Annotated in this window: 107 protein-coding genes and 3 pseudogenes (2 of these 110 running past the window's edge); 36 read left to right on the forward strand and 74 right to left on the reverse strand. The window is 70.1% G+C overall.

Features of this window, described 5'->3' with window-relative positions; all coding sequences use genetic code 11:
- A protein-coding gene (locus ACSHXC_RS03755) for a response regulator transcription factor (protein ID WP_438290149.1) crosses the window boundary here: on the forward strand, window positions 1–219 show its 3' end. The gene continues 429 nt to the left of window position 1, outside the view; the window shows 219 of its 648 coding nt (coding positions 430–648); its start codon lies beyond the left edge, outside the window; its stop codon occupies window positions 217–219.
- Here ACSHXC_RS03755 and ACSHXC_RS03760 read toward each other — a convergent pair.
- The 6 genes from ACSHXC_RS03760 to ACSHXC_RS03785 all read right to left on the reverse strand — a co-directional run bounded on the left by ACSHXC_RS03760 (window position 201) and on the right by ACSHXC_RS03785 (window position 6,722).
- Window positions 201–2,291, reverse strand: a complete 2,091-nt coding sequence (locus ACSHXC_RS03760; protein ID WP_438290150.1) for a transglycosylase domain-containing protein — start codon at window positions 2,289–2,291, stop codon at window positions 201–203. The two genes, ACSHXC_RS03755 and ACSHXC_RS03760, sit on opposite strands and share 19 nt — an antisense overlap.
- A 101-nt stretch (window positions 2,292–2,392) precedes the next feature.
- Window positions 2,393–2,998, reverse strand: coding sequence for a nitroreductase family protein (locus ACSHXC_RS03765; RefSeq protein WP_438290151.1), 606 nt, complete (start codon window positions 2,996–2,998; stop codon window positions 2,393–2,395).
- Between the two features lie 256 nt (window positions 2,999–3,254).
- Entirely contained in the window at window positions 3,255–4,331 is a 1,077-nt protein-coding gene (locus ACSHXC_RS03770) for a Leu/Phe/Val dehydrogenase (RefSeq protein ID WP_438290152.1), read from the reverse strand.
- A gap of 83 nt (window positions 4,332–4,414) precedes the next feature.
- A complete protein-coding gene (locus tag ACSHXC_RS03775; protein ID WP_438290153.1) occupies window positions 4,415–5,209 on the reverse strand; it encodes a hypothetical protein in 795 nt (264 codons plus the stop codon).
- Between the two features lie 75 nt (window positions 5,210–5,284).
- On the reverse strand, window positions 5,285–6,022 hold the full coding sequence (locus ACSHXC_RS03780; protein WP_189966712.1) for a Phenylacetic acid catabolic protein: 738 nt from the start codon (window positions 6,020–6,022) through the stop codon (window positions 5,285–5,287).
- A 286-nt stretch (window positions 6,023–6,308) separates the two neighbouring features.
- Window positions 6,309–6,722 carry a PaaI family thioesterase gene (locus ACSHXC_RS03785; RefSeq protein WP_438290154.1) on the reverse strand — a complete coding sequence of 138 codons (414 nt, stop codon included), beginning with the start codon at window positions 6,720–6,722 and terminating at the stop codon, window positions 6,309–6,311.
- Window positions 6,723–6,746: 24 nt separating this feature from the next.
- On the opposite strand from ACSHXC_RS03785, the gene ACSHXC_RS03790 reads away from it, so the two are divergent.
- Entirely contained in the window at window positions 6,747–7,364 is a 618-nt protein-coding gene (locus ACSHXC_RS03790) for a TetR family transcriptional regulator (RefSeq protein ID WP_438290155.1), read from the forward strand.
- Window positions 7,365–7,391: 27 nt separating this feature from the next.
- On the opposite strand, the gene ACSHXC_RS03795 is transcribed toward ACSHXC_RS03790, so the two are convergent.
- Window positions 7,392–8,030: a response regulator transcription factor gene (locus tag ACSHXC_RS03795; protein WP_438290156.1), complete on the reverse strand. Its 639-nt coding sequence runs from the start codon at window positions 8,028–8,030 to the stop codon at window positions 7,392–7,394.
- Between the two features lie 560 nt (window positions 8,031–8,590).
- On the opposite strand from ACSHXC_RS03795, the gene ACSHXC_RS03800 reads away from it, so the two are divergent.
- From ACSHXC_RS03800 to ACSHXC_RS03810, 3 genes are all read left to right on the forward strand, one after another.
- The gene (locus ACSHXC_RS03800; protein ID WP_438290157.1) at window positions 8,591–9,685 is read left to right on the forward strand and encodes an alpha/beta hydrolase; all 1,095 of its coding nucleotides are present in this window, start codon (window positions 8,591–8,593) and stop codon (window positions 9,683–9,685) included.
- A gap of 263 nt (window positions 9,686–9,948) precedes the next feature.
- The gene (locus ACSHXC_RS03805) at window positions 9,949–10,761 is read left to right on the forward strand and encodes an SDR family NAD(P)-dependent oxidoreductase (protein WP_438290158.1); all 813 of its coding nucleotides are present in this window, start codon (window positions 9,949–9,951) and stop codon (window positions 10,759–10,761) included.
- 49 nt (window positions 10,762–10,810) lie between these two features.
- A complete protein-coding gene (locus ACSHXC_RS03810; protein ID WP_373300991.1) occupies window positions 10,811–10,885 on the forward strand; it encodes a 50S ribosomal protein bL37 in 75 nt (24 codons plus the stop codon).
- Between the two features lie 116 nt (window positions 10,886–11,001).
- Here the strand turns inward: ACSHXC_RS03810 and ACSHXC_RS03815 are convergent, their stop codons facing one another.
- Window positions 11,002–12,594, reverse strand: coding sequence for a hypothetical protein (locus tag ACSHXC_RS03815; protein WP_438290159.1), 1,593 nt, complete (start codon window positions 12,592–12,594; stop codon window positions 11,002–11,004).
- Between the two features lie 167 nt (window positions 12,595–12,761).
- Entirely contained in the window at window positions 12,762–12,980 is a 219-nt protein-coding gene (locus ACSHXC_RS03820; RefSeq protein WP_438290160.1) for a hypothetical protein, read from the reverse strand.
- A gap of 74 nt (window positions 12,981–13,054) precedes the next feature.
- Between ACSHXC_RS03820 and ACSHXC_RS03825 the strand changes: the two genes are divergently transcribed.
- Both ACSHXC_RS03825 and ACSHXC_RS03830 read left to right on the forward strand, forming a co-directional pair.
- Window positions 13,055–13,435 carry a hypothetical protein gene (locus ACSHXC_RS03825; protein WP_438290161.1) on the forward strand — a complete coding sequence of 127 codons (381 nt, stop codon included), beginning with the start codon at window positions 13,055–13,057 and terminating at the stop codon, window positions 13,433–13,435.
- Window positions 13,436–13,668: 233 nt separating this feature from the next.
- A complete protein-coding gene (locus ACSHXC_RS03830) occupies window positions 13,669–13,908 on the forward strand; it encodes a hypothetical protein (protein WP_438290162.1) in 240 nt (79 codons plus the stop codon).
- Here ACSHXC_RS03830 and ACSHXC_RS03835 read toward each other — a convergent pair.
- Together ACSHXC_RS03835 and ACSHXC_RS03840 are read right to left on the reverse strand one after the other, a co-directional pair.
- Window positions 13,888–14,040, reverse strand: a complete 153-nt coding sequence (locus ACSHXC_RS03835; protein WP_438290163.1) for a hypothetical protein — start codon at window positions 14,038–14,040, stop codon at window positions 13,888–13,890. The two genes, ACSHXC_RS03830 and ACSHXC_RS03835, sit on opposite strands and share 21 nt — an antisense overlap.
- 108 nt (window positions 14,041–14,148) lie before the next feature.
- Window positions 14,149–14,523, reverse strand: coding sequence for a thiol-disulfide oxidoreductase DCC family protein (locus ACSHXC_RS03840; RefSeq protein WP_438290164.1), 375 nt, complete (start codon window positions 14,521–14,523; stop codon window positions 14,149–14,151).
- A 234-nt stretch (window positions 14,524–14,757) separates the two neighbouring features.
- Between ACSHXC_RS03840 and ACSHXC_RS03845 the strand changes: the two genes are divergently transcribed.
- Window positions 14,758–15,612: a poly-gamma-glutamate hydrolase family protein gene (locus tag ACSHXC_RS03845; RefSeq protein WP_438290165.1), complete on the forward strand. Its 855-nt coding sequence runs from the start codon at window positions 14,758–14,760 to the stop codon at window positions 15,610–15,612.
- 33 nt (window positions 15,613–15,645) lie between these two features.
- On the opposite strand, the pseudogene ACSHXC_RS03850 reads toward ACSHXC_RS03845, so the two are convergent.
- Window positions 15,646–15,992 (reverse strand): annotated as a pseudogene (locus ACSHXC_RS03850) (MBL fold metallo-hydrolase); the annotation flags it as partial.
- 721 nt (window positions 15,993–16,713) lie between these two features.
- A complete protein-coding gene (locus ACSHXC_RS03855; RefSeq protein ID WP_438290166.1) occupies window positions 16,714–17,064 on the reverse strand; it encodes a hypothetical protein in 351 nt (116 codons plus the stop codon).
- 801 nt (window positions 17,065–17,865) lie between these two features.
- Between ACSHXC_RS03855 and ACSHXC_RS03860 the strand changes: the two are divergent.
- Both ACSHXC_RS03860 and ACSHXC_RS03865 read left to right on the forward strand, forming a co-directional pair.
- Window positions 17,866–18,111 (forward strand): annotated as a pseudogene (locus ACSHXC_RS03860) (peptidoglycan-binding protein); the annotation flags it as partial.
- Window positions 18,112–18,147: 36 nt separating this feature from the next.
- Window positions 18,148–18,351 (forward strand): hypothetical protein, encoded by a 204-nt coding sequence (locus ACSHXC_RS03865; protein ID WP_438290167.1) that lies wholly within the window; start codon window positions 18,148–18,150, stop codon window positions 18,349–18,351.
- Window positions 18,352–18,587: 236 nt separating this feature from the next.
- Here the strand turns inward: ACSHXC_RS03865 and ACSHXC_RS03870 are convergent, their stop codons facing one another.
- Together ACSHXC_RS03870 and ACSHXC_RS03875 are read right to left on the reverse strand one after the other, a co-directional pair.
- Window positions 18,588–18,866, reverse strand: coding sequence for a hypothetical protein (locus ACSHXC_RS03870; protein WP_438290168.1), 279 nt, complete (start codon window positions 18,864–18,866; stop codon window positions 18,588–18,590).
- A gap of 719 nt (window positions 18,867–19,585) precedes the next feature.
- Window positions 19,586–19,993, reverse strand: coding sequence for a hypothetical protein (locus tag ACSHXC_RS03875; protein ID WP_438290169.1), 408 nt, complete (start codon window positions 19,991–19,993; stop codon window positions 19,586–19,588).
- A gap of 460 nt (window positions 19,994–20,453) precedes the next feature.
- Here ACSHXC_RS03875 and ACSHXC_RS03880 point away from each other — a divergent pair, with 460 nt between their 5' ends.
- Window positions 20,454–20,654, forward strand: a complete 201-nt coding sequence (locus ACSHXC_RS03880) for a hypothetical protein (RefSeq protein ID WP_438290170.1) — start codon at window positions 20,454–20,456, stop codon at window positions 20,652–20,654.
- A gap of 52 nt (window positions 20,655–20,706) precedes the next feature.
- Here ACSHXC_RS03880 and ACSHXC_RS03885 read toward each other — a convergent pair whose 3' ends face one another.
- The 5 genes from ACSHXC_RS03885 to ACSHXC_RS03905 form a co-directional block, all read right to left on the reverse strand.
- On the reverse strand, window positions 20,707–21,036 hold the full coding sequence (locus ACSHXC_RS03885) for a histone-like nucleoid-structuring protein Lsr2 (protein ID WP_438290171.1): 330 nt from the start codon (window positions 21,034–21,036) through the stop codon (window positions 20,707–20,709).
- 26 nt (window positions 21,037–21,062) lie between these two features.
- Window positions 21,063–21,767: a GNAT family N-acetyltransferase gene (locus ACSHXC_RS03890; protein WP_438290172.1), complete on the reverse strand. Its 705-nt coding sequence runs from the start codon at window positions 21,765–21,767 to the stop codon at window positions 21,063–21,065.
- Between the two features lie 9 nt (window positions 21,768–21,776).
- On the reverse strand, window positions 21,777–22,034 hold the full coding sequence (locus ACSHXC_RS03895) for a hypothetical protein (RefSeq protein WP_438290173.1): 258 nt from the start codon (window positions 22,032–22,034) through the stop codon (window positions 21,777–21,779).
- A 519-nt stretch (window positions 22,035–22,553) separates the two neighbouring features.
- Window positions 22,554–23,798, reverse strand: coding sequence for an MBL fold metallo-hydrolase (locus tag ACSHXC_RS03900; RefSeq protein WP_438290174.1), 1,245 nt, complete (start codon window positions 23,796–23,798; stop codon window positions 22,554–22,556).
- Between the two features lie 87 nt (window positions 23,799–23,885).
- The gene (locus ACSHXC_RS03905; RefSeq protein WP_438290175.1) at window positions 23,886–24,335 is read right to left on the reverse strand and encodes a PPOX class F420-dependent oxidoreductase; all 450 of its coding nucleotides are present in this window, start codon (window positions 24,333–24,335) and stop codon (window positions 23,886–23,888) included.
- A 70-nt stretch (window positions 24,336–24,405) separates the two neighbouring features.
- Here ACSHXC_RS03905 and ACSHXC_RS03910 point away from each other — a divergent pair, with 70 nt between their 5' ends.
- The 6 genes from ACSHXC_RS03910 to ACSHXC_RS03935 all read left to right on the forward strand — a co-directional run bounded on the left by ACSHXC_RS03910 (window position 24,406) and on the right by ACSHXC_RS03935 (window position 30,652).
- Window positions 24,406–25,026 (forward strand): GNAT family N-acetyltransferase, encoded by a 621-nt coding sequence (locus ACSHXC_RS03910; RefSeq protein WP_438290176.1) that lies wholly within the window; start codon window positions 24,406–24,408, stop codon window positions 25,024–25,026.
- Between the two features lie 26 nt (window positions 25,027–25,052).
- Window positions 25,053–26,231, forward strand: a complete 1,179-nt coding sequence (locus ACSHXC_RS03915) for a Glu/Leu/Phe/Val dehydrogenase dimerization domain-containing protein (protein ID WP_438290177.1) — start codon at window positions 25,053–25,055, stop codon at window positions 26,229–26,231.
- Window positions 26,232–26,430: 199 nt separating this feature from the next.
- Entirely contained in the window at window positions 26,431–27,231 is an 801-nt protein-coding gene (locus ACSHXC_RS03920) for a polysaccharide deacetylase family protein (RefSeq protein WP_438290178.1), read from the forward strand.
- 36 nt (window positions 27,232–27,267) lie between these two features.
- Window positions 27,268–27,885 carry a TetR/AcrR family transcriptional regulator gene (locus ACSHXC_RS03925; RefSeq protein ID WP_438290179.1) on the forward strand — a complete coding sequence of 206 codons (618 nt, stop codon included), beginning with the start codon at window positions 27,268–27,270 and terminating at the stop codon, window positions 27,883–27,885.
- Between the two features lie 329 nt (window positions 27,886–28,214).
- A complete protein-coding gene (locus ACSHXC_RS03930; RefSeq protein WP_438290180.1) occupies window positions 28,215–29,486 on the forward strand; it encodes a phosphatase PAP2 family protein in 1,272 nt (423 codons plus the stop codon).
- A 176-nt stretch (window positions 29,487–29,662) separates the two neighbouring features.
- A complete protein-coding gene (locus ACSHXC_RS03935; RefSeq protein WP_438290181.1) occupies window positions 29,663–30,652 on the forward strand; it encodes an NAD-dependent epimerase/dehydratase family protein in 990 nt (329 codons plus the stop codon).
- Between the two features lie 75 nt (window positions 30,653–30,727).
- On the opposite strand, the gene ACSHXC_RS03940 is transcribed toward ACSHXC_RS03935, so the two are convergent.
- Window positions 30,728–31,519, reverse strand: coding sequence for an SGNH/GDSL hydrolase family protein (locus ACSHXC_RS03940; protein WP_438290182.1), 792 nt, complete (start codon window positions 31,517–31,519; stop codon window positions 30,728–30,730).
- A 223-nt stretch (window positions 31,520–31,742) separates the two neighbouring features.
- Between ACSHXC_RS03940 and ACSHXC_RS03945 the strand changes: the two genes are divergently transcribed.
- The gene (locus ACSHXC_RS03945; protein ID WP_438290183.1) at window positions 31,743–32,924 is read left to right on the forward strand and encodes an erythromycin esterase family protein; all 1,182 of its coding nucleotides are present in this window, start codon (window positions 31,743–31,745) and stop codon (window positions 32,922–32,924) included.
- Between the two features lie 57 nt (window positions 32,925–32,981).
- Here ACSHXC_RS03945 and ACSHXC_RS03950 read toward each other — a convergent pair whose 3' ends face one another.
- The 7 genes from ACSHXC_RS03950 to ACSHXC_RS03980 form a co-directional block, all read right to left on the reverse strand.
- Entirely contained in the window at window positions 32,982–34,220 is a 1,239-nt protein-coding gene (locus ACSHXC_RS03950) for a S53 family peptidase (protein WP_438290184.1), read from the reverse strand.
- Window positions 34,221–34,542: 322 nt separating this feature from the next.
- The gene (locus tag ACSHXC_RS03955) at window positions 34,543–35,514 is read right to left on the reverse strand and encodes a patatin-like phospholipase family protein (protein ID WP_438290185.1); all 972 of its coding nucleotides are present in this window, start codon (window positions 35,512–35,514) and stop codon (window positions 34,543–34,545) included.
- A gap of 13 nt (window positions 35,515–35,527) precedes the next feature.
- The gene (locus ACSHXC_RS03960) at window positions 35,528–37,342 is read right to left on the reverse strand and encodes a peroxidase family protein (protein ID WP_438290186.1); all 1,815 of its coding nucleotides are present in this window, start codon (window positions 37,340–37,342) and stop codon (window positions 35,528–35,530) included.
- A complete protein-coding gene (locus ACSHXC_RS03965; protein ID WP_438290187.1) occupies window positions 37,339–39,255 on the reverse strand; it encodes a GMC family oxidoreductase in 1,917 nt (638 codons plus the stop codon). Before ACSHXC_RS03965 ends, ACSHXC_RS03960 begins: the two co-directional genes overlap by 4 nt.
- Window positions 39,252–39,668, reverse strand: coding sequence for a hypothetical protein (locus ACSHXC_RS03970; protein ID WP_438290188.1), 417 nt, complete (start codon window positions 39,666–39,668; stop codon window positions 39,252–39,254). Before ACSHXC_RS03970 ends, ACSHXC_RS03965 begins: the two co-directional genes overlap by 4 nt.
- A 59-nt stretch (window positions 39,669–39,727) precedes the next feature.
- On the reverse strand, window positions 39,728–40,756 hold the full coding sequence (locus ACSHXC_RS03975) for a hypothetical protein (protein WP_438290189.1): 1,029 nt from the start codon (window positions 40,754–40,756) through the stop codon (window positions 39,728–39,730).
- A gap of 268 nt (window positions 40,757–41,024) precedes the next feature.
- Complete coding sequence (locus ACSHXC_RS03980) at window positions 41,025–43,118, reverse strand: alpha-galactosidase (RefSeq protein ID WP_438290190.1); 2,094 nt, start codon at window positions 43,116–43,118, stop codon at window positions 41,025–41,027.
- Between the two features lie 161 nt (window positions 43,119–43,279).
- Here ACSHXC_RS03980 and ACSHXC_RS03985 point away from each other — a divergent pair, with 161 nt between their 5' ends.
- Window positions 43,280–44,095, forward strand: coding sequence for a tyrosine-protein phosphatase (locus ACSHXC_RS03985; protein WP_438290191.1), 816 nt, complete (start codon window positions 43,280–43,282; stop codon window positions 44,093–44,095).
- Window positions 44,096–44,111: 16 nt separating this feature from the next.
- Here ACSHXC_RS03985 and ACSHXC_RS03990 read toward each other — a convergent pair whose 3' ends face one another.
- The 19 genes from ACSHXC_RS03990 to ACSHXC_RS04080 form a co-directional block, all read right to left on the reverse strand.
- The gene (locus tag ACSHXC_RS03990) at window positions 44,112–44,282 is read right to left on the reverse strand and encodes a DUF6126 family protein (protein WP_438290192.1); all 171 of its coding nucleotides are present in this window, start codon (window positions 44,280–44,282) and stop codon (window positions 44,112–44,114) included.
- Between the two features lie 15 nt (window positions 44,283–44,297).
- A complete protein-coding gene (locus ACSHXC_RS03995; protein ID WP_438290193.1) occupies window positions 44,298–44,897 on the reverse strand; it encodes a helix-turn-helix domain-containing protein in 600 nt (199 codons plus the stop codon).
- A 65-nt stretch (window positions 44,898–44,962) separates the two neighbouring features.
- Window positions 44,963–46,438 (reverse strand): aspartate aminotransferase family protein, encoded by a 1,476-nt coding sequence (locus ACSHXC_RS04000; protein ID WP_438290194.1) that lies wholly within the window; start codon window positions 46,436–46,438, stop codon window positions 44,963–44,965.
- On the reverse strand, window positions 46,435–48,351 hold the full coding sequence (gene dxs, locus ACSHXC_RS04005) for a 1-deoxy-D-xylulose-5-phosphate synthase (RefSeq protein WP_438290195.1): 1,917 nt from the start codon (window positions 48,349–48,351) through the stop codon (window positions 46,435–46,437). The genes ACSHXC_RS04000 and dxs overlap by 4 nt, the downstream gene beginning before the upstream one ends.
- A 50-nt stretch (window positions 48,352–48,401) precedes the next feature.
- Window positions 48,402–49,508, reverse strand: coding sequence for a flavodoxin-dependent (E)-4-hydroxy-3-methylbut-2-enyl-diphosphate synthase (gene ispG, locus ACSHXC_RS04010; protein ID WP_438296420.1), 1,107 nt, complete (start codon window positions 49,506–49,508; stop codon window positions 48,402–48,404).
- Window positions 49,509–49,572: 64 nt separating this feature from the next.
- Window positions 49,573–50,595 (reverse strand): adenosyl-hopene transferase HpnH, encoded by a 1,023-nt coding sequence (gene hpnH / locus ACSHXC_RS04015; protein ID WP_438290196.1) that lies wholly within the window; start codon window positions 50,593–50,595, stop codon window positions 49,573–49,575.
- Between the two features lie 5 nt (window positions 50,596–50,600).
- The gene (locus ACSHXC_RS04020) at window positions 50,601–51,245 is read right to left on the reverse strand and encodes a phosphorylase family protein (RefSeq protein WP_438290197.1); all 645 of its coding nucleotides are present in this window, start codon (window positions 51,243–51,245) and stop codon (window positions 50,601–50,603) included.
- Window positions 51,245–53,239, reverse strand: a complete 1,995-nt coding sequence (gene shc, locus ACSHXC_RS04025) for a squalene--hopene cyclase (protein WP_438290198.1) — start codon at window positions 53,237–53,239, stop codon at window positions 51,245–51,247. The genes ACSHXC_RS04020 and shc overlap by 1 nt, the downstream gene beginning before the upstream one ends.
- A 112-nt stretch (window positions 53,240–53,351) precedes the next feature.
- Window positions 53,352–54,461 carry a polyprenyl synthetase family protein gene (locus tag ACSHXC_RS04030; protein WP_438290199.1) on the reverse strand — a complete coding sequence of 370 codons (1,110 nt, stop codon included), beginning with the start codon at window positions 54,459–54,461 and terminating at the stop codon, window positions 53,352–53,354.
- Window positions 54,458–55,840, reverse strand: coding sequence for a hydroxysqualene dehydroxylase HpnE (gene hpnE / locus ACSHXC_RS04035; protein ID WP_438290200.1), 1,383 nt, complete (start codon window positions 55,838–55,840; stop codon window positions 54,458–54,460). The genes ACSHXC_RS04030 and hpnE overlap by 4 nt, the downstream gene beginning before the upstream one ends.
- A gap of 136 nt (window positions 55,841–55,976) precedes the next feature.
- Complete coding sequence (gene hpnD, locus ACSHXC_RS04040) at window positions 55,977–56,927, reverse strand: presqualene diphosphate synthase HpnD (RefSeq protein ID WP_438290201.1); 951 nt, start codon at window positions 56,925–56,927, stop codon at window positions 55,977–55,979.
- Window positions 56,924–57,817 carry a squalene synthase HpnC gene (hpnC, locus tag ACSHXC_RS04045; RefSeq protein ID WP_438290202.1) on the reverse strand — a complete coding sequence of 298 codons (894 nt, stop codon included), beginning with the start codon at window positions 57,815–57,817 and terminating at the stop codon, window positions 56,924–56,926. Before hpnC ends, hpnD begins: the two co-directional genes overlap by 4 nt.
- Window positions 57,818–58,237: 420 nt before the next feature.
- Complete coding sequence (locus tag ACSHXC_RS04050; RefSeq protein WP_344379615.1) at window positions 58,238–59,044, reverse strand: ABC transporter ATP-binding protein; 807 nt, start codon at window positions 59,042–59,044, stop codon at window positions 58,238–58,240.
- Window positions 59,037–59,918, reverse strand: a complete 882-nt coding sequence (locus ACSHXC_RS04055; RefSeq protein WP_438290203.1) for an ABC transporter permease — start codon at window positions 59,916–59,918, stop codon at window positions 59,037–59,039. Before ACSHXC_RS04055 ends, ACSHXC_RS04050 begins: the two co-directional genes overlap by 8 nt.
- A gap of 55 nt (window positions 59,919–59,973) precedes the next feature.
- Complete coding sequence (locus ACSHXC_RS04060) at window positions 59,974–60,858, reverse strand: glycosyltransferase family 2 protein (RefSeq protein WP_438290204.1); 885 nt, start codon at window positions 60,856–60,858, stop codon at window positions 59,974–59,976.
- Window positions 60,855–61,634, reverse strand: coding sequence for a CDP-alcohol phosphatidyltransferase family protein (locus ACSHXC_RS04065; RefSeq protein ID WP_189966994.1), 780 nt, complete (start codon window positions 61,632–61,634; stop codon window positions 60,855–60,857). The genes ACSHXC_RS04060 and ACSHXC_RS04065 overlap by 4 nt, the downstream gene beginning before the upstream one ends.
- Complete coding sequence (locus tag ACSHXC_RS04070) at window positions 61,612–62,673, reverse strand: iron-containing alcohol dehydrogenase family protein (protein ID WP_399482165.1); 1,062 nt, start codon at window positions 62,671–62,673, stop codon at window positions 61,612–61,614. Before ACSHXC_RS04070 ends, ACSHXC_RS04065 begins: the two co-directional genes overlap by 23 nt.
- The gene (locus tag ACSHXC_RS04075) at window positions 62,661–63,398 is read right to left on the reverse strand and encodes a sugar phosphate nucleotidyltransferase (RefSeq protein ID WP_438290205.1); all 738 of its coding nucleotides are present in this window, start codon (window positions 63,396–63,398) and stop codon (window positions 62,661–62,663) included. Before ACSHXC_RS04075 ends, ACSHXC_RS04070 begins: the two co-directional genes overlap by 13 nt.
- A complete protein-coding gene (locus ACSHXC_RS04080) occupies window positions 63,395–65,191 on the reverse strand; it encodes a DUF5941 domain-containing protein (protein WP_438296421.1) in 1,797 nt (598 codons plus the stop codon). Before ACSHXC_RS04080 ends, ACSHXC_RS04075 begins: the two co-directional genes overlap by 4 nt.
- Window positions 65,192–65,617: 426 nt before the next feature.
- Between ACSHXC_RS04080 and ACSHXC_RS04085 the strand changes: the two genes are divergently transcribed.
- Window positions 65,618–66,559, forward strand: coding sequence for a cation diffusion facilitator family transporter (locus ACSHXC_RS04085; protein ID WP_438290206.1), 942 nt, complete (start codon window positions 65,618–65,620; stop codon window positions 66,557–66,559).
- Window positions 66,560–66,674: 115 nt separating this feature from the next.
- The gene (gene idi / locus ACSHXC_RS04090) at window positions 66,675–67,277 is read left to right on the forward strand and encodes an isopentenyl-diphosphate Delta-isomerase (RefSeq protein ID WP_438290207.1); all 603 of its coding nucleotides are present in this window, start codon (window positions 66,675–66,677) and stop codon (window positions 67,275–67,277) included.
- On the opposite strand, the gene ACSHXC_RS04095 is transcribed toward idi, so the two are convergent.
- Entirely contained in the window at window positions 67,252–67,752 is a 501-nt protein-coding gene (locus ACSHXC_RS04095) for an ATP-binding protein (protein WP_438290208.1), read from the reverse strand. The two genes, idi and ACSHXC_RS04095, sit on opposite strands and share 26 nt — an antisense overlap.
- Before the next feature lie 135 nt (window positions 67,753–67,887).
- Window positions 67,888–68,565: an HdeD family acid-resistance protein gene (locus tag ACSHXC_RS04100; RefSeq protein WP_438290209.1), complete on the reverse strand. Its 678-nt coding sequence runs from the start codon at window positions 68,563–68,565 to the stop codon at window positions 67,888–67,890.
- Between the two features lie 77 nt (window positions 68,566–68,642).
- On the opposite strand from ACSHXC_RS04100, the gene ACSHXC_RS04105 reads away from it, so the two are divergent.
- Complete coding sequence (locus ACSHXC_RS04105; RefSeq protein ID WP_438290210.1) at window positions 68,643–69,410, forward strand: enoyl-CoA hydratase/isomerase family protein; 768 nt, start codon at window positions 68,643–68,645, stop codon at window positions 69,408–69,410.
- Here ACSHXC_RS04105 and ACSHXC_RS04110 read toward each other — a convergent pair.
- The 3 genes and pseudogenes from ACSHXC_RS04110 to ACSHXC_RS04120 all read right to left on the reverse strand — a co-directional run bounded on the left by ACSHXC_RS04110 (window position 69,382) and on the right by ACSHXC_RS04120 (window position 71,246).
- The gene (locus ACSHXC_RS04110) at window positions 69,382–70,020 is read right to left on the reverse strand and encodes a DJ-1/PfpI family protein (RefSeq protein WP_438290211.1); all 639 of its coding nucleotides are present in this window, start codon (window positions 70,018–70,020) and stop codon (window positions 69,382–69,384) included. The genes ACSHXC_RS04105 and ACSHXC_RS04110 overlap by 29 nt on opposite strands.
- Window positions 70,021–70,157: 137 nt before the next feature.
- Window positions 70,158–70,256 (reverse strand): annotated as a pseudogene (locus ACSHXC_RS04115) (DJ-1/PfpI family protein); the annotation flags it as partial.
- Window positions 70,257–70,283: 27 nt separating this feature from the next.
- Window positions 70,284–71,246: a GlxA family transcriptional regulator gene (locus tag ACSHXC_RS04120; protein WP_438290212.1), complete on the reverse strand. Its 963-nt coding sequence runs from the start codon at window positions 71,244–71,246 to the stop codon at window positions 70,284–70,286.
- A 109-nt stretch (window positions 71,247–71,355) separates the two neighbouring features.
- Here ACSHXC_RS04120 and ACSHXC_RS04125 point away from each other — a divergent pair, with 109 nt between their 5' ends.
- Together ACSHXC_RS04125 and ACSHXC_RS04130 are read left to right on the forward strand one after the other, a co-directional pair.
- Window positions 71,356–72,219 (forward strand): SCO6745 family protein, encoded by an 864-nt coding sequence (locus ACSHXC_RS04125; protein WP_438290213.1) that lies wholly within the window; start codon window positions 71,356–71,358, stop codon window positions 72,217–72,219.
- Window positions 72,220–72,285: 66 nt separating this feature from the next.
- Window positions 72,286–74,712 carry a Tex family protein gene (locus ACSHXC_RS04130; protein ID WP_438290214.1) on the forward strand — a complete coding sequence of 809 codons (2,427 nt, stop codon included), beginning with the start codon at window positions 72,286–72,288 and terminating at the stop codon, window positions 74,710–74,712.
- 65 nt (window positions 74,713–74,777) lie between these two features.
- Here the strand turns inward: ACSHXC_RS04130 and ACSHXC_RS04135 are convergent, their stop codons facing one another.
- The 5 genes from ACSHXC_RS04135 to ACSHXC_RS04155 form a co-directional block, all read right to left on the reverse strand.
- Window positions 74,778–76,106, reverse strand: a complete 1,329-nt coding sequence (locus tag ACSHXC_RS04135; protein WP_438290215.1) for a glycosyltransferase — start codon at window positions 76,104–76,106, stop codon at window positions 74,778–74,780.
- A 311-nt stretch (window positions 76,107–76,417) separates the two neighbouring features.
- Window positions 76,418–77,545 (reverse strand): non-hydrolyzing UDP-N-acetylglucosamine 2-epimerase, encoded by a 1,128-nt coding sequence (gene wecB, locus ACSHXC_RS04140; protein ID WP_438290216.1) that lies wholly within the window; start codon window positions 77,543–77,545, stop codon window positions 76,418–76,420.
- Window positions 77,546–77,718: 173 nt separating this feature from the next.
- Entirely contained in the window at window positions 77,719–78,411 is a 693-nt protein-coding gene (locus ACSHXC_RS04145) for a response regulator transcription factor (RefSeq protein WP_438290217.1), read from the reverse strand.
- Complete coding sequence (locus ACSHXC_RS04150) at window positions 78,408–79,535, reverse strand: ATP-binding protein (protein ID WP_438290218.1); 1,128 nt, start codon at window positions 79,533–79,535, stop codon at window positions 78,408–78,410. The genes ACSHXC_RS04145 and ACSHXC_RS04150 overlap by 4 nt, the downstream gene beginning before the upstream one ends.
- A 77-nt stretch (window positions 79,536–79,612) precedes the next feature.
- Entirely contained in the window at window positions 79,613–81,250 is a 1,638-nt protein-coding gene (locus ACSHXC_RS04155; protein ID WP_438290219.1) for an ABC-F family ATP-binding cassette domain-containing protein, read from the reverse strand.
- 224 nt (window positions 81,251–81,474) lie between these two features.
- On the opposite strand from ACSHXC_RS04155, the gene ACSHXC_RS04160 reads away from it, so the two are divergent.
- Both ACSHXC_RS04160 and ACSHXC_RS04165 read left to right on the forward strand, forming a co-directional pair.
- On the forward strand, window positions 81,475–82,230 hold the full coding sequence (locus ACSHXC_RS04160) for a thioesterase II family protein (protein WP_438290220.1): 756 nt from the start codon (window positions 81,475–81,477) through the stop codon (window positions 82,228–82,230).
- A 45-nt stretch (window positions 82,231–82,275) separates the two neighbouring features.
- Complete coding sequence (locus ACSHXC_RS04165) at window positions 82,276–83,202, forward strand: FAD-dependent oxidoreductase (RefSeq protein WP_438290221.1); 927 nt, start codon at window positions 82,276–82,278, stop codon at window positions 83,200–83,202.
- Window position 83,203: 1 nt separating this feature from the next.
- Here ACSHXC_RS04165 and ACSHXC_RS04170 read toward each other — a convergent pair whose 3' ends face one another.
- On the reverse strand, window positions 83,204–84,481 hold the full coding sequence (locus tag ACSHXC_RS04170; protein WP_438290222.1) for a M14 family metallopeptidase: 1,278 nt from the start codon (window positions 84,479–84,481) through the stop codon (window positions 83,204–83,206).
- Window positions 84,478–86,463 carry a Xaa-Pro dipeptidyl-peptidase gene (locus tag ACSHXC_RS04175; protein ID WP_438290223.1) on the reverse strand — a complete coding sequence of 662 codons (1,986 nt, stop codon included), beginning with the start codon at window positions 86,461–86,463 and terminating at the stop codon, window positions 84,478–84,480. The genes ACSHXC_RS04170 and ACSHXC_RS04175 overlap by 4 nt, the downstream gene beginning before the upstream one ends.
- 213 nt (window positions 86,464–86,676) lie before the next feature.
- On the opposite strand from ACSHXC_RS04175, the gene ACSHXC_RS04180 reads away from it, so the two are divergent.
- Window positions 86,677–88,191 carry a M1 family metallopeptidase gene (locus tag ACSHXC_RS04180; protein ID WP_438290224.1) on the forward strand — a complete coding sequence of 505 codons (1,515 nt, stop codon included), beginning with the start codon at window positions 86,677–86,679 and terminating at the stop codon, window positions 88,189–88,191.
- A 234-nt stretch (window positions 88,192–88,425) separates the two neighbouring features.
- A complete protein-coding gene (locus ACSHXC_RS04185; protein WP_438290225.1) occupies window positions 88,426–89,451 on the forward strand; it encodes a LacI family DNA-binding transcriptional regulator in 1,026 nt (341 codons plus the stop codon).
- 14 nt (window positions 89,452–89,465) lie between these two features.
- On the opposite strand, the gene ACSHXC_RS04190 is transcribed toward ACSHXC_RS04185, so the two are convergent.
- The 4 genes from ACSHXC_RS04190 to ACSHXC_RS04205 form a co-directional block, all read right to left on the reverse strand.
- On the reverse strand, window positions 89,466–90,737 hold the full coding sequence (locus ACSHXC_RS04190; RefSeq protein WP_438290226.1) for an MFS transporter: 1,272 nt from the start codon (window positions 90,735–90,737) through the stop codon (window positions 89,466–89,468).
- Window positions 90,734–91,273 (reverse strand): ArsR/SmtB family transcription factor, encoded by a 540-nt coding sequence (locus tag ACSHXC_RS04195; RefSeq protein WP_438290227.1) that lies wholly within the window; start codon window positions 91,271–91,273, stop codon window positions 90,734–90,736. The genes ACSHXC_RS04190 and ACSHXC_RS04195 overlap by 4 nt, the downstream gene beginning before the upstream one ends.
- Window positions 91,274–91,428: 155 nt before the next feature.
- Complete coding sequence (locus tag ACSHXC_RS04200; RefSeq protein ID WP_438290228.1) at window positions 91,429–92,292, reverse strand: oxygenase MpaB family protein; 864 nt, start codon at window positions 92,290–92,292, stop codon at window positions 91,429–91,431.
- A 375-nt stretch (window positions 92,293–92,667) separates the two neighbouring features.
- Window positions 92,668–93,141, reverse strand: a complete 474-nt coding sequence (locus ACSHXC_RS04205; RefSeq protein ID WP_438290229.1) for a F0F1 ATP synthase subunit B family protein — start codon at window positions 93,139–93,141, stop codon at window positions 92,668–92,670.
- 173 nt (window positions 93,142–93,314) lie between these two features.
- Here ACSHXC_RS04205 and sph point away from each other — a divergent pair, with 173 nt between their 5' ends.
- Window positions 93,315–94,301 carry a sphingomyelin phosphodiesterase gene (sph, locus tag ACSHXC_RS04210; RefSeq protein ID WP_438290230.1) on the forward strand — a complete coding sequence of 329 codons (987 nt, stop codon included), beginning with the start codon at window positions 93,315–93,317 and terminating at the stop codon, window positions 94,299–94,301.
- 65 nt (window positions 94,302–94,366) lie between these two features.
- Here sph and ACSHXC_RS04215 read toward each other — a convergent pair whose 3' ends face one another.
- From ACSHXC_RS04215 to ACSHXC_RS04230, 4 genes are all read right to left on the reverse strand, one after another.
- Complete coding sequence (locus tag ACSHXC_RS04215; RefSeq protein ID WP_438290231.1) at window positions 94,367–94,906, reverse strand: HXXEE domain-containing protein; 540 nt, start codon at window positions 94,904–94,906, stop codon at window positions 94,367–94,369.
- An 80-nt stretch (window positions 94,907–94,986) separates the two neighbouring features.
- The gene (locus tag ACSHXC_RS04220; RefSeq protein ID WP_438290232.1) at window positions 94,987–95,310 is read right to left on the reverse strand and encodes a hypothetical protein; all 324 of its coding nucleotides are present in this window, start codon (window positions 95,308–95,310) and stop codon (window positions 94,987–94,989) included.
- A complete protein-coding gene (locus ACSHXC_RS04225) occupies window positions 95,307–95,612 on the reverse strand; it encodes a DUF6247 family protein (RefSeq protein ID WP_438296423.1) in 306 nt (101 codons plus the stop codon). Before ACSHXC_RS04225 ends, ACSHXC_RS04220 begins: the two co-directional genes overlap by 4 nt.
- A gap of 76 nt (window positions 95,613–95,688) precedes the next feature.
- Window positions 95,689–96,099 (reverse strand): hypothetical protein, encoded by a 411-nt coding sequence (locus tag ACSHXC_RS04230; RefSeq protein WP_438290233.1) that lies wholly within the window; start codon window positions 96,097–96,099, stop codon window positions 95,689–95,691.
- A 202-nt stretch (window positions 96,100–96,301) separates the two neighbouring features.
- On the opposite strand from ACSHXC_RS04230, the gene ACSHXC_RS04235 reads away from it, so the two are divergent.
- A complete protein-coding gene (locus ACSHXC_RS04235; protein ID WP_438290234.1) occupies window positions 96,302–97,051 on the forward strand; it encodes a MerR family transcriptional regulator in 750 nt (249 codons plus the stop codon).
- 24 nt (window positions 97,052–97,075) lie between these two features.
- Here the strand turns inward: ACSHXC_RS04235 and ACSHXC_RS04240 are convergent, their stop codons facing one another.
- The 4 genes from ACSHXC_RS04240 to ACSHXC_RS04255 form a co-directional block, all read right to left on the reverse strand.
- Window positions 97,076–99,250, reverse strand: coding sequence for a 3-hydroxyacyl-CoA dehydrogenase NAD-binding domain-containing protein (locus ACSHXC_RS04240; protein WP_438290235.1), 2,175 nt, complete (start codon window positions 99,248–99,250; stop codon window positions 97,076–97,078).
- A gap of 40 nt (window positions 99,251–99,290) precedes the next feature.
- The gene (locus ACSHXC_RS04245) at window positions 99,291–100,505 is read right to left on the reverse strand and encodes an acetyl-CoA C-acetyltransferase (protein ID WP_438290236.1); all 1,215 of its coding nucleotides are present in this window, start codon (window positions 100,503–100,505) and stop codon (window positions 99,291–99,293) included.
- Window positions 100,506–100,581: 76 nt separating this feature from the next.
- Complete coding sequence (locus tag ACSHXC_RS04250) at window positions 100,582–101,724, reverse strand: acyl-CoA dehydrogenase family protein (protein WP_438290237.1); 1,143 nt, start codon at window positions 101,722–101,724, stop codon at window positions 100,582–100,584.
- 1 nt (window position 101,725) lies between these two features.
- Window positions 101,726–102,910, reverse strand: a complete 1,185-nt coding sequence (locus tag ACSHXC_RS04255; RefSeq protein WP_438290238.1) for a CaiB/BaiF CoA transferase family protein — start codon at window positions 102,908–102,910, stop codon at window positions 101,726–101,728.
- A gap of 234 nt (window positions 102,911–103,144) precedes the next feature.
- Here ACSHXC_RS04255 and ACSHXC_RS04260 point away from each other — a divergent pair, with 234 nt between their 5' ends.
- The gene (locus tag ACSHXC_RS04260) at window positions 103,145–104,326 is read left to right on the forward strand and encodes a saccharopine dehydrogenase family protein (RefSeq protein ID WP_438290239.1); all 1,182 of its coding nucleotides are present in this window, start codon (window positions 103,145–103,147) and stop codon (window positions 104,324–104,326) included.
- A 15-nt stretch (window positions 104,327–104,341) separates the two neighbouring features.
- On the opposite strand, the gene ACSHXC_RS04265 is transcribed toward ACSHXC_RS04260, so the two are convergent.
- The gene (locus ACSHXC_RS04265; protein WP_438290240.1) at window positions 104,342–105,043 is read right to left on the reverse strand and encodes an endonuclease V; all 702 of its coding nucleotides are present in this window, start codon (window positions 105,041–105,043) and stop codon (window positions 104,342–104,344) included.
- A 77-nt stretch (window positions 105,044–105,120) separates the two neighbouring features.
- On the opposite strand from ACSHXC_RS04265, the gene ACSHXC_RS04270 reads away from it, so the two are divergent.
- Both ACSHXC_RS04270 and ACSHXC_RS04275 read left to right on the forward strand, forming a co-directional pair.
- Entirely contained in the window at window positions 105,121–105,540 is a 420-nt protein-coding gene (locus tag ACSHXC_RS04270) for a GNAT family N-acetyltransferase (RefSeq protein WP_438290241.1), read from the forward strand.
- 41 nt (window positions 105,541–105,581) lie between these two features.
- Window positions 105,582–105,881 (forward strand): YciI family protein, encoded by a 300-nt coding sequence (locus ACSHXC_RS04275; RefSeq protein ID WP_438290242.1) that lies wholly within the window; start codon window positions 105,582–105,584, stop codon window positions 105,879–105,881.
- 107 nt (window positions 105,882–105,988) lie between these two features.
- Here ACSHXC_RS04275 and ACSHXC_RS04280 read toward each other — a convergent pair whose 3' ends face one another.
- On the reverse strand, window positions 105,989–107,047 hold the full coding sequence (locus ACSHXC_RS04280) for a WD40/YVTN/BNR-like repeat-containing protein (protein ID WP_438290243.1): 1,059 nt from the start codon (window positions 107,045–107,047) through the stop codon (window positions 105,989–105,991).
- A gap of 363 nt (window positions 107,048–107,410) precedes the next feature.
- Between ACSHXC_RS04280 and ACSHXC_RS04285 the strand changes: the two genes are divergently transcribed.
- The 3 genes from ACSHXC_RS04285 (at window position 107,411) to ACSHXC_RS04295 (ending at window position 111,039) form a co-directional block, all read left to right on the forward strand.
- Window positions 107,411–107,827 carry an SsgA family sporulation/cell division regulator gene (locus ACSHXC_RS04285; protein ID WP_438290244.1) on the forward strand — a complete coding sequence of 139 codons (417 nt, stop codon included), beginning with the start codon at window positions 107,411–107,413 and terminating at the stop codon, window positions 107,825–107,827.
- Between the two features lie 360 nt (window positions 107,828–108,187).
- Entirely contained in the window at window positions 108,188–109,828 is a 1,641-nt protein-coding gene (locus ACSHXC_RS04290) for an ABC-F family ATP-binding cassette domain-containing protein (protein ID WP_438290245.1), read from the forward strand.
- A 242-nt stretch (window positions 109,829–110,070) separates the two neighbouring features.
- Window positions 110,071–111,039 (forward strand): acyl-ACP desaturase, encoded by a 969-nt coding sequence (locus ACSHXC_RS04295; protein WP_438290246.1) that lies wholly within the window; start codon window positions 110,071–110,073, stop codon window positions 111,037–111,039.
- Window positions 111,040–111,093: 54 nt separating this feature from the next.
- Here ACSHXC_RS04295 and ACSHXC_RS04300 read toward each other — a convergent pair whose 3' ends face one another.
- On the reverse strand, window positions 111,094–111,661 hold the 3' portion of the coding sequence (locus ACSHXC_RS04300) for a GMC family oxidoreductase (protein WP_438290247.1). Its footprint extends 1,034 nt past the window's final position; the window shows 568 of its 1,602 coding nt (coding positions 1,035–1,602); its start codon lies off the right edge, out of view — the gene reads right to left on this strand; it ends in the stop codon at window positions 111,094–111,096.

Here is a 111,661-nt window from a genome sequence, read left to right on the forward strand (position 1 = left end):
TCGAACCGGCTGCTCGAAGGGCTCACCGAACGCGAGCACTCCGTCCTCGGCCTGATGGCCGAAGGCCTTTCCAATCAGGCCATCGGCCGGCGGCTCTTCCTCAGCGAGAGCGCGATCAGCAAGTACACGACGTCGATGTTCGGCAAGCTCGGCATCACGGACGACGACAGCAACAACCGTCGTGTCCTCGCCGTTCTCACCTATCTCAACAACCCGTGACCTCGGCCGTCGGATCCTGAATCGCCGGGCAGCGTGGTCATGGTGAGCGTGCCGGCGGGCTGTCCCGCGAGTGCTCCCTCTATGGAGTCGCGCCACACAGGTCCGGCGAGGGTGCCGCCAAAGGCCTGGCCGACGGTTTCGCCGCCGATGCTCTGGCCGTCGAGGTCCCGCGGGCTCCTGGTGTCGCTGACGACGGCGGCGCCGGCCAGTTCGGGGGTGTATCCGGCGAACCACACCTGCTTGCTCTCGTCGGTGGTGCCGGTCTTGCCCGCGCTGTCGCGATCGGTGAGCCCGGCGGGCTTGCCGGTGCCGTCCTGGACGACGCCCAGGAGCATGGTGGTCACGGTGTCGGCGGTCTCCGTGGACATCACCTGATGGCAATTGGCCTGCGGCACCTGGACGTTGGACCCGTCCGGCTTGGTCACCGAGGTGATGGCGACCGGGGTGCAGTAGGTGCCGTGGTCGGCGAACGTGGCGTACACGTTGGCCATCTCCAGCGGGGTCAGGTCGTTGCTGCCCAGGGTGAGCGAGGGGACCACCTGCAGCTTGGTGCCGCCGGCCTGCTGCGTGATGCCGAGCGCGTTGGCCATCTTCGACACGTCGCACAGCCCGGTGTCGGCCTCCAGCTGGGCGAAGTAGGTGTTGACGGACTGTGCCATGGCGGCCGGCATGGAGAACGGTCCGGTCAGGGACGTGCTGTCGTTGTGAACCTCGCCGTTCTCCGGATAGGTGTTGCCCGAGCAGTCGGACATGGCGGGCCAGGGCATGGAGTACGGCGCGGGGTACGACTGGTCCGGGGTCGTGCCCTTCTCCAGGGCGGCGGCCGCCACGATCGGCTTGAACGTGGAGCCGGTCGGGAAGCCCAGGCCGCCGCCCATGTCCGTACCGACGTTGAGGTTGATCTCCGTCTGGTTCGCGCCGAGGCCGTAGTCGCGGCTCTGCCCCATCGCGACGATCTTGCCGGTGCCGGGCTGGACGAGGCTCATCACGGCGGCCGCGTCGTCCGTGGTGTACGCGTGCGAGGTGACCGACTGCTGCACGGCCTTCTGCGCCTTGGGCGACAGCGTCGTATGAATCTGCAGACCGCCCCTGCGCCACAGCGCCTGCCGCTCGGTGGAGGTCTTGCCGAACGCCGGATCGGTGACGACGACGTGGTGTACGTAGTCGCAGAAGAAGCCCTCGCCCTGCTGGGCGGTGATGCAGCCCTGGCGCGGCTTGCTGATCCGGAGCTTGATCGGCGTGCTGATCGCCTGCTGTGCCTGGGCGGCGGTGATCGAACCGTACTGGGCCATCTTGGTCAGGACGGTGTCGCGGCGCTGCTTGGCCAGGCGGGCGTTGGTGACCGGGTCGTACATGGACGGCGACTGGACGATTCCGGCAAGCAGGGCCGCCTGGGGCAGCGAGAGGTCCTTGGCGTGCACGCTGAAGTAGCGCTCGGCGGCGGCCTCGACGCCGTACGCCTGCTCGCCGAAGAAGGTGATGTTCAGGTAGTTGGTGAGGATCTGGTCCTTGGGCAGGGTCTGCTCCAGCTCGATCGCGTAGCGCAGCTCCTGGATCTTGCGGCCGAGGGTCTGGCGCTGGGCTTCGAGGACCGCCTTCTGGTCGCTGCCCGCCTGCTCGACGAATACGTTCTTCACATACTGCTGGGTGAGGGTGGAGCCGCCCTGGGCCACACTGCCGCTGGCCGCGTTCTTGTTCAGGGCGCGCAGTACGCCTTGCAGGTCGACGGCTCCGTGCTGGTAGAACCGGTTGTCCTCGATGTCGACCAGCGCCTTGCGCATGACCGGGACGATCTGGTCACCGGGTATGACGGTGCGGTCGCGGTCGTAGACCGTGGCGATGAGGCCGCCGTCGGCGTCGTAGATCTGGGACGCCTGGGACAGCGGAGGCGTTTTGAACACGTCGGGCAGACTGTTGAAACTCTCCGCGGCGTTCTTCGCGCCCAGGCCGAGCATGCCCACCGCGGGCAGCACGATCCCGGCGGCCATCGCGCCCGCCAGAACACTCACCCCGAGGAACCGCAGAGTGCGGACGAGCAGGGATCCGGGCGGGCGGGAGCGCATGGAGGACATACGGGGAAACATACGCAGCCGACCTATGAATCATGTCAAATAATCCTCTATGAACGGTAATTCCGGCTGCGTGGGTCTGAGGCCGCCCGCAACGGCGTTCCTCAGGGGCAAGATCTGATCATTTCGGCCGGTGGCCGGGCGGCTCGCGCCGGGTCGGACGGGGCCGTGAACTGGGAGACCCGGTCGTCGACCGGTACCGGGGAGCGCGGGACGGAACGCCGGGTGGGGTCGGGGCTGCCGATGTAGAGCCAGCCGATGAGCCGCTCGTGGGGTGCGATCTCCAGCAGGCTTCGGGTGCCGTCGGAGTCGACGGAGGAGCCGGTGCGCCACATGCTGCCGAAGCCCCTGTCGTGCAGGAGCAGCATCAATGAGTTCACCATCGCGCTGCTCGCGGCGAGCTGCTCCCAGTCCGGCACGCGGTGGTTGCGCCGGGGCGCGAAGACCAGGGTCGCGAGGAGCGGGGCGCGCAAGGGCTTCCGCCCCTCGCGCCGGACGGCCTCCGCGTCGGTGGCGCCGGACGCGAAGGCCTCGCCCAGCGCCGTCCGGCTGTCACCGCGTACCAGGATCCACCGCCAAGGGCGGAGATGGCCATGATCGGGAGCGGTCGCCGCCCAGCCGAGCAGTTCGGTGAACTCCTTGTCGCTGGGGGCGGGTTCGATCAGCCGGTGCGCACTGCGGCGCGTGCGGATGGCGGCCTCCAACTCCATCAGCGGACGCTCCTCTTCTCGGTGGGCCGCATCGGCACTCCCCTCGCCGTAGGGCGCCCGGCACCATGTCCTTTGTCCCCCTGTCCCCATGCGGGGGTGTCCCCCACGTGGGGTCGCGCCATGTGGAGGTCCACCATGTGGGGGCGTGCCGTATGGCCTCGAACCATGTGGGGCGCCATCATGCGGGATGGCCACATAGAGCACCACACACCGTGTGCGAGCGCCCCATGGGCTCCCGCACCATGTGCCGCCGCCCTCACCCACACCGTGGCGGCAGCCAGAACGAGCGCACCCCGCGTACTGCCGCGAGGCGGTCGCGGGCCATGCTGGTCGCGGCCGCGGCGGTGCTGATGTTCAGGTGCTTCGCCCGGGTGAAGATCTCGACAAGCCGTTCCGGGATGAGTTCGGCGCGCTGCCGCACCCGGTTCATGTCGTGGCCCGCGGGATGCAGTTCGTCGACCACCTGGATCAGACCGAGCGCGTTGATCACGAAGTCCGGCGCGTAGAGGATGCCGCGTGCCGCGAGCCGTTCCGCGATCGTGGGCGCGACGAGCTGGTTGTTGGCGCCGCCCGCGACGACGCGGCAGCGCAGCTTGTCCACGAGGTCGGCGTCGATGACGTTGCCGATCGCGTTCGGGCTGAGGACGTCGGCGTCGAGCAGGTAGAGCTTCTCGCGGCTGACGACTTCGGCCCCACAGGCCTCGGCCACCCGCTCGGCCTTCTCCTGGTCGATGTCGGCCACGGTCAGCCGTGCGCCGCCGTCGGCGAGATGGGCCGCGAGCCGCCCGCCCACCTTCCCGACACCGTCGATGGCGATGTGGCGGCCCGCAACGCTGTCGCTGCCGTCGAGGTGGTTCAGGCACGCGCGGATGCCGAGGTTCACTCCGTACGCCGTCATCGCGCCGGATTCGCCGGAGCCGCCCTCCTCGACGTCCAGGCCGCGGATCCACCGGGACTCCTTGCTCATGATCCTGAGGTCGGCGGTGGTGATGCCCATGTCGCAGGCCGCGATGAACCGTCCCGACAGGCTCTCGACCACCTGGCCGAAAGCACGCAGCAGCGTTTCGGACTTCTCCACGCCCGGGCCGCCGAATATGACGGCTTTCCCGCCCCCGATATCCAGTCCCGCGCAGGCCGCCTTGTACGTCATCGCGCGGGAAAGGCGTAACGCGTCGCCGACCGCCTGGTCGTCATCCGCGTACGGAAGAAAACGCACCCCGCCGAGTGCGGGGCCCAGCAAGGTCGAATGGATGGCTATGACACAGCGCAGCCCGCCGGGCCCGGAGCTGAACAGAACCTGCTCGTGGCCGTCCATTTCGTTGAACACACTCATAACCCACCCCAGGATTGTGTCCGGTGACAGCCGGGCCGGCGGCCCGCACGGAGGCGCGAACCGCCGGCCCGTCCGGCAGAGAATTATTCGGCCGGCTGCAATCCGGACGAGAGCAGAGCCGCGTCCAGGACGTCCCACAGCGCGCACAGCGATTCGAGGAAGTCCTCGACGCCCTGCTCTATTTGCTCACTGTTCGACGCGTCCATGACGGTCGAGACGGCACGGATCACATTCGCTTCGTGCTGCTGCTCGGCACCGGCGTCACCCCAGTGCTCCGCCATGTAATGCATTTCCGGCTCGTCGAGATCCGTCTTGTAGTGACCGGAGTCGATCAGGGCGCGCTTCTCGCCGGGGATCAGGGACTGATTGGAGATGATCTCCAGCGCGAGCGCGGTGCCGAGGTTGCGGACGGTGGTCTTGGCATCGGTGGCGAACCGGCGCCGGAACACGTCGATCGCGGCCTTCGCCTGCGCCGTCAGACCGGTCTCGCGGTCGTACCCGGGAAGGCTTGCGAGCAGCCGGTCCGAGGAGGTCTTGAGCCACGCCTCGACGTGCTCGGTGTCGTAGACGTCGTCGAAGACCTGGGAGCCGGTGCGGTTCACGATGTGGCCGGCCATGGTCGCGAGTTCGGGGCCGTGGCCGGACTCGCTGTCGACGATCTCTTCTATGAGGACTGCCTGCTCGTCCCAGCCGAGCCCGCGCAGCGCGGTCGGGAACTCGCCGCCGGGGCGGGTGGAGGCGCAGAACGACTGGACCTGGTGGAAGAGCGCGCCCGAGACTTCGGCGGACGGGGGCCCCGCGGCCCAGTGGTCGTAGAGCGGGTGCGCGAAGACGCGGTGCGTCTTGATCCGGTCGATCAGCATGTCGGTCGTCGTCATCGATTCCTACTCCGGTGAGGTGGCTGGGGGTTCCGAGGGAAGCGGATCGTTCCGGGGAGGGTGGGTCGGTGTCGCTCAGGCGAACTGGAGCTGCGAGGGGTCCACCTTGGGGACGGAGAAGCCGATCTTCTCGATGTGCTGGGCGATCGCGGTCTTGTAGAGCTCGCGCAGTTCGCCGTTGTCGTGCTTGCGCAGGCCCCACCGGACGGCGAGCCGCCCGCGCCGGGAGTCGGGCCGCCCGAACATGTCGAGCGCCATCGGATAGAACCGGTCCAGGGCCCGCTGGGCCCGGTCGCGGGACTGCCCTCCGGCGTCGTACGCCTCCTGCATGAGGCGCTTGCCGTAACCGAAGTGCCGGGCCTCCTCCTTGAGGATCGCGTCGGCCTCGACGCGCAGGGGCGCGTACGTGCTCGTGGTCATTTCCTTGATCTGGAAATGCCCTTCGAGCTCGCAGAGGAAGCTGAACGCGGCACGCTCTTCCCAGACGGTGAATTGCGTCGTCATGCTCTCGGCGGGGAAGTAACGCCGGTCCGCCACGGCCTGGTTCACCATGTGGGAGGTGTCGATGCCGAGCGGGGTGAGCAGTTTCGCGAAGCGCCGGAAGTGGTCCACTTCCTCCATGCCGAACTTGAGGCACATATAGCGCTCGTCGGCGTTGGGAGCGAGCGGATAGAACGAGTCTACGTAGGTGTCACCGGCACTCAGCTCGCCCTCACCATTGGCGAGCATCTGATGGGTCAGCACCTCCCGGTATTCCTCCGGGAGTTCACCGACACTCTCCAGGCTCACATTCTCCGAATAGACAGTCGCCATACGAATCTCCTCCGGTAGCCGAGGAAATTGAGCCTATCCGGCCGGTTCGCGCCGTCGGTAGTCCACGATGGACCCATCCCGTCCCGGAACCATGGGGGTAACCCGGTGGCTCTTTGGGGGTACTCCGGAGGTACTTTTTCGATCCCGTGGGCCGCACGCACAACCCCCTGCACCACACGTTGAACTCATGCGGCGCAGGGGGCTTGAGGGCATGCTGCCAGGGGCGCGGGGAGCTGAGCGACAAGCCACGGCGAAACCCGCACCCGAACTACAAGACGCGGAAGCCTCAAACCCCATTCCGCGCCGGAGGCCGGATGTACGTAAGCGTGTGATGGGACACAAGCTTCCCCGCCGTGTCGGTCGTCTCGGCCGTCCCGTACACGATCAACCGCCCGGGACGGACGATCGTCGACTCGCAGACCAGATCCGTACGGGCCGGCCCGAGAAAGCTGGTCGTCATCTGCTGGGTCACAGAGGGGTCGTCCTCGCCGAACAGCGACATGATCGCGATCCAGCAGGTCACGTCGGCGAGCGTCATCGCGCACCCGCCCTGGAGTACGCCCCCCGGGCGGAACAGTTCGGGGCGCTGCGGGAGCGAGACTCTGGCTCGCCCTTCCTTGACGGCTTCGACCCTGAATCCCCACCAGGGTCCGAAGGGGCTGTTATCGAGAACGGCCTGCGCTGCATCGACATCCATCATCGAAGAAACATAGCATCGTTCGGTATGTCGCCACGCAGAACCAACGCGGAACGAACCGAGACCACCCGCGCCCAACTGACCCGTGCAGCAAGGGAGTTGTTCAGCGAGCGCGGATACGCCTCGACGACCATCGCGGAGATCTCGGAGCGCGCCGGGCTCACGACGGGTGCGCTGTACCACCACTGGGCCGGCAAGGAGGCGCTGCTCGTGGATGTCGTGCACGACATCCACCGCGAACTCGCCGTACGCATCCGGTCCCGGGGACGCGTCGAGGACGAACCTGTTGCTCACCTCCTGCACTCAGGAAGGGAGTTCCTGGCATTCTGTGCCGATCCGGCCGTCGCCCGGCTGCTCCTGCTGGACGCTCCCGCGGTGCTGGGCTACGAGCGATGGCGGCAGATCGACGAACAGTGGTGGCTGTCGACGACGACCCGGCTGGTGGAGCGGGCGCGCGCCACGACGGCCGGAGCCGGCCTCGGCGTCGAGGGCACCGGCGCAGGCGCCGAGAGCTCTCGTCGGCTCGCGCTCGCCCTCCTGGGCGCGCTGACGTACCTCGGGCACGAGGTGGCGATGAAGGGCAGGCCGACGGTCGCCGGCGCGGGCCGGACCTACGAGGTGCTGCTCAAGTCCCTCTTCCCCTGACCGGACGTACGACCGATGGCACATGACTCACGCCATCGGGCCGAGCCGGGAAACCAGCAGCGCCGCTTCCACACGGCTTGAGGCCGATAACTTGATCATGACGCGGTGGACGTGCTTCTTGACGGTGTTCTCGGCGATATGGAGAGAGGATCCGATCTGTTTGTTCGTCATGCCGTCGGCGAGCAGCCGCAGTACGTCGTTCTCGCGTGAGGTGAGATTCGACATCGCCCCCGAGGTCGAAGACATCGGGCACCCTTCACCGATATCGGAAAGCCGTTCTCTCGGAAGCAGATAGGCGGCACAGCCGCGGCCGACCAACGCGATCACGCTGGCGAATTCCTCCTGCAGAATCTCCAGGTCCATGAATCCGGCGACCCTGGCCCGTAACGCGTCCTGGATCGTGACGGCGGAGTCGTGGCACCACAGGACGATGATCGATACGTGCGCGCCGATCAGCCGGACAAGGTGACGAAGACTGTCACCCGTCAGTTTACGCAGGTTGAGCAGGACGATATCGGGCTTTCCGCAGTCGACGGCGGCCAGAACGCCGGCCACGTCCTGCGCCACGCCGACCACGTCGAGTCCGGGGGCCTCTCTGCTCATGGCCACAAGACCGGATCGGGTCACGACCTGGTCGTCGGCGATCAGCACCTGGATCTGAGCCATGTACGGCGTCCCCTTCCCCCGTGCGACCGTCTGCGGGCCTCTGTGGAGGCCGGGCGCCAGTGCGGCCACAAGATCGAATAAGGCCTGAATTCCGGGCCGCCATTGAGCCGTGTGTGTCATGGCCCCATGGGAAAAACGGTGATGAGGGCGAACCTCTGTACCAGGAGGCTCAAGTGCGGGTTGTCCGACTTGCCGCCCCTACTGAGGTATGGCTTTGTCCGAATCCCGTGACACAGGGTCGCTCCAGCTCCACTGTGACCGGCGGGGGAAATCAGCCATGCGCGCGAACATCTCATGTACACCCAAGGCGTACTCCCTCGGCCCGGTGTCGGGCTCACGGCGAGCGTACCTCACGGTCACTCCCATGGGGAGATCTGAATGAAATCTTCCGGATGGGACTATTGGCCGCGGCCCAACTCGCCCGAACCAGCCATTCTTTGCGAAATCAATCAGCCATTCGGGATCTGCGAGAACCCTCCGTCCGCGCACGGAAAATCGGCCATAAACAGAGTTCGGGGCTGCTGACCGGCCCCCGTCCGGCGGGTGATTGACTGCACCGCATGGATCTCGCATCAGGGTTCGGAGTGCCGTCGGGGCCCCACCTCTCCCCCACGGCTTGGGGCGCACCCCCGATCGACGTCGAACTGAGCGCGGCTCTGGGGAAGTTGAAGGCCGATCCGTTCACCCCGGAGAACCTTGCGGCTCGGCAGGAGCGGGATGCGACGGCTCGGCCCCGGCCGACCTTGAAGGACCTGCGAGCCGACGGCCGCTTCGAAGTGGAGGAGTTGCGGGTGCCGTCGGGCGGGCGGGACGTCACGCTGGTGAGCGCTCGGCCCGCCGGAGTCGACGGCCCGTTGCCGCTGCTCTTCTACCTGCACGGCGGCGGAATGATCATGGGTAACGCCTGGTCCGTACTCCCTCGCCTGCTGCGCGAGTTGGCCCTCCCACTGGAGTTGGCCGTCATCTCGGTCGAGTACCCGCTGGCGCCGCAGACGCGGCATCCCGGCCCGATCGAGGCCTGCTACTCCGGTCTCGTGTGGGCGGCCGCGCACGCGTCCGGACTGGGCATCGACGGAGCCCGCATCATCGTCGGAGGCAAGAGTGCCGGCGGCGGCCTCGCGGCGGCTCTCGCTCTGCTCGCCCGCGACCGGGGCGGGCCGGTACCTCTCGGTCAGCTGCTCCTGTCCCCGATGCTCGACGACCGCAACAACACCTGCTCCAGCCATCAGATGGCGGGCGTCGACACCTGGGACAGAATCTCCAACTCCACTGCATGGAAAGCCCTGTTGGGGGATCAGTACGGCGCCGAGGACGTGTCCCCCTACGCGGCGCCGGCTCGCGCCACGGATCTGTCCGCGCTGCCCCCGGCATACATCGAGGTCGGGTCGGCCGAGACGTTCCGGGACGAGGACGTGGCCTACGCAAACGCGCTCTGGCGGGCCGGCGGCCGGGCCGAACTGCACGTGTGGCCGGGCGCCTGCCATGGCTTCGACACGTACGCACCGCGGGCGACCCTCAGCCAGGATGCCCGGGACGCGCGTACGCGCTGGCTCCGTCGCATCCTCCAACAGTCCACCATGAGCGACCGCCCTGGGTCTCCGCCATCTGAGGGAGGCGGATCCCGGGTGGGGCGGAGAGCATCAGAACCTCGTTAGGGACGGGCAAGTCCTCTTGAGCCACCGCCCGGGGGCCAGTTGGATGGAGGCATGAACAGCGGTCTGCGGCACGACGACCGGCCACCGAATCCGGTGTAGCCCGGTACTGCGCGCTGTTCCCATGCCGGCTCACCGAGCCGTGCTTCCCTGACGCCGTACGTCGTCGCCGGTCCCACGCCGCGACGGCGTACGCGCGCTCTCACTCCCGCATGTCCGGCCGCGCCAGGGGCGCAGCCTTATCATGCCATCACTTGGGATTTCACATGCCTTCCACATCGCTTTCCGGCCGCACCGTCCTGGTCACCGGAGCCACCGCGGGGATCGGTTTCGAGACCGTCCGCAGGCTCGCCCAGCAGGGTGCGACGGTTCTCGTCCACGGCCGCACCGCCGAAGAGGCCCAGGCCGCCGTCGACGCGCTCATTGCCACGACCGCCGACATCGAGACATCCCAACTCTGCGCACTGGCAGCCGACTTCACCCGCCTCGACGAGGTCGAGGCCATGGCCCACCGGGCCATCGGGACCCACCCGCACCTCGACGTCCTCGTCAACAACGCGGGCATGGCCGCCCCCGAGCGGCACACCATCACGGCCGACGGCAACGAGGTCGCCTTCCAGGTCAACTTCCTCGCCCACTACCTGCTCACCTGCCTGCTGGAACCGGCGCTCACCAGCGACCCCGGGGGCCGTGTCGTCAACGTGTCGTCGTCGCTGCACCGCACCGGCAACATCCAGTGGAGCGACCCCAACCGGGTCCGCCGCTACTCCCGACTCGCCGCCTACGCCCAGTCGCAGCTCGCACTGACCGTCTTCGCGGCCGACCCGCGAGTCACCGCCGTCTCCGTCCACCCCGGCGTCTGCGACACGGCCCTGCTCCCGCTGTACGCGCACGAGGGTGCCACCCCCGCCGAGGGCGCCGCGTACGTGGCGCGCCTGTGCGACCCGGCCGTCGAGATCGTCAACGGCGCCTACTACGACCGCGACCAGCGCGTCGACCCGGCGCCCGCCGCCACGGAGAACCGCTCCCTGCAGCGCCTCAACAAACTCGCCGCCCAGCTCACCGGCCACACCGCCTGAAGAACACCACCACCCGCCACAACGGCACCAGCTGAAGGAGCACCACCGCATGTCGAAGCGCGCCCGCAAGAAGAGGGACCGCCGCAAGAAGAAGGCCAACCACGGCAGCAAGGCGTCCTGCTAGCCGCACCGAATGCCCTGAGGGGCGGACTGCTCCGGCGGGCAGTCCGCCCCTTCGTGATTCCGGGTGAGAGTCAGTCAATTACCAGCAGATCCAGGGACGTTGCTGTTTGCCCGACCTCAGCGGAACTCCGCGAGGCGCGGGCGAAGTCCCAGCACGAGGAGCAGGGCCGCCAGGAGGAGGGCGCCGGCGGCGATGGGGGTCTGGACGCTGATGGTGTGGCGGCCGGTGGTGATGGCCTGGTCGTGGCGGGAGGCGTTGATGGAGGTCACCTGGTCCAGGGCCTTCATCCATGCCCCGAAGTGGGCGTTGGAGGTGTCGGAGCCCCAGCCGATGCAGAAGACCGTGGCTTCCTGGAGCTTGCCCTCGGCGATGAGTTGGCGGAAGGTGCGGTCGTCCTTCTGGTAGACGGCGTATGCCTCGACGGTCTTCTCGGCGGCCTCCCGCTCGCCGGGGAAGGTGATGTTGTCGAGCTCGCGCCGGTACTCGCCGGTGAACTGCTCGTCGCTGTGGTCGTGTTGGTACGCGGCCCAGGTCTCGTCCAGTCGCGTGTCGTAGGTGGACAGGCTCGTGCCTGCGATCCCGTACAGCTGCTGCGACTTGTCGAGGAAGGACTTCTCGTACGTGTCCCGGCGCGTCTCGTCAAGGAGGAACCGGCTTTCGTCGGCGTTGGCGTCGTAGCCGACGGCTTTCGAGCGGGACAGCGCCACCACCGAGTCGAACGAGTCGTGCCGGGCGATCTTCAACTGGTCGCCGGAAGCGGCAAGGAGCTGTCCCGCACAGGCCACGGCCACCAGCGCGCACAAGGTGGCGGCGAGCAGCGCCGGGTTGAGGATGCGGCCGAAGCGGCGGGCGAGGTGGCGTTGCAGCGCGACAAGGACGGCGAGCAGCAGGCCGCCGAGCACCGCTTCGGCGACGAGCTGGGTGGTGAGGTCGGAGCGGGCCGATGTGTACTCGCTGTCGTACACGGCATTGTTGGCGTCGACCAGGGTGCGGGCCTGGGGCAGGAGACGCTGGGAGAGCAGGTCGGTGGCGCGGCGGTAGTCGGCGCGGGCCGGCTCCTTGCCGCCGGGGTGGTCGTCGTTCTCCAGGGCGCGGCCGATGAGTTCCTGGTACTGGGCGAAGTCGTCGGTGAGCGCGACGACGGTGTCCTCGGTGGCCTTGTCGCCCTCGGCGGCGGCACCCAGGGTGCGCAGGGAGCTGCTGATGGTTTCCTGCGCGCCTTTGTAGATGCGGTTGGCGTTGGCGTACGACTCCTCCAGGCGGCCCTTGCCGGTGCCCGAATCGCCGCTGGAGAGCAGGATGTTGGCGGCCTGGGCGTCCATGTCGTTGAGCGCCAGGTTCAGCCGGGTCGCGGCCACCGTGCGGGGCGCGTCCCGATGCTGGATCGCATCCCAGGTCGTGGAGAGCCCGGTGGCGGTGACCGCCAGGAGTGCGAGCAGTGCGGCGCCCAGCAGTAAGCAGACGGTGCGGGCGAGCCGCAGCCGACTTGGCGTGGTGCCCCAGTAGCGCTCGACGGCGTACCGCCGAAGGCGGACGAGCCGGGCGACGGCGATGGTAGACCGTCGCCTCGGCCGTCCTTGTCCCGGACCCCCTCTGGCCTGGGACGACGGGATCCCCCCGTGACGAACGGCCGACGCGGGGTCTGGTTCGGCAGTCGTTGTCGGGGCCCCCGCTCCCTGACGCTGCCCGGCACCGGCGGTAATCGCCACTCGCCCTCCAACCTCGCGCCACGGGCCGCTCGTACGAACCCGTGCAGAGATCAGCATGGGGTCCAAGAGTTCGATTGATCGCTTGCGTTGACAGTCCCCTGACGCCCAACAGCCCCTCATTGACGCACCCTTGACGGCGACGAGTTCCAGCCGCGCCAAGAGGGGGCTCAACTCTCCTTGCCCGCGCCCGTTCCCGCGTCCGCCAGCGCCGCACCCACCTGATCGGCCATGGTCACGGCCACCAGACGGACCCGCGGCGGTACGACGCCGGTGCGCCCCGGCCGCAGCATGAACCGGCCGTAGTAGTGCCCGTTGCCGAACACGCGCAGATCGGTCCCGCCCTGCGGCCGGCCGCGCCGCTCCAGGCTCCAGCGGCCGCGCGCCATGGTGACCTCGCTGCGGCGGATGGCCGAGGAGCGCGCCGTCCTCGAAACGGCAGCCGTCCAGTACGAGCACGTCGGTGAGCTCGGCCCGGACGTGGTCGACGACGGTCTCGGCGGACCCGCTGCGCCGGGCGAGCTGTGCCGTCTCGTGGAGGCGGGCGGCGTGGCCGGTGTCGGTGATGGCGACGGCGACGGCGACGGCCTTCAGACGGCGGGCCCGGGCAGCCGGCTGCGACACGGCGAGGAGCAGTACGGCGGTGGTGATGTCGTCCCCGCCGGAGATCGTGAACCGTTCGTACGGCCTGGTCAGGAAGAAGTCGAACCAGTCGGCCAACCAGAACATCGGAGTCGCGAACATCGCGACAACTCAGGCTGCCCCCCCCAGAGCGGCCGACCGGAAGGCTATCCGGGCAGGCGTGCTGCGGCGGACTTCCGTGGTCGGCGCGGCGGTCTCCTGAGTACTGCTGGTCACGCTGGATCTCCCCCTGTCAGATCCACGCGCCCTAACCGGCTGACCTGCGCGGAACGCACGCTCGGCGGTCCTCCCCGGGCGACCTCAAGGTTCCGTCAAGACAGAAGGAGCCTCATCGGCCCCGGAAAGGCACGGGAGGATCCGGGAAGGCGGAGCACCGGTCGTGGTGGCGGTGGCTGCCAACGGGCACCGGGGCGCTGGCCGCGCTCTCGTCGGCTGGTGGGGCAGTACTACACGTTCTTCAGGGCCGTGTTCGGGATCGTCGCCATCCCGACGGGACACATCGGACGCGTCTGGGGCAAGCGCCTGGGAGGCCGGGACCGCGGCCTCGCCATGCTGGCCATCGTGACCGGGTGGCTGCTGCTCCTGTGCGCACTGCTGATCGTGGTGACGTACGGCGGGCTGACGGCTCTGTTCGCGCGGCGAGCTGAAGGCGCCTTAAGGGGCGCGGGGCTGTGACATGGTGCGGCTGCCCCGCGTGGGCGCGGCCAGCCTCCCTCGGCCCAGAGTGTGCGGGCGCTCGTGGCACTCGACGTACGCCACCACGACATCGGTGCCGCGATCCGCCCAGCGCCGGGCCTCGTCCGGCATCCGGTACGTCTTGCCCCCCGGGATACACCTTCAGCCGACCCACCTGCCCCGGCGGAACATCCCCTCCGGACAGGGCCTCTCGACCGACTCCCTGATGGAAGCGTGGATTCAACGTCGAGGCAGGGCGCAGGCAGGGGTGCCGCCCGGCATGCGTTCGCGGTTGTTGGCGACGAGCCGGTAGACGCCGTGGGCGACCCAGCGCAGCGGGGGCAGGGTGAGCAGCGCGCCGAGGACGCGCCATCGGCTGCCCGCGCTCATCAGCAGCCTGGCGACGGCCTGCGTGCCCCCGCGCACGGCGCCGCTCGGGGTGACCCACAACAGCTCGTACCCGGCCCGCTGTTGTGTGATGCCCAGGGAGTCCAGGTCCGCGAACTGCCACGGAGTGGTCTCACACCGGGGCGCGAGGCGCCGTTCAGCGAAGGACACGGAGGAAGTGCAGAACGCGCAGTCTCCGTCGTAGACGAGCACAGATCGAGTTCGCATGCCTTTATCATGCCGCGCCGCTCGGCCGGGACCCGGCTCACCCCCCGAACCCCATTATCTCCCAACTGACAGCCATCTAAGGCGAGTTGACCCATTTCATCCCATACACGCAAATAATCAGCATAAATGCCGGTTATGATCCCCGGCGTTGATATCGGGTCGGGTAGCGCTTGCCTCCCCCTGTCCGCGAAATCCCGGCCGGCAAGGCCGACGCCTCCACGAAGGGAATCCGCCATGGAAACTCCGCACGCCAGCAGACGCAGCGTCCTCTCCGTTCTCGCCGCCGCATCGGCCGCCCCACTGCTGTCCGCCTCCTGGGGTGCCGGAGTCGCCCGGGCCGCCGCGAACGGCGACACCTACCGCTCCAGCACCGACCTCTACACCCGGCTGCCCAACGGTGAGGGCACCGACTACGCGCGTCGGTACAAGCGGCACGCGATGTCCGACAACAGCACGGCACAGAAGTACTCCTACAACCGCACGATGGTCATGGCCATGCATGGTGGCGCTATCGAGGTGGGAACGTCCGACCTGTGTCTGGGCGTCGCCGGTTACCACCCCGCCACCCTGGCTGCCACGCCGGCCGACGGGCCCGCCTACGACTACTGGATGTTCGAGGCCATCCGGCCGTCGAACAACTCCGAACTGCACGTCACGGCGAAGCACTGCAACGACCATGTCGCCCTGTCCATGGCGGCGAGCAACTTCAACGCCCTGAGCCTGCACGGCTGCACGGCCGCCACCGCCGGCGCCCCCGCCGGGCGGCCCGAGGCGGTCGTCGTCGGCGGCCGCAACGCGACCTTCAAGCGGTACCTCACCGAGGAGTTGACCGGCGCGGGATTCCAGACCATCGACGGGGCATCCAATCCGGCGCTCGACGGCGAGAGCCCCGACAACATCTGCAACCGCACCATGCTCGGCAAGGGCGGCCAGCTTGAGCTGACGACAGAGCTGCGCAAGAGCATGTTCGGGACCTTCACCCGGACCGGATGCGCCGCCAGCACCAATCAGATCTTCTGGTCCTTCACCGCGGCCTGCCGCGCCGCGATCGCCAGGCTGGAGGCCGGGCCGGACCAGGTCATCCTGTAGCGCGTCAGGCGCTGCCGCCCACCCCCGACGGGCTCACCGCTCCCCCGCCAGATCCAGCTCTCCCACGGAAACCGGCGTGACAGCCGGGCTCTTGGAGGTGCGCCACAGGTGGGCGAGGGGCGCGGACAGCGGCTGCCATCAAGGCGTTACGGGCAGCCGCCCCGCGGGCTCGAAGGGCTCGCCGGGGCGGGGGAAGGCAGCGGACTGCTCGGCTCCTCGGCGGCGTCCTTCGTCCACTCGCCGGGCTCGGCCCAGGCGTGCGGGGCGAGGTTTAAGGTGCCCCAGTGGATCGGCATGATCACGCCGTGCGGAGTGCCGCCCTGGAGGTCGAGGTGGGCGCGCAGGCCCTCGGCGGGAGTCATGTGGATGTCGGGCCAGAACCACACGCTGTCTCGCCGATGCGAGCGCGTTCAACAGTCGCATTCGCGACTCGCTGCGTCAGCGATCCAATCCCGTACGGATAGCCGGATCCGGGATCAGTAAGATAAGTCGAATCCCCATTTCCGGTAACCCCCTCCCCGTGACAGTCCCCTGGGACACCATCGAGAAGTCCGGCGGATGGGCCACGAACAACAACGCCTCCTTCGCATTCCCTGCCTCCGGCTACTAACGTCACCGCGTCATTCACAGCCATTTCGCCCGCCTCGCCAGAAGTAGGCGATACCCGCCTGGGTTTCACGGCCTGGTGCAGCACCGTCGACAGCGAACGCACCGAGTGGTTCCGCTCGGGCAACAACACAGCAGTGGCAAGCATCCCTCTGACCTGCACTCTCCGAGGCATCGCCTACGCAGGGAAAGACCAGCGGCTCTCGTTCACCGTCGAGACGCGCACGGCCAGCGCCCGGCCCTGGACCACTCCGCAGACCCAGCCCAACACACCAGCCCTCAGCATGTTCTCCGCCGTCCCCATTGCGCCCGGCGTGCCGAGCGCGCACAACCGCGCTGCTACGCAGGACGTTCACATGCGGACCCTGAGTGCAAACAAAAGGCGCGCGCCAAGCGGAGCACAGCTCGCCCAGCGCGCGCCTATGTGACGCTCTGTCAATCTTGCATCAGATGCTCAGCCATGTGGCCACGGGCGGCACCGGGGCCCGTTTCAACTCAGTTGCCATCGAAGACGATCAAACTCAGGTGCGCCCCGCCAAGGGTGGTGCAGCGGCCTCGGCTGAAGTAGTGATGGCCTCCCGAGATGTCCTGCACGTATCCCGTGTAGCTGACCGAGCACACCTCATCGGCTTCCCTGATGTCCATCCAGCCTTGGTTGGAGCTTGTATTGCCGTCCCAGACGTAGCAGTAGTGGCCGCTGTCGCGGTTGTAATCAACCCTGACGACGGACGACAGGTTGCACGTGGAGTTCACGACCGTGGCGCTGGCCGGGGTCGCAGTGACGAAGCCAACGGTGGTAAGGCCGGCCGCCATGGCTCCGGCTGCCAGCTTTCGGGCGAGTTTCATATGGACTCCCTGACTCCGTTACCCGCCTCTGCGGGTAGGCCTCGGACATACAACCATCACCATGCACATGCCAACAAGACTGCAATAGGCGCACGCCCAAAGGACGTTGATCCGTCGACGCTGCGGCCACGTCGGCAACAGCAGCTCCATCCGAGCCCACGGCTCATCGTCCACGGCCCACGACTTGTTGCTCACGGCATCACGAACGGTCGAATCGTCACATCGGCCACTCCTCACCAGCAACGATCACCAAGATCGTGTTACGAGCCATGAGGCACGACCATTCCCGAAGGAAACGACGCGATCGCGACCATCACCGCGCGCGATATCTATCTGGAACTCAGAACACTGTCCATCGAAGTACAGAGGATCGGGCAAACTATGGACACCAACGCCAACCGGCTGGACGACCACGAGACACGCGTCCGTGGCATCGAGATGTGGCTACGCCATCTCCACATCGGTCGTCACCTCGACCGCATCCGTGCTCGTCGCACTGGTTCAAATCGCGCGCAGCTAACCCAATCTCTCCACATGACGGCCCGCTAGGGCCTTTTTCATACCCCCGAACAGAGGAACCCACGCGCTTGTCCATCGCTCAGAACGTCATCCATATCGCCAAGGCCGAGGAGCAAGGCCTGCCCCCGCAAGTCCAACTACGTGTACGGCTACGGCATCCCGGACTTCCCGGAGGGTGTCGTCCTGGCCGACCCGTCTTGGAAGGGCCGCAAGGGAGTCGTCCACTTCGGCCAGGAGGCGAGCGAGGCCGACATCCCGAACGGCGGCGGAACACCTAGCGGGTACGCCGCATTTCCCGGGCTTAACTGGTTCCACGACGCTCCGCGCTCCGCGCTGATCACGGCCATGGGCAAGCGCCTGGTCGCCGAAGGCTGCTCCGCCTGCTCCGATGGCCCGGGACCGCAGTGGACTGACGCGGACCGACGCTCGTACGCCCAGTGGCAGCGCAAGCGTGGCTTCACCGGATCGGATGCCGACGGATGGCCGGGCCGCTCGACCTGGGACGCCCTGAAGGTCCCTGCGGCCTGACCTCCCCCCCTACCGTCCCGCCAACGAAGGATCTCCTTGCAGTTCATCAAGCAGCACCCTGCCCGCATCTACGCCGTCCTGGTCGCGGCTCTCGCCCTGGTCGTGCACTACGTGCCAGAGCTTCCGTCCGCGCTGATCCTCGGTCTCGCGGCGGCGGTGCTCGGTACCGGTGAGGCAGTGCAGCGGACCGAGAACACCAAGACCGCCACGGCCGGACTGGAAACCGCACCCACCGAGTGACACCAGCTCGTTCTTGCACCACAGAAGCCCCCAAGGCACGCCATTGCGGCGCGTCTTGGGGGCCTTTCTGTGTTTACCGATCAGCCACGGCAGCCACTGCAGCCGCTCTAAGGCGCTCTCCTGCTAACGCCCCTTCGGACTCGTTCCCAAGGAGATTCACGCGCACCTGGTGTTCGGCGTCGTCATCTACCTACTGGTCGTACTCGTCCGTGATCCACTTAGGCAGGCTTCTGCGCTCATTTGTCCAGGGCGCTGTTGTTGCAGCCCATGCTCGAACCCAGGTGGGTGTTCTGCGCACCCGCGTTGCCCTCGCCGTTCAGGAGGTTGCCGCCCAGGCCGTTGAGAATGCCGACCTGACCGAGGACGTCGACGTTCAGGTCGTGCGACTTACAGTTGCTGCTCTGCCCGATGCCGAAGCGGTCGCCGCCGTCGTGCGCCTGGGCCGTGCCAGAGGCCAGCATTCCGAGGCTACCGAGAGCGGCAACCAGGACGGCGGCCTTGTGAAGCTTGTTCATGTGATCTCCGTTGGAGTGACTGGATGCGACCTGTGATAGATCGATTCCCTACAACCACGGAACTTAATACGCAATACCTACAAACCGCCCAATAACGCGCCGAGTGTCGCCATACCGCCGAGGAAGCACCCTGAAGGCGTAACGCCCTCCGATTATCATACGAGGTCATCCACTGCCACGACAAAGGGCGCGACCATCCCATTGAATGACCGCGCCCCTATCGAGGCCGACTATTCGGTTAGTGGTTGTTGTCGTACGGCCCCATGTTCACGCCCGGATTGGCAGTTCGGTAGGCGACCACGACGTTGTCCGGGATTCGACCCCTGCTTTGCCGCCTTGTATCCGTTCTCATTCGCCCAGAATCGGATCTTCTTCAGGAGTCGGCTTCGCTCCGGATTCGTCTTCTTGCGCGGCGCCTTGGTGACGGCCCATGTCCAGCACGTCCTCACCGCCATCGCCGTCAACATTGAACGGCTCGCCAACCAGGAACCCACCGCTTCCACATACCGTCCCAGAAGACCTACAGCGTTCCAGCAGTACCTTGAAGCCCGCGGGCTACCCCGTCCTCTCTGGTGGCGCCAAGGCAAATGACCTTGAAACCTCAAGATTCCCGACAGAGTCCCTCAATGTTTTGCTTTCTCAGTCGGAACCGCCAGCCGAGGCCCATCCTACGACGATGTACGTATCTGGAAATCTCGCGCAGTCGGCGACTTATTCATTTATCCCAGCCCTGCATCCCGGTCCATGGATATCAATAGCGCCTCGTGCGCCTTCGTCAAGCATTGATTCGCTAGCCGCTTGACCGGAATAGCGTCGATAACATCGGTCGGCCCATAACTCTCAACGGCATCCACTACGACCTGCCGCACTAGAAGGGCGGCCTCGGCAGACACGGGAAGAGGTGCCCCATCCAAAGCCAAGCGACCGTGATCTCCCGATGCCTCCAGATCCTGCGGGATCCTTGCAAGAATGGCATCAACGCTGGGATCACCGACGGCAGTTCTCAGTTTCTGGAGGTACCTTGTAAATCGCCATAATGTGTTGCGGTATAGTTCATCCTCAAATTGGAGCCTCTGATCGGTGAGTTCAACCATCTTCACTTGTGAGCGTTGAAGCGGCATGCTCACGTCCCCTCCAAGGACTTGATGAGTCGTCCCTGGACCCTCTGCCCTACTCGGCTTTTCTGGCGTTGAGCTTCTTGCTATCGCTTCCTCCGTCTGTCGACGTAGGGAAAGCCAGTGCCCTCGATCGCCGCCCCACGCGGTGATGGCCAACTCGAAGGCGTCCCGCCCTGGAAGTTGCACCCCGCTCAACCATGCGTAGTACGTCGCCTTAGAAATGCCCGCGCTCTTGCGGGTCGCGTCCAAGCCCCCTGCCGCTCCAGCGGAATCACGCAACATCCGTAGCTCGATTGCGAAGGCATGCAGGGGGTTACCCGGGTCAAGGGGTTTAGACCGTCTCCCCATGCCAACCCCCGTAGTCCCGCGTAGTCCTGAAAAGTTCTGAGGTAGTCCAGAATCCTAGTCCTGCCGCTGGCCTGCACGGATGCTGATGACGTCATCTCGGCTGTGGGCAACGGAGGTTGAAGTGGGACTGTCGTTCAGCGTGAAGCTGCTGCTCGTCCTGGCGGCGGCGCTGGTATCGATCATCATGGGGATGCTGGCCGGGATGCTGGCCCGGTTCGACGGCAGCCAGCTGCCCGCACGCATCGCACGGGGCACCGTGGCCTTCGGGGGCTCCCTGACACTCCTGCTCCTGGTGCTCACCAGCCTCGGTGCGCTCGCCTGAGACGCAAAGAAGGCCCCCATTACGAGGGCCTTCCTCATGACGTACGTCGTGTTCAGTTAGCCTTTTCGTAGGCCTCGCGGATCTCGGCCGACACTCGACCGCGGTCGTTGATGTCGTACCCCTTCTCCTTGGCCCAGGCCCTGATTGCGGCCGTGTCAGTGCGGCCTCCAGGGGCCTTCGGTGCGGTCTTGATGCGGCCTGCCTTGATGCGGCGACCGGCCTTGGTGAAGGGAGCGACGGCCTCAAGCAGCTTGTCGTAGCTGTCGGGGCCGAGGTCGATTTCGTACCCCACGCCGTCGATCACGATGGTGTGGGTTGTGGCCTCCTGGGTCTCTTCGCCAGTGAGGTCATCGGTGTAGACGGTTACGATCTTCTGTGCCATGAGCGGAGTCTATGGCTCATTTAAGGCTATGAATATCCGTTCTCTCTACCCCGCACCCCGATCCTCCCCTCCCCTTCGAACTCCGTCATGGTCTCCATGGGGCCGATGGCTCCGGCCACACGGCCTTCGTGCACGACGGTAAGAACGGGGCCAACCGCACCGGCCTGCATCTGCTCATACAGGAACGCGAATCCGTCGCCTGCCATCCGCTGGGCGAAACCGGCGAAATCGGTTCTGGATGCCGGTGAAAGCTGTCCGTACTCCTGGGCGAGGAAGGCGGGCGCTGCTCCGGCACCGGCAGCGAAGTCCTTCAGCTGGACCCGAGTTCCCTGGGCATACTGGTCAGGCTGCTCGGGGCCGAGAAGCCAGACGATTCGCGGGGTCTGCGCGTTATGGACCGCGCACAGCTTGTGGGCCAAGTCGGCCGCTGTGGTGAGCGCGTCAGGATCCGCACCGTAGACGTGGACCTTCACCGTGCCCAACCCGCGCCGGAGCACGGTCGGGATGAGAGTCTGGCGGGCAGTGTGCTCGATGTCGTCCACGAGGACGCGCTCCGCCTTCGTGCTGCTCCACCGGCGGTCTTTGTCGTATGGCAGGAACTTTCCGCTGTCGGCGACATTGAGGATGTCGTTAAAGCGCTCGGCGCTGAGAGCATCGGGGTGGATGGGGCCGAGCGTGGGCACGTACGGCACGGCCAGGTAAGGGAGTAGCCAGTCCCATTGGAATCCCATGGGAGCACGCTATCCGTGGGCCACACAAGGCTCGGGCCCCAGCGCGGAGAACGCCAGGGCCTGAGCAGTATTGATCAGCTTCGACTGGTGCGGGTTGTCGTCGCCCGCGTTGCACGAGCACTTGACGCTGTCCATCACCGTGTCCAGGTCAGCGACCCTGGTGATTGCGGTGATGGGAGGAGCGGCGGCCTCAATCGGCCTGGTCGCATGGGGAAGATCGTCCGGCAGCCGGCGCTTCGGTGAGATTGCGACAGCTACAGCGGTCATGTTCAGCCTGCTTTCTTCATCCAATGCTGGCAGTAGCTTGCGAGTGGTGCCTTCGCCTCCTGGTAGTGCTTGGCCAGGAGCCGGCACACCGTGCACGACCCCGAGAGCTGGCATTCGAGATCACCTGTCTCGGCGGTTTGTTGGTCTGCTCTCGCTGATGGGATTGCCCATGGTGCACACCGCCGCTTGGGCTGCCTGATCACATCAGGGGTGGGGTCCCAATGCTGCACAACGACCGGGGCGGTGCGCTCAGCGGCCCGCCGCCCCGACTCTACTGATCTTTCGTTGCCTTGCCGCTTACTCGTCGCAGGATGCTGCATCCTCCGGTCCTACGAACCGGGTTCGAACAACGATGCGCGACGGCCCTGTTGCAGCGGGCAAAGGTGTGAACTGGTGACACGGCTGGTTCCTTGCAGGCCCGAGCGAACCATCAACCGTTCGCACGAAGCGGTCACGCTCCTCATTGGTCATCCCGCCCCATAATCGCGCCATCTCATCGAGATCACTCATAGCCAGGCGTCACCTGTCCCCAGCAAGGTCAAGGTCAGCCTCAGGAGCGGTAATCCATGGGGTGAGCACCCGCGCAGGCCTGCGCCAAGGATGAGCAATCGGCGCCGAGACCGCTCGCCACCAGGGATCGGCCGGAACCGTCCCAGCAGGCTCAAACGGCTCGCCAGGCCGAGGGGTCGCTACGACCTGCCCAACCTCCTCTGCCACGTCCAGGGTCCACTCGCCCGGTTCGGCCCAGGCGTGCGGCGCGAGGTTGAAGGTGCCCCAGTGAATCGGCAGCATGACACCGCCAGCGGCACCCCCTTGCAGGTCAAGGTGGGCTTGCATCCCCTTAGCGGGCGACATGTGGATGTCTGGCCACCCGCCCGGCAGCGGCGTACGATCCGTGTGGTTCTGGGGCCAGAATTCGCTATAAGCCCCGATCTGGATCATCGTCGCGTCGAACGGGCCGTGCTCCGCGCCGATGTCCTTGAAGCCGCCGAAGTAGCCCGTGTCGCCGCTGTGGTAGATCCGGTGCTCGGGTCCGGCCACCACCCAGGACGCCCAGAGCGTGTGCTGCTGGTTGCGCAGGCCCCGGCCGCAGAAGTGGCGGGCCGGGGTCGCGGTGAGGGTGAGCCCGTCGACCTTGACGGACTCGTTCCAGTCCAGCTCGTGGATCCGGTCGGCGGGCACGCCCCAGTGCTCCAGGTGGGCGCCGACACCGAGCGGCACCGCGAACACCGTGCCGGTTCCGGCCAGGGAGCGGATGGTGGGCAGGTCGAGGTGGTCGTAGTGGTCGTGGGAGATGACGACGACATCGACCGGGCCGAGCGAGGCCAGCGGCAGCGGGACGGGGTGCAGCCGCTTGGGGCCGGCGAAGGCGAAGGGGGAGCAGCGCTCGCCCCAGACGGGGTCGAAAAGGACCCGCCGCCCGTCGATCTCGGCGAGCACGCTCGAATGCCCCATCCAGGTGAGCCGGAGCCCGGTGGCGGGCGGCTTCGCGATGTCGGCGAGGGTCGTCGGGTGGACCGGGACGGTGCCGGTGGGTGCGCGGCGTACGCGCTGCTCCTTCGCGAAGAACTGCTTCGCGAACTCCAGGGTCGAGCCCGACGGCCGGGTCCGTGCGCCCTCGGGGTTCTGGAACACGCCGTCCGCGAAGTTCGGCGAGCGGCGGATGCGGGCCATGCGCTCCCCCGCCGGGTCGGCCCCGAACGCGTCGGGCCGCAGCTCGCGGAGTCGTGAACGGAGGGGAAGCAGGGATCCAGCGCCGGTCACGGCACCTCCTGGGGCTCGGGGTATTTCTATTATGTGCATCCGTTACGGAGGCACCTTCCGGGGACCGTCACGACGACGGGCGGCCGGTCAGGCCCCACCCTGGCGCGGCTGGCCGTACGCCCGCTCCACGCGCAGCCGCAGCACCAGGCGCCGGTCGCGGACCATGACCTTGCGGTACTCGTCCCAGTCGGGGTGCTCGCCGCGTACGTCCCGGTAGAGGGTCACCAGCTCCTCGACCGTCTCGTCGTACGGGTCCGCGGCCACCGGAGTGAGGTCGGCGGTCCCCTCGGCCACCGTCCATGCCCAGCGGTCGTCACTGGTGACGTGGTAGCTGGCGCGGGGGTCGCGGCGCAGGTTCTTCGTCTTGGCCCGGTCGTCGGTGAGCGACACCTTGATGACGTGCTCGTCGGGATAGTAGGCGTGGTTCACATTGGAGAGCTGGGGCCGCCCGTCCCGCTTCAGGGTGACCAGGACGCCGCCGTCCTGCTCGGCGACCAGTTTCAGCAACGCTTCCTGAGGTGCCTCGAATGCCGTCATGGCTGTGCAACGCGGATCCGGGCGGCCGGATTCCCCGGAGCGGCCCGGCGGCGCCTGCCATGATGCGGGGATGATCACTCCGATACCTCCCGTGGTGCCCGCGGGCCGGATGGCCCGGCAGCAGCAGCCCTCGTTCGTCCTGCCCGGCGGGCGTGAGCTGCGCCCCTGGCGGGAGTCCGACGCGAACGTTCTGGTGGCCTCGTGCCTGGATCCGGAGATCGTGCAGTGGAACCGCCCCGAGGCGCTGACGCCGGACACCGCCCGCGAGAAGATCGCCCGATGGGGGCAGCGCTGGACCGAGGAGGCCTCGGCGATCTGGGCGATCTCGCGGCGCGAGGACGACCAGGCGGTGGGCCTGATCGGGCTGGGCGATCTCGATCTGCGGGGTGGCAGCGCGGAGTTCCTGTACTGGCTGCTTCCGTCCGGCCGCGGTGGGGGCGCCGTGCTCGACGCCACCTTGCGGGTCAGCCGGTGGGCGCTTGAGGAGCTCGGGCTGCACCGGCTGCGGATCTCGCACTCGGTGGGGAACCCGGCCTCGTGCCGGGTGGCGCAGCGGGCCGGGTTCGCCCTGGAGGGCACGATGCGCAGTGCGCTGCTGCACGCCGACGGGTGGCACGACGAGCATCTGCACGCCCGGGTGGCGGGCGACCCCTGGCCGGACGGGGCCGGCCTCGGCACGCTCTCGTACTGACTCGTCGTTCAGTTAGGGTGCCCGGCATGACTCCTCCTCTCATCGCGCTCTCCTGGACCGATCACGTCACCGGCCGCCGAGGCCACCTCGTCATCGACCGGCTGGTTCGCGGCGTGTCCAGCGGCGGGCTGCGCATGCGGCCGGGATGCACCCAGGAGGAGGTCGCCGGACTCGCCCGCGGCATGACGATGAAGGAGGCCCTGCACTACGACCCGCGGGCCCGCTACATCCCGCTCGGCGGCGCGAAGGGCGGCATCGACTGCGATCCGCGGCATCCGGAGGCGTACGGGGTCCTGGTCCGCTATCTGCGGGCCATGCGGCCGTACGTCGAGCGCTTCTGGACGACGGGCGAGGATCTCGGCCTCAGCCAGGACCTCGTCGACCGGGCAGCCGCGGAGGCGGGCCTGATCTCCACCGTTCAGGCGGTTTATCCGCTGCTCGACGACGAAGCGGCGGCCAGACGGCGTCTCTCCGATGCCTTCGCCGTGGAAGTCGACGGTATCGGCCTTGACGAACTGGTCGGCGGCTGCGGGGTCGCCGAGTCGGTCCTGACCGCCCTGGACCGTGCCGGCACCGCACACGAGGGGACGCGCGTCGCGGTGCAGGGGTTCGGCACCATGGGCGGCGCCACCGCCCGCTTCCTGTCCCGGGCCGGGCTGAAGATCGTCGCGGTCGCCGACATCAAGGGCACGGTCGCCGACCCCGAGGGCCTCGATGTGGAGGCGCTCCTCGCCGCGCGTGACGCGCACGGAGCCGTCGACCGCTCAGCTCTTCGGCCCTCGGACCGCGAACTGCCCGGCGAGGACTGGCTGGCCGTCGAGGCGGAGGTGCTTGTCCCGGCGGCGGTCTCGTACGCGATCGACGGACTCAACCAGGCCCGGATCACGGCCCGTTGGATCGTCGAGGCGGCGAACATGCCGGTGCTCGCGGAGGCCGAGCGGCTGCTCGCCGGACGTGGCGTCACCGTGCTGCCGGACGTCGTGGCCAACTCCGCCACCAACGCCTGGTGGTGGTGGACGCTGTTCGGCGATCTGGACGCGGACGCGGACGAGGCCTTCGCGCACATCCGGCGCGCGATGCGGGGCCTCGTCGAGCGGATGCTGATGCGCGCCGAGTCCGACGGGACGACTCCGCGCGCGGCTGCCCACGCCCTCGCGGCCGAGACGCTGCCCGTGATCACGGAGCGGTTCGGCACGTATCGCTGACCGGGCCCCCGGCAGCGCCTCCCGGTCGCCCCCGCGGGGGCGACCGACACCGCTCCGCCCCCGCCCATGGGCTACCCCTCCCATTCCGGCCACCCATGCCCCACTATGCACTCGATGTATACACCTCACGTATAGTGCGGCGGAGATCCTCGCCCGAGGGTCACGAAGGGGAAATTTCACCGCCGGGGAGAGGACCGCCATGCTCAGAAACAGCTCACGTTCCATACGGTCCCGGGCCGCCGCATGCCTGGTCACGGCCGCCGCGCTGACCTTGGCCCTGACCGGCTGCGGCCAGGACTCCACCTCCCCCAAGGAGGCGCGCGGACAGGCCGCCGCCAAGGCGTCCGATGCCAAGACCCACCTCAAGGCAGCCGGGACCCCGGGTTCCGTGGACTGCGCGAAGGCCAAGTGCATCGCCCTGACCTTCGACGCCGGGCCGGGCCCACACACGCCCCGACTTCTCGACATCCTCAAGGAGAAGAAGGTGCACGCCACCTTCTTCCTGCTCGGCAGGAACCACGTGGACACCTATCCGGACACCGTCCGCAGGGCCGCCACCGAGGGCCACGAGATCGCCAACCACACCTGGACGCACCGCCGCCTGGATCAGCTGAAGCCCGCAGAGATCCGCTCCGAACTCGGCCGCACCCAGCAGGCGATCAAGGCGCTGACCGGCCGCGAGCCGACGCTGATGCGCCCGCCGCAGGGCCGCACGGACAACGCGGTCAAGGAGGTCAGCAAGGAGCTCGGCCTCTCCCAAGTGCTGTGGAGTGCGACCGCCAAGGACTACGCGACGACCGACAGCGCCCTCATCCAGCAGCGGATACTCGACCAGGCGGGCCGTGACGGCATCGTCCTGCTGCACGACATCTGCGGCGGCACGGTACCGGCCGTCCCCGGCATCATCGACGAGCTCAAGAAGCGCGGCTACACCTTCGTGACCGTCCCGCAGTTGCTCGCGCCGGGCACCGCACAGCCAGGCACGATCTACCGGCCGTGACCATCGGCCACGTACGCCCGTGTGTAGGGTCGGCGCATGGCCAGAGTGCGGTTGGGCGTGGCGGAACGGCGCGAGGAACTGCTGCGGGCCGCGGTCGAGCAGATCGAGTCGCGTGGTGTCGCAGCGGTACGGATCGCCGACGTCGCCGCTTCGCTCGGCGTCAGCAACGCGCTTGTCCTGTACCACTTCTCGACGAAGGAGAAGCTGGTCGCGGCAGCCTTCGCCCATGCCGCCGAGGACGATCTGGCCCAGCTGCACAAGATCCTCGGGCGCCGTACCAGCGCACTGCGCAGACTGCGTGCGGCTGCGCGCTGGTACGCGCCGACCGGGCCGGCCAAGGGCTGGCGGCTGTGGATCGAGGGCTGGGCGGCGGCGCTCCGCGAGCCCGCTCTGCGCGAGGTGACACACGGCCTCGATCAGCGGTGGAAGGCCGCGCTGACCGAGGTGATCGCGCAGGGCGCGGCGGCCGGAGAGTTCGGCTGCGCGGACCCGGCGGGCGCGGCCTGGCGGCTGACCGCCCTGCTCGACGGACTGGCCGTGCAGATGATCTCGTACCCGGGCTCACTGTCACGCGCGGCCATGCTGGAGTGGGCGGACGACGCACTGGCCCGCGAACTGGGCGTGGACCGCGCGGCGTTGACAGCGACCCGCTGATGGCCTGGCCACCCGAAGCCCGGCTTCCGCCGGCGGATCCCCCCTCGCCCGTCACACGGCAGCGCCGTGTCCTGCAACGATGCGGCGCGGGGTCGCCTGGCCATCACTCCACTCATGACCGGCGAAAACCACCCACACCGACTCCGATAACATGATCCGACTCAGATGATCGCCCATAGCGTCCCACCCTTCACGGAAACCATGCAATCGACCACGAAGAGTGACTCGCTTAGTCAACGTCTCACAAATCGGCGTCTAACACATCGGCCAAACAATTGATATCGCGAATAAATAGCAGAACTACATTTGCATGGCGTCAACCCCGGGTGATGCTGTGGGCCGCGGCAGGTGTCGTGACCCTCGGATTCCTCATCGCGTTGGAGATTGCCGCCCATCATTATGGCCTGCCCGGGCCGATGATCAACCAGGCGAAAGAGGTGATACTCGCACCCAAATCGGGGCCGCTGCTTTACGCCAGCATGGCGTTGATGATGGTGGTGCTCACCTGGCGGGAACGCTTTATCGCGATCGGTGCCGCGGTCGGTATCGACGTCATCTTCTTTCTGGTGCGGTGGGCAGTCGACGCCAAGATGATGTTCGGCAACGGCGCGCTGTGGGTGATGCTGGCCTGCGCGGTCATCGCGATCACACGTCGCACCGGCCAGGAACGCATGCTGCTCCTGAAGGGCGTCGGCCTCGGCCTGCTGCTGGTGGCCGGCCGCAAGACCGGCGACACCTGGCTTCTCATCACGTCGAAGACCCGTCCCTCGGTGCTCGACCAGTACGTGGCGACCGCCGATCACGCGCTGGGCGACCCCTCCTGGGTGGCGGGCCGGATCGTCAACGCCACGGGCTCCATCGGCGCGCACGTCCTCGACTACGTCTACATCCAGCTCGCCGTGATGGCGGTCGTCGTCGCGCTCTACCAGCTGCGCAACGTGGCGGCCGAGCGCCGTTTCCCGGCCCATCACCTGGTGCGCACCTTCCTGGTGATCGGCCTGCTCGGGCCTGCCATCTACATGATCTTCCCGGTGGTCGGACCGATCTTCGCCTACGGCGCCGACGGCGGGCACTTCGCGGTGGCCGATTTGTGGCCGAACACCCCGCCCGGCGGTGGTGCGCCGCATCACATGGGATTCAACGAGTTCACCCCGCGCAACTGCATGCCCAGCCTGCACACGGCGTGGGCCACCACCATCTTCATCCATTCCCGCAAGGGCCCCCGACTTCTGCGCTACGCGGGGACGTTCTGGCTGATAGCCACGCTCGGTGCGACGCTGGGATTCGGTTATCACTACGGCACCGACATCATTGCCGGCGTCGTGTTCGCGCTCACGATCGAGGCGGCCCTGCGCTCGCTCGCGCGCGGCTGGGACCGGTCCGGAATCCAGCTCGTCGCCTACGGCACGGCGGTCTTCACCGCACTCCTGGTGGCTTATCGCTATCTGCCGGTGCAGATGGCCGATCATCCCTGGGTGTTCGGCCCCCTTCTCGTCCTCGCGATGGTCTCGGTGATCTACAGCTTCGTACGGACGACCAAGCTGTGGGAGCCGCAGGCCGCACCTGCGCGGCAACGGGAACTGCAGCCCGAGCTCGTCTGAGTCATCCTGCAGCGGGCGGTGGGCCGAGCGCTTACCGCCAGGGGACGGGAAGCTGAACGTGTGCGGGCGAGGACCTTCACTGTGCCGGGTGCACGGTGAAGGTTCCCGGTTGACGGGATTACGCCGAGAGCAAGCAACCGTTCCCCGTCCGCCCCCCGGCGGGCAGAGTGGCGATCATGAGACTGCTGATGCTGGGTGGAACGGAATTTGTCGGCCGGGCCGTCACCGAGGCGGCCCTTGCCCGCGGGCACGAGGTGACGGTCTTCCACCGGGGGCGGCACGAACCACCCGCCGGGGTGGTCTCGCTGCACGGCGACCGCACCTCCCCCGAAGGCCTCGCGGCGCTTGCGGACGGCGAGTGGGACGTGGTGGTCGACACGTGGTCGCACGCCCCGGCCGCCGTCCGCGACGCGGCCCGGCTGCTCGCCGGGCGGGCCGGCCACTATACGTACGTGTCGAGCCGCTCGGTGTACCCCGAGACGGCCTCGCTCGACGCCGGCGAGGACTCGACGCTGGTGGACGGCTCCGCCGACGAGGCGGGCGAAGTGGCCTATCCGCAGGCCAAGCGCGGCGGCGAACTGGCCGCGATCCGCGAATTCGGCGTGGACCGGACCCTGTTGGTGCGTGCGGGCCTGATCCTCGGCCCGTGGGAGAACATCGGCCGGCTGCCGTGGTGGCTGAACCGTGCCGCGCACGGCGGTGACATGCTCGCACCGGGCCCGCGCGATCTCGGTATCCAGTACATCGACTGCCGCGACCTCGCGGAGTGGACCCTTGACGCGGCCGAGGCCGGCCTCAGCGGCCCGTACAACGTCGTCAGCCCGCCGGGGCACGCGACGATGGGCTCGCTCCTCGAAGCCTGTGTGCGGGTCACCGGCGACCGGGCCGTGCTGCGCTGGACCGACCCCGAGCCGATCCTCGCCGCCGGGATCGAGCCGTGGCTGCAACTGCCGGTGTGGCTTCCGCCGGGCGAGCTGCACGACAAGATCCACAACTCGGCGGTGGCCAAGGCGGTCGCGGCCGGGCTGCGGTGCCGCCCCGTCGAGGAGACGGCCGCCGACACCTGGGCCTGGCTCCGCTCGATAGGCGGAACCGCGCCCCAGCGCCCGGACCGCCCCCGGGTCGGCCTCGCCCCGGAGACCGAGGCGAAGGTGCTGGGCGGCTGATCATCGGCGGATCCCGTACTACCCATCAGGCCTGACAGCGCTACATGGTGACGTGCTGTCAGGCCTGATGGTTCGTCAGAGGGGCAGCAGATCGGGGCGCTTGGCCGAGACCTCGTCGCCCGACGACTCGCCGCGCAGCCGCCGCCCGATCCACGGCACCAGATACTCGCGCGCCCAGTGGATGTCGTCGCGCCGCACCTCGAGCGTGTTGCGCGGCGGCAGCGGGGGCCATGGCTGGTCCGGGTCGGCCGGGACGTCGAGCCCGAGCACCTGGGCGGCGCGCAGCGCGACCCGGGTGTGCCCCTCGGCGGAGAGGTGCAGCCGGTCGTCGTCCCAGGCCCTTCGGTCCTGGACGGACTTGAGCGACCAGAGGTCGAGCACCGGGCAGTCGTAGCGGTCCGCGATGGCCCGCACATGCCCGTTGTACGTCGCGATCTTGCCCCGCAGATGGCGGAGCAGCGTCACGCCCCGGGTGTCGAAGCCCGTGGTCACCATGACGGTGCCGACGGCCGGCTTCAGGTCGGCGAGCGCCCGCTCGAAGCGTTCGGCCACCTCGTCGGGGTCCGTGCCGGGCCGGATGATGTCGTTGCCGCCCGCGCAGAAGCTCACCAGGTCGGGGGCGAGCTCTTTGGCCCTGGGGACCTGGTCCTCGACGATCTGGTCGAGGAGCTTGCCCCGCACCGCGAGGTTGGCGTAGCGGAAGGAGCCCTCCGGCCGCTGGTCTGCGAGCAGCACTGCGAACCGGTCCGCCCAGCCGACAAAAGTCCCGTCCGGGCCGGGGTCGCCGACGCCCTCCGTGAAGCTGTCGCCGATCGCCGTGTACGACCCGAACGTGCCGCTGCTGAATGATCTCGAATCGTCTGCCACGAGTGCTTATCCTTCACCCACGCAAGTGACCTACGCCACCGTAGGGAGGGGTTGACGGTGGGTGATATAGACCACCCGGTCAGTTTCCCGGGTCCGGGAATAGGCCGGAGGCAAACCCGCAACTGCCCATCGGGGCTCGGACATTCACGCCGCACGAGAACCATGAGAACGCAGACGGAAGGCCCTTGACCTCAAGCGGGCTTCAGGTTGGAGACTGGGCGGCATGATCAACAACAGCGCGGTTTCCGAGGCCTCCGCCCTTTCCCTTCCCCTCTCCGACGTCTCGCTCGACGACCTTGCCGACAAGCTCGCCGGTGACGCGGCGACCGTCGTCGGCATCGGCGAGTCCACGCGGTTCTCCCGGGAGACCTACGGCATACGGGACCAGCTCTTCCGCCGGCTGGTCCGGCACCACGGGTTCCGGGCGCTCGCCCTGCAGGACAGTGCCGGCGTCGGCGCCGAGCTCGACCGTTACGTACGCGGCGGCGACGGCTCTGCCGCGGCCGCGCTCGACCACGCCTGGCGCCCCCAGCGCACCGTCGAGCTCGCCGCATCGCTCGAATGGATCCGGGAGTTCAACCGGGAGCACCCGCACGACCCCGTACGGGTCTTCGGTGTGAAGCCCGCGCAGGCGGGGTCGGAGGATTATGACGCCGTCCTGGACCACGTCCGGGAGTCGGCCCCCGAGCGGCTCGCGGAGCTGGCGTCCCATCTGGACCCGATCCGGACCGCGCACCGGATCGACGAGCACGTCCAGCGCGCCCACGGCATCCACCCGGGACGCCCCTTCGCCGAGCATGCCCGCGACGCGCTCGCGCTGCTCCGGTCGCTGCCCGGCATCGACGCGCACGACGGCGTCCTGGCGCGGATGCGGCTGATCGTGGACTTCCATGAGCACAGCGTCGCCGGGCGGGGCAGCTACGCGGGCGAGGCCGGACAATGGGCCGATGTCGTCGGCGACTTCCAGCGCCGGACCGGCCTGCGCACGGTCTACTGGGACGGCATCGCACACACATCGGCGGCCGAGACCGTCCTGGGCATGGCACCGGAGCGCGGTCCGCAGCCCACCGTCGGCAGCCTGCTGCGCAAGCAGTACGGCAACCGGTATGTGTCCGTGGCGATCGGCTTCCACCACGGGGACCTCGGTTCCGTCGCGGTCCCGGAACCGGCCGGCGACCTGATCGACGCGCGGCTCGGCGCGGTGGATCTGCCCGCGCACTGGCTGGACCTGCGCCTCGACGGCGTCCGCGGTCAGTGGGACGGTCCGGCGAAGGCCCGTGTCATCGGCGGCGTGTACGACCCGGCCCGCGACGCCACCGGGTACCTCGCGGTCGACTCGCTCGCCGATGCCTTCGACGTACTCGTTCACGTACGCCAGGCGTCCCCGGTCCGGTGGCTGCCGTGACCCGAGGGCAGGCGAAGGGGCCGCCGCGATGCGACGGCCCCCACTGACCCAGGTGCGTCAGCCGGTGAAGGCCGCCGTGCCGTTCGGGGTGCCGAGGCCGGTCGGGCCGTCGTAGCCCGTACCCGCCTTGCACAGGTAGTTGTCGCAGCTGCCGTTGGCGCCGGAGGTGACGTCGTTCAGCGAGCCGGTGTGGGCGTAGGGGAAGGACGAGGGAGTGGAGCTCGCGCCCGGGGCACCGGCCAGGGCGTACACGCTCGCGATGATCGGCGAGGAGGCGCTGGTGCCGCCGTACACGTTCCAGCCGCTGGCCTGGTAACTGTCGTACACCGCGAGGCCGGTGGCCGGGTCGGCGACCGCGGAGACATCCGCGACGGCCCGCTTGGCGCAGGCGGTGTCCTTCTGCCAGGACGGCTTCGGGTCGTAGGCGGAGCAGCCGGAACCGGCGCCCTGGCCGCCGGAGCTGGAGCCCCAGACCGACTCGGACCAGCCGCGCGTGCTGCTGTCCTTCTTCAGCGAGGTGCCGCCGACGGCGGTGACGTACTGAGAGGCGGCCGGGTACTCGACGCCGTAGCCGCTGTCACCCGAGGAGACGGTGATGGCGACGCCCGGGTGGTTGAAGTACTTGCTGTCGGCGGCGGTGTCGGAGGCGTCCTCGCTGCCGCCGTAGCTGTTGGAGACGTACTTGGCGCCCAGGGTGACCGCGCGGTTCACCGCGGCACCCAGGTCGTCCATGTTCGCGGAGTTGGCCTCGACGAGCAGGATGTGGCACTGCGGGCAGGCGGCGCTGACCATGTCGACGTCGAGGGAGATCTCACCGGCCCAACCGGCGTCTGCCGTCGGGTAGTTGGTGCCGCCGTTCTGGTCGACCTTCTTGAAGCAGCCGTTGGCGGTGGTGCAGGCGGGCAGCCCGTACTGCGAGCGGTAGGTGGCCAGGTCCGACTCGGCGTTCGGGTCGTCCTGCGCGTCGACGATGGCCACCGTCGCGCCGGAACCTCCACCGGCGGGGAGGTTGTAGGCCTTCTGGAGGTCGGCGGGGCCGAAGCCGGAGGGTGCGGCGTCGGCGGTGATACCTCTGTGCTGCTTGATGTCCGTACGTTCCAGGGCGAGGCAGTGCATCTGGCCCGGCTTGGCCGTCGCACACACCTGCTTGACGTTGGACGCGGGGTCGTTGGCCTGCTGGGCGGCGGCCGAGGGGGCCGCGGCGAGCAGGCCGCCGGTGACGAGCGCGAGCAGGGAAAGGAGCGCCGAGGCGCCGCCGGTTCGTTGTCCGAACCTGGAGGTTCGTATGTGTTGCACGGTTCTTCCTCCATGGGGGGTCGTCCTGTCCTGGGACGGACAGGACGCGAAGAAATGTCGAGTGCATGACAAGGTGACGTTCGGAGACTGCCACCACGAAAAGTGGGGGCAGTCATGAACGTACCTACGGACAACGTCAGTTGACAGGCACCCCAAGGCAAAGGCTGTCTATTGCCTATGTGCGCAAATGTGCCCCCCGTGAGGGAGGGGTGAAGAGATCGGGTCCGGCGGTCACATCATGTCCCGCTCATGGACGAACCCCCCATCTCTTTACGGGAGATGAGGGGTCGCGTCCCACTATGGCACCCAAATCGGGCCCACGTCAGCCTTTCCAGCGTCCCAGGAATTCCCCGGCCGCCTTTCGGCCCTGCTCGACGACCGCGTCCCGGGCCTCCGCTTCGATGCGGAAGTCGGTGATGCCGACGCCGGTGCAGTCGACCGCCATGGTGCGGTCGCGTACGCCGGGCCGCTCCAGAGACGTCTGGTCGCGGCCGACCAGGGCCGTCGTGACGACCTGTTCGAGCAGCGTCAGCGGCGGCCACATGACGCGCGCGGCGATCGGCGCGAGGTTGGCGATCCCGGCCGGCAGGTCGGGGATGATCCGCACACCGAAGGTGGGCCAGCGCGGCTTCTTGCCGTCGGTGCGGTCGAAGATGTCGACCGCGAAGTTGGACAGGATGCCGCCGTCCACGATCACCGAAGACTCCCGGGTGACCGGGTTGGTCAGGGTGCACGGCCGGAAGTAGAACGGGATCGAGAGCGAGCAGCGGACGGCGTCCGCGACCTTCTGCTCCTCGGCCTTCAGCCCGAACAGGTGGTAGTCCCAGGGCAGTCGGAGCAGCCGTCCGCGCGTGACGTCGGTGGCGAGCACGACCAGCTTGTACTTCTGGTCGTCGGCCAGGTCGGCGTCGGCGCCCGGGTCGTCGGTGCGCAGATCGGCGAAGGTGGAGACGCCGAGCTCGGCGAGCTCCTCCTCCATCCACTCCCTGATCCAGTCGCCGCGGTACGCGCCCCGCGTGCCGAGCAGCCCCATCCCCTCGCTCACCAACGGCACCCCGGGCGGCTGGCGGTCCGGGATGCGGCTCAGGTCGAGCCGGTCCATGATGCCGCGCAGCTCCTTGGCGCCCACCCCGGCGGCGACCAGCGCCGCCGCGATGGCGCCGACGGAGGTGCCGGCCGCGCGCGGGAAGGTGTAGCCGTCCTCCAGGAGGCGCATGACGGCGCCCGCTGCTCCGAGGCCCCGTACGCCGCCGCCTTCGAGGACGACGTCGGCCTTGCGTTCACCGTTGGTCATCGCGGCGCCCCCTTCACTCCTGACCGGCGACGTTCCACGGCGCGAACGCGTTCTTGAGTCCGGTGAGCGCGGTGCGCAGTTCGGGGTGGTGGCGCAGCAGCACGCTCAGCATGCTGTTGTCGTCGATCCACTTCAGGCCCGCCTTCGAGTACACCTCGGGGGTGTAGTACTCGGTGAAGAAGCGGTCGCTGTTGAGGCGCCGGGACGCCATCAGGATGAAGATGCGGAAGGCTGTGTCGCTGAACGCGAATCCCTTGGGGAGCTTCTCGGCGAACATGCCGACCGACAGGTCGACCTTCTCGATGTCGCCCTCGTACACCTTCGCGATCTGCTTCGCCCATTGCGGGTTGTCCGTCAGGTCGTCGAAGCGCTCGGCGGGCTTCATGCGCAGCAGTCGGCGGAACTCGTTGTAGCGGGGGACGCCGAGTTCGCGGGAGCGCAGGATGTCGGTGGCGGCGAGGTCCTGGAGGTGGCCGTCGGGGCGCTCGTATTCCTGGAGGAACTTGGGGAAGTTGTGCAGGGTGACGAGTCCCGGGTGGAGCGTACCGAAGCTGTAGAGGAGGTCGGTGGTGGAGATGGAGCCGAGGACCTTGAGGGCTTCGGGGCCCGCGATGTCGCGGAACGAGGCGTTGCGCAGGGTGGTGTTGTCGTTGGCGGCGCGCAGTTCCCAGTCGTCGCGGATCAGCGGGTGCATCCGGTAGACGGCGGCGAACTCCTCGGTGAGCGCGTACGGCACGCCGTAGTGGTCGGTCTCGCCGCCCGGGATGCCGCTGATGACCTCGGACTTGCTGATCCGGCCGAACAGGTTGTGGACCCGTTCTCCGGCCAGGCCCCACCAGTTGGTGTGCAGCGCGGTGACGGTGGTCGGGTGGCTGATGACGGCCGGGGTCCACTCCACGGTGTGGATCTTGGCGAGGAGGGCGGCGTTGATCAGCCGGGCTCGCTCGAAGAGCTCCTCGTCGTCCCAGGTCGGGTACGCGCCGTGCAGGTGGTCGCAGATCGCGTTGTGCTCACGGGTGAACAGGCCCTGCATCAGGGCGAGTCCGAGCCAGAATCCGGGCACCCGCGAGGGGTCCTTGGCGGGGTCGGACGGGAACGGCATCCGCTCGTCGTCCCACAGGTGGAGCTTGCCGAGCTCGCCAGTGCGCATGGCGCGCTGCTCGTCCTCGGTGCTGCCGTAGATCTGGGAGGCGTCCCACCAGTGCGAGAAGACGTTGACGCGGGTGTCGGGGGTGCCTGCCGGGGCATGCGGGTCGCGGGTCGGGTCGTCCATCGTCCGCATGATCTGCATGGGCCGCTCGGGCCACGGGTCGTCGTCCATGAGCGGCACGGTCCAGGGCCGGTCGGAGACTCCGGCGCCGTGGCTGAACCAGTCGCGAACCATGAACTGGAGCCAGGCGGCGACCAGGGAGTTGACCGAGTCGGCCGAGATGAAGGTGTCGCGGGTGAGCAGTTCGCGGCTGACCTTGCGCGGGTTGGGCTCGGAGAGCACGTCGGCGGGGGTGACCGGGGGGATCTTGTCGAGCGGGATGTTGCGGCCGAAGCGGGTGCCCGCCATGCCCATCCTGGGCTGGCCGAGGTCGTTGTAGCTGCCGTCGGCCGTGCGGTTGACCTTGAACGAGTCCTTGGGCGGCACCGGTTCGGGCACGTTGACCGCGGGGATCTTGTTGGTGTCGTGCAGGTTCTCCTGGCGGTAGCGGACGCGCAGCCCGAGGAGGGTGCCGAGGCCGAGCGGCAGCGGCAGCTTGTCCCAGCCGATCCTGGCGTCCAGGTAGTCCGCGATGCCTACGACGATTCGCCACGGCAACGAGGTGCGGTACGAGCTCATCGGGTCCCCCCTTGGGGCTGTCCTTGGGGCAGTGGTGGTGGCGCGTCGGCGAGGATCACGTCGCTCGCCTTCTCGCTGATCATGTAGATCGGGGTGGCGATGAAGAAGCCGGGGATGCGCGGGAAGACGGAGGCGTCCACGATGCGCAGCCGGTCGACGCCGCGCACCCGGAAGCGGCTGTCGACGACGGCCGCGGGATCCCCGTCGCCGCCCATCGGGCAGCTGCACGAGGCGTGGTGCCCCCAGGCCTCGTCCTGCACCCAACTCCTCACTTGATCACGGGAGTTGATGCCTTTGCCCGGCCAGAGTTCCTCGCTGATGGAGTCGCCGGCGCGGCGGTTCATGCCGCGCACGAACTCCACGGCGTCCGTCATCGCCTCCAGGTCGGTGCCGTCCTTGTCGGTGCCTTCGGCGAAGTAGTGGAAGTTCACCATGGGGGTGTCGCGCGGGTCGGCCGAGCGAAGCCGCACCGCTCCCCCGGTGTTGTGGGTGTGCGCCTTGAGGATCGCCCAGGTGAACCGGTCCTTGTGGCGCAGGTTCTCCTTCGAGTAACCGGGGTAGTAGCCGCGGAAGTCGGCGGGGAACCCGAACAGGAACAGATCGGGAGCGTCGAGGCCCGGCCGGGACTTGCGGGTGATCCCGATGACCGAGCCGTTGGTGGTGTAGAGCCCTTCGCCGCGCTGCCAGGCCCGGTAGCAGCGGTCGGGGGTGGCGCCGGGCTCGGGCGCGTGGAAGGAGCAGTCCTTGACGATCGGGAATTCCTTCGCCATGCGGCTGACGACGCCGACCTCGTAGCGGTCCTGGAGGTTGCCGCCGACGCCCTGCAGATCGAGGCGTACGGGGATGCCGTGCCGCTCCAGCTCCTGGCGCGGCCCGATGCCGGAGAGCATGAGCAGCTGCGGGGTGTTGAAGGCGCCCGCGCACAGGATCACCTCGCGGCGGGCCGCCAGCCTTGTCAGGGGCGGGAGTTGGGGCTCGTACGAGGCCACCGGGTCGGCGCGGTAGGCGCGGGCGGCGTCGATGAACTCCACTCCGGCGGCCGCTCCCGCGTCGTCGAGGAGCACGCGGGTGACGAGGACGTCGGTGCGGACGGTCAGGTTGTCGGGGTGCGTGGTGCGGGCCGCCCGGATGCGGTCGCGGGCCGCGCTGCGCCGGCCCCGGTCGGTCGACAGCGGGATCTGCCACAGCCCTTCGAGTCCGAGGGTCTGCACCCGCCAGTCGTTGGGGTCGACGACCGCGCCGAGGCCTTCGAGGGGCGAGAGCGGGCGGCCCAGGAAGTCGGCGAGCTCGCCCTCGGCCGAGCTGAGGATGACCTTGAGGAGCTGTTTGTCCTGGATCAGCAGGGCGGGGTCGGCGAGGTGGGTGGGCAGCCAGCCGTCGAAGCCGTGCCGCGAACGGTTCAGATAGCGGTCGGAGACGAACGGGAGCGCTTTGAGGACGGCGGCCAGGAGCGGGTTGGCGGGCAGGCGCTTGGGCCTCGGACGGTAGCCGCAGCGCTCGATGCGCTCGAAGTAGCCGCGCATCGCCTCGGCCCGCCAGGACTGGTCGCCGGTCGCCTCCGCGATGGCGTCCCAGTCCCGGTTGTAGGGATAGACGGTGATCATCGCGTGGTGCGCGGTGCAGCCGCCGACGGCTCCGGCCCGCGGATAGAGGATGCCCTTGCCCGCGAGGACCTTGGTGTCGCGCTGCTGCTGCTCCTCGTTCGCGTAGTGGCGTACGAAGTAGTTCCAGCACTGGACGGGGTCCTCGGAGGCGTCCCCGTGGAAGGCGGGCACCAGGTAGTTGTCGTTCTCGTGCTCGCCTCCCGCGTCGATGAGCAGCACCTTCATGCCCGCCTCGGCCAGGTTCGCGGCGAGCGGGCCGCCGCCCGCGCCCGCGCCGACCACGATGTAGTCGTAGTCCGCGCCCGTCACTTCTTCCCCTTCGCCCCATTGCCGAGCGCGCTCACCGCGAGCGCGGTGTTGGTCGCGGAGATCAGCGTGGTCATCGCGGCGGTGCGGGGCGGCAGGAGGCCCTTGATGCCGAGCATGGCCGCAGTCAGGGTGTCGGAGGCGTGGATGAGGACGCCCTCGCGGAGGTCCTGTTCCAGGCGTTCGCCGCGGTTGGTGAGCAGGTCGAGGCCGAGCAGGATGGTGCGGATCCCGAAGAGCCGGAACGCGTACACGGCCGCGGGGTTGGGTTCGGATTCGCGGTCGAGCCGGTCGATGAGCAGAGCCGGCGCGATGAGGCCGGCCGCCCCGTTCAGGAGCCGGATCCCAGCGAGGCCGTACAGGGCCGCGGGCCGAGCGGTGCTGGTCGCTGCGGCCGCTGCGCGTTTCTTCGGCATGGTCCACTCCCATCGGGACGGTACGGGTCGTTGGCGGGCGGCCCGGCGGGCCGCGGCTCCTACTCCTGGCCGAGCCTGCGGGCGCTGCTCGCCCCGTAGGCGGCGTCGCGCGAGCGGTTGAGGTTGCCGAGCGGCCGGAAGGCGTCCGTGGTGCGCCACGGCGTGAAGACGAGCTGCTCGATGCGGCGGGTGACGGCCACCGCCTCGTTGGAGTCGAGGTCCTGGCGCGGGATGGTGAGCGTGGCGACGGGCACGGGCGGTGCCACGTCCTCGGGCCACTCCACGGAGGCGTTCTCGACCGGGGTGGTGGCCTCGTCCACGAAGCGCTGCAGGCACAGCTCGTACACGACGTCCCGCTCGCGCAGCCGGGCCGCGAGCTCGGTGCGCAGCCGGTCCCGGTCGGAGCGGTCGGGCTTCGGAGCCGGGGGCCCACCGGGGCTGGGCCGCAGCTGGTACTGGACGGGTCCGGCGTCGCCCCACAGGATCGGGGCCTGGCTCCAGTACCGCTCCTGGGAGAGGCTGCCGATCTTGCGCGCGACGGCCTTCTGGAGGGTCTTGCGCATGCGGGTCGCGGCCGGCCTGCCGACTGCCCGCGGCAGTTTCACCAGGAAGCGGTAGGCGACCTGCGCGGTGCCGCTCGCGCCCGCCATGACCTCGGCGAACTCGACGAACTCGCGGGCGTTGGCGGCGTGCGACGCGGGGATGTTGAGCATGAGGAGGTCGTGCCGTTCGTCGTCGCCGACGACGATGCGCACGGCGATGCCCCGCAGGTCCTGCGCGGCATCGGCGGCCGGGACCCCGGCCGCGTTGGAGTACCGCACGAGGGCCGGGTACTCGGCGCCCGGCTGGACGAAGCCCTCACGCAGGCTCAGGGGCAGATCGGTGTGGAAGCGCACCCGGGCGTTGTCGACCGCGATGGTCGTCTTGGCGTGGAACGCCCGGTCGGGGCCCGGGAGCCGACCGGTCTCCTGATTGATGCGCTGGATCCCTACGATGCGCTGGGCGAGTTCCTCGAAGACCTTCCGCTCGGCCTCCGGGCTCCCTCCCTCGTACTGCTCGTACTTCTCGTGCTGCCGGGGATCGGACATGGTCCGGCTCCTCCCAACCGTGGGCGGGGAGCAGCGACGCTACTCGGCAGCGCGCGGGCGGGGTATGCCCGTTTCGGGCCTGTTGTTCGATCTCGGGCGGCTATTTGCATCGGTGTACAACAAGCGGGACCGGCGCTGGCGGCCGGGGCTCGATGGGCTCCGGCGGCGCCGCGGTGACCGCGGACGCCACGCTTCCGCGCCTCAACTGCCCCACGGGAAAAGGCCGTTCATGGCCGAGTCCAGTCATGCGGGGCGCGCGAGAGCGCTCTCACGTCCTGCGCAACCGGAACACGGCCGCATCCAGATCCCCACGAAGCCCGGTGACGAGCCCCCGGTGGAGGAGCACGGCTCCGCTGTATACGGTCCCGGTGTCCGGGCACGCGTAGGAGGCGGCGGGATCGAGCCCGCGCAGCCGGACGGTGGGCGGCGGCTCGCCGTAGTGCTGGGCCTGCAGCCAGGCCAGTACGACGGTGTCGTCGCCCCGGGTGTACTGGACGGCGCCGAGCCCGCCGTCCGGTGGCCGCAGCCGGTACTGGGCGCCGAGCTGCACGACCGGTCTGATCTCCTTGTACAGCGCCACCCAGTCGCGCGCCTCGGCGAGTTCGGCCGGGCTCCAGCGGGTCAGGTCGCCGCCCACGCCGAGCACCCCGGCCATCGCGCTCACAAAGCGGAAGCGCAGGCTGCTGACGCGCCCGTTGAGCTGGGTGTTGGGGCTGTCGGTCACCCAGGCTGCCATGACGCGGGCGGGGTGCAGCTGGCTGAAGCCGTGCTGGATGGCGAGCCGGTCCAGGGGGTCGGTGTTGTCGGAGGTCCACACCTGGTCGGTGCGCGAGAGCACCCCGAGGTCGATGCGCCCGCCGCCGCCCGAGCAGGACTCGAAGGCGACGTGGGGGTGGGCGGCGCGCAGCCGGTCCACCAGCGCGTAGAACGCGTGCACATGCTCGACCCACAGCTTCTGCGGATACGGCTCGCCCGGCCAGCCGGCGTCGGTGAAGCACCGGTTGAAGTCCCACTTGACGTAGTCGATGGGCGCGCTGGAGAGCAGGCCGTCCAACTGCTGCCACAGATGGTTCTGTACGTCCTCGCGGGCGAGGTTCAGGACGAGCTGGTTGCGGAACTCGGTGCGGGTGCGGCCGGGCTGGAACTGCACCCAGTCGGGGTGGGCGCGGTAGAGGTCGCTGTCGGGGTTGACCATCTCGGGCTCGACCCAGATCCCGAACTGCATGCCCAGGCCGTGCACTTCGTCGGCCAGCGGCTTCAACCCGCCGGGAAAGCGGCTGGGGTTGGGGGTCCAGTCGCCGAGCCCGGCGGCGTCGTGGGTGCGGGCGCCGAACCAGCCGTCGTCGACCACGAACAGTTCGACACCCATGTCGGCCGCCCGCTGGGCGAGGGCGCGCTGCTGGTCCTCGGAGATGTCGAAGAGGGTGGCCTCCCAGGAGTTGTAGAGCACCGGCCGGGGCTTCCCGGCGCGCGGGATCACATGGGCCAGCTGCCAGGCGTGCCACTGCCGGCTCGCGCCGCCGAACCCGGCGCCGCTCCACAGCCCGGCGAACACGGGCGAGGTGTACGACTCGCCGGGCGCGAGCCGCATCAGGCCCGAATCGTCGTACCCCGCACCGCCGTTGACCTGCACCCGGCCGTCGGGCAGGTGGTGGACGGCGATGCGCCAGGACCCCGACCAGCCGAGCGCGCAGCCGTACACCTCGCCGCTCTCCTCGGTGGCTTCCGCACCGGCGTCGAGGGCGACCCAGGGCAGGTGCTGGTGTCCGGTGTGCCCGCGCCGGCTGCCGAGCACCTTCTCGCCGGGGGTGAGTTCGGAGCGTACGAGACGGGATTCGGCGGCCCAGCGGCCGTGCAGCTGGGAGAGGCGCCAGCCGTCGCGCTCGGGGAGCGTCCAGGTGGCCGCGTCAGCGCGCAGCAACTCCAGTGCTCCTTCGGTCAGTTGACTGGTCGCGGTCACCCAGCGTTCGACCACGCCGAAGTCGTCCCGCATCCGGTAGTGCAGGGTGAGAGCGAGCCCGTTCACGGGGTCGGTGAAGCGCAGCTTCAGTTCGTCGCCCTCGACGTCCGAGCCCGTGAAGTCCCAGGCGGTGCCGCGCTCCTCACCTGCCCGTACGGACAGCGCGGGGCGCACGAAGCGGGGGCCGCCCTCCACCGGGTACTCCTCCAGTCCGTCCGTGCGGGATTCGAAGGGCCAGTGGGGTGCGAGCGGCTCGCGGGCCAGCGCTGCCGCGGCTTCCAGCGAGATGCGGGGGCCCCAGTGGAGGTGCAGCAGCTCGTCCTGGTCCGTGAGGTGCAGCGCATAACTGCTGGTCCGCCCGGAGAGCACCCAAAGGCGTCCGTTGTCACCGATCTCCATCATCTAGACCCCCAGATCCGCACACGTACGCACAGGATCGGGGTGGCAGGGTCCCCAGGGCAACGCCTCTGCGGCACACAGGGAGATGGTTGCCCCAGGAATGCATGTCGTATCGTCGACAGACGCGCAGGCCGCGCCACCCAGGATCGACGTCAGGAGTCCCCGTGACCCAGCAGATTCCGCAGGTCCCCGCGACAGAGCCCGAGCTGTCGGGGGTGCGCAACTTCCGTGACGTGGGCGGGTTGCCGACCGTGGACGGGCTGCGGGTGCGCGGCGGGCGGCTCTTCCGCAGCGGGCACCTGGCACACGCCACCGAGGCGGACGCGGCCTTCCTCACCACCCTTGGGCTGCACACCGTCTTCGACTTCCGCAACGCCGGGGACCAGAAGCTGGAGGGGCCCGACATCGCGCTGCCGGGCGTGCGCAACGTCAACATTCCGATGACGGATCCGGCCGACGGGGCCGAGTTCTGGAAGATGGTCCGCGACGGCGGCCTCGACGAGCTGCGCTCCGCGCTTTCGGGGACCCGGGGCTCGGACCGGATGATCGCCGTGTACCGCGAGGTCATCACCGAGCGCACCGCCGAGCACAGCCGGGTGCTGCACGCGCTCGCCGAGGACAGCGTGCCCGCGCTGATGCACTGCGCCGCGGGCAAGGACCGGGCGGGTCTGGCCATCGCGGTGGCGCTGCTCGCGGTCGGCGTGGAGCGGGACGCCATCGAGGCGGACTACCTCAAGTCCAACGACCCGCACCGCCGCTACAAGGTGCGCCGCTCCAGCACGTCCGCGGACGCCATGTCCCCCGAGGTGATGGAGCTCCTCAGCCCCCTCTTCGACGCCCGCGCGAGCTATCTGCACGCGGCCTTCGACACCATCGAGGAGACCTGGGGCACCACCGACCGCTACTTCTCGAAGGGCCTGAAGCTGGCCCCCGAGACCCGCGAGCGGCTGCGCGAACAGCTCCTGGACGGCGCGGTCTGAGCCGCCGGGCCGGGTGCTACTTCCCGCCCACCTCGAAGAGCAGATAGAGGAAGCCCGCGAAGATGTGGCCCGCGATGAGGTAGGCGAAGAGCCGCACGACCAGGCCCCGGGGGAACTTGGTCTCCGCGGTCTCCTCGATGTTCTTGCGCGGTTCCGCCGTGGCGGGCGCGCTCTCGTGCTCGGACATGTCTGGTCCGTCCTCTCAGCTGTGCGGGTGGTACGGATGCGGATCGGGGCTCTGCAGCAGGGTGTGCACGAAGAGGAACTCGGCTCCGCCGTGCGAGGCGGCGGAGATCCGGTGCGGGGTGAGCGAGTCGAAGTGCGCGCTGTCACCCGGGTCGAGTTCATGGGTGGCGTCCCCGAGGCTGAGCCTCAGCCGCCCGGTCAGGACGTAGAGCCACTCCTCGCCGGGGTGCACCCGGACGAGCTCGCGCTGGGTGCCGTACGGGACCTCGACGCGCAGCGCCTGCATGGCGCGGCCCGGGCCGCCGGTCTCGTGGTACGTCCAGCCGTCGGCCACGCGGGGTGCGGCCCGTCCGGCCCGGATGACGGGCTCGCGCTCCGGCGGCATCTCGCCGAGCAGCTCGGAGACCGTCGTACCGTAGATGCGGGCGAGCGCGAGCAGCATCGGCAGCGAGGGCTGGCGGGCGCCCGTCTCCAGCCGGGAGAGGTGCGCGGGCGAGAGGCCGGCCCGCTGGGCGGCGGCCTCCAGGGTGAGACCGCGGCGGCGGCGCAGTTCGCGCAGCCGGGTTGCGACGCCCGGGAGCGGGAGCGCCGCGACATCGTCGGCAGGAGTGCTCATGCACTCCATTCAGGCAGGCCATTGCCTCAGAGGCAAACTTTTTGCCTCTGAGGCAAAACGCCCGGTCAGCGGTTGGCGACCGCCTGCTTGACCAGGGTCCGGCCGAAGTCCCACATGAGTCCGCCCCCGCCGTGGGCGTCGTCCATGACTGCGGCGAACGCCTCGACGAACCGGTCGACCTCGCGCTCCGTGATGGTCAGCGGCGGGATCAGCTTGATCACTTCCAGGTGGTCGCCGGAGACCTGGGTGAGGATCCGGTGCTTCTGGAGCAGCGGCACGACGACCATCTGCGCGAAGAGACCCTTGCGGGCGGCCTGCAGCATGGCCCAACGGCCGCGCAGTTTCAGCGAGTCAGGGCGTCCGAACTCGATGCCGATCATGAGACCGCGCCCACGTACGTCCGAGAGGAGCTCGTAGCGGTCGGTCAGGGCGGCGAGCCGGGTGCGCAGCAGATCGCCGACGGTGCGCGCGTTCTCGACGACCCCCTCGTCCTCCATGACGGACAGGACCGCGAGCCCGGCGGCCATCGCCTGGGCGTTGGAGCCGAAGCTGGCCGAGTGGACCAGGACCCGGTCCATCGACGAGTAGACCTTCTTGAAGATCCACTCCTTGCCGAGGGTGGCTCCGACCGGCACATAGCCGCCCGAGAGCGCCTTCGCGACGCACACGAGGTCCGGTTCGACGCCCTCGTCGTGCTGGTAGGCGTAGAAGTCGCCGGTGCGGCCGAGGCCGGTCTGCACCTCGTCGGCGATGAGGAGCGCCTTGTGCCGGTGCAGGAGTTCCTGGGCGGAGAGCAGATAGCCGGGCGGCGCCTCGTGGACGCCCTTGCCCTGGATGGGCTCGACAATGAGCGCCGCCACGTCTCCGCGCTTCAACTCCCTTTCCAGGGCGGCCAGATCACCGAGCGGCAGCGCCGTGTCGGGCAGCAGGGGCGCGAAGCCGTCGCGGAAGCCGGACTCCCCGTTGACCGAGAGCGAGCCGGTCGTGAGGCCGTGGAAGGCGTGCGCGCAGTACAGGACGCGGGGCTTTCCGGTGGCGTACCGGGCGAATTTGAGCGCGGTCTCGACGGCCTCGGTTCCGCTGTTGCCGAAGAACACCCGGTCCAGGTGGGGGCTGTGCGCGAGGAGCTTCTCGGCGAGCAGGCCGGGCAGCGGCTGGCAGTCGAAGCGGGTCAGGTCCGCGAGCGAGGCGTCGAGCACGTCGTGCAGGGCCTTGCGGACGACGGGGTGGTGGCGGCCGAGGCCCATCACGCCGAAGCCCGCGAGCATGTCGAGGTAGTCGTTGCCCTCGGAGTCCCAGAAGTACGCGCCCTCGGCCCGCTCGTAGACCTTGTCGAAGCCGATGGTGTGCAGCATCCGCGGCAACTGGTGGTTGAGGTACTTGGTGTGCAGTTCGTAGCGTTCGGCCCCGCGCTCGGCGAGGAGCCGCGTCAGGTCGAACCCCTTGCCCTGGGGGGCTTCGGGGGCCGGTACCGCGAAGCCGTCGGCCTCGGCGGCCTCGGGGTCGGGTACTGCGAAGCCCTTCGGCTCGCCTTCGGTCATGCCTCGTTCTCCTTCTCGGCCGCCGCGGCGGCTTCCTCCGTGGCCGCGAGGGCGGCGCCGATCCGTCCCGCCACCTCGACCGGGGTGAGCCCGATGTCGGCGAGCACCTCGCCGCGCTTGGCGTGCGCGAGGAACTGTTCGGGGATGCCGAAGCCGCGCAGCGGCACATCCACTCCGGCGTCCCGCAGGGCCTGCCCGACGGCCCAACCGACGCCACCGGTACGGATGTTGTCCTCCACGACGGCGACCAGGCGGTGCCGCGCGGCCAGCGGGGCGAGCTGTTCGTCGACGGGCTTGACCCAGCGCGGGTCGAGAACCGTGCACCGGATGCCGCGCCCGACGAGCAGCTCGGCGGCCTGGAGACACACCGGCGCGAGCACCCCGACCGCGACGAGCAGCACATCGGCGGCTTCGTCCCGGCTGTCCTGACGCAGCACGTCCATGCCGCCGATCCTGGCCACGGCCGGGATGTCGGGCCCGACGGACTCCTTGGGGAAGCGCAGCACCGTAGGCGCGTCGTCGACGTCCACGGCCTCGCGCAGCTGGGCCCGCAGCTGGCCGGCGTCGCGCGGCGCGGCGATCCTGAGCCCCGGCACGACCTGGAGCACCGACAGGTCCCACATGCCGTTGTGGGAGGGCCCGTCGACACCGGTCACCCCGGCCCGGTCGAGGACAAACGTGACCCCGCACCTGTGCAGCGCGACGTCCATCAGGACCTGGTCGAAGGCCCGGTTGAGGAAGGTCGCGTACACGGCGACGACCGGGTGCAGGCCGCCGGTGGCGAGCCCGGCCGCGGAGACCGCCGCGTGCTGCTCGGCGATGCCGACGTCCCACACCCGGTCCGGGAAGCGCTCGGCGAATCCGGTCAGGCCCGTCGGGTGGAGCATGGCGGCGGTGACGGCGACGATGTCCGGTCGCTCGGCGCCCAGTTGAACGAGCTCGTCACCGAACACGGCCGTCCAGGAGGGCCCGTTGGAGGGGGCCAGCGGTTCGCAGGTCAACGGGTCCATGGCGTTGACCGTGTGGAACCGGTCCGCTTCGTCGTCGAGGGCGGGCTGATAGCCGCGGCCCTTCTCGGTCAGGCAGTGCACAAGGACCGGCCCGTGGAAGCGCTTGGCCCGCCGCAGCGCCGATTCGACGGCCTCGGTGCTGTGCCCGTCGATCGGTCCGACGTACTTCAGACCGAGGTCCTCGAACATGCCCTGTGGGGCGAACGCGTCCTTGAAGCCCTTCTTCGCGCCGTGCAGCGACTCGTACAGGGGCTGCCCGATGACGGGGGTGTGCTGGAGGACGTCCTTGCCCCAGGCAAGGATCCGCTCGTAGCCGTCGGTGGTGCGCAGGGTGGCGAGGTGGTTGGCGAGCCCGCCGATGGTCGGCCCGTACGAGCGCTCGTTGTCGTTGACGACGATGATCAGCGGGCGGTCCCGGGCGGCCGCGATGTTGTTGAGCGCCTCCCAGGCCATGCCGCCGGTGAGCGCGCCGTCCCCGATGACGGCGACGACATGGCCGTCCCGGCCGAGCACCTCGTTGGCCTTGGCGAGCCCGTCCGCCCAGCCGAGCACGGTGGAGGCGTGGCTGTTCTCGATGACGTCGTGCTCGGACTCGGCACGCGAGGGGTACCCGGAAAGGCCGCCCTTGGTGCGCAGCTTCGAGAAGTCCTGCCGGCCGGTGAGCAGTTTGTGTACGTAGCTCTGGTGCCCGGTGTCCCACAGGATGCGGTCGACCGGCGATTCAAAGGCCCGGTGCAGGGCGATGGACAGCTCGACCACCCCCAGATTGGGTCCCAGATGGCCCCCGGTGCGCGCCACCGCCTGGATCAGGAACTCCCTTATTTCTTGGGCGAGTTCACGGATTTCGGCCTGGTCCAACGTTTGCAGGTCTTGCGGCCCCCGGATGTTCTCCAAGATCGTCATGCTCGGGCCCCCTCTTTCGCATCCTGTTCAGCCCACCGGCACGCTCATGTTCACCGCACGGCGACGTCGGGCCGCCCCGAGGTCACGCCGTCCTTCTCCATCTGCTCGGCGATCTTCATCGCCTCGTCGATCAGCGTCTCCACGATCTTCGACTCCGGGACCGTCTTGATGACCTCGCCCTTCACGAAGATCTGGCCCTTGCCGTTGCCGGAGGCGACACCCAGATCCGCCTCACGCGCCTCGCCCGGACCGTTCACCACACAGCCCATCACCGCGACGCGCAGCGGAACCTCCATGCCCTCCAGGCCCGCCGTGACCTCCTCGGCCAGCTTGTACACATCCACCTGCGCCCGCCCGCACGACGGGCACGACACGATCTCCAGACGGCGCTGACGCAGGTTCAACGACTCCAGGATCTGGATACCCACCTTGATCTCCTCGGCCGGCGGGGCCGACAGGGAGACACGGATCGTGTCACCAATGCCCTCGGCAAGCAGCGCGCCGAAGGCGACGGCCGACTTGATGGTGCCCTGGAAGGCCGGACCCGCCTCGGTCACCCCCAGGTGCAGCGGGTAGTCGCACTGGGCCGCCAGCTGCCGGTAGGCGTTCACCATCACGACCGGGTCGTTGTGCTTCACCGAGATCTTGATGTCCCTGAAGCCGTGCTCCTCGAAGAGCGAGGCCTCCCACAGGGCCGACTCGACCAGCGCCTCGGGCGTCGCCCTGCCGTACTTCTTCAAAAGACGCGCGTCCAGCGAGCCCGCGTTCACACCGATCCGGATCGGCGTGCCCGCGTCCTTCGCGGCCTGCGCGATCTCCTTGACCTTGTCGTCGAACTGCTTGATGTTGCCCGGATTCACCCGCACCGCAGCACACCCGGCGTCGATCGCCGCGAACACGTACTTCGGCTGGAAGTGAATGTCCGCGATCACCGGGATCTGCGACTTCCGCGCGATCACCGCCAGCGCATCGGCATCGTCCTGCGTCGGACAGGCCACCCGCACGATCTGGCAGCCGGACGCCGTCAGCTCGGCGATCTGCTGCAACGTGGCGCCGATGTCCGACGTCCTCGTCGTGGTCATGGACTGCACCGAGACGGGTGCGTCCCCGCCGACCGCCACCGACCCGACCTGGATGCGCCGCGAGAGGCGGCGCATCGCGAGCGGCCGGGCCGGCAGCGCGGGGAGCCCCAGGGAGACCGGCTCTCCGAGGCTCACGACATCACCCGCGGTTTCCCTGGACGGTCTCGCGAACCGCCCGCAGCGACTCCTTCAGCGACCCCATGGTCGCGAGCACGGCGGTCGGCTCGTAGCCGCAGTGCGCCATGCAGTTCGCGCACCGCTCGTCCTTGCCGCGGCCGTACTTGTCCCAGTCGGTCTCCTCCACGAGCTGCCGGTACGTCGGCACGTACCCGTCGCTCATCAGGTAGCAGGGCCGCTGCCAGCCGAAGAGCGAGTAGTTGGGGATCGCCCACGCCGTGCACGGGAAGTCGGCCTTGCCCTCCAGGAAGTCCAGGAAGAGCGGCGAGTGGTTGAGCCGCCAGCGCGCCCGGTTGCCACCGGCGAACGCCTTCTTGAAGAGCTCCCTGGTCTGCTCGACGCCCAGGAAGTGCTCCTGGTCGGGGGCCTTCTCGTAGGCGTACGCGGGCGAGATCATCATCTCGTCGACCTTGAGGTCGTCGTTGAGGAAGTTGAGCACCTCGATGATGGTCTGCGGGGTGTCGGTGTTGAAGAAGGTCGAATTGGTGGTGACCCGGAAGCCGCGCCGCTTGGCCTCCTTGATCGCCTCCACCGCCTCGTCGAACACACCCTCCTTCGCCACGGACTCGTCGTGCCGCTCGCGCAGCCCGTCGATGTGCACGGCGAAGGCGAAGTACGGCGACGGCTTGAACTTCTCCAGCTTCTTGCGCATCAGAAGCGCATTGGTGCACAGGAAGACGTACTTCCTCCTGGCCACCAACTGCCGCACGATCTCATCGATCTGAGGGTGCATCAGAGGCTCGCCGCCCGCGATGGAGACCATCGGCGCACCAGATTCCAGGACCGCTCCGACGGCCTGCGCCACCGGCATCCGCTGCTTCAGGATCCCGGCCGGATGCTGGATCTTTCCGCAGCCCTCGCATTTCAGGTTGCAGGCGAAGAGCGGTTCCAGCTCGACGATCAGCGGGAACTTCTCACGCTTGCGCAACTTCTGTTCAAAGAGATAGGTCCCGACCCTGATGGACTGACGAAGCGGCATGGCCATCTGGCTCACCTCCTGGGGAGCAGCAAAGAACGGTGCCATTCAAAGAAAGCGGGAAGGACGGCACGAAGAACGCGGAAGGCTGATATTCCACCGCGCACCGTGCCAATCCGGACGAGTTCATGTTCTGGAGCGTCCACGACCACCCGTACGGCCGCAACCGGGCGCGGTCCGGCCTGCTGGGCGGCCCAGAGCGTGGCGGCGGACTCCATGTCCACCGCGATCGCCCCAGTGGTCCTCAGATCGGCCCGCTCCGGGCCCCGTACGACGTGGCCGGACCCGGTGAGCGGGCCGGTGTGGACGGTGCGGCCCGGCAGCGCCTCGGCGAGCGCCTTGGCGAGCACCTCGATGTCGGTGCACACCGTGGTGCCCCGCGGGTCGCGGGTTTCCTCGGCGACGACCAGGTCCCCGGGGTGCATCCCGGGGACGAGGCCGGCGCAGAAGCCTGAGGCGATGACCGCCGCGTCGCGCATCCGGTCCCCGCCAAGGGTCCGGACGACGGCGCGTTCGGCAGCCCTGGGGCCCATGCCGCTACGCAGCACGGTGACAGGCCCCGCCGAGCCGCCGCGGGCGCCGCGCAGCGCGAACCGCTCGATGGTGAGCGCACAGGCGATCACCAGCGGCACGGGCTGCGGGGCCTGGGGTGTGTCCATCAACTCCCCTTGGTGCTGTTGGGAGAGAACGGTTCTCCATGGACGTAGCGGCCGAGCGCGGTCAGCGGGAAGACCTGCCGGTAGAGGTGGTAGTTGATCGAGAAGTCCCGGGGGAATCCCGTGCCGGTGAAGTACGGCTCGTCCCAGGAGCCGTCCTCGCGCTGGCTCTCGGCGAGCCAGGCGATGCCGCGCTCGGCGGCCTTGCCGTCCCGCTCCCCCGCCGCAAGCAGCGCGAGCAGCGCCCAGGCGGTCTGCGAGGCAGTGGAGGGCCCGCGGCCCACCCATTCGGTCTCGCCGTAGGAGCGCAGGTCCTCGCCCCATCCGCCGTCGTCGTTCTGCACGGACTCCAGCCAGCCGACCGCGCGGCGGATCGCGGGGTGCGAGGCGGGGATCCCGGCTGCGGTCAGCGCGGGCACCACCGACCCTGTGCCGTATACGTAGTTGACACCCCAGCGCCCGAACCAGGCGCCGTTGGCCTCCTGCTCGGCGAGCAGCCACTCGATGCCGCGCCGGGTGCGCGGATCGTGCGACTTGCCCTCGTAGGCGAGCATCTCCACGACGTGTGCGGTGACGTCGGCCGACGGCGGGTCGATGACCTCGCCGAAGTCGCAGAAGGGCAGCCGGTTGGGGAAGGCACTGGTGTTGTCGGCGTCGAACGCGCCCCAGGCGCCGTTCTTCGACTGCATGCCGAGGTTCCAACGCACCCCGCGGGCGATGGCGGCGTCGACCCTGTCCTGCTGCGGGTGCTGGACGCGGCGCAGCGCCAGGATCACTTCGGCGGTGTCGTCGATGTCCGGGTAGTTGTCGTTGTGGAACTCGAACGCCCAGCCCCCAGGCGCGAGTTGGGGACGACGGACGGCCCAGTCGCCTGGCCGGGTGATCTCCTCGTCCAGCATCCAGTCGACTGCCTTGACGAGGGCGGGATGGTCGGCCGGCACGCCCGCGTCGGCCAGGGCGATGGCGGCCAGGCAGGTGTCCCACACCGGGGACTGGCAGGCCTCGATCATCCGGGCGCCGTCCTCGCGCCACACCGCGAACCGGTCCAACGACTCCAACCCGGCCCGCATGACGGGGTGTTGGAGGTCGTAGCCGAGCAGGTGCAGGGCGATCACCGAGTACACCGCGGGGGGCTGGATGCCGCCCCAGCAGCCGTCGTTCTCCTGGCGCTCGACGATCCAGCGGGCGGCGCTGCGCATCGCGGTACGGCGCAGCTTGCGGGGGGCCACCTTGTGGTAGGCGTGCAGCACCTTGTCGAGCCGCTGGAATGCGCCGTCCCAACTCGCCACCGGGGCAAGGGGTTTGACCGGATTGGGGCGCCGGGCGTCGCTGTGCAGCTCGTCGAGCGCGAAGGGGGCGGGCCGTACCGGCCGCTTGGCCGAGACCACCGTGAGCGGCACGATGGTCTGCCGGGCCCAGCAGCCGAAGTCGTAGATGTTGAGCGGGACCCACTTGGGCAGGAAGATCAGCTCGGGCGGCAGCTCGGGCAGGTCGTCCCACTTCCACCAGCCGAACAGGGCCAGCCAGATGCGGGTGAAGACCCGGGCGGCGGCGATCCCTCCGTTGGCTCTGATCCAGGCGGAAGCGCGGGCCATGTGCCCGTCCTCGGGCCGGTCTCCGGCCAGCCTGAGCGCGACGTACGCCTCGATGGTGGTGGAGAGCTCGCCGGGGCCGCCGTAGAAGGTGGCCCAGGTTCCGTCGTCGCGCTGCTCGCCCCGGATGAAGAGGGCGGCCGCCCGGAACGTCTTCTCGTCCTGGATCCCGAGGAACTGACGCAGCATCAGGTCCTCGGCGTCCATGGTGACGTTGGTCTCCAGGTCGCCCTTCCACCAGCCCTCGGCGTCCTGCCTCGCGAGCAGATGCTCGACACCGCGCTCGGCGGCCTGCCGGGCGGCGTCGAGTACCGCGTCCGCGCCGGGCGTGACCCCGGTTGTTGCACTGGCCGCGGCGGCCCGGGGCCGCGGAGCCCCGGTGCTTCCGTCGGTCGTCGCTGTCATGGCTTCCCCTTAATGCAAGTGCAGTTGCTACTTCTGCTGTGCTGGGGTCTCCGTCGGCGGGGCCCTGGCTAACGGGCCCTTCCGGCGACTGCGAGTCATATGGGAATGGCGATCATCTCTTTCGTACGACGACGAAGTCCGCGAGGGCGGTGAGCTGCGCGCGGACCTTTTCCGGCATGTCGACGGCGCCGAGCGCCTCGATCGCGATGGTGTGCTGCCTGCGGGCCTCCTGGGAGGTCCACTCGCGGCCGCCTGCCTCCTCGATCAGGGCCGCGCGGGTGGCGAACTCGGCCTCGGAGAAGCTGTCGAAGTCATTGCTCTTGGCGTCGGCGGCGAGCAGCTCGCCGAGCCGCGTGGAGGCCGGGCCGCCCGCGGCGAGTGCCGCGACGACCGGCAGCGACTTCTTGCGCTGGCGCAGGTCGCTCCAGGTCTGCTTGCCCGTGGCATCCGGGTCGCCCCAGATGCCGAGCAGGTCGTCGACGGCCTGGAAGGCGAGGCCGAGGTGGTAGCCGTACGCCTCAAGAGTGTCGGCGGTCCTGTCGTCGGCGCCGCCGAGGACCGCGCCGATGGAGACGGCGCAGGCGAGCAGCGCCCCCGTCTTGTTGCCCTCCATCTCCAGGCACTCCTCGACGGTGACCCGCTCGCGGTGCTCGTAGGAGATGTCCTGGGCCTGACCGTCGATCAACTTCCGCGTGGCGGTGGTGAGTCGGCGGGTGGCGCGGCCCGCTTCGACCGTACCGAGTTCCAGGAGCACCTCGTTGGCGAGGGCGAACAGGGCGTCGCCTACGAGGATCGCCTGCGCGGGGCCGTGCACCTTCCACACCGTGTCGCGGTGGCGGCGCTGCTCGTCGCCGTCCATGAGGTCGTCGTGCAGCAGCGAGAAGTTGTGCACAAGCTCCACGGCGACCGCACCCGGCACGCCGACCTCGGCACTGGCGCCGGCCGCCTCCGCGGAGAGCAGGGCGAGCGCGGGCCTGATGGCCTTGCCGCCGTCCCCGGCCGCCGGGCGGCCCTGGGCGTCGATCCACCCGAAGTGGTAGGCGGCGACGGTGTCCATGGGAGCCGCGAGCCGGTCGACGGCCGCGCGCAGCTCCGGAGTCGACAGCGCGCGCCCCCGCTCCAGCAGGGCGTTGACGTCCACGGTGTCCACAGCCGGATTCGCCGAAGCCGAAGGCACAGTCGGCACAGTCTCTCCTCTTGTTCCAGTACTGCTAACAGTCATGCCGCCTCCTGAAGCGGATGAACATGGGGGCGGCCGAGGGTGGAGAGAGCGGCACCGGCGGCGCTGAATCCGCTGCGCACGGCTCCCTCCATGGTCGCGGGCCAGCCGGTCGCGGTCCACGCGCCGGCCAGGTACAGGCCGTCCGCGCGGGTCCGCGCCGAGGGCCGCAGCCGTCCGACGCCGGGGGTGGGGGCGAACGTCGCTGTCCGCTCCCGGGTGACGAAGAAGTCGAGGATCTCCGCGCCGCGCGCCGCGGGCAACAGCTTTTCCAGCTCGGGGAGATACCGCGCACGCAGTTCGGCCACAGGCAGCTCGATCTCGTCCTGGGCGGCCGACTGCGAGATGGCCAGATACTGGCCCTGGCCCTTCAGCCCCGAGGAGTCCGTCCGGTCGAAGACCCACTGCACCGGGCTGCCGAGCGCGGCGAAGAAGGGCTGCCGCAACACCTTGCGGTCGTAGACGACATGGACGTTGAGGATCGGCGCGGTGCTGATGTCGAGCAGCTTGCCCTGCTCTTCGAGCGCGCCGTCGGGCAGCAGGTCGTGCGTCTCCTTCTGCGGTACGGCGAGCACGACGACCTCGGCGTCCAGTGTCTCGCCGGCCACCTCGACCTGCCAACTGCCGTTGTCCGTACGGGAGATGGCCTCGGCCTTGGTGCGCGTCTCGGTGCGCACCCCCGCCGCGTCGAGGGCCTTGCGGGCCAGCGTGTCGTGGAGTTCGCCGAGCGGCACGCGGGCCCAGCCGATGTCGGCGGCGCCCGGCTCGGAGAGCAGCCCGGTCTTGAAGACCATGGCGGCCAGGCCGAGCGAGGCGTGCGGCGCGGTGGCGTTCAGGGTCGCCACGCCCACCAGGTCCCACAGGGCCTCGATGGTGCGCGCCGACTGGCCGTGCCGGCTCAGCCACGTCGCGAAGTCCACGCCGTCCAGGGCCGGGTCGGCCGGGTCGAGCTTCTTGAGCGCGAGCGCGGCGCGCCCGACGGAGGCCCGCTCGGCGAGCGAGAGGTGCGGGTAGGTCGCGAGGCTGCGCGCCAGGTGCAGCGGTACGGGCAGCGCGTCGCGGCGCAGCCGGCCGAGCCGGGGTCCCCTGGGGTGCGCCACGTCGAGGACGGGGACGTCCAACTTGGCCTGGACCGGGGCGAGTTCGGCCCCGCCGACGCGGTCGAGGAACCACCGGTAGGCGGTGCAGCAGCGCAGGTATACGTGCTGGCCGTTGTCCACGGTGAGCTCGCCGCGCCGGAAGGAGAACGCGAGACCGCCGAGCCGCGGGCGGCCCTCGACGAGGGTCACGCCCAGGCCCGCGTCGGCGAGTTCGAGCGCCGCGGTGATTCCGGCGAGTCCGCCGCCGATCACTACGGCGCGTTTGGGCTGCGCGTCGTTCATGCGCCCTCCCCTCCGGCCGCGCCGGCGTGGTGGGCACGGCGGGCCGATGCAGTCAGGGACGCATCAAGGAGCCGGGAAGTTGCACGTCGGGCCTGCGTAATGGTGCTCAGCCCTTCGTCCGGGTGCGCGTGGTGCATCAGGCGCGCCTCCTGGCGGTCTGCCGGGAGACGTGCCGCGTGTCGAGGCCGGACAGTCCGCGTACCGCGACGTACGCCTTCTCCCGTCCGGGCAGCGAGACCCGCCCGCGCAGCACCGCTTCCGGGTCGCGCTCGATGCGGTCGAGCAGGCGCCGGTAGATGCCGGCCATGGCGGCCACGCAGGCGCCGCTGCGCCGGTCCAGCATGGGAAGGAGCCGGTAGCCCTCGGCGAACAGGGCCCGGGCGCGCCGCACTTCGAAGTGGACGAGCCCGGCGAAGTCGGAGCCGGGCGGCGGCACGGGGCTGTTGAAACCCGTAGCGCAGCCGAACTTGGCGAGGTCGTCGGAGGGCAGATAGGTCCGCCCGTTTCCGGCGTCCTCGCGAACGTCCCTGAGGATGTTGGTGAGTTGGAGCGCGAGCCCCAGCGTGTCGGCGTACTCCCCGGCGCGTTCGATGCCCGGTGCGCCTGGCTGCGTACCGAAAACGCCCAACGAGAGCCGGCCGATGGCGCCCGCGACACACCGGCAGTAGACCTTCAGGTCGTCCCACGTCTCGTAGCTCTCGCCGTGCACGTCCATGAGGACGCCGTCGATGAGCTCGTCGAGCCCGCCGAGCGGGATCGGGAACCGGCGCGCCGCGTCCGCGAGCGCGACCGCGACCGGATCCGTGTCGTCCTCGTCGACGCGACCGTCGCGGATGCGCCCGAGCAGCGCCCGGGTCTCCTCCAGGCGCACTTCCTTGGCGTCGTCGGCCAGCGTGCCGTCGCCGATGTCGTCGACCCGGCGCGAGAACGCGTACAGCGCCGACATCGCCTGCCGCTTGTCGGCCGGCAGCAGCCTGATGCCGTACGCGAAATTGCGCGCCTGCTGCCCGGTCACGGCCTCGCAGTAGCTGTATGCGGCCTGTACCGGTGCGGACACGGGTGCCTGTGCCTCCACTGTCCGGCTCACCCCTCTCTACGCGCTCTTCGCAAGACGGCTCCCACCTCGCGCATCAGCCTTGCCTTGGTGGGCTTGGGCGGTCCCGGGAGTACGTCGTGGCCGGCGGCAGCGACCGCGTCGAGCGCGGCGCGTCCTCCGGCCACGAATCCGGCCAGCAGCAGCTTGAGTCTGCCGTGGACGCTACCCACCAGAGGGGTGCCTTCATTCAGCAACGACCCGGCGCGTTCCGCTTCGAACGCGACCAGGGCACGCACCGAGGCGCTCCCGCGGGGGGCGGCCAGGTCGGCCTGCGTGACGTGGAACCGCGACATGTCCTCGGCGGGCAGATAGATCCGGTCCCGCCCGAGGTCCTCCTTCACGTCCTGGAGGTGTTCGACGATCTGCAGCGCCGTGCAGATCGCGTCGGAGCGGCGGATGCGCTCCGGGCTCGCGGTGCCGGTGATGGCGAGGACGAGCCGCCCCACGGGGTTGGCCGAAAGCTCGCAGTAGGCGAGCAGTTCCTCGTACGTCTCATAGCGTGCGACCCGCTGGTCCTGGCGGTTGGCCGCGATCAGCCCGAGGAACGGCTCGGGGGTCAGCGAGCAGCGCCGCACGGTGGGCTGCAGGGCCTTGAGGAGCGGGTGGTGCGGCGTTCCGGCGAAGACGCGGCGCAGGTCCGTCTCGAAGGCGTCGAGCACGAGGAGCCGGTCGTCCGCGTCGGCGGGGGCGACGCCGAGGTGGCGGGCGTCGGCGCCGCCGGGGGCGAGGTCGCCGTCACCGATGTCGTCGACGAGCCGGGCGAAGCCGTAGACGGCCATCAGGTCGTCGCGCCAGGCGCGCGGCAGGAAGAACGGGGCCACCGGGAAGTTCTCTTCCGTGGCCTTGTCGAGCGTGGTGCGCGAGGAGGATCCGGTGCGCACGTCCCGGACTGGGGTCACCGGGTACCGCCCGGCGCGGGAACGGCGGCCGTCCCTCGGAGCTGGAGATTTTCCGTAGCCATGGCCGTCACATCTCCCGTTCTACACCGCCGACCCAAAACATCCTATTTCGGACACGCCGCCTGACCTCCCCGGACGGGGCGACCCGTCTCGCGAGGAGCCCGGGGCGTATTACCCCACTTGCCGCGAATCAGCACCGGTACAGCTTACGTTGTACAACGGCCGACAACACGTCGGGGTGTTGCGAGCATTACAAGAACACTCCAATCCGGCCCAACCTTCCCCGCACACTGGCAACTTGACGGGATCTTGACTGTCCGACCACACCATAGGACGCGGAAGCCCCTGCCAGGGTTGATCGACAGGGGCCGCGGGTTCCGCTGTCCGCCGACTGACCAAATGTCAGCGGCCGGACTCCTTCTGGTAGGCCTTCACGACCTCGTCCGTCGGACCGTCCATGAGCAGCTCGCCGCGCTCCAGCCAGAGCACGCGGTCGCAGGTGTCCCGGATGGAGCCGATGCTGTGGCTCACCAGGAAGACGGTTCCGGCGTGCTTGCGCAGCTCCCGGATGCGCTCCTCGGAGCGGATCTGGAACTGACGGTCACCGGTGGCGAGCGCCTCGTCGATCATGAGGACGTCGTGGTCCTTGGCCGCGGCGATGGAGAACCGCAGCCGGGCCGCCATGCCGGAGGAGTACGTCCGCATCGGCAGCGAGATGAAGTCGCCCTTGTCGTTGATGCCGGAGAAGTCGACGATCTCCTCGTAGCGCTCCTTGACCTCCTCGCGCGACATGCCCATGGCGAGGCCGCCGAGGATCACATTGCGCTCGCCGGTCAGGTCGTTCATGAGCGCCGCGTTCACGCCGAGCAGCGAGGGCTGGCCGTCGGTGTAGACCCGGCCGCTCTCGGGCGGCAGCAGGCCGGCGATCGCCCGAAGGAGCGTCGACTTGCCCGAACCGTTGGAGCCGATCAGGCCGATCGCCTCGCCGCGGTACGCGGTGAACGACACGCCCTTGACCGCGTGCACTCGCCGCATGCCGCGGCCGGCGCCACCGGTCTTGTCCCTTTTGACTATGCGGCTCAGGGCGGCGGTGGCGCTGCCCTTTCCGCCGCCGCCTCCGTTGACGGTGTACACGATGTGCACGTCGTCGCAGATGACGGTCGGAATCCGCGTCTCGACCGCGATGCGGTCCTTGATGTCCTCAGCCACGGCCGTACCGCTCCTCAGCCTTCCAGAAGTACACGAAGCCCAGCCCACCGACGACGACCGCCCAGCCGGCCGCGAGGGCCCACACGTGCGGGGGCAGCGAGTGGCCGCCGTAGCCGTCCATCAGGGCGTAGCGCGCCAGGTCCATGTAGACCGCGGCGGGGTTGCACTGAAGGATGTCCTTCAGCCAGTGCGGTTTGCCCTTGAGCACGGTGCTGAGGCTGAACATCACGCCGGACGAGTACATCCACGTACGCATGATGAACGGCATCAGCTGTGCGAGGTCCGGCGTCTTCGAGCCGAGCCGCGCGAAGATCAGCGCCAGGCCGGTGTTGAACACGAACTGCAGCGCGAGCACCGGGATGATCAGCGGCCAGGTCATGCTCGGCATGAAGCCGGAGGACACGACCACGATCATCAGGACGATCATCGAGAAGAGCAGCTGCTGGAGCTGCTGCAGCGCGAAGGAGACGGGCAGCGAGGCACGCGGGAAGTGCAGGGCCCGCACCAGACCGAGGTTGCCCGAGATCGCCCGCACGCCCGCCATCAGCGAGTTCTGCGTGAAGGTGAAGAGGAACACGCCGGTGACCAGGAACGGGATGTACGCGTCCGAGTCGATGCCCCGCTTCGCGTTCATCAGGACGCCGAAGATGAAGTAGTAGACCAGCGCGTTCAGCAGGGGCGTCGCCACCTGCCAGATCTGGCCGAGCTTCGCCTCGCTGTACTGGGCGGTCAGCTTGGCCGACGAGAACGACAGGATGAAGTGGCGCCGGCCCCACAGCTGCTTGATGTAAGCGGTGAGCCCGGGCCGGGCTCCGCTCACCGACAGCCCGTGCTTGGCGGCGAGCTCCGCCGGGGACAGGGTTGTGTCACTCACAAGTGAAAACTTTCGTGTTCAAGAAGTACGCCCGATGGTCTCAGAGCCGAGACTCTCAGATGACGGGAGGACGGCCGAGCCGGGTGAGTCTGAAGACCGTACGCCACTTCATGGGGCGGCGCGGTCCGCAGGGCGTCGCCCAGCCCTCCTTGAAACCGCCGAACCAGGCCTTCAGCGCCGGGCCCGAGGGCTTGCGGGCCAGGGTCAGGAGCAGCCAGACCCCCAGGTAGACCGGGACGAGCGGGGCGGGCAGGTTGCGCCGGGCCAGCCAGACCCGGTTGCGGGCCACCATCCGGTGGTAGACCGCGTGCCGGGACGGGGCGGTCGTCGGGTGGTGCAGGACCATGTCCGCGCGGTAGTCGATCATCCAGCCGGCGTCGAGCGCCCGCCAGGCCAGGTCGGTCTCCTCGTGGGCGTAGAAGAACTCCTCGGGCAGCCCGCCGACCTCCGCGAACACCCGGGTCCGCACGGCGTTGGCGCCGCCGAGGAAGGTCGTCACGCGCGAGGAGCGCATCGGGTCGGCGGCGCGCAGCCTCGGGACGTGGCGGCGCTGCGTGACGCCGGTCTCCGGGTCGGCGATCCGGAAGCTGATGATGCCCAGCTCCGGGTCGGCGGCGAAGGCCTTGCGGCACAGCTCGGCGGTGTCGGTGTTGGCGAGCAGCCCGTCGTCGTCGAGGAAGAGCAGCACGTCGACCTCCGCGCCGGAGGGCCCGAACGCCTCGATGCCGACGTTGCGGCCGCCCGGGATGCCCAGGTTCTCCGGCAGCTCCACGGTGCGTACGCCCTCGGGGACGTCCGGGACCGGGGCGCCGTTGCCGACGACGACGACCTCGACCGGGTCGCCGTCCTGCTTGGCGACCGAGTCGAGCAGGGCCCGCAGCTCGGCGGGGCGGTTGCCCATGGTGATGACGACCGCGCCGACCTTCATGGGGGCGCTCATTTCAGCCTGCTGGAGGCGAGGATGGACACGAGGTGCAGCAGCGTCTGGAGGAGCGCGATGCCGGCGAGCACCGCGACGCCCAGGCGCGAGAAGTACAGGTCGCCCCGGACGTGGTCCACGATCGCGAGGACCAGGATCAGCAGGGACGCCTCGATGCCGAGGACCAGGCGGTGGAACTTCAGCGCGGCGGCGGCCCGGCGGGCCAGCGCCATGCCGGAGGAGCGCGGCGTGGCGGCCGCGTCCTTGACCTGCGGCAGACCGGCCTGGTGCCGGGCGACGCCGACGAGGTCGGTCTCCGCCTTGATCAGGATGGCGCCGAGGGCCGCGAGCGTACCGAGGAAGGCCCACAGCCAGTCGATCCGGCCGCCGCCCCACAGGTCGGCGGCGCGCAGGCCGAAGCCGACCAGGACCGCCGCGTCGCACAGGTAGGCGCCGACGCGGTCCAGGTACACCCCGGACAGCGAGAACTGCTTCTTCCAGCGGGCGACTTCGCCGTCGACGCAGTCGAGCAGCAGATAGCCCTGGACGGCCACGACGCCGAGGACCGCGCCCCAGATGCCCGGGATGAGCAGGGCGGGGGCGGCGAGGACACCGCTGAGGGTCATCAGATAGGTCAGCTGGTTCGGCGTGACCTTGGTGGTGACCAGGAGGCGGGTGATGCGCAGGGAGATCTCACGCATGTACAGGCGGCCGCCCCAGTGTTCTCCGCTGACCCGGTCCTTGACACCCGCGGGGTGCACGACCGGGCGGAGCTCAGCTACGGATGGTCTTGGCATAGTCGGCGTACGCGTCCCTGATCTGGTCGGTGGACAGGTCGAGGTGCTCGAGGATGGTGTAGCGGCCGGGTCGGGTCTGCGGCGCGAACTCGACGGCCCGCACGAACTCCTCGGCGGTGAAGCCGATTTCCTCCGCCGTCACCGGCAGCGCGTGCCGGCGCAGCACCTCGGTCATGAGACCGGACTCGGCCTTGGCACCCCGCAGGTGCATCGCGAACGCCGCACCCAGACCGCACTGCTCGCCATGGCTGGCGGCGCGCTGCGGGAAGAGCAGGTCGAACGCGTGGCTGATCTCGTGGCAGGCGCCGGAGGACGGCCGGCTGTCACCGCTGATCGACATCGCGATGCCGGACATGACAAGACCCTCGGAGAGGGTGACCAGGAAGTCGTCGTCGCCGATGCCGCCCGGGTGGCGCAGGACCGCCTCGCCGGCGCTGCGGGCCATGGCGGCGGCCAGGCCGTCGATGGGCTCCTGGGTCTCCCGGTGCGAGAGCTCCCAGTCCGCGAGCGCCGACAGGTTGGAGATCGCGTCGCCGATGCCCGAGCGCACGAAACGCGGGGGCGCGTCCCGGATGACGTCCAGGTCGATGAGGATCGCCAGCGGCGTGGGCACGCCGTAGGAGCCGCGCCCGTTGTCGTTGTCCAGCGTGGAGATCGGCGAGCAGATGCCGTCGTGCGAGAGGTTCGTGGCGATGGCGACCATCGGCAGCCCGACCCGGGCCGCCGCGTACTTCGTCACGTCGATGATCTTGCCGCCGCCGAGCGCCACGACCGCGTCGTAGCGCTTGCCGCGCATCGCGTCGGCGAGCTTGACCGCCGCGTCGATGGTGCCGCCCTCGACCGGGTACCAGTCGGCGCCCGGCAGCACCGGGGCGAACTGCTCACGCAGTTTCCGCCCCGAGCCGCCGCTGATCGCGATCGCCAGCTTGCCGTTGGCCGAGATGCGCTGGTCCGCCAGGACGACCCCGAGGTCGTCGAGGGCACCACGCCGGATGTCGACGAAGACCGGTGACGGGATCAGCCGGGTCAGTACTGGCACGCGATCTCACGGCCCTTCGCCAGGTCGTCGTGGTTGTCGATCTCGACCCACGCCACCTCGCCGATGGGGGCCACGTCGACGGTGAAGCCGCGGTTCACGAGCTCCTGGTAGCCGTCCTCGTAGTAGAGGTCCGGGTCGCGCTCGAAGGTGGTCTTCAGGGCGTCGGCGAGTTCCTCGGCGGCCTCGGCCTCGATCAGCGTGACGCCGATGTACTCGCCGCTGGCGGTCGCCGGGTCCATCAGCTTGGTGATGCGCTGGACGCCCTTGCCCTCGGCGGTGATGACCTTCATCTCCTCGTCGGCGAGGTTCTTCACCGTGTCGAGGGCGAGGATGATCTTCTGGCCCTGGCCGCGCGCGGCCAGCAGGGTCTTCTCGACGGAGACGGGGTGGACCGTGTCGCCGTTGGCGAGGATCACACCGCGCTTGAGGACCTCACGCGCGCACCACAGGGAGTAGGCGTTGTTCCACTCCTCGGCCTTGTCGTTGTCGATCAGCGTGATCGCGACGCCGTACTTGGCCTCCAGGGCCTCCTTGCGCGCGTACACGGCCTCCTTGCGGTAGCCGACGACGACGGCGACCTCGGTGAGGCCGACCTCGGCGAAGTTCTTCAGCGCGATGTCCAGGACGGTGGTGTCACCGTCGACAGGCACGAGGGCCTTCGGGAGCGTGTCGGTGTAGGGGCGCAGACGCCGTCCGGCACCGGCTGCCAGTACGAGGCCAATCATGCTGTTTCTCCTTCGTCATGTACGGCAGGTGCTCCGGAGGACACCCAGAAGCGGATGGACTCCACGAGCACCACGAGCGCGATGGCCGCCGTGAGGGCGGTGAGCGCCAGGGTGAAGTCTGTGTCTCGCGTGGCGAGGACGGCGGCGAGCACGGTCACCACGAGCGTGCGGCCCTCGTGGCCGCCGATCAGCCGCACCAGCCACCTCGGCGGCGCGCCCGAACCGCCCTTGATGCGGTAGACCGTGTCGTAGTGATGGTAGGCGACCGCGGACACCAGCCCCAAGGCCGCGGGGAGGGCCCCGTTCACGTCCGAGCGGGCCGCCAGGATCAGGACCGTGCAGTATTCGGCCACCCGGAAGAGTGGCGGCACGAGCCAGTCGAGGGCGCCCTTGAGGGGGCGCGCGACGGCGAGGCCCGACAGGACCGCGTAGAAGACGGCCGCGATGATCATCCGGCCGCTGCCGACCGGCTGCGTGAGCGCTGCCGCGATGAGCGCGGCCGCGCCGACGGCCGCGACCACGGGGGCGCCCGGGATCCGCGGCGCCCTGGCCGCGACCAGTTGCGCGACGGGCCCACTGTCCGCGAGGTCGGCGAGCGCCTGGGCCGCGCGGTCGGTGCGGGTGGCTCGGCGGGTCAGCGAGCGAAGGACCCGGCCCGCGGTGGTGTAGCAGGCGGCGAAGGCGCAGCCGATGAGCAGCGCGTAGAAGACGATGCGGGGTGTGGTGGCTGCGGTCAGCACGGCGATCATCGCCCAGCGCTCACCGATCGGCAGCACGATCATGCGCCGCACCCACACCGTCCAGCCGACCGAGTCGAGCTTGCCGGAGAGGGCGGCGGTGGGGCTGGTGTTGGCGGTCGCGTCGTGGTTGGCCTCGTTGAACGAGAAGTCCACGACGTGGCGGCAGGTCTGGAGCACCATCGCGCCGAGCGCCAGCGCCCACACGTCGTCGCCGCCCCGGGCCGCGCCGAGAGCGAGGCCCGCGTAGTAGGCGTACTCCTTGGCGCGGTCGAAGGTGGCGTCGAGCCAGGCGCCCATCGTCGAGTACTGGAGCGAGTAGCGGGCGAGCTGCCCGTCGGTGCAGTCCAGGACGAAGGAGAGGATCAGCAGCACTCCGGCCGCGACATAGCCGCCGCGGGTCCCGGTCGCCGCGCAGCCGGCCGCGATCAGCGCGGTGACCAGCGAGGCGGTGGTGACCTGGTTGGGGGTGAGCCCCCGGCGGGCGCACCAGCGCGCGATGTAGCGGGAGTACGGGCTGATGAAGTGGGTGGTGAAGAACCCGTCGCGGGACTTCACGGCGTTGCGCAGGCGTACGGCCTCGTCGTCGACGGCGGCGACGGCCTGGGCCGCCGCGACCGCGGCGACGGCGTCCGCGGGGACGGTCGCGACGAGCGAGCCGAGCTCGGGGTGGTGCACCGCGACGCCGTCGGCCTCGATGGCCGCGGCGATGTCGTCGGCGAGCACGCAATCCGTACCGCCCTGGGCCGCGGGCGCTTGCGTGCCGCCGGCCAGGGCGCGGGTGAGCGCCGGGCGGGCCTCGGCCTGGACGGTGAGCGCGCCGGGCACCGAGGCCGCCGGGAAGCGGGGATCGGTCAGCGCGAGACGCAGCGCGTGGACGTGCCCGACGAAGCGCGGGTCGACCAGGGCGACGCGTTCACCGGCCGGCACCTCGGCGAGGAGGCGGGGCAGATCGTCGGGGAGGAAGGCCTGCTGCACGTCGAAACCCAGTGTGCGCAGATCGGGTCCGAGCTGCGATCCGGGCACCGGCGGACCGGTAAGGATGGCGGTCGACAGACGAACTCACTCCTTGCGACTGACATGGCTGAAGTGCGACGACCCGGCCCGGCACGGGGGCGGGCGGCACGTCGGCAGAGGCTATCGGATGCGCGGAACCGGGAATTCACTGGCCGTTCGGAGCCTGGGTCTTACGCCCGATGGGCCCGGCAGCGCCCAGTGCGGGGACGCCGCGATCATCATCGTCGATCAAGGGCGCAGCCCACAAACCGCGCTCGGACAGCGCCGCCCGCGCGATCCTGCGGGCGGCGCTGCCGGGGCGGGCCCGGCGATCTCTCCGACGCTCTGACCTGCAAGCATTTCCGCAGGTCAGAGCATATGACAACGGTGTTCAGTCCCGTGTTGCACATACCCCCTACCCGTAGTTCACTGACCCCTCGTACACAGACGTCGGGATTGATCGGGAACAGACCCGGGAGGGCTTTCATGGGGGCTGGGCACGACCACGGACACACGCACGGCGGGCCGCCGCCGACCGGCACAGCGGCCGCCGCATACCGGGGACGGCTGCGCATCGCACTCGGCATCACACTGACCGTGATGGTCGTGGAGATCGTCGGGGGGCTGCTCGCGGACTCGCTGGCTCTCGTCGCGGACGCGGCGCACATGGCGACGGACGGCCTCGGGCTCGCGATGGCACTGCTCGCCATCCACTTCGCCAACCGCCCGGCCGGGGGCAACCGCACCTTCGGGTACGCCCGCGCCGAGATACTCGCGGCGCTCGCCAACTGTCTGCTGCTGCTCGGGGTGGGCGGCTACGTCCTGTTCGAGGCGGTGTCGCGGTTCGTCGAGCCGGCCGATACGGCAGGCGGCACGGCAGTGATCTTCGGCCTGATAGGCCTGGTCGCGAACTCGGTCTCGCTGTCCCTCCTCATGAAGGGCCAGCAGGACAGCCTGAATGTGCGCGGCGCGTTCCTGGAGGTCCTCTCGGACGCGCTCGGCTCGGCGGCCGTCGTGGTCGCCGGTCTGGTCATCATGACCACCGGCTGGCAGGCGGCCGACCCGATCGCCTCGCTCGTGATCGGCCTGATGATCGTGCCCAGGACCGTCAAGCTGCTGCGCGAGACCCTCAACGTGCTGCTCGAATCGGCACCCAAGGGCGTCGACATGGCCGAGGTGCGGGCGCACATAGTGGAGCTGCCGGGCGTGGAGGACGTACACGATCTGCACGCCTGGACGATCACCTCGGGGATGCCGGTGCTCTCGGCGCACGTGGTGGTCAGCCAGGAGGTGCTCGACTCGGTGGGGCACGAGAAGCTGCTGCACGAGTTGCAGGGATGCCTGGGCGATCACTTCGACGTCGAGCACTGCACCTTCCAGCTGGAGCCGGGCGGCCACGCCGAGCACGAGGCGAAGCTCTGCCACTGAAGCGCGCGGTTCCCTGGGCCCCGCGTGGGGCAGGACATGCGGATGCCGGTCAATGGCGGACACGCCGCTTTTGTACGGCAGACTGGGCAGCCGAGGACCGAAGCGAAGGATGGTTATGCCGAGCACACCAGCCACCACGGCGAACAACTCGTCGAACGGGACCACGGGCGCCGCACCAGAGATCTTGCTCGAACTCGTCGACGAGAGCGGCAACACCATCGGAACCGCGGAGAAGCTCTCCGCCCACCAGGCGCCCGGACAGCTGCACCGGGCGTTCTCCGTCTTCCTCTTCGACCCGGCGGGCCGGCTGCTGCTCCAGCGCCGCGCGCTCGGCAAGTACCACTCCCCCGGCGTCTGGTCCAACACCTGCTGCGGCCACCCCTACCCCGGCGAGTCCCCGTTCGCGGCGGCCGCCCGGCGTACGTACGAGGAGCTGGGGATCTCGCCGTCGCTGCTCGCCGAGGCGGGCACGGTGCGCTACAACCACCCGGATCCCGACTCGGGCCTGGTGGAGCAGGAGTACAACCACCTCTTCGTGGGCCTGGTGCAGTCGCCGCTGCGGCCGGACCCGGAGGAGGTCGGCGAGACGGCGTTCGTGACGCCCGAGGAGCTCGCCGAGCGGCACGCCCGCGCCCCGTTCTCGGCGTGGTTCATGACGGTGCTCGACGCGGCGAGGCCCGCGGTCAAGGAGCTCACGGGGCCCGACGCGGGCTGGTGATCCCGGGCAGCGGGGCCAGCGGGAGTGCGGCCCAGACGATCTTTCCGCCGTTCGCGGTCTGCTCGACGTCGCACACCCCGCCGGCCTCCTCGGTGATCTCGCGTACAAGGAGCAGCCCCCGGCCGCCGGTCTGGCCGCAGTCGGTCTCCAGGGCCCTGGGCCGATAGGGGTGGTTGTCCTCGACGGACACCCGGATCCACTCGGCGCCGATCGCCACCTCGACGGCGACCTGCGGCGAGAGCAGGGCCGCGTGTCTGACCGCGTTGGTGACCAGCTCCGAGACGATCAGGAGCAGGCCCTGTACGAGGTCCTCGTGGGCCGGCACGCGCTGCCGCCGCAGCAGGTCGCGCACCGCGTGCCGGGCCTGCGGCACGGAGACGTCGACGGCGGGCGCGGTGAAGCGCCACACTCCCTCGTACGACTGCTGCCTGGCCGGAGCGGCGGGTTCGGGCGGGAGGCTCCCGCGGATCTCCATGTTCCGGCACCCACCCTCGCGGCTCGACAGCACACCCGTCTGCTCACGAGTGTGTGGAGTGTGTTGGTCCGGACCGGCCGACTGAACAGAAGTCAGCATCTATCGCCGCTTTTTGCTCCCCGATGCAAGAGAAGGTCATCGCTCCGTCGGGTTCTGATCTTCCTCTGAGGGCTTTGCCATGGCTTGCGGGGATGTCGGAGACATCGGAGGTGTGCCCTTCCCGGCCTCCGCCGGGGCCACGGCGTCACTCACAAGAGTGACGATTCTGCGTCCGCTCAATCCGATGGCGATCAGGCCGAGGCCGTCGAACAGCAGGGCCAGCGAGAAGAAGCAGCCGATGACGTACCGGCTGTTGCTCGGCCAGTTCGCGAGCACCAGCACGCCGAGGAGCACCCCGAACGCGCCCTGCACCAGCGTCCAGCCGAACTGCGGCCCGCGCACCACCACGCTGCCCACCAGGCGGAAGACACCGCCGGTCAGGAACAGCAGGGCGGCGAACATGGTGAGCGCCTCGGCGCTGCCCTCGGGGCGGCGGATGATGACGACGCCCGCGGCGAGGTTCAGCGCGGCGACCACGACGCCGAGCCAGAAGAAGCTGGAGCCGCGCGACTGGATCGCGTGCGCGAGGCCCACGACGCCGCCGACGAGCAGCAGCCAGCCGAACAACAGCATGGTGGTGAGGGTGGCGAACTCGGTGTAGCCGAGGCCCACGAGACCGGCCACGACCAGGATCGCCCCGAGCAGGGCGAGCAGACCGAAGCTCCGGCTCAGTTTCCGGCCCTCACGGCCGACGTCCTTGGTGGGTCCGGTCATCAGCGTCTCCTCACGGTCCGCGTGCGACGACCCCCCTTGTGATCATAGGTTTCGGGCGCCCGGATAGCATCCGGCGCATGCAGCCGCAGCTGGAGCAGAGCCTCACCGAGGGCGTCGCCACCGTCGTCATCAGCAACCCCGCCAAGCGCAATGCGATGACGTCCGCGATGTGGCGGGCGCTGCCGCCGCTGCTCGACGCCCTGGCCGCCGATCCGGACGTACGGGCCCTTGTGCTGACCGGGGCCGGGGACACGTTCTGCGCGGGCGCCGACATCTCGACGCTGCGGGAGCCCGGTGACGACCCCAAGATGCTCGCGGTACGGGCCGAGGAGGCGCTCGCGGCCTTTCCCAAGCCCACGCTGGCCGCGGTGCGCGGTCACTGCGTGGGCGGCGGCAGTCAGCTCGCGGCCGCCTGCGATCTGCGGTTCGCCGAGGAGGGCGCGCTCTTCGGCGTCACGCCCGCGAAGCTCGGCATCGTCTACCCGGCGTCCTCCACCCGGCGCCTGGCCGCGCTGGTGGGGCCTTCGACCGCCAAGTACCTGTTGTTCTCAGGTGAGTTGATCGACAGCGAGCGGGCGCTGCGGACCGGCCTGGTGGACGAGGTACTGCCCGGGGGTGAACTGGCCAAACGGGTGGCCGAGTTCACCCGCGTCCTGGTGTCGCGCTCGCAGCTCACCCAGGCGGCGGCGAAGGAGTTCGCGGACGGCCGGACCGACCGGGACGCGCACTGGGCGGAGCAGGAGCGCGGCAGCGGCGACACCGCGGAGGGTGTCGCCGCGTTCCTGGAGCACCGGGCTCCGCGCTTCACCTGGCACCTCAGCCCTGGGGGAAGCCCTTCGTCCTGAAGTGGTCCACCAGGTCGGCGGGCGCCTTGTCGGGCGAGCCCGCGTCATAGGGCGGCTGCGGGTCGTACTCGATGAGGAGCTGAACGGCCTGGGCGTGCCGGTCCCCGGCGATCATTCCGGCCAGCGTCAGGCCCATGTCGATCCCGGAGGAGACACCGGCCGCGGTGACGTACTTGTGGTCGAAGACGACCCGGTCCCCGGTCGGCGTCACGCCGAACGTCGCGAGCTGGTCGAGGGCGAGCCAGTGCGAGGTCGCGCGCCGACCCTTCAGGAGCCCGGCCGCGCCGAGCAGCAGCGAGCCCGTGCACACCGACGTCGTCCACGTCGAGGCGACGTCCGCGGTGCGCAGCCAGTCGACGAGCGGCCCGCCCCCAAGGTGCGGCTCGACGGCCTCGGGAGGGGCGCCCGGCACGATCACGATGTCGGGCCGGGTCACCTCCGCGAAGGACTTCTCGGCGACCAGGGTGAGGCTTCCCCTGTCGTTGCGCACGGGCCCGGACTGCTCGGCCACGAACACCGTCTCGGCACCGGGGAGGGGGCTGAGGGTCTCGTACGGGCCGATCGCGTCGAGGGCGGTGAAGCCGGGGTACAGGGCGACGGCTATCTGCATGGGCTGTCCTTCTAAGGAGGTTGCGTGTTGGGTCAGTTCTGGTCTGCGGGGTCCAAACGGCTCGCGGCGCGGAACTCCTCGACGAGATGGGCCGGAGCCTTGTCGGGCGAGCCCGCGTCGTAGGGCGGCTGGGGGTCGTACACCGTCTCGGCGCCGGGCGTCCGGCCCAGGATCTCGTACGGGCCGACCGCGTCCAGGGCGGTGAACCGGTCGTACAGCAGGATCGCGATCTGCATGGTTGTTTGCTGCCTTCTTACGGAGGGCTACGCGGGCGTGGGGCGGAAGCGGCGGCGGTACTCGGCCGGGGCCGTGCCCAGTGTTTTGACGAAGGCGCGCCGCATCGCCTCGGAGGTGCCGTAACCGGCCGCGCGGGAGACCTCCTGGACGCCGTTCGGGGTCTCTTCAAGGAGGCGGCGGGCGTGTTCCAGGCGGACGCGCTCGACATAGCGGCCGGGCGTCGTGCCGGTCTCGGCGTGGAAGGCGCGGGCGAAGTGGCGCGGCGAGAGGCTGGCCCGCTGCGCGAGGGCCTCGACGGACAGGTCGCCGTCCGGGTGCTCGGTGATCCACTGCTGGAGTTCGCGCAGCGGCTCGCGCCGGGCCGTCTGCGCGGCGAGCTGGGCGCTGAACTGGGCCTGGTTGCCCGGCCGGCGCAGGAACACCACCATGGCACGGGCGACGGCCAGGGCCACGTCCCTGCCGTGGTCCTCCTCCACCAGGGCGAGGGCGAGGTCGATGCCCGCGGTGACCCCGGCCGAGGTGGCGACGTTGCCGTCCCGCACGAAGATCGGATCCGGCTCGACCCGGACCGCCGGGTAGCGGCAGGCCATCTCGGCGCAGAAGGCCCAGTGCGTGGTGGCCCGGCGCCCGTCGAGCAGCCCGGCCTCGGCGAGCAGCATCGAGCCCGAGCACACCGAGACGAGGCGCCGGGCGCGCGGCCCGTGCGTCCGCAGCCAGTTCACCAGCCGGGGATCGGCGTTGCGGGTGCCGTCTCCGCCCGGGACGAGCAGGATGTCCGCCGGTCCCGCGTCCGCGAGCGCGGAGTCGGCCATGAGGCGCAGCCCGCTGTGCGAGGTGACCGGGGCCCCGTCGAGCGAGGCGAAGTGAAGCCGGTAGGCGGCGCGGTCCCCGAGGGCGCGGCCCGCCGCGGTGAACACCTCGGCCGGTCCTGTCACATCGAGGCTCTGTACGTCGTCGAAGAGGACCACCAGGACGGAGCGCTGCGTCATGCCCCCATCCTTCGCCCGGGGCCCGATGGCCGCAATGACGAGAACCCCACCTTTCCTGCCATCGGCCAACCCCTTCACGGCGTACCGACCAGTCGGTAACGTACTGGGTATGAGTTCTCTCCCCCTGCGCGCCGGGCGCCACTGCCACAACCCGCTCAACTCGCTGCACGCCACGGTCTACTTCTCGCCGGACTTCGCCAAGGAGCTCGCCGGGCTGGGCGTCGATGACCCGAGCGCCGCCTACTTCGCGGGGCGGGCGGCCGCAATGGGGGCCGTGGGCCCCGGAGTCGTGGCGGCCACCTTCTACAACTTCCGGCACGACCTGATCGCCCGGCACCTGCCCGCCGTGTGGCGCACCGCCTCCCCCGAGGCCGTGCTCGCCGCGCGCCTGAGGGCCGTCGACAGCACGCTGCGCCGGCTGCTCGGCGAGGAGGCCATTGCCTCGGACGAGATGGCGGAGGCGGCCCGGCTCGCGCTGCGCGCCACCGAGGGCTGCACCCGGCACGCCCGGCCCCTGTACGCCGCGCACGCCGACCTGCCCGTGCCCGAGGAGCCGCACCTGGCCTACTGGCACGCGACGACGCTGCTGCGCGAGCACCGCGGCGACGGCCACCTCACCGCGCTGCTCGACCTGGCGCTCGACCCGCTGGAGGCGCTGGTCAGCCACACCGCGACCGGCAAGGGCATGGCGCGCAAGTGGGTCATGGCCACGCGCGGCTGGGAGCAGTCGGACTGGGACGCGGCGGCCGGGCGGCTCCGCGAGCGCGGACTGCTCGACGGCGAGGGCGAGTTGACCGAGGCCGGTGTGGCGCTGCGCGCCGACCTCGAGGACCGTACCGACCGCCTCGACCTCGCCCCCTACGAACTCCTCGGCGCGCAGGGCGTGGCCCGGCTCACCGAACTCGCCAAGGGCTTTCTGGTGGCGGCGGCCCTGGCGGGCGGCTTCCCAGCCGACCTCCTCGGCAAGGGCTGATCGTCGATTGTCGGTGCCGCCTGCCACAATGGCGCCTCAGGCTCAGCGAGAAGGCGGTACGGGAAAGTGACGACGTCCATCGAAGGCAGGATCGCCGAGGAACTCGGCGTACGGGAGCGGCAGGTGAAGGCCGCCGTCGAGCTGCTCGACGGCGGGTCCACCGTCCCGTTCATCGCGCGCTACCGCAAGGAAGCGACCGAGATGCTGGACGATGCCCAGCTGCGCACCCTTGAGGAACGGCTGCGCTATCTGCGGGAGCTGGAGGAGCGGCGAACCGCGATCCTGGAGTCCGTAAGGGAACAGGGGAAGCTCACTGAGGCCCTTGAGGCGCAGATCCGGGCCGCCGACACCAAGGCCCGCCTGGAGGACATCTACCTGCCCTTCAAGCCGAAGCGGCGCACCAAGGCGCAGATCGCGCGCGAGGCGGGCCTGGAACCGCTTGCCGACGGCCTGCTGGGCGACCCGTCGGTGGAGCCGCTCGCCGCGGCCGCCGCGTTCGTCGACGCTGACAAGGGCGTCGCCGATCCGGCGGCCGCCCTGGAGGGCGCCCGCGCCATCCTCACCGAGCGCTTCTCGGAGGACGCCGACCTGATCGGCGAGCTGCGCGAGCGCATGTGGACCAGGGGCCGCCTCGCGGCGAAGGTGCGGGACGGCAAGGAGGAGGCGGGCGCCAAGTTCGCCGACTACTTCGACTTCACCGAGCCGTTCACCGCGCTGCCCTCGCACCGGGTGCTCGCGATGCTGCGCGGCGAGAAGGAGGACGTCCTCGACCTCGTCCTGGAGCCCGAGGAGCCGTCGGCGGAGCCGGGCCCCTCGACGTACGAGAGCATGGTGGCGCGCCGCTTCGGCGTCGCCGACCGGGGTCGTCCCGGCGACAAGTGGCTCGGTGACACGGTCCGCTGGGCCTGGCGCACCCGCATTCTCGTCCACCTCGGCATCGACCTGCGGCTTCGTCTTCGCACGGCGGCCGAGGACGAGGCGGTCCGCGTCTTCGCCTCCAACCTGCGCGACCTGCTGCTCGCCGCCCCGGCCGGCACCCGGGCCACGCTCGGCCTCGACCCCGGTTTCCGTACGGGCGTGAAGGTCGCGGTCATCGACGCGACCGGCAAGGTCGTGGCGACGGACGTGATCCACCCGCACGTCCCCGCGAACAAGTGGGACCAGGCGCTGGCCAAGCTGGCCGGGCTCTGCAAGGAGCACGCGGTCGAGCTGATCGCCATCGGCAATGGCACGGCGTCCCGCGAGACCGACAAGCTCGCCGGTGAACTCATCGCCAAACACCCGGAGTTGAACCTCGCCAAGGTGATGGTGTCGGAGGCGGGCGCTTCGGTGTACTCGGCCTCCGCGTTCGCCTCGCAGGAGTTCCCGGACATGGACGTGTCGCTGCGCGGCGCGGTCTCCATCGCCCGCCGCCTGCAGGACCCGCTCGCCGAGCTGGTGAAGATCGACCCGAAATCCATCGGGGTGGGCCAGTACCAGCACGACCTGTCCGAGGTGAAGCTGTCGCGCTCCCTCGACGCGGTGGTCGAGGACTGTGTGAACGGCGTGGGGGTGGATGTCAACACCGCCTCCGCGCCGCTGCTTTCGCGGGTGTCCGGCATCGGCTCGGGCCTCGCCGAGAACATCGTGGCGCACCGCGACGCCAACGGCCCGTTCCGTTCGCGCAAGGCCCTCAAGGCCGTGGCGCGGCTCGGCCCGAAGGCGTACGAGCAGTGCGCGGGCTTCCTGCGGATCCGCGACGGCGAGGACCCGCTGGACGCCTCCAGCGTGCACCCCGAGGCGTACCCGGTGGTGCGGCGGATGGTGAAGACGGCGGGCAGCGAGGTCGCGTCCCTCATCGGCAACACGGGGGTGCTGCGCTCCCTGCGGCCCGACGACTTCGTGGACGAGACCTTCGGTCTGCCCACGGTCACCGACATCCTGCGCGAGCTGGAGAAGCCGGGCCGCGACCCCCGCCCGGCGTTCAAGACGGCCACCTTCAAGGAGGGCGTCGAGAAGATCGGCGACCTGGAGCCCGGGATGCTCCTTGAGGGCGTGGTCACGAACGTGGCGGCGTTCGGCGCGTTCATCGACATCGGTGTGCACCAGGACGGGCTCGCGCATGTCTCGGCGCTGTCGAAGACGTTCGTGAAGGACCCGCGCGATGTGGTGAAGCCGGGCGACATCGTCCGGGTGAAGGTCCTCGACGTGGACGTGCCGCGCAAGCGGATCTCGCTGACCCTGCGGCTGGACGACGACGCGTCCGCACCGGGCGGCGCGCCCAAGCGGGAGCGCGGCGAGCGGGGCGGCCAGGGTCAGGGCAACCGGCCTCCGCAGCAGCGCCAGGGCCAGGGCCAGCAGCGCCGTGGCAACGGCGGCGGCGAAGCCCGTGGCGGCAACCGGCAGGGCGCCGGCCAGGGCCGCGGCTCGGCACCGGCTCCCGCGAACAGCGCGATGGCGGACGCCCTGCGCAAGGCGGGCCTGCTGGACCCGAAGGGCCGCAGCGGACGCTGAGACAGAGGTGAGGGGCGGGCGTAGGGGCATCAACTGCCGTACGCCCGCCCCTTGTTGATGACGGGTCAGCCCTCCAGGGCGACCGGGCCCGCCGTGATCGGCTCGGCGTTGCGGCGGGTCTTGGCCCACCCCGTGCGGCCGCGCAGGCTGCGCACGAAGCCGCGCGCCGACACGACGAACAAGTGGTACGCGTACAGCCACAGCGCGAAGCCCCACAGCACGGCGGTGATCCGTGCGGCCTCCGGGGCGTGGTCGCGGCGGTAGACCGGGCCCCACAGGACGAACGGGCCGATGGAGAGCGCCGCGAGCACCAGGGTCAGCGGCCAGACCGCGAGCGAGCCGAGTCCGCCGAGTACGAGCATCGCGGCGCACAGCACGAGCGTGAGGAGATGCGCGACGGGCTGGAAGAACGTGTACAGCGTCTCCAGGACGCCCGCGCCGGTGTACTGGCGCGAAGACAGGATCCGGCCCGCGTAGCGCACGCACTGGAGGTTGCCCTGGGCCCAGCGGGTGCGCTGGGTGAGCAGCCGGCGGGCGTGCGGAAGGCCCTCCTGGGAGACCCAGGTGTCGGCGACGTGCGTGATGCGGTAGCCGGCGAGGATCATCTGGAGGCCCAGCTCGTAGTCCTCAAGGAGCGCGCCGCGCTGCCACGGGCGCTGCTCGGCGGCGGCGATCCGGTCGAGCGCGGAGAGCCGGGTGAACTGGCCGTTGCCGCCCAGTCCGACCGAGCCGGTACGGCCACGGAGCAGCTGCATGCCCGCGTTGGACACGGCGAACTCCATGTCCTGGACGCGCACGAGGAGCCGCGCGAAGGCGTTCGCCAGGCGGCCCCGCTCGGGCAGCGGTCGCTCGTCGTCGACATTGCGCATCCGCACACCGACCTGCACTCCGCCGACCTCCGGGTCCCCGAACGCGGCCGGTCCCGAGACGAGTTCGAGGGCGCGGGGGTCGAGCCTCCCGTCGGCGTCGACCACGCAGACGACGATCCGCTCCCGGTCCGCCCCGCCCGGCAGGAAGTCCCCGAGCTGCTCATAGGCGGCGTTCAGGGCGTCCCCCTTGCCGGTACGCGCGTCGGGCCGCACCCGGCGCACGAGGTGGACCCGCCGGTCGTCCTCGGCCAGCGCGGCGACGATGACCCCGGTCCGGTCGTCACTGTCGTCGTCGATGACCCAGACATGCGCCGGGGGAAAGTCCCCGCGCAGCTGCGCGACGGTGGCCCCGACGACGGCCTCCTCGTCCCGGCAGGGCACGAAGAAGTGCCAGTCGAGCGCGCCGGGATCGCCCGCTTCGGTACGCGCCCGCCGCAGGTAGGCGTGACGGGCTCCGGCCCAGTAGAGCAGGAAGCACCCGAGGAGAAAGAAGGGGAAGAGGAAGAGGAGCAGGCTGTTGGGCATGGGGGTGGGGGGGTCCTTGAAGATCGCTTACGGGCACCCCTGCGTAGGGGCACGGTGCTGTGAGATGTGCGGCTGCGCGGCAGCCGCCGCAGCGGGGCTCAGCAGGTTGGGGCGGTCCGGCACCATGCCGCCCAGGAGCGCGGGGCTGTGACATGTGCGGCTCCGCCGCCGGGGGGGGCGACCCGACCACGGCTGCGTAGCGGTCACAAGAGCGGGCCGAACGGGCTGGTGTGGCGCGACGGCATGCCGCTCAGGGGCGCGGGGAACTGCGTGACCAGCCACAGACCACCCGCGCCCGAACACCCCCACCGTCAGGCGACCGCCGTATAAGCCCCCCGCGCCGCAAGCCCCACCAGCAACTCGACAACCCGCCGCGAAGCCAGCCCGTCCCCGAAGGGGCTCGGGAGCGCGGCGAGCCGTGCCCGGCCCGCCGCGCCGGAGGCAAGTCGTCGCCGCACCGCCTCCCCCAACTCCCGCCCAGGGCATACCAGTTCGGCAAAGTCAGGCATCGCTTCCGGCCGCTCCGTCGAGTTGCGTACGACGACGAGGGGACGGCCCAGCACCGTGACCTCCTCCTGGACGCCCCCGGAGTCGGACACCAGGAGCGCCGCGTGCTGGGCCAGGGCGAGGAAGGTCCGGTAGCCGAGCGGCGGGGTGACGAGGAGGGGATCGAGGAGCCCCGCGAGGCCGGCCGCCTCGATACGGCCCCGCGTGCGGGGATGCAGCGGAAGGACCACCGGCAGCTCGGCCGCGAGCGAGGCGAGCTCGGCGAGGACGGCCCGCAGCGCCACCGGGTCGTCCGTGTTCTCCGGCCGGTGGACCGTGGCCAGGACGTACGCGTCACTCGTCACCCCGAGCCGCTCCAGCTCGGCGAACCGCTGGGCGCTGGTGGGGAGTTGGCTCCGTACCGCTTCGACAACCGTATTGCCGGTGACCTCGATGCGCCCCGCGGGGATCCCCTCGGCAAGGAGGTTGTCGCGGTTCTCCGGGGTCGCCGCGCACAGCACGTCCGCGATCCGGTCGATCAGCACCCGGTTGTGTTCCTCCGGCATGTTCCGGTCGTGGCTGCGCAGCCCCGCCTCGACGTGGACGAGCGGGATGGAGCGCGCGTTGGCGGCGAGCGCGCCGGAGAGCGCCGCGTTGGTGTCGCCCTGGACGACGACCGCACGCGGCGGCTCGGCCGCGAACACCGCGTCGAGCTGGGCAAGGGCCGCGGAGATCTGGACCGCCCGGGGCCGGCCGCCGATGCCGGTGAGGTAGGTCGGCTCGGGGATGCCGAGGTCGGCCAGGAAGCGGCCGGAGAGCTCCTCGTCGTAGTGCTGCCCGGTGTGCATGACGTGCGCGGCGGGCCCGAGGAGCCGGATCAGCTCAGTCAGCTTCACCAGCTCGGGGCGGGTGCCGAGGACGACGGCGATGCTGCGGGGCGGCAGGGCGGACACGGGGCCTCCAGGACGGACCGGCGGGGACGTCCCGAGGCTCTCCGATGTCCGTTGCGCACCCGGATGGCTTTCGGTTGCCCGACGGTTGCGAAGCCGCCAATCGAACATACCCGGACCTTTCGACCCCAGCGCGTCCAGGACCTTCGACCCGTAAGGCGTTCAGGGACAGCCGCTCAGGCGTCCTGATCCCCCCGGTACCGGTAGCCCAGGCCCCGCACCGCCTCAAGGGGGTCGGATTCGAGGCTGCCCGCCGTCTGCTGGAGCTTGCGGCGTACGCGCAGGACCGCGAATTTCACCCGCTCGCGGCCGATGCCGTGGGGGTCGTCCCAGACCTGGTCGAGCAGCTGGTCGGTGCTGACGACCCGACCCCGGTTGCGGACCAGGGCCTGGAGCAGCCGGTACTCGATGTCGCTGAGCCGCACCTCCTCGCCGCGCCAGACCGCCGAGCGCCGCTCGGGCACGAGGCGCAGCGCCTCGTCGTGGGAGGCGCCGGCCCAGCGGGCGGGCGAGGCGCGGCGCAGCAGGGCCTCGACGCGGGCGAGCAGTTCCTCGTTGCCGAACGGTTTCGGCAGATAGTCGTCGGCCCCGGCGCGCAGGCCGCGCACCCGGTCGGTCTCGGCGCCGCGGGCGGTGAGCAGCAGGACGGGCAGGTCGGTCATGTCGCGGGTGCGCTCCAGGACCTGCCAGCCGTCGAGTTCCGGCAGGCCGACGTCGAGGACCATCAGGTCGGGGCTGTCCGCGAAGAGCCGGCGGAGCCCCTCGCGGCCGTCCGCGGCGGGCACGACCTCGTACCCGGCCCGGGTGAAGAGGATGCGTAGGGCCATGGCCACGTCCGCGTCGTCCTCGACGACCAGGATCCGCGTCACCGCCCGGCTCCTTCGGCGGGCGGTCCGGCGACGGGCAGCCGGATGCCGAAGACGGCTCCCCCGCTCTCGGCGGCCGAGACGGTGAGCTCGCCGCCGTGCCGGCGCACGATCTCGCGGCTGATGGTGAGGCCGAGGCCGGTGCCGGGGAAGCCGCCGGTCTCGGCGTTGGGGGCGCGGACGAAGCCGGAGAAGATCTCCTCGCGGTACTGCTCGGGCACGCCGATCCCGGTGTCGGCGACGTCGATGTGCCACTGGTCGCCGTGCGGGGCGGCGTCGATGTCGATGCGGCCGCCGGGCGGGGTGAACTTGGCAGCGTTCTCAAGGAGGTTGGCGAGTACGTGCTCCAGGCGGTGCTCGTCGCCGTGGAGCGGCGGGCCCTCGGCGCAGCGCAGGGCCACGAACACCCCGGCCCGCGAGGTCGTGGACATCCGGTCGAGCACCGCGTGCTGGAGCATCCGCGCGATCTCCACCCGGCCGAACTCCAGCTTCAGCTGGGGGGTGCGCAGCCGGGCCGTGTTCATGAGGGTGGTCATGACGCCTTCCATGCGTGCGGCGTTGCGCCGGATCGCGTCCAGGAGGGCGTGCTGGTCGGCGTCGAGCGGGCCGGACGCCGGGTCGGCGAGCAGCTCGCAGAAGCTGAGGATGGAGGTGAGCGGGGTGCGCAGACTGTGCGAGGCGAGGGCGAGGAACTCGTTGCGCTGCCCGGCGAGCTCGGCGAGCGCCGCGTTGTCGCGCTCCAGGGCGTGCTCGCGGCGCTTGTCCTCGGTGATGTCCTCGGCCGTCCACAGTGAGCCGAAGGGCACGCCGTCCGCGTCGTACAGCGGCTCCACGTCGCGCCGGATCACTCGGCCGTCGGTGAGCGGGATCTCGGCGGCCCGGTGGATGTGCCGGGCGGCGATGGCGTGGGTGGTGTCGACGACCCAGGAGGGCCGTTCGGAGAAGGTGTCGCACACGGCGTCGACGACCGGCCCGAGCGGCGCGCCCGGGCCGGTCTCGACTCGGCCTTCGAGGGCGAACATGTCGGTGAATCGGCGGTTGACGGCGATCACGATGTCGTCGCCGCCTTGAACGATGGCCGCCCTGGGCAGCGCTTCCAGGACGGCCTCCAGTCGGTCGCGGTGCACCCGACCACCGTACGCTCAGGCCACCGCGAATCGCAGTCGCGAAGGAACGTGCCCGCGCGGCCGGGTGGCCCGGGGTGTCAGTGCTCGGTGACCTTTCCGTCCGCGACTTCCAGGCGGCGGGTCGTGTGCACGGCGTCGAGCATCCGCCGGTCGTGGGTGACCAGGAGCAGGGTGCCGGTGTACGAGTCGAGCGCGGACTCCAGCTGCTCGATGGCGGGGAGGTCGAGGTGGTTGGTCGGCTCGTCGAGGACGAGGAGGTTGACGCCCCTGCCCTGGAGCAGGGCGAGGGCGGCGCGGGTGCGCTCGCCCGGCGAGAGCGAACCGGCCGGCCGCAGCACGTGGTGGGCCTTGAGGCCGAACTTGGCGAGCAGGGTGCGCACCTCGGCGGGTTCCGTGTCGGGGACCGCCGCGCAGAACGCGTCGAGCAGCGACTCCTCGCCCAGGAACAGGCCGCGTGCCTGGTCGACCTCGCCGACGACGACTCCGGAGCCGAGCGTGGCCTGACCCGCGTCCAGCGGAAGCCGGCCGAGGAGGGCCGCGAGCAGGGTCGACTTGCCGGAACCGTTGGCGCCGGTGATCGCGACGCGGTCGGCCCAGTCGATCTGGAGCGAGACGGGCCCGAAGGTGAAGCCCTCGCGGTGCACCTCGGCGCCGTTCAGCGTCGCGACGACCGCGCCCGAGCGGGGCGCGGCAGCGATCTCCATGCGCAGCTCCCACTCCTTGCGGGGCTCCTCGACGACGTCGAGGCGTTCGATCATGCGCTGGGTCTGGCGGGCCTTGGATGCCTGCTTCTCGCTCGCCTCGCTGCGGAACTTCTTGCCCAGCTTGTCGCTGTCGGTGGCCTTGCGGCGGGCGTTCTTGACGCCCTTGTCCATCCAGGAGCGCTGCATCTGGGCGCGGCCTTCGAGGGCGGAGCGCTTGTCGGCGTACTCCTCGTAGTCCTCGCGGGCGTGCCTGCGGGCGGTGGCGCGCTCTTCTAGGTAGGCCTCGTAGCCGCCGCCGTACAGGTTGATCTGCTGCTGGGCGAGGTCGAGTTCGAGCACCTTGGTGACGGTGCGGGCGAGGAACTCGCGGTCGTGGCTGACGACGACCGTGCCGGCGCGCAGTCCCTTCACGAAGGCTTCGAGCCGCTCCAGGCCGTCCAGGTCGAGGTCGTTGGTCGGCTCGTCGAGCAGGAAGACGTCGTAGCGGGACAGGAGCAGCGAGGCGAGTCCGGCGCGGGCGGCCTGGCCGCCGGAGAGCGCGGTCATCGGCTGGTCGAGACCGGTGGTCAGGCCGAGGGACGCGGCGACCTCCTCGGCCCGCTCGTCGAGGTCGGCGCCGCCGAGCGCGAGCCAGCGCTCCAGGCTGTCGGCGTACGCGTCGTCGGCGCCGGGAGCTCCGTCGACCAGGGCCTGGGTCGCGGCGTCCATCGTTTCCTGGGCGGCGGCGACTGAGGTGCGCCGGGCGAGGAAGGCGCGGATCGTCTCGCCGGGGCGCCGGTCGGGCTCCTGCGGAAGGTGGCCGACGCTCGCGCCCGGCGGGGAAAGGCGCAGCTCGCCCTGTTCGGGGGTGTCGAGCCCGGCGAGCAGGCGGAGCAGGGAGGACTTGCCCGCGCCGTTGGGTCCGACGAGGCCGATGACGTCGCCGGGGGCGACCACCAGGTCGAGCCCGGCGAACAGGGTGCGGTCGCCGTGGCCGGCGGCGAGGTCCTTGGCGACGAGAGTTGCAGTCATGAGGTGACCGATCTTAAGCCGTCCCTCGGTCCGGTCTTGAGCCGTCCCCAGCCAGGCCCCGATCCCGCCCCGCGCCCCCGGCGGGGCGCCCGCACGCCGACCGCCCCTCCGGATCATGGCTCGCCGGCCGAAACAGGGCGCACGTTTCCGGGCACGGTGCGAGGTGCGAGACTCGTCGCGCTGCGGCATTTCACCGGCCCGCTCCCTCTGGAGGTTTCCGCACCATGAACACCGCCGTGTCGCCCCGTTGGCTCATCACCGGGGAGCCGCGCCCTGGCGCCCCCAAGCTCTACTGCTTCGCGCACGGGGGCGGTTCGGCCACGGAGTACCTTCGCTGGGGCCGCGACATGCCGGGCGCCGAGTTCCAGGCCGTGCAGCTGCCGGGCCGCGGTTCGCGGTTCGGGGAGCCGGGGTTCGCCTCGATGGAGGCGCTGGTGGCCGCGTTCCTCGACGAGGTGCCGCTCAGCCCGGCGCCGTTCGCCTTCTTCGGGCACAGCCTGGGTTCCCTCATCGCCTACGAGATCACCCGTGCCCTGCGGGACGCGGGCCGCCCGCTGCCCGCCCGGCTGGTCGTCTCCGGCTACCCGGCGCCGCATCTGCGCCATGTGCGCGTCGACGATCCGCTGCACCACCTGCCCGACGACGAGCTCATCGACCGGGTCGCGAAGATCCACGGCGGGATCCCGCAGGAGGTCCTGGACTCGGCGGAGCTGCGTGAGCTGGTCGTGGGCGCGCTGCGGGACGACTACCGCGTCCTGGAGACGTACTCCTGGCGGGAGACCGAGCCGCTGGCCGTGCCGATCACGGTGTTCGGCGGCAGTGCCGACCACCCGCGCGAGCAGCTCGAAAGCTGGCAACAGCACACCACCGCCGATGTGACGGTACGTCAATTCCCGGGCGGGCACTTCTACTTGCGCGAGGAGCCCGCTCCGGTGCTGCGGGCGCTGGAGGCGGCACTGCGGGACGTCGGCGCACGCTGATCCGCGCAGACCCCGCGGCTCGCACCGGTGGGTTACCGTCCGGGCATGAGCAACGACGTGATCGTGGTGGGCGGCGGGGTCGTCGGGTTGACGACCGCGATCGTCCTGGCGGAGTCGGGCCGCCGGGTCCGGGTGTGGTGCCGGCAGCGGCCGCGGGAGTCGACGTCGGCCGTGGCGGGCGCACTGTGGTGGCCGTACCGCATCGAGCCCGAGGAGCGCGTCGGCGACTGGGCGCTCGCCTCGCTGCGGGTGTACGAGGAGATGGCGCTCAGGCCCGAGGAGACCGGGGTGCGCCTGGTCGACGGGCTGCACGCCGGAGCCCGGCTCGGCGGCCTCGGGCCGTGGGCGGCCGAGGTGCCCGGGCTCCGCGAGGCCCCGGAGGGGCTGCGGGCGAGGCTCCCGCTGATCGACATGCCGACGCATCTGGGCCGGCTGGAGCGGCGCCTCGTGGAAGCGGGCGGAACGGTGGAGGTCCGGGACACCGAGCGCCTTCCGGACGCGCCGCTCGTGGTCAACTGCACCGGACTCGGGGCGCGCAACCTCCTTCCGGATCCCCGAGTGCGGCCCGTGCGGGGCCAGTTGGTGGTGGTCGAGAATCCGGGGATCCGCGAGTGGTACACCTCGGTGGAGGACGAGGGCGAGGAGTCGACGTACTTCATGCCCCAGCCGTACGGGCTGCTCCTCGGCGGCACCGCGCAGGAGGACGACTGGAACCTTGCGCCCGACCCGGCGACGGCCGAGCGGATCATCGCGCGCTGCGCCCTGATCCACCCCGAGATCGCGGACGCGCACGTGCTCGGCCATCGCGTGGGACTGCGTCCGGTACGCGACTCGGGCGTGCGGGTCGAGCGCGAACTCGGCCCGCAGGGTGGGGTGTTGGTGCACAACTACGGGCACGGCGGGGCCGGGGTGACGGTGGCGTGGGGCTGCGCGGAGGAGGCCGCGGCGCTCGTCACGACCCCCTCCGGCTGATTCAGCAGCGCATCACGGGCTCGGCGGCCGTCAGGTGGTACTGGGCACGGCCGTCGAGCAGCAGGGGCACCAGGTTGCGCAGCGACTGGCGCAGCGGAACGAAGGCTCCCCCGCCGGGAACCTGCCTCAACCGCACGCCGTGCAGGGCCAGTTGATCCTTGATCTGTCCGTACTGGGCCGGGCTCAGGCGATAGCCGCACGGCGGGTCGCGGAGGATCTCCGCCGGGGTCGGCGGCGTGTTGTCGGCGCCGCCGAGATAGACGGGCCCCTGGTCGCGGTATCCGGCGGCGCGCGCCGCGCCCGTGGCCGCCTCGATGCGTCCGCGACGTTCCGTGACAAAGTCGAACAGGCCGCTCAGGGCTGTCAGTTGGGAGTCGACGCGGCGCCGGTTGTTGACGGCCGGGTCAGCCTTCTCCGCGTCCGTCATCGGATCCATCCGGCTCTCGATGAGCAGCGCGACGGCGTGCTTGATGCCCGCCGTGTTGCGCAGGATGCGTTCCTGGCCGTCCCCCGCGACCTGCTTGACGGGGTCACCGGTGACCGGGTCGGTCCAGATGCCGTAGGTGCCGGTGCGGTAGCCCTCGTCCCGCGCGGCATCGCGGACGTAGTCGCCGGACAGCGTCTGCGCCTCCTCGTGCACCGTCGGATGGGTGTTGAGGTTGCGCGGCCAGAGGTCGTAGAGGTCCTTGTCGTAGTACTTGGGTGTCGCGCCGTACTCGTGCAAGTCGTAGACGACATCGGGGTGTTCGTCGCGCAGCACCGACGCGGTGGCCCGCGCCTCGGCCGTCTTCAGCGCGATGTGGTCGCGGTTGATGTCGACGCCTTCGGAGTTCTCGCGGGTGTTGGCGGCCCGGCCGTCCGGGTTGGCTGTCGGGATGACCAGGACGGTGGTGCGCTCCAGGAAGCGGAGCGTGGCCCGGTCCTTGGCCAGGGCGAGGTCGCGGACGGTGGTGAGGCAGGCCTCGCGGCCCGACGGTTCGTTGCCGTGCTGGGTGCACACGAGAAGTACGGTGCTGGACGTGTGCCGGCCGCCGATGCGCACCTCCTGCAACGGGCGGCCCTGGCGGGTGGTGCCGATCCGACGCACCGAGGTGCGCTCGCTGAGCCGGTCGACCGCGGCGAGGAAGGCCTGCTCCTCCGGCTGCCCGGTCCAGCGCGCCCCGTCACTGGTTTCGAAGCCGGTGCGGGGCTCGGTGGGGCGGGCAGCGGCGGGCGCGGTCGCCAGGGGGACGGCGAGCGCGGCCGCCGTCACCCCGAGCACCAGCAGACGCGCCCTCATCGGGGGACGTCCCCGGGGAGCCGCTGCGTCATGCGCGGCACCGGAACACCCTCGGTCGCCGTCGCCCCGCCGCCGACCTGCGCATGCGTACCGGACGTGGCCCGTACGAACGCCCCGGCGCCACCGACGAACGGCACCGTGGCGCCCGTTCGCGCGAGGTCCACGGTGAGCGTCGGCTTGCTCGTCGGAGGCTCGATGAGGCCATTGTCGGTGCCCGCGACGATCAGCGCGAGTCGGTGCCCGGCCGGTACGACGTGGTCGGTGGCCGCCAGGTCGAGCGTGATCGTGTACGGCTTGCCAGGTGTGAGCGGGACGCCCTTGGTGGCGGAGGCGTAGTGGCCGAGGTCGGCCCAGCCGCGGCTGAAGACGGTGTAGCCGACATCGGTCCTGTCCGCCGAGGTCGTCCGGTAGCAGGAGCTGTCACCGGCCGTGCTCGCACCCCAGCAGGTGCGGTCGGTGCCGGTGAGGATGCCTTCGCCGGAGCCCGCGTAGTTGCGGATGGTGTCGGGTCCGAGGTCGACGAGGACCGCCGAGAGGTGGGCGCTGCTCGTGGTGGGCGTCGCGGTGACGGTCACCTTGGACGAGCCGGACACCCGCAGGTCCTTGGCCAGCGGCTGGGTGACGAAACCCGCCTTGTCGGGCGTGGACTTGTCGATCGACGCGGCCCAACTCGTCTCGTCCAGGGCCGGGTTGTCGGTGAACGTGGCGGTCGTTCCGGCCGGAGCTGGCTTCAGCGAGAGCCCGCCGACGCCCGGGGCCGGGCCGCTCACCGGGTGCACCACGGTCGCCGCGGTGCCGGACGGCGGCCACGACCTGTCGGTGCTCCACTGGTCGGGGTGGCGCTCGATGTCGGCCATGGGCCGCCGCTCGATGCCGTTGTCGTAGCCGAGGAGGTAGTGGTCGAACCACTGGTGGAGGGTGTCGACCCACTCGGAGCGCCGGTAGTCGAACGGGTCGACGTGCCCGGTCTGCGACAGCCAGATCTTCCGCTCGACCCCGTATCTGGCGAGCCCGTCCCACCACTGGCCGAAGTTCTTCGTCCGCACGTTGAGGTCCTGCATGCCGTGCACGACGAAGACGCTGGCCTTCACGTTGCCGGCGTGGCTCGCGTAGTCCCGGTCGGTCCAGAGCTTCGTCCAGTCCCCGTTGCGCGGGGACCCGTCGATGAGCTTCTGCTGCACCGCGGCGCAGCGGGCCCGCGCGTCCGGGCTGTCGACGTAGCCGGCGAGCTCGGCCGGGCCCCCGTCGTAGAGCGCGGCGCCCTTGGCGAAGTAGTAGTCGTACCAGGACGAGATCGCGCTGATCGGCACGATCGTCCTGAGGCCCTCGACGCCGGTGGCGGCGACCCCGTTGGCGATGGTGCCGTCCCAGCTCTTGCCGATCATGCCGGTGCGGCCGTTGGTCCACCCGGCGGTGGCGCGCTGGCTGCCCGTACGTGTCGTGTAGGCGCGGGCCCTGCCGTTGAGCCAGTCGACGACCGCCTTCGCGGACAGGATGTCGGAGGGGCCGCCGACGTCGACGCAGCCGTCCGAGCGATTGGTTCCGGCCAGGTCCACGCCGACGAAGGCGTAGCCGCGCGGCACGAAGTAGTTGTCGTAGTACAGCGGCATCTGAACGACGTTGCCGTTGGCGTCGTACGTCTTGAGCTGGCTCTCGTTGCCCCGGCCGCAACACGAGTAGTAGGGGCTGGCGTCCATGATGACGGGCACCTTGCGGCCCTGCTGCGCGGGTTCGCGCGGCCGGACGATGTCGACCGCGACGCGGTCGTTCTTCCCGTCCCCGTCACCGTCCAGGCCGGTGTCGACCCAGACGGCCTCGCGTATGGCGTTCTCGTACGAGTAGACCGGTTGGCTCCCCCTGGCGTGGGCCGCCTGGGCGCCCGCCGGGGCGAGGAGCACCGCCGCCAGGGCGGCCACGGCCGCGAGGACGAGCGATCTGAGGGATCTTGACCTGTGGCGGGTGCCCCGCGCGCGTATCGGCATGGGGCGGAAGCTACTCCGGTCAACTCCCGCGCAAAAGAGGGCAGTCGAGGCACTTAGGCGAACGAAGCCGCACAAGTCAACATGTCGGCCGAATGGCGATCGTGTGACAGGGGGAGCCATGGACATGACCGGGGCGGCAGGGGCTGAATAAGGTCCGAAGAGATCGTTCACCATCGTTCACCCCACGACGACCATGACGACTTGGAGCTTTTTGTGCACCGCAGAATCATCGCCCCGAGCGTGCTCGCCGCCTCCCTCCTGCTGGTGATCCCGGCATCGGCCGCGGACTTCACTCCGGGTGCCCCGGGCATCGGCGACCCCTACTACCCGGCCAGCGGCAACGGCGGCTACAACGTCTCCCACTACGACCTGAAGCTCAGGTACCAGCCCGCCACCGACCTCCTCGAAGGCACGGCCACGCTGCTCGCCACCACCCAGCAGGACCTCTCCCGCTTCAATCTCGACTTCGGGCTCGCCGTCAGCGAGGTGCGGGTGAACGGCACCAAGGCGACGTACGCCACGTCCGGCAGCCACGAGCTGGAGATCACCCCGGCCACGCCCCTGCCCAAGGGCAAGTCCGTCACCGTGGTCGTGAAGTACGCGGGCAAGCCGTCCGAGCTGAAGGTCGACGGCTGGACGGCCTGGCAGCGCACCCCGGACGGCGGCGTGGCGGCCCAGGAGCCGGACTCGGCCGTGTGGTGGTTCCCGTCCAACGACCACCCGCTGGACAAGGCGACGTACGACGTGTCGGTCAAGGTTCCCGACGGCACCCAGGCCATCAGCAACGGCGTTCTGCAGTCCCAGAGTTCGAAGCTGGGCTGGACGACGTACAACTGGCGGTCCAACAAGCCCCAGGCCTCCTACCTGACCACGCTCGCGGTGGGCAAGTTCGACATCACCACCGACAAGACCGCGAGCGGGCTGCCGGTCCTGAACGCGTACAGCAAGGACCTCGGCGACAACGGCGACGCCGCGCGCGCCAGCATCGAGCGCTCGAAGGACGTCACGGAGTGGCTGGAAAGCGTCTTCGGTACCTACCCCTTCAACGCGGTCGGCGGCTACGTCCCGAACGTGCCGAGCCACTTCGCCCTTGAGACGCAGACACGGCCGTTCTACAGCCCGGCGCAGTTCGCCAACGGCGCCAACGTGTCCGTGGTGGTTCATGAGTTGGCCCACCAGTGGTACGGCGACGACGTCTCGGTCAAGGGCTGGAAGGACATCTGGGACAACGAGGGCTTCGCGTCCTACGCCCAGTGGCTCTGGTCGGAGAAGGAGGGCAACGGCACCGCACAGGAGCTGGCGGACTGGGTGTACTCGCAGCACCCGGCCGACGACCCGTTCTGGAAGGTGAAGCCGGGCGACCCGGGCCCGGACAAGCAGTTCGACGGAGCCGTCTACGACCGCGGCGCCGTCGCCATCCAGGCTCTGCGCAACACGGTCGGCGACGCGTCCTTCTTCAAGATCCTCAAGGGCTGGCCGGCCGAGCACGCCTACGGCAACGCGGCGGTCGGCGACTTCGTGAAGTACGCCGAGAAGATCTCGGGCAAGCCGCTGGCTGAGCTGTTCGACACCTGGCTCTTCCAGCCGTCGAAGCCGTCCAACTCGGCTGCGGCAAAGGCCAAGTTCGGCGCACGGGCCGGGGTCGCGTCGTCCCCGTCGGCCGAGACGGCGAAGCCGGTCGAGCCGAAGTCGTGGAAGCAGATCACGGCGTCGCACTCGGCGCACTGAGCGGCCTTGGAGGGGGCAGGAGGACGGGTTCCTCCTGCCCCCGGTCCTGAGCGCGGCGACTCGGGGGCCGCACCGGACGGGTGACGCCCCGGACGGCGCCCCGACGGCCGGAGGGAGCCCTCCGCCGGGGATCCGAAAGCGCTCTCGCCCAGCGGTCCCCGCCCCGATACGCTGCCCGGCGACGCAGTTCCGCCGAGGGGTCGTCGAGCGATCCGCCGATGAGGAGAACCTGCCTTGACCGAGCAGTACTTCGGGGTACGGCCCACGCTTGAGGCCGTCGCCGCGCGGGCCGGGGTGTCCCGGGCGACGGCGTCCCGGGTCGTCAACGGCGGCACGGGGGTACGGCCGCCCCTGGTCGACAAGGTGCGCCAGGCCGTCGAGGAGCTGGGCTACATCCCCAATCAGGCGGCCCGTTCGCTCGTGACCCGGCGTACCGGCGCGGTCGCCGTGATCGTGGCCGAGCCGGAGACCCGGTTCTTCTCCGACCCCTTCTTCTCCCAGCAGATCCGCGGCATCAGCAAGGAACTCGCCGCCCACGACACCCAGTTGGTGCTGCTCCTCGTCGAGGGCCCGGACGACTACGGGAGGATCTCCCACTATCTGACGGGTGGTCATGTCGACGGGGCGCTCGCGTTCTCGCTGCACGACGAGGACCCGCTGCCCGCGATCACGCGCGGGGCCGGCATGCTGACGGTCTTCGGCGGACGGCCCGGCTTCCCGACGGCCGTTCCTTACGTCGATGCCGACAACCGGGGTGGCGCGCGTGAGGCCGTGCGCCATCTGCTCTCCATCGGACGCGAGCGCATCGCCCACATCGCGGGCCCGCTGGATCAGACCGCCTCGACCGACCGGCTCGACGGGTACCGCGACGTTCTCCCACAAGCCGATCCGGCGCTGGTGGTGGAGGGCGCGTTCACCGCGGAGAGCGGGGCCCACGCGATGGCCGAACTGCTCGCGCGCCGCCCGGACCTGGACGCGGTGTTCGCCGCCAACGACCTGATGGCCTCGGGCGCGCTGCGGGTGCTGCGGGAGCGCGGCCGGCGCGTGCCGGAGGATGTCGCGCTGGTCGGGTTCGACGACATGGCCTCGGTCGCGGAGGCCACCGACCCGCCCCTGACGACCGTACGCCAGGAGGTCGAGGAGATGGGCCGGCTGATGGCGCGCCTGCTGCTGCGCGGGCTCGGCCAGGGCGGCACCGGAGGGCCCCCGCCCGCTTCGGTGATCACCCCGACGGTGCTGGTGCGACGCGCCTCCGCCTGATCGAGCGTTCGGTCCTATGCCACTGCGCTGAATTCCGAGCGGTCCGGATCATCGGCCGCGGCGGCGGCACGCAGCGCCGACTCGACCCGGCGGTTGCTGGTCATGGTCGCCGTGACGGCGGTCATGGCGAGGAGGAGGCCGGCGGCGGCGTAGAGCGGGGTGCGTACGTCGTAGGTGGTGGCCAGCCAGCCGCCGAGGAAGGCGCCGAACGGGGCGGCGCACATGGCGAGCATGCGGGAGGTGGAGGCGACCCGGCCCATCAGGTGGGCGGGGACGATCGCCTGCCGGAGGGAGGGGCCGAGCACCATCGTGGCACCCATGCCCGCTCCGCAGACGGCGAGCGCGAGTCCGGCGACGTATGGGTTCGGGGCGGCGGCAAGGCTGAGGACGGCGAGTCCCTCGACCGCGGCCGTGCAGGTCAGCGCGGTGCCGGTGCCGAGTCGCCGGCCGAGGAGGGAGGCGATGGCCGCGCCGAGCAGGCCGCCGGTGGCCTCCGCCGTGAGGAGCAGGCCGAAGCCGAAGGTGGAGATGCCGAGACGGTCGTGCGCGAAGAGGGCGAGTACGGTCTCCACGGCGAGGAAGGCGATGTTCCCGACCGCCGGGCGGAGCGCGAGCCCGAGCAGCAACCGGTCCCGGAAGACGTGGACGGCCCCGGCCCGTGCCTGCCGGAGCAGCGACTCGCGGGCCTGCGGTACCGGCCGGGGTGCGGCAGGCAGCGACCGTACGAGAACTGCGGAGAGCGCGAACGACACCGCGTCGGCGAGCAGCGGCACCGCCCGCCCGAGCGCGAGCAGCGCACTGCCCGCGGGCGGCCCGGCGAAGCCGGACGCGGCGGTCTGGGCGCCGCGCAGGCGGGAGTTGGCGCGCTCCAGGAGTGCGGGGTCGCGGCCGAGCAGATCCGGCAGATAGGCGGTGGCGGCCGTGTCGAAGAAGAGCCCGCCGAGGCCGAGCAGGAAGGCGACGGCCGCGAGCAGCGCGATGCTCAGTGCGTCGAGCGCGGCCGCTGCCGCCGGTATCGCGAGCAGCACCGCACGCGCGGCGTCCGCGACCCACATCGTGCGGCGGCGGTCCCAGCGGTCCACCAGCGCACCGCCGAGCACCCCGAACAGCAGCCACGGCAGCGTCCCGGCGGCCGTGACGACGGCGAGCGCCATCGGATCCCGCGTCAACGTCAGCGCGAGCAGCGGCAGCGCAGCGTGTGTCACCCCGTCACCGAGCGAGGAGATCGTCTGCGCGGTCCACAGCCGCCCGAACCCGGTCGGCAACTTCCTTATGCCTGAGGTCACTTGGCGTCCCCTCCGGCCTGTTCGCGCGATGCCGGACGGAATAGCGCGAAGACGAGTGACGCGTCCGGCAGCGACGGATCGGACAGCTCCCGGTATTCGTCCGCCAGTGCCTCCAGCCGGGCCCCCAGCTCCGCGAACTGCTCCTCGGTGAGCCGCAGATGGGCCATCCGTACATACCGCTCGCCATCCGCCGGCGCTGCCTCCAGGTCCGCCACCGCATGCCGCATCAGCACATCCGGCCCTCCCGCGCCCGGATCGGGCAGCACGATCGCCCGCGCGGCCATCGCGTAGTACCGCTCGGTGACCCCCCGCACCTTCCGCGTCCGCACCACCTTCACCAGGCCGGCCCGCTCAAGGAGCCGTACGTGATAGCTGGAACTCCCCTTCGCGAGGCCCACTCGCTCGGCGATCTGCGTGATCGTCGCGGGCTCGAAGCGCAGTACGGCCATGATGCGGTGACGCGTGAGGTTGGAGACGGCGCGCAACTGCTCGTCAGTGGTGACGTGAAACGTCTCGGGAAGATCTTCGGCAGGCATGAACCCAATGGTCAACGACTCTTGACCATTGGGCAAGAGGTTTTCCGCACCGTTGCAATTCGCTGTCCCGGCATCGACGGGGAAATCACCCAACACACCCCGATATCAGGGTATTCACGAGAAAAGACCTCTGATGCGGGGCGGCCGGTTCGGATTCAGGAGTGCGCCGAGCGCCTGAACTCCGCCCGCGCCTTGCGTGCGAGCGGCAGATAGCGCAGCCGCTCGGGCAGTACTGGCACGACCGCGCGCACCACCCGGCCGAAGCGGCGCAACTTCCGCTCCTGCTCGTCCGTCCAGTCGAGACCGATCGCCTCGCGCGCGTCCGGCGGCATGAAGCCGATGGTGACGAACCGGCGGAAGCGGGCGAGCGGCGACCACAGCACTGGCCAGAGCGCTCTCAGGAGGAGGCGCAGGAGCAACGGGCCACGGTCGGGGGGCGGGACCGGGCGGTCGGTGGCGACCAGTTCCTCGACCACGGCGTTGGTACGTATCTCGTCGGCGAGGACCTTGCGGTAGTAGGGCCAGAACTCCTCGATGGTCGCCGGCATGTCCCGGTCGTTGATCCCGAGGATCCGGCCGACCTGGAGCCACTCCGCGTACAGCTTCCGATGCTGGGCGTCGGTGAAGGGGCGGCCGATGTACTGCTGGGCGTGTGCGTAGACGGGGTATCCGGTGGCGTGCACCCACGCGTAGTAGGCGGGAGTGAGCGCGTGGTAGCGACGGCCGGTGGCGTCCGTGCCCCGGATGGTCTTGTGCAGTTCCCGGAGCCTGCGCCCCTCCTCGGCCGCCTGCTCGCCTCCGTACACCCAGAGCTGGACCGAACGCAGCGAGCGCTCTCCGCGGCCCCATGGGTCGGTACGGAACACCGAGTGCTCGTCCACGCCCGCCCCGACCGCGGGGTGCGCCACCTGCATGGTGAGCGCTGCGGGCAGCGTGAGGAGCATCCTGATGTCTCCGGCCAGGCTCCACAGCACACCGCCGGGCGGAGGCGGCACGGGCGCGGTGTCGCGGCGGCTCATGACTCTGGGCTCCCTGGGGCTGACGAGGCTGCGGCGCACTGCCGTGCTTGTAGGGATTCCAGTATGCAATCCCGCAGGTCACGGCGGCACGCAGGGTCCGTCGAGGGAGCAGCTCTGGCGAGGTTCGAGCGGTGAACAGGGGCGCTCCGGGGAGCCGCTCCGCCTAGCTTCGGGCGGTGAACAGGGTCGTTCCGGGGGCAGCCCTACCGAGGTTTCGTAGGCGTACGGGGGTGCTCCGGAGAGCAGACCTACCGACGTCACTCCCGCGCTCAGGGCGCTCCGGAGCACCGCCCCGCCGAGGCAACAGGCCTCCAGCGCGCAGCCGCCCCGCGCCCCCGGTGAAGCCCGCTCACCAGGGGCGGTCTGCGAATCGGCTCAGCGGCCGGCCGGGGTCGCCAGCGGCTCGCCGAGGATGCGGCCGGCCAGTTCGGCGGCCAACTCCTCGGCGTACGGGCGCAGTTCGGCCTCGGCTGCCACGCGGGCGGCGGCTATCTGCGCGGCGCCGGCAGCGAGGATCTCGTCGCGCTCGCGATTGCCCTCGGCGCGGGCCGCGGCTATCGCCGCGGCGCCCTCCTCCTTGGCCTGCTGCCTGATGCGGGCCGCCTCGTGCCGCGCCCCGGCGAGCTCCGCCTCGTACCGCGCTCGCACCTCGGCGGCCTCGGAGAGAACGGCCTCGGCCTCGCGCGAACGGCCCGTCGTCAGCGCCTCGCGCCGCTCCAGCGTCCGCTTGATGCGGGGCAGCAGCACGCCCGCCATCATCCAGAAGCAGAGCAGGAAGAGAACGAACCCGATCAGGAGATCGGGAACCGTGGGATTGAGAGGGCCCACATTCATGGGGAGAAGCTTCACGCCTTGGCACCTTCTCTCGCGCACACGCCCGTGGCTGGTGTTGTCCGAGCGTTCGTACGTCTGATCGTACGACAGGGGTAAGACAGTGGGCGCACGGAGGTTACCTCTAGGTAACCGCAGCTGCTTTGATGTGCGCGCCGGTCCAAATCGCCACTCCAGACACAGGAGTTCACGTGCCGCACTCCCCGCTCCGCCGAGCCCCCGGGGCGGTCCTCGCCGCCGCGCTCGCAGCCGTCACGCTGGCGGCGGCCACCCCCGCTCCTGCTGCCGCAGCCGAGCCGCCCCGGCTGAAGATCCTGACGTACAACACGTTCCTGATGAGCAAGAACCTGTACCCGAACTGGGGGCAGGACCACCGGGCCCAGGCGATACCCGCGGCCCCCTTCTTCCAGGGCAACGACGTCGTCGTACTCCAGGAGGCGTTCGACAACTCCGCCTCGGACGCGCTGAAGCGGAACGCCTCCGCCCAGTACCCGTACCAGACGCCCGTCGTGGGCCGCGGCAAGGACGGCTGGGACGCGACCGGAGGGTCGTACTCCTCGACCACGCCCGAGGACGGCGGCGTCACCCTGCTCAGCAAGTGGCCGATCCTGCACAAGGAGCAGTACGTCTACAAGGACGCCTGCGGCTCCGACTGGTGGTCCAACAAGGGCTTCGTCTATGCCGTGTTGGACGTGAACGGCACCAAGGTGCACATCGTCGGCACCCACACCCAGTCGACGGACTCCGGGTGCGGCGCGGGCGAGGCGGTCAAGGACCGCGCCCTCCAGTTCAAGGCGATCAAGTCCTTCCTCGACGCGAAGAACATCCCGGCGAGCGAGGAGGTCATGGTCGCGGGCGACTTCAACGTGGACTCGCACGGCTCCGAGTACGCCTCGATGCTCGCCAACAGCGGCCTGGTGGGCGCCGATTCACGGACGGGCCACGCGTACTCCTTCGACACCGCCGAGAACTCGATCGCGCGCTATCGCTACCCCACCGACCCGAGCGAGGACCTGGACTACGTCCTGCACCTCGCGGGCCACGCGCGCCCGTCCGGCTGGAACAACAACGTGGTGCAGGAGTCCACCGCGCCCTGGACGGTGAGCAGTTGGGGCACCGACTACACGTACACGAACCTCAGCGACCACTACCCCCTCCAGGCCGGCCGCACCCCGTAGCCCATGGGGTCCCTCAGCACCCCGGCCGACCGGCGGATGCCGACCGGCCGGGGTGTTGCCCGTGTTCAGCCCCTGCCGAGAACGCGTCGCGCCATCAGGTGTGACCCGACCGTGGCCGCCGCGGCGATCGCGAGGCCCTGTACCGCGTCACGGGGGCGTGTGGGGCGCAGCACCCCGGACCGGCGCAGTCGGCCGCGGGCCCAGAGCGTGAAGGGGATGACCAGCAGGGGCGAGGTGACCGAGCCCGGTGCGTATCCCCGGACCACTGCGGCCTGCGCCAGGTGCACCAGCCCGTGCAGCCCGAATCCGTTGAGGGTCCCCTGGTAGAACGCGGACCGGCCGCCGGTGCGGTACCCGTCGGCCGCGGCCGCGGCGACCACGACGGCCATCCCCGCGACCGCCGTCGCGAACTCGCGCCGGTCGATGGTCTCCAGTCGCCGCCATATCCGTTCCGGCACCTGGGGAAACCGCTCGCGGAGCTCGGCCACCCCGTCACGCGTCCAGCGCGGCACCGTGACGACTTCCTCGGCGTCGTGAAGCGCCCAAGCGGCCAGCAACCCGAACGTCACGCCGGCGCCGCACCGGTCAATGTCATGATCACTCATAACTGGCCAGTCTGCCAGCCCACTTGGAGCGCTCTCGCAACCATCGGGACCCTGAAACGACCTGCGCGACGCGGCCAAAGCTACTGCCAGACGCACTGATCAATGACGATCTGCGGGTCGGCGGTTCGGGGCGCGAAGTAGTACCGCAGCCATCCGCGCCCGTAGTCGAAGTAGAGGACGTGAGCACCGGCGGGGCGTGTGGACTGGACGGGTTCGACGCTCATTCCGGCCGGCAAGTCGCGGTCGGTGTCGATGCCCCGGAAATACGGATCAGGAGCCGTGACAAGTTCGGCGCGGGCGGCGTCTACCAGGGCGCGGGCAGCGGCGGGCAGGCCGACCCTGTTGTCTTCGGCCGCCTTGGTCCAGTCGGCTTGCCAGGGCGGCCCCATGAAGTCGTCGGTCATTGGCCGGGCTTCGCCTCTGCTGCCTCGCGTCGGATCCGCCCGGCTTCTTCGATGAGCGCTTTGGCGCGGGTGAAGTCGGCTTCGGTGTTGGCCTCGTCCTCCAGGGCGTGAACCCTGGCTTCGGTCTTCGGGTTGCGCGCGAGGGCATATTCACCCCACCAGCGGGCCATGAAGGCGGGGACGGGCGCCAGGTCGTACGCGTCGGCGATGTCCCGGCGCCAGTGCCTGTCGAAGTCGACCAGCAATTTCGGCGCGTGGGCGGCGATGGCGGCGCGGAGGGCCTTGGGGTTCCTCTCCGGCATGGGCGGGATGGCCCCCGGTCCGTCGAGGTGAGCGGCGCTGTTCACGAGCAGCGATCCCTTCGTAGTGGCAAACGGGTCAGGCAGCGGCGAGCAGGGCTAGCGTGCCGGTCCTCAAGTCGGTCTCGCTTCTTGCCATGTGTTCCAGTTCCGCGCTGGTCACAAAGGTCTGCACGAGGTGCAGCCGTCGGGAGGCGTAGGCGGAGAGAAGGAGTTCGGCGAGCATGCCCATGCTGCGCGCTGTGTCCGTCGTGGCTCGGCGCTTGTCTGCGGCCTTCCACGTCTTCTCGGCGCAGTAGCCCGAGCGGGCCTTCCTCTTGCCCGTGCCTTCGGATCCGAGTTCCGTGATGCGGCCGGTGCTGTAGCCCTCGAAAAGGAGGGCGAGGGTGCGCGCGATCGGCAGGCCGTCGGCGTTGGCGCGCTGGTCGGCCTCTCTCCACACGTCCTCGGCCACCCAGAGGGATCGGCGGGGTTCATCGGGGGCGGGCATCACGGATCTCCTCACGCCGGCGGACAGATCTATGCGACAGCACCACACTACGTGTTTTTTGCCAGGCAGCGGACGGACTTCTCGTGCCCTGCGGGTGTCCCCATGGTCTCTATGCACGCCCCAGTGAGACAGCAATACTGTTACACCGGATCGGACGCACACCTGGGGGCGGCCGGGGACACCGGGGAGGCGAGGCACTGCCATGGCGACGGAGACCGAGGAGATGACACTCACGGTTGACGAGCTGGCCGCGCGGGCCGGTGTCACCGTGCGGACCATCCGGTTCTACAGCACCCGGGGGCTGCTCCCGCCGCCCGTGATCGGGCCGCGTCGGGTGGGGCACTACGGGCCCGCCCACCTTTCCCGGCTCGCGCTGATCGAGGAGTTGCAGCACCACGGGATGACGCTGGCCGCGATCGAGCGCTATCTCCAGCAGCTGCCGGACGATCTGAGCGCCCACGACCTGGCCATCCACCGGGCCGTCGTCGCCTCCTGGGCGCCCGACTCGGCGGACGACGCGAGCCTCGCCGAGCTGGAGCGGCGGGCCGGGCGGTCGCTGTCCGCCGACGACATCGACCGGCTCGCCGCGATGAACGTCCTGGAGCGGATTCCGGGCTCTCCCGACACCTTCCGCGTCGACCCCGGTCTCCTCGCGCTGGGTGTCCAGCTCCTGGACGTACCGATCGCGCACGAGACGATCCTTGCGGCCCGTACGGTGCTCATGGAGCACACCCGCTCGGCCGCGCACGAGCTGACCCGGCTCTTCCGCGACGAGGTCTGGAACCCGTACCGCGAGCGGGAGTCGGACCCCGATCACGTCGAGGCGATGAAGTCCCTCTCCGCGCACATGCAGCCGATGGTCCTTCAAGCCCTGGTCACCGCCTTCCAGCGGTCACTCAAGGAGGAGCTGCGGGCGGCGTTCGGATCGGCCGAAGGGCGCCCCGGAACCTGAGTCCGGGGGCGCCCCCCGCGCGGGCTACACGTCCTTGAACGTCTCGCCCCTCTCCGCCTTCTCCACAAGCAGCGCCGGCGGCTGGAAGCGGTCGCCGTAGCGCTCGGCGAGCTCGCGGGCGCGGGCCACGAAGCCGGGCAAGCCGCCCTCGTAGCCGTTGATGTACTGGATGACGCCGCCGGTCCAGGCCGGGAAGCCGATGCCCATGATCGAGCCGATGTTGGCGTCGGCGACCGAGGTGAGGACGCCCTCCTCGAAGAGGCGGACGGTGTCCAGGGACTCCGAGAAGAGCATCCGCTCCTTCATGTCCTCGAACGGGATCTCAGCACCCGCCCGCGTGAAGTGCTCGCGCAGCCCGGGCCACAGCTTGCCCCGCTTGCCGTCCTCGCCGTACTCGTAGAACCCGGCGCCGCCGCTGCGGCCGGGGCGGCCGAACTCGTCGACCATGCGGTCGATGACCGCGTCCGAGGGGTGGCCGGGCCAGACGCCGCCCGCCTCCTCGACCGCGCGCTTCGTCTCGTTGCGGATCTTGCGCGGCAGGGTCAGGGTCAGCTCGTCCATCAGGGACAGGACCTTGGCCGGGTAGCCGGCCTGGCCCGCCGCCTGCTCGATGGACGCGGGCTCGATGCCCTCGCCGACCATCGCGACGCCCTCGTTGATGAAGTGGCCGATGACGCGCGAGGTGAAGAAGCCGCGCGAGTCGTTCACGACGATCGGCGTCTTCTTGATCTGGCGTACGAGGTCGAAGGCGCGGGCCAGTGCCTCGTCGCCGGTGCGCTCGCCCTTGATGATCTCGACAAGCGGCATCTTGTCGACCGGCGAGAAGAAGTGCAGGCCGATGAAGTCGGCCTGGCGCGTGACGCCCTCGGCAAGGCCGGTGATCGGCAGCGTCGAGGTGTTGGAGCACAGGAGCGCGTCCGGCTCGACGATGTCCTGGATCTCCTGGAACACCTTGTGCTTGAGCGCCGTGTCCTCGAAGACCGCCTCGATGACGGCGTCGCAGCCCGCCAGCGCCTGCGGGTCGGCGGTCGGAGTGATCAGCGCGAGCAGCGCGTCGCGCTTGGCCTCGGTCGTACGCCCGCGTGAGAGCGCTTTCGCCAGGAGCTTCTCGGAGTACGCCTTGCCCTTCTCGGCGGCCTCCTGCGACACGTCCTTGAGGACGACCTCGATGCCGGCCCGCGCGCACGAGTACGCGATGCCCGCACCCATCATTCCGGCGCCGAGGACCGCGACCTTGCGGACGGGGCGCGGCTCGATGCCCTGGGGGCGGCTGACACCGGAGTTGACGGCCTGGAGGTCGAAGAAGAACGCCTGGATCATGTTCTTCGAGGTCTGCCCGGTGACCAGCTCGGTGAAGTAGCGGGCCTCGATGGTGAGCGCGGTCTCGAAGTCGACCTGGGAGCCCTCGACGGCGGCTGCGAGGATGTTGCGCGGCGCCGGATAGGGGGCTCCCTGGAGCTGCTTCTTGAGGTTGGCCGGGAACGCCGGAAGGTTGGCCGCGAAGCGCGGGTTGGACGGCGTGCCGCCGGGGATCTTGTAGCCCTTGACGTCCCAGGGCTGCTGGGACTCGGGGTGGGCGTCGATGAAGGCGCGCGCCTTGGCGATCATCTCCTCGGGCGTGGCCGCGACCTCGTGCACGAGGCTGTTTTCGAGGGCACGCCGCGGAGAGTACTGGGTGCCCTGGAGCAGCACCTTGAGCAGGGCGTCCGTGATGCCCATGAGGCGTACAGTGCGGGTCACGCCGCCGCCCGCCGGGAGCAGGCCGAGCGTGACCTCGGGCAGGCCGATCTTGGAGCCGGGCGCGTCGAGCGCGACGCGGTGGTGGGAGGCGAGCGCGATCTCGTAACCGCCGCCCAGGGCCGCGCCGTTGATGGCGGCGACGACCGGCTTGCCCAGGGTCTCGATGCGGCGCAGCGAGGCCTTGATGGCGGTGCCGGTGTCGAAGGCCTGCTGGGCGAGTTCGGGGCCGACCTGGATCATGTCCTTGAGGTCGCCGCCCGCGAAGAAGGTCTTCTTGGCTGAGGTGTAGATGATGCCCCGGATGGAGTCCTTCTCGGCCTCGGCGCGGTCGGCGATGGCCGCGATGGAGTCCTTGAAGGCCTGGTTCATGGTGTTGGCGGACTGGTTGGGGTCGTCGAGTACGAGGGTGACGACGCCGGTCTCGTCCTGTTCCCAGCGGATGGTCGTGCTCTCGGTCATTGCTGAAATCTCCGTATGAGGGGGTGCCGGGACAGGACGGTCAGAGACGCTCGACGACGGTGGCGATGCCCATGCCGCCGCCGACGCACAGCGTGGCGAGCCCGTAGCGCAGGTCGCGGCGCTCCAGCTCGTCGACGAGGGTGCCCAGGATCATCGCGCCGGTCGCGCCGAGCGGGTGGCCCATGGCGATGGCGCCGCCGTTGACGTTGACCTTGTCGAGGCTGAGGCCCATGTCCCTGACGAAGCGGAGCACGACCGCGGCGAAGGCCTCGTTGATCTCGACGAGGTCGATGTCGTCGATGGTCAGGCCGGCCTTCGCGAGCGCCTTGCGGCTGGCGGGCGCGGGGCCGGTCAGCATGATGGTGGGCTCGGAGCCGGAGACGGCCGCGGAGACGATCCGGGCCCGCGGGGTCATGCCGTACCGCTCGCCGACGGCCTTGGAGCCGATGGCGACGAGGGCCGAACCGTCCACGATTCCGGAGGAGTTGCCCGCGTGGTGGACGTGGTTGATCTCCTCGACCCAGTGGTACTTCTGCAGCGCCACGGCGTCGAAGCCGCCCATCTCGCCGATCGCGGCGAACGAGGGCTTGAGGCCCGCGAGCGAGTCCGCGGTGGTGCCGGGGCGCATGTGCTCGTCGTGGTCGAGGACGACGAGGCCGTTGCGGTCCTTGACGGGCACGACGGACCGCGCGAACCGGCCGTCCTTCCACGCCTCGGCGGCCCGCTCCTGGGACAGCTCGGCGTACTCGTCGACGTCGCGGCGCGAGTAGCCCTCGACGGTGGCGATGAGGTCGGCGCCGATGCCCTGCGGGGCGAAGTTGGTGTCGAAGTTGGTCATCGGGTCGGCGAACCAGGCACCGCCGTCGGAGGCCATCGGGACACGTGACATGGACTCGACGCCGCCCGCGAGGACGAGGTCCTCCCAGCCCGAACGGACCTTCATGGCGGCCATGTTGACCGCTTCGAGGCCGGAGGCACAGAAGCGGTTCTCCTGTACGCCGGCGACCGTGTCGGGCAGCCCGGCGGCGATCGCGGCGATGCGGGCGATGTCGGAGCCCTGGTCGCCGACCGGGCCGACGACGCCGAGCACGATGTCGTCGATGGCGGCCGGGTCCAGGCCCGGGAAGCGCGCCTGGATCTCGTGGATCAGGCCGACGACGAGGTCGATCGGCTTGGTCCCGTGCAGGGCCCCGTTGGCCTTGCCGCGGCCGCGCGGGGTGCGGATCGCGTCGTATACGTACGCTTCGGTGCTCAACGTCAAGCCTTTCGGATGAGGGTGGTTCTGGGGAGCTGTGGTGACCCCGGGCAACCCCGCGGCCGGCTCGGTGTGGTCAGCCGAGCAGGGAACGGCCGATGATCTCCTTCATGATCTCGGTCGTGCCGCCGTAGATCGTCTGGATACGGCCGTCCGTGAAGGCCCTGGCGACCCGGTACTCGGTCATGTAGCCGTAGCCGCCGTGCAGTTGGAGACAGCGGTCGGCGACGCGTTTTTGCAGTTCGGTGGCCCACCACTTGGCCATCGAGGCGTGCACGGCGTCGAGCTCCCCGTTGGAGTGGTCGACGATGCAGCGGTCGAGGAAAGTGCGGGTGACGGCGCATTCGGTGGCCATCTCGGCGATCTCGAACCGGATGTGCTGGAGCTTGGACAGCGGCCGGCCGAAGGCCTCGCGCTCCTTCACGTAACTCGTCGTGATCTCCAGGAGGTACTCGGCGGCGGCGATCCCGGCGACCGCGATGCCCATACGCTCCTGGGCGAGGTTGGTCATCAGATGGATGAAGGCGCCGTTGAGCTCGCCCAGGAGATTGTCCTTCGGGACGCGTACGTCGTGGAAGAACAGCTCCGCCGTGTCCTGGGACTTCTGTCCGATCTTGTCGAGGTTGCGGCCGCGCTCGAAGCCCTCGGCGCCGCGCTCGACGACGATGAGGGACAGGCCCTTGGCGCCGCCCTCGGGGGTGGTTTTGGCGACCACCACGACCAGGTCGGCGAGGATGCCGTTGGAGATGAACGTCTTGGAGCCGTTCAGGAGCCAGTGGTCGCCCTTGTCCTCGGCGGTGGTGCGTATGCCCTGGAGGTCGGAGCCGGCGCCGGGTTCGGTCATCGCGATGGCGGTGATCAGGGAGCCGTCGCAGAAGCCGGGCAGCCAGCGCCGCTTCTGCTCCTCGGTGGCGAGCCCGGTCAGATAGGGACCGATGATGTCGTTGTGCAGGCCGAGCGCGAGGCCCGCCGCCCCGGCGCGGGTGAACTCCTCGGCGAGGACGGCGCTGTAGCGGAAGTCTGCGTTGCCGCCGCCCCCGTACTCCTCGGGCACCGCCAGCCCGAGCAGCCCCTGCTTTCCGGCCGCGAGCCAGGCCTCCCGCGAGACGATGCCGTCCTTCTCCCACTGCTCGTAGTGCGGCAGGACCTCCTTGGCGAGGAAGGTGCGGACGGTCTCGCGGAACGCCTCGTGCTCGGCGGTGAAGATCTGCCGTTTCAACTCAAGCCTCCTGTACGGGAGTTGACGCCGGGCCCGCCGAGAGTGCCGGCAGTTCCCAGTCGCGGGCGACGTCCGCCGTGTGGGCGCCCGGCATCGCGGGGGGCCTCCGGACGGATCCGGGGGTGGCGGAGAAGCGGGGTGCGGGCGCGGGCTGGGTGATGCCGCCGTGCGCGGTGAAGGTGGAGCGCGCCACCAGGTGCGGGTGGTGCGGCGCCTCCTTCAGGGACAGGACCGGCGCGACACAGGCGTCCGAGCCCGCGAAGACGGCCGTCCACTCCTCGCGGGTCCGGGTGCGGAACCGGTCGGCGATGACGGTGCGCAGTTCGGCCCAGCGGGCGAGGTCCTTGCGGGCGGGGGCCGCGTCCACGATGCCGAGGAGCCGGATGAACTCGTCGTAGAACTGCTGCTCAAGGGAGCCGACCGCCATGTACTGGCCGTCCGAGGTCTCGTACGTGCCGTAGAAGGGGCAGCCGCCGTCGAGGAGGTTGGCGCCGCGCCGGTCCTGCCAGCCGCCGGCCGCCAGCATGCCGTGGATCATCGTGGCGAGATGGGCGGTGCCGTCGACGATCGCCGCGTCCACGACCTGGCCCGCTCCCCCGCCGCGCGCGTGCTGGAGGGCGGCGAGGACGCCGATGACGAGGTAGAGCGAGCCGCCCGCGTAGTCGCCGACGAGGTTGGCCGGGACGGTGGGGCCTTCGTCCGGGCTGCCGATCATGCCGAGGGTGCCGGTGATGGCGATGTACGCGATGTCGTGCCCGGCCCGCTGGGCGAGCGGCCCGTCCTGGCCCCAGCCGGTCATCCGTCCGTACACGAGCCGGGGGTTGCGGGCGAGGCAGTCCTCGGGGCCGACGCCGAGGCGCTCGGCGACGCCGGGCCGGTAGCCCTCGATGAGGATGTCGGCGCGCTCGACTAGGTCGAGGACCAGGCCGGGACCTTCGGGCGCCTTGAGGTCGATGATCACGGAGCGTTTGTTGCGGTTGGTCAGGTCGTACGCCGGGTCGATGCCGAGGCCGGCGCCGCCGGGACGGTCCACGCGCACCACGTCGGCGCCGAGGTCGGCGAGGAGCATGGCGGCGAACGGGCCCGGCCCGATGCCCGCCAGCTCGACCACGCGCACCCCGGCGAGCGGGCCGGTTCCTGTCGCTGTCATCAAGCCCCCAGCACTGTGACACAACTGATGTAACATCAATGATGCTAAGAACACGTTCCACTCCGCACAAGCCCCCATGAGCAACCGCTCAGCATGTGTGGCCGCCGCTCGGGCGCCGGTTGCCCCGATACGCCGGGCTTGACCCGCACCGCTCCCCCCGCCGGTCACCGCACCCTCAGGGGCGACTGCCCAGATCGCCGGGCGCACGCTAGCCTCACAACCCGGCATCGGCCACGGCGTCACCAGGCAGCTCAAGTGCGGAGGCACACGGTGGAACCCTCGAAGCGGAATTACGACATCGTGCTGTTCGGCGCGACGGGTTTCGTCGGGTCGCTGACCGCCCAATATCTCGCCACCCACGCCCCCGACGACTGCCGCTGGGCGATCGCGGGCCGCAGCCGCACCAAGCTGGAGCGGCTGCGTGAGCGGCTCGCGGAGCTCAACCCGGCGTGCGCCACGCTGCCCCTGGTCACCGCCGACTCCACCGACCCGGCCTCGTTGCGCGCCCTTGCCGAGTCGGCGCGCGTGGTCGCCACCACCGTCGGCCCCTATGTCTGGTACGGCGAGGGCCTGGTCGAGGCGTGCGCCGAGGCGGGCACCGACTACCTCGACCTGACCGGTGAGCCGGAGTTCGTGGACACGATGTACGTGCGCCATGACGCACGGGCTCGCGAGCGCGGCGCCCGCCTGGTGCACGCCTGCGGTTTCGACTCGGCACCGCACGACCTCGGCGTCCTGTTCACCGTCCTCCAGCTCCCCACCGGGGTGCCGCTGCGGATCGACGGTTTCGTACGGACCAACGCGACGTTCTCCGGCGGGACGCTGGCCTCCGCGCTGACCGCGCTCGGCCGTGGCGCGCAGACCGCGCGGGCGGCCAAGGAGCGCCGGCTGCACGAGCCGCGCCTGGTGGGCCGGCGGGCCCGCGCCCCGCTCGGCGCCCCGCACTTCAGCAAGGAGACCGGCACCTGGGCGCTGCCCATGCCCACCATCGACCCCCAGGTCATCGCCCGCTCGGCGGCGGCCGACGAACGCTACGGGCCCGACTTCCGCTACCGGCACTTCGCCGCGGTGAAGCACCTCCCGGTCGCGATCGGCGGGGTGGCCGCGGTGGGCGCCGTCGCCGCCGTCACCCAACTCCCGCCCGCACGCACGTGGTTGATGAGCCGTTACGAGGCGGGCAACGGCCCGGACGAGGCACGGCGGCGCCGCAGCTGGTTCACGGTCCGCTTCGTCGGCGAGGGCGGGGGCCGCCGGGTCTTCACCGAGGTGTCGGGCGGCGACCCCGGGTACGACGAGACGGCGAAGATCCTCGCCGAGGGCGCGCTCAGCCTCGCCTTCGACAAACTCCCCGAGCTGGCAGGCCAGTTGACGCCCGCGACCGCGATGGGCCCGGCCCTGACCGAGCGGCTCCAGTCGGCCGGAATGCGCTTCCGGGTGGCGGACACGCGCTGAGCCCGTCAACTGGCGCTAGCTAGCGGCCTGTTGGGCTTCCTTGAGCGCCCTGCGGCACAGCGAGTCGGCGTGCCGGGTGGACTCGGGGAGGCGGTAGCGCCGGGCGAGTTCGAGGGTGTGGGCACACGCGCCGTCGAGGCTCACCCGGTGGCCGACCGAGACGAAGACGGGCTTGGTGCCGTCCTGGGTGCGCAGGGCTCGGCCGACCTCGGCGCCGTCGTCGGCGAGCAGCGGCGAGCTGTCTCCGCGCCGGGGGCCGGGCTGCTCGTAACTGAAGGTGAACGGGTTCTTGGCGACGCCGATGACGGGGAGCCCGGTGAGTACGCCGAGGTGGCTCGCGAGGCCGAAGCGGCGCGGGTGCGCGAGCCCATAGCCGTCGCAAATGACCATCCCCGGGCCGGAGTTGAGCCGTTCGAGGGCCGCGAGCACGGTGGGGATCTCGCGGAAGGCGAGCAGGCCGGGGACGTAGGGGAAGGCCACCCGGCCGACGGCGGTGGCCTCCTCGACCACCTCCAGGGTCGCCGCGTCGAGCACGACGGCGGCCGCGACCACGAGGTCCCGCTCGTCGTCGTACGCCACGTCGACCCCCGTGACGAGCCCGCTGCCCGGCGCCGGCCCCGGCTCGTCGAGCACGACTTTGCCGCGCAGCTCGTCCTGCACGGCCAGAGCGGCCACCTCGCTGTCCGGCCAGGCGGCCGGAATCCCCGTGATCTTCATGGGGGCCACCCTAAGCCGCGCCCCTCAACTGGCCCAGCGCTGGCGAATCCCGGCTTCCTGCGCTTAGCATGTAAGGCATGGATGACGCGATAGACTATTACGAGGTTCGGGAAGGCGTGCCCTCCCCCGAGACCTTTCGCCATCTGCGTACCGTCGCGGGCCTGTCCGACCGATCGGCCGAGGCGGTCGCCCTGGCGCTGCCCAACACCTGGTACGGCGTGATCCTCTACGCGAACGGGGAGCCGATCGGGATGGGCCGGATCATCGGCGACGGCGGCACCGCGTTCCAGGTCACCGACATCTGCGTCCACCCCGCCCACCAGGGCCGGGGCCTGGGCAAGCGGATCATGACGGCGCTGACGGCGGAGCTGGAGCGCAGGGCGCCCGCCACCGCGTACGTGTCGCTGATCGCGGACGGCGAAGCACGCCGCCTCTACGGGCAGTTCGGCTTCACCGAGACCGCTCCCGAGTCGGTGGGCATGGCCCGCGTGTTCTGACCCGGGGGAGCCTCGCGCGGCTCGGGAGTAGCCTGGCGATCATGTTCATACTTGAGTTGACCTACGTCGTCCCGCTCGAACGCGTCGACGAGCTGCTCGCCGACCATGTCGCCTGGCTCGACACGCAGTACGAGGCGGGCGTCTTCATCGCCTCCGGGCGCAAGCAGCCGCGCGACGGCGGCGTCATCCTGGCCGTCGGTGACGATCGCGCGGCGATCGACGAGATCGTCGCGACCGACCCCTTCAACGTCAACAACTTCGCCACGTACCGGATCACCGAGTTCCTGGCGACCAAGGTGGTCCCCGAACTGGCCGCGTTCCAGCAGAAGTTGCCGAGCTAGGCAGGCATTTCCAACGCCGGTGCGGTGTCGCGCCCCTTGAGGGGCGCGGGGAACTGCGCGACCAGCCACGAGCGGCCCGCACTCAACCATCCCACTCGCGGAAGCAGCTAGTCGGCCAGCCGGGCCACCCTGCCCTTCTCCCCCGCCGCCCAGCACCCACCATCGGCCGCGCAGTCGACGGTGTCGTACGAGCCGGTGTCCACCGTTCGCCAGGTGCGGCCCCCGTCGCGCGTCAGGTCCGTGCCCGTCGGGCCGACGGCGAGTGCGGACGAGCGGGAGTGGGGCAGCCAGGCGACGCCGGAGCGGTAGGCGGCGACCGGGGTGGCGGCCTGGCGCCAGGCTCGGCCGCCGTTTCCGGTGACGGCCGCCGCCCGCGGTGACGCCTGGCCCGCCCGGTAGTCGCCGCCGACCGCGAGACCGTGCGTACGGTCGCGGAAGGCCAGGCCGAACACCCCGCGGGCCGGGTCGCCGGCCGGGATGGTCGACTCGGCGGCCGTCCAGGTGAGCCCCCGGTCCGAGGAGTGCAGCACACGACCGGTCGCGCCACCGCCCGTGGCGAGCCAGACGTCGCGCGGCCCGGAGCTCACCAGGCACTGGCCGCTCGCGGCGAACCCCGCCTCACCGGGCAGGGCGGCCGGCATTCCCTTGTCGGGCAGGACCTTCCAGGAGCGGCCGCCGTCCGCGGTGGACAGGATGCGGTACTTGCCGTCGACGGGGTCGCTGACCGCCAAGCCGTGCCGGGGGTCGAAGAAGGTGAGGCAGTCGTAGAACGCCTTCGGGTCGGTGTTGCGGAACGACTCGCTCCAGGTCGCTCCGCCGTCCTCGGTGCGATAGACCCGGGACGCCTCGCCCTCGCCGATCGCGAGGACCACCGCGCGCCGCCCGTCGAAGGCCTCCACATCGCGGAACTCCAGGTCGGCCGCCCCGGCCGGCGACACGTTCTGCCAGCTGCGGCCGCCGTCGGAGGTCCGCAGGACCGTGCCCTTGGCCCCCGCGACCCACGCCGTCGACCGGCTGACCGCGGCGAGCCCGCGAAAGCGCGCGTCGCTCTTGGTGTCCTTCGGCTCCCACGCCGGAGTTCCGTGCCCGTGCGCCTGGGCCGGCACGGTCAGTGCGGCCGCCAGCGCCATCCCGCCCAACCCCACCGACAGCATGCGTCTCGTCATCCCCTTGGACCTCATGGCGTCGGAAGCTAGCCCAGCCCACCCCACCCGTCCAGGGTGCCTACGTCACCAGCCCCGAGAAGCCGGGCTCCAAGGCGTACGGCGAGACACGCCGGGCACCGTCCGATGCCGGACAGCACCCTCGTAGAACAGGCTGAAAAGGATGTGCCGCGTGTGACACACAGGAAGTTGTGTGACTGTGGTGAGAGCGGGAATCCGCCCTATTGCGAGCAATACGGGTCGTGTACCGGGGCACGGGCAGGCGGCAGTGATGCAGGTCACGTGAACCTCCGGTGCACGGAACGCTGATTTTCGACGTCTTTCCGGGCGGCAGGAGAGAACCCCCGAGGTTGAGGGAGCAGGGCTTTGTCCACCGTCATCGAGCAGCCCGTCCAGGTACGCCTGATCGCGTCCGCACCCCGCATGGAGAGCGTGCCCGCGACGCTGCGCTACGACCCCGAGGACCCCTTCGCCGTGCACATGGCGTTCCCCGCGCCGGCCACCCTCGAAGGCACCGAGGTCTCCTGGGAGTTCGCCCGCGAACTGCTCGAAGTGGGCATCGAGGCGCCTGCCGGGGTCGGCGACGTCCGGGTGCGGCCGTACGGCTACGACCGTACGGTCCTCGAATTCCACGCCCGCGAGGGCGTCGCGATGGTCCACATCCGCACCTCCGAGGTGCGCCGCTTCCTTCAGCAGGCACAGCTCCTGGTGCCGACGGGCCGCGAGCACCAGTACCTCGACATGGACGGGGACCTCGCCGCGCTGCTGCGCGACGCCTGCTGACTTCGCCCTCCCCGTGGGGGCAGCAGCCTCCCGCACCGCCTCCGCTCCTGCCCGGTCGCGGCGGTGCACCGCGCCGTTCCGCGCCGCCGGTCCCGCATCCCGAATTTAATTCGTTTGCGGGACCGCGCGGCAGCGGCGTAGCTTCGTTCCTGGCCCTGTTGTCGTCGAACGGAGTAGGACGTTGCTCGTCTGAGGCCCCTGAGACACCGTTTCGCGCACTCCCTTCCGTGTCGCGCGCTGCCGGTGTGACCTCTGCCTCCGAGCCATGTCCTCCACCACGACCAGGGCCTTTTTCCTGCCCTGAGCGGTGTCTCAGAACCCCCGTTGCCCTCATTCCTTCCCCGCAACCGGGAGACCCGTATGTCAACTTTCCCCCCTCAGATCAGCTCTGCCGCGCTGTCCTTCGCATGGCCGGACGGCACCTCCGTCTTCGAGGACTTCCAGCTCGCCGTCGGCCCCGGCCGCACCGGCCTCGTCGGCCTCAACGGGTCCGGAAAATCAACCCTGTTGAAGCTGATCGCCGGTGAGCTGACCCCGACCGACGGCAACGTCAAGATCGCGGGCGAGGTCGGCTACCTGCCGCAGAACCTGGTCCTGGACACCGCCCTGCGGGTGGACCAGGCGCTCGGCATCGACGCGGTCCGCGCCGCGCTGCACGCCATCGAGGGCGGCGACGCGGACGAGCGGCACTTCGAGACGGTGGGCGACGACTGGGACGTCGAGGAGCGGGCTCGCGCCACCCTCGACCAGCTCGGTCTCGGCCGCATCGGCCTCGACCGCACGATCGGCGAGGTCTCCGGCGGCGAGTCGGTGCTGCTCCGCCTGGCCGCGCTGCTCCTCAGGCGCCCGGACGTCCTGCTGCTCGACGAGCCGACGAACAACCTCGACCTGCCCGCACGGCAGCGCCTCTACAGCACGGTCGACGCCTGGAGCGGGGTGCTCCTGGTGGTCAGCCACGACCGCGAGCTGCTCGACCGGGTGGACCGCATCGCCGATCTGCGCGAAGGCCAACTCGCCTGGTACGGCGGCAACTTCACGGCGTACGAGGAGTCGCTGCGGGCCGAGCAGGACGCGGCCGAGCGGATGGTGCGGGTCGCCGAGGCGGACGTACAGCGCCAGAAGCGCGAACTGTCCGACGCGCAGGTCAAGTTGGCGCGGCGGCAGCGCTACGGGCAGAAGAGCTACGACAACAAGGTGGTGCCGAGGATCGTCGCGAACAACCGCAAGCGCGAGGCGCAGGTGTCGGCGGGCAAGCACCGCATCCTGCAGAGCGAGCGCCTCGACCAGGCGCGCGAGCGGCTCGACCAGGCCGTGGAGCTGGTGCGCGACGACGAGGAGATCCGTATCGAGCTGCCGTACACCAAGGTGCATCCGGGCCGCTCCGTGCTGACCCTGCGGGAGCTCCAACTCCCGTACGGGGCACGGGTGGAGGGGGAGCTCGATGTACGCGGCCCCGAGCGGATCGCCCTCGTCGGGCGCAACGGCTCGGGCAAGACCACGCTGCTCAGGACGCTCGCCGGACAGCTGGAGCCGGTGGCGGGCGAAGCGGTCGCCCATGTGCCGCTGCGCTTTCTGCCGCAGCGTCTGGATGTGCTCGACGACGAGCTCAGCGTGGTGGAGAACGTGGCGCGTTACGCACCCGGGGCGACCGACAACGCCATCCGGGCCCGGCTCGCGCGCTTCCTGTTCAAGGGGGCCCGGGCCGCTCAGCCGGCCGGGACGCTCTCGGGCGGCGAACGGTTCCGGGCCGCGCTCGCGGCGCTGCTGCTCGCGGAGCCCGCGCCCCAGCTCCTGATGCTGGACGAGCCCACCAACAATCTGGACATGGCGAGTGTGCGCGCCCTCAAGGCCGCGCTCGACGCCTATGAAGGCGCGCTGATCGTGGCGAGCCACGACGTGCCGTTCCTGGAGTCGATCGGGGTCACCCGCTGGCTCCTCCTCGACGGCGAACTCACCGACACGACGGCGGAGGAGGTCAGGGGCGGGCTGAGCGCGCGGTAGGCGCATCACGAAGGGGTGGGGCCGGTCGGATCCGACCGGCCCCACCTTTGCCTTTTACCGCCCAGCAAGGTGACATGCCTCTCGTTCCACCCCCACGACCTGCTCATATAACAGAACGTAACCGGACGAAGAGGAAGGCGGGCTTGGCTTGGGCTTACAGCCGCCTTAACCTACGGTCTCGTAACCTACGTTGGCGTAGGTACGCCTGCCGTCCCCCTTTTCCGTCCCCCTGGAGCACCCCCGTGACGATCACTTCTCCCCACCTCGGCAGCTCGGACGCGTGGACCGACGCCCGGCTGCTGTTCGCGCTGGAAGAGGTAGTCGAAAAGGAGCTCAACCGGCACCTCAAGGTCGCCAAGGACTGGATGCCGCACGACTACGTGCCGTGGTCGGACGCGCGCAACTTCCCCGGTTTCTTCGAGGACGGGCAGGCCTGGGACCCGCAGCAGTCCAAGGTCACCGACCTCGGGAAGATCGCCCTGGTGGTCAATCTGCTCACCGAGGACAACCTGCCCAGCTACCACCACGAGATCGCCTCGCTGTTCGGCCGCGACGGCGCCTGGGGCACCTGGGTGCACCGCTGGACCGCCGAGGAGGGCCGGCACGGCATCGTGATGCGCGACTACCTGCTCGCCTCCCGGGCGGTGGACCCGGACAAGCTGGAGCAGTTCCGGATGGCGCACATGAGCGAGGGCTTCGAGTCGGACAACCGGCACTCGATGCTGCACTCGGTCGCCTACGTCGCCTTCCAGGAACTGGCGACCCGCGTCTCGCACCGCAACACCGGCCACCAGTCCGGCGACCCGGTCTGCGACCGGATGCTGGCCCGGATCGCGACCGACGAGAACCTGCACATGGTCTTCTACCGCAACCTGCTCGGCGCGGCCTTCGAGATCGCCCCGGACCTGACGATGCAGTCGGTGCGCGACGTCGTCGTGAACTTCCGGATGCCCGGGCACGGCATGCCGGGCTTCGAGCGGGCGGCGGCGCAGATGGCGATCGGCGAGATCTACAACATGCGGATCCACCACGACGACGTGCTCCAGCCGGTCCTGCGCTACCTCAAGGTCCTGGAGATCGACGGGCTCGGCCCCGAGGGCCTCAAGGCCCAGGAAGAGCTCGGCCTGTACATGGGCGGGCTCGACAGCGAGGCGGCCAAGTTCGACGAGAAGCTCGCCGCGCGCAAGGCACGGATGGCCGCGCGGCTCTGACCGCCGGGGCGATGCGGGGCGGGCGCGCATTGCGCCCGCCCCGCATCGCCGTGCTCAGCGGGCGTCCTGCCTGATCATTTCCGCGGCCTGCTCGGCGATCGCGACCGTGGGCGCGTGGGTGTGGCCGCGGGTGATGCGCGGCATGACCGAAGCGTCCACGACGCGCAGGCCCTCCACTCCCCTGACCCGCAGGCGCGGGTCGGTGACCGAGCCCTCGTCGCTGCCCATGCGGCAGGTGCCGACCGGGTGGTACAGCGTCTCGGCCGCCTCCCGTACGCCCTGCGCGAGGCGCTCGTCGTCGACCGTGCCCGGGTAGGGCGCCATCGGTCCCGAGACGTACGGGGCGAGCGCGGGGTGCGCGAAGAGTTCCTCCGCCCTGCGGATCCCGGCCATCAGGCGGGGCAGGTCCTCGTCCGCGGTGAGGTAGCCGGGGTCGATGCGGGGCGCGGTGGACACATCGGTGCCGGCCAGGTCGATACGGCCCTCGCTGGCGGGCTGCAGCAGGATCACGCCGATGGTGAGCCCGTGTTCGGTGACCGGGGTCAGGCCGTGGTTGACGAACGGACCCGGCGCGTACACCAACTCGACGTCGGGGGCGGCCAGTTGGGGCTCGGTGCGGATG

Origin of the sequence: Streptomyces sp. HUAS TT7, assembly GCF_051550175.1 — a bacterium.
GTDB lineage: Bacteria > Actinomycetota > Actinomycetes > Streptomycetales > Streptomycetaceae > Streptomyces.

Bases quoted from the DNA above. Each gene is read 5' to 3' on its own strand.
- ACSHXC_RS03955 (WP_438290185.1), bottom strand. From the start codon at position 35,514: ATGACCAACGGTGAACGCAAGGCCGACGTCGTCCTCGAAGGCGGCGGC.
- ACSHXC_RS04000 (WP_438290194.1), bottom strand. From the start codon at position 46,438: ATGACCGAAGGCGAGCCGAAGGGCTTCGCAGTACCCGACCCCGAGGCC.
- ACSHXC_RS04100 (WP_438290209.1), bottom strand. From the start codon at position 68,565: ATGACCGGACCCACCAAGGACGTCGGCCGTGAGGGCCGGAAACTGAGC.
- ACSHXC_RS04195 (WP_438290227.1), bottom strand. From the start codon at position 91,273: ATGCCTGCCGAAGATCTTCCCGAGACGTTTCACGTCACCACTGACGAG.
- shc (WP_438290198.1), bottom strand. From the start codon at position 53,239: ATGACAGCGACGACCGACGGAAGCACCGGGGCTCCGCGGCCCCGGGCC.
- ACSHXC_RS03960 (WP_438290186.1), bottom strand. From the start codon at position 37,342: ATGAGCTCGTACCGCACCTCGTTGCCGTGGCGAATCGTCGTAGGCATC.
- ACSHXC_RS03780 (WP_189966712.1), bottom strand. From the start codon at position 6,022: ATGGCGACTGTCTATTCGGAGAATGTGAGCCTGGAGAGTGTCGGTGAA.
- ACSHXC_RS04280 (WP_438290243.1), bottom strand. From the start codon at position 107,047: ATGACGAGACGCATGCTGTCGGTGGGGTTGGGCGGGATGGCGCTGGCG.
- ACSHXC_RS04275 (WP_438290242.1), top strand. From the start codon at position 105,582: ATGTTCATACTTGAGTTGACCTACGTCGTCCCGCTCGAACGCGTCGAC.
- ACSHXC_RS03925 (WP_438290179.1), top strand. From the start codon at position 27,268: ATGGCCAGAGTGCGGTTGGGCGTGGCGGAACGGCGCGAGGAACTGCTG.
- ACSHXC_RS03975 (WP_438290189.1), bottom strand. From the start codon at position 40,756: ATGTCCGATCCCCGGCAGCACGAGAAGTACGAGCAGTACGAGGGAGGG.
- ACSHXC_RS03870 (WP_438290168.1), bottom strand. From the start codon at position 18,866: ATGAACAAGCTTCACAAGGCCGCCGTCCTGGTTGCCGCTCTCGGTAGC.
- ACSHXC_RS04235 (WP_438290234.1), top strand. From the start codon at position 96,302: ATGGCGACGGAGACCGAGGAGATGACACTCACGGTTGACGAGCTGGCC.
- ACSHXC_RS03835 (WP_438290163.1), bottom strand. From the start codon at position 14,040: ATGCCGGACGAGGCCCGGCGCTGGGCGGATCGCGGCACCGATGTCGTG.
- ACSHXC_RS04270 (WP_438290241.1), top strand. From the start codon at position 105,121: ATGGATGACGCGATAGACTATTACGAGGTTCGGGAAGGCGTGCCCTCC.
- ACSHXC_RS04165 (WP_438290221.1), top strand. From the start codon at position 82,276: ATGAGCAACGACGTGATCGTGGTGGGCGGCGGGGTCGTCGGGTTGACG.
- ACSHXC_RS03790 (WP_438290155.1), top strand. From the start codon at position 6,747: ATGTCGCCACGCAGAACCAACGCGGAACGAACCGAGACCACCCGCGCC.
- ACSHXC_RS04110 (WP_438290211.1), bottom strand. From the start codon at position 70,020: ATGCAGATAGCCGTCGCCCTGTACCCCGGCTTCACCGCCCTCGACGCG.
- ACSHXC_RS03820 (WP_438290160.1), bottom strand. From the start codon at position 12,980: ATGGCGCGCGGCCGCTGGAGCCTGGAGCGGCGCGGCCGGCCGCAGGGC.
- ACSHXC_RS04200 (WP_438290228.1), bottom strand. From the start codon at position 92,292: ATGAGCCGCCGCGACACCGCGCCCGTGCCGCCTCCGCCCGGCGGTGTG.
- ACSHXC_RS03995 (WP_438290193.1), bottom strand. From the start codon at position 44,897: ATGAGCACTCCTGCCGACGATGTCGCGGCGCTCCCGCTCCCGGGCGTC.
- ACSHXC_RS03910 (WP_438290176.1), top strand. From the start codon at position 24,406: ATGATCACTCCGATACCTCCCGTGGTGCCCGCGGGCCGGATGGCCCGG.
- ACSHXC_RS03915 (WP_438290177.1), top strand. From the start codon at position 25,053: ATGACTCCTCCTCTCATCGCGCTCTCCTGGACCGATCACGTCACCGGC.
- ACSHXC_RS04175 (WP_438290223.1), bottom strand. From the start codon at position 86,463: ATGCCGATACGCGCGCGGGGCACCCGCCACAGGTCAAGATCCCTCAGA.
- ACSHXC_RS03980 (WP_438290190.1), bottom strand. From the start codon at position 43,118: ATGATGGAGATCGGTGACAACGGACGCCTTTGGGTGCTCTCCGGGCGG.
- ACSHXC_RS03945 (WP_438290183.1), top strand. From the start codon at position 31,743: ATGATCAACAACAGCGCGGTTTCCGAGGCCTCCGCCCTTTCCCTTCCC.
- ACSHXC_RS04020 (WP_438290197.1), bottom strand. From the start codon at position 51,245: ATGGACACACCCCAGGCCCCGCAGCCCGTGCCGCTGGTGATCGCCTGT.
- hpnH (WP_438290196.1), bottom strand. From the start codon at position 50,595: ATGGCCATGCCGCTTCGTCAGTCCATCAGGGTCGGGACCTATCTCTTT.
- ACSHXC_RS04125 (WP_438290213.1), top strand. From the start codon at position 71,356: ATGAGTTCTCTCCCCCTGCGCGCCGGGCGCCACTGCCACAACCCGCTC.
- hpnE (WP_438290200.1), bottom strand. From the start codon at position 55,840: ATGAACGACGCGCAGCCCAAACGCGCCGTAGTGATCGGCGGCGGACTC.
- ACSHXC_RS03800 (WP_438290157.1), top strand. From the start codon at position 8,591: ATGGATCTCGCATCAGGGTTCGGAGTGCCGTCGGGGCCCCACCTCTCC.
- ACSHXC_RS03765 (WP_438290151.1), bottom strand. From the start codon at position 2,998: ATGGAGTTGGAGGCCGCCATCCGCACGCGCCGCAGTGCGCACCGGCTG.
- ACSHXC_RS03845 (WP_438290165.1), top strand. From the start codon at position 14,758: ATGGAAACTCCGCACGCCAGCAGACGCAGCGTCCTCTCCGTTCTCGCC.
- ACSHXC_RS03760 (WP_438290150.1), bottom strand. From the start codon at position 2,291: ATGTCCTCCATGCGCTCCCGCCCGCCCGGATCCCTGCTCGTCCGCACT.
- ACSHXC_RS03855 (WP_438290166.1), bottom strand. From the start codon at position 17,064: ATGAAACTCGCCCGAAAGCTGGCAGCCGGAGCCATGGCGGCCGGCCTT.
- ACSHXC_RS03895 (WP_438290173.1), bottom strand. From the start codon at position 22,034: ATGACCGCTGTAGCTGTCGCAATCTCACCGAAGCGCCGGCTGCCGGAC.
- ACSHXC_RS04225 (WP_438296423.1), bottom strand. From the start codon at position 95,612: ATGCCGGAGAGGAACCCCAAGGCCCTCCGCGCCGCCATCGCCGCCCAC.
- ACSHXC_RS03905 (WP_438290175.1), bottom strand. From the start codon at position 24,335: ATGACGGCATTCGAGGCACCTCAGGAAGCGTTGCTGAAACTGGTCGCC.
- ACSHXC_RS03770 (WP_438290152.1), bottom strand. From the start codon at position 4,331: ATGAGTGTGTTCAACGAAATGGACGGCCACGAGCAGGTTCTGTTCAGC.
- ACSHXC_RS04170 (WP_438290222.1), bottom strand. From the start codon at position 84,481: ATGAGGGCGCGTCTGCTGGTGCTCGGGGTGACGGCGGCCGCGCTCGCC.
- ACSHXC_RS03990 (WP_438290192.1), bottom strand. From the start codon at position 44,282: ATGTCCGAGCACGAGAGCGCGCCCGCCACGGCGGAACCGCGCAAGAAC.
- ACSHXC_RS03970 (WP_438290188.1), bottom strand. From the start codon at position 39,668: ATGCCGAAGAAACGCGCAGCGGCCGCAGCGACCAGCACCGCTCGGCCC.
- ACSHXC_RS03920 (WP_438290178.1), top strand. From the start codon at position 26,431: ATGCTCAGAAACAGCTCACGTTCCATACGGTCCCGGGCCGCCGCATGC.
- ACSHXC_RS04075 (WP_438290205.1), bottom strand. From the start codon at position 63,398: ATGATTGGCCTCGTACTGGCAGCCGGTGCCGGACGGCGTCTGCGCCCC.
- ACSHXC_RS04060 (WP_438290204.1), bottom strand. From the start codon at position 60,858: ATGAGCGCCCCCATGAAGGTCGGCGCGGTCGTCATCACCATGGGCAAC.
- ACSHXC_RS03785 (WP_438290154.1), bottom strand. From the start codon at position 6,722: ATGATGGATGTCGATGCAGCGCAGGCCGTTCTCGATAACAGCCCCTTC.
- ACSHXC_RS04095 (WP_438290208.1), bottom strand. From the start codon at position 67,752: ATGGAGATCCGCGGGAGCCTCCCGCCCGAACCCGCCGCTCCGGCCAGG.
- ACSHXC_RS04105 (WP_438290210.1), top strand. From the start codon at position 68,643: ATGCAGCCGCAGCTGGAGCAGAGCCTCACCGAGGGCGTCGCCACCGTC.
- ACSHXC_RS04265 (WP_438290240.1), bottom strand. From the start codon at position 105,043: ATGAAGATCACGGGGATTCCGGCCGCCTGGCCGGACAGCGAGGTGGCC.
- ACSHXC_RS03885 (WP_438290171.1), bottom strand. From the start codon at position 21,036: ATGGCACAGAAGATCGTAACCGTCTACACCGATGACCTCACTGGCGAA.
- ACSHXC_RS04120 (WP_438290212.1), bottom strand. From the start codon at position 71,246: ATGACGCAGCGCTCCGTCCTGGTGGTCCTCTTCGACGACGTACAGAGC.
- ACSHXC_RS04220 (WP_438290232.1), bottom strand. From the start codon at position 95,310: ATGACCGACGACTTCATGGGGCCGCCCTGGCAAGCCGACTGGACCAAG.
- ACSHXC_RS04290 (WP_438290245.1), top strand. From the start codon at position 108,188: ATGTCAACTTTCCCCCCTCAGATCAGCTCTGCCGCGCTGTCCTTCGCA.
- ACSHXC_RS04030 (WP_438290199.1), bottom strand. From the start codon at position 54,461: ATGACTGTTAGCAGTACTGGAACAAGAGGAGAGACTGTGCCGACTGTG.
- ACSHXC_RS04230 (WP_438290233.1), bottom strand. From the start codon at position 96,099: ATGCCCGCCCCCGATGAACCCCGCCGATCCCTCTGGGTGGCCGAGGAC.
- ACSHXC_RS03840 (WP_438290164.1), bottom strand. From the start codon at position 14,523: ATGCGAACTCGATCTGTGCTCGTCTACGACGGAGACTGCGCGTTCTGC.
- ACSHXC_RS04215 (WP_438290231.1), bottom strand. From the start codon at position 94,906: ATGAGTGATCATGACATTGACCGGTGCGGCGCCGGCGTGACGTTCGGG.
- ispG (WP_438296420.1), bottom strand. From the start codon at position 49,508: ATGCGCCGCCTCTCGCGGCGCATCCAGGTCGGGTCGGTGGCGGTCGGC.
- ACSHXC_RS03930 (WP_438290180.1), top strand. From the start codon at position 28,215: ATGCTGTGGGCCGCGGCAGGTGTCGTGACCCTCGGATTCCTCATCGCG.
- ACSHXC_RS03890 (WP_438290172.1), bottom strand. From the start codon at position 21,767: ATGGGATTCCAATGGGACTGGCTACTCCCTTACCTGGCCGTGCCGTAC.
- ACSHXC_RS03795 (WP_438290156.1), bottom strand. From the start codon at position 8,030: ATGGCTCAGATCCAGGTGCTGATCGCCGACGACCAGGTCGTGACCCGA.
- ACSHXC_RS04155 (WP_438290219.1), bottom strand. From the start codon at position 81,250: ATGACTGCAACTCTCGTCGCCAAGGACCTCGCCGCCGGCCACGGCGAC.
- ACSHXC_RS04255 (WP_438290238.1), bottom strand. From the start codon at position 102,910: ATGTTACATCAGTTGTGTCACAGTGCTGGGGGCTTGATGACAGCGACA.
- ACSHXC_RS03775 (WP_438290153.1), bottom strand. From the start codon at position 5,209: ATGACGACGACCGACATGCTGATCGACCGGATCAAGACGCACCGCGTC.
- idi (WP_438290207.1), top strand. From the start codon at position 66,675: ATGCCGAGCACACCAGCCACCACGGCGAACAACTCGTCGAACGGGACC.
- ACSHXC_RS03935 (WP_438290181.1), top strand. From the start codon at position 29,663: ATGAGACTGCTGATGCTGGGTGGAACGGAATTTGTCGGCCGGGCCGTC.
- ACSHXC_RS04065 (WP_189966994.1), bottom strand. From the start codon at position 61,634: ATGCCAAGACCATCCGTAGCTGAGCTCCGCCCGGTCGTGCACCCCGCG.
- ACSHXC_RS04240 (WP_438290235.1), bottom strand. From the start codon at position 99,250: ATGACCGAGAGCACGACCATCCGCTGGGAACAGGACGAGACCGGCGTC.
- dxs (WP_438290195.1), bottom strand. From the start codon at position 48,351: ATGACGATCTTGGAGAACATCCGGGGGCCGCAAGACCTGCAAACGTTG.
- ACSHXC_RS04135 (WP_438290215.1), bottom strand. From the start codon at position 76,106: ATGCCCAACAGCCTGCTCCTCTTCCTCTTCCCCTTCTTTCTCCTCGGG.
- ACSHXC_RS03805 (WP_438290158.1), top strand. From the start codon at position 9,949: ATGCCTTCCACATCGCTTTCCGGCCGCACCGTCCTGGTCACCGGAGCC.
- ACSHXC_RS04160 (WP_438290220.1), top strand. From the start codon at position 81,475: ATGAACACCGCCGTGTCGCCCCGTTGGCTCATCACCGGGGAGCCGCGC.
- ACSHXC_RS04085 (WP_438290206.1), top strand. From the start codon at position 65,618: ATGGGGGCTGGGCACGACCACGGACACACGCACGGCGGGCCGCCGCCG.